The sequence below is a fragment of the Nostoc foliaceum FACHB-393 genome (genome assembly GCF_014698505.1).
GTDB classification, from domain to species: domain Bacteria; phylum Cyanobacteriota; class Cyanobacteriia; order Cyanobacteriales; family Nostocaceae; genus Nostoc; species Nostoc foliaceum_A.
On the sequence record NZ_JACJTD010000014.1, the window covers coordinates 57,672 to 167,669 of the forward strand.

Here is a 109,998-nt window from a genome sequence, read left to right on the forward strand (position 1 = left end):
AGACAAAGATGGAGAGTTATTACCAGCCCAAAAACGCCAGATAATATCGCTGATACAAGAGTTAGGCAATTTGTTAAACCTAATGAAGGTAGCTAATCAAACTGCTACCTCGATTGGGGAAGAGATAAATCCGAAGTTATTGCTAATTGACTCTGATTTACAACTGGGTTCACAGTTGCAACAACTGGCATATTCTACGGAAATGCGTTGGCAGCAAATAACAACCTTAGAAGGTGCAAAAAACTTCTTGCAAACCACATCACCAGACTTAGTAGTACTGAATGTAGATGAGATGGGGCAACGAGAGGAAAGTTTAGCACTAATGTTGGACTTAGCAACACATACCCCCCCCGTACCTGTTCTGGCGCTGGCTGTCGCCGATCAGCTAGTAGATCGTGTGACTTTGGCTCAGTCTGGGGCGCGGGGTTTTCTCCTCAAGCCTGTCACAGCAAATCAAGTTTGGGAAACTGCGTCTCAAATATTACAGTTTACGCGGGCTTTAACAGTAAATGTATTAATAGTTGATGATGACCCACTGATTTTAGCGGCACTAGGCCCAATGTTAGAACCTTGGGGAATGCGAATGACCGGATTGGACAATCCCCTACGTTTTTGGGAGGTATTGCAATCTACTGCACCAGATTTGTTGATCTTGGATGTGGAAATGCCCCAAATTAGTGGTATAGAACTTTGCCAGGCAGTTCGCACAGATCCTCAATGGCAGGAATTGCCAATTGTATTTCTGACGGCTCACCGGGAGATGGAAACGGTGCAGCAGGTGTTTGCTGCTGGGGGAGATGATTATGTGGTTAAACCCGTTGTGGGGGCAGAACTACTGGCAAGAATCACCCATCGCCTAGAACGCAGTCGCCTACTACAGTCGCTCTCTACCAAAGACCCCTTAACCGGACTAGCAAATCAGTTACAGTCTAGCCGAGACTTACAGCACCTGATTGCTCAAGCCGAGAAAAATCAGCAATCGGTTTGCTTAATGAGCTTGAATATCAGCGATTTACGTCAAATTAATATCCAGTATGGCCATGAGGCTGGTAATCAAGTGTTGCAACGATGGAGTCGTCTATTTCAATCGGTTTTTTGCAGTGGCGAAATATTGGGCTATTGGGGTAACGGAGAATTTGTGGTAGGAGTTTCTGGATTGACTGAAATAGATGTCGTCAAACATCGCCTCAATGACCTTTTAACCAAGCTCCGCCAGCAAGTCTTTACAGCTCCCAATGGCGATCGCTTCCAGGCAACTTGTAATTTTGCTGTGGTTGAATATCCTAATAATGGACTAAATATCCAATCTTTATACCAAGTTGCTCATTCCATGCTGAAGCAAAACTAAGGCAATACTTCTCGGTTTTTGAATTTTTAACTCGGAATCGGAATCGGGTTTGGGGTAAAGGGTAAAGGTTTTTTCTTTACTTTTTCCCTTTCTCCTTTTACCCTTTATCCGAGAAGTATTGAGTAAAGTGCATTATGGACACGCCGAAATAACAAATACGATCGCGGAAATAACAAATGCGTTCGCCGAAGCAACAAATGAGTTCGCTGAAGCAACAAATGAGTTCGCTGAAGTAACAAACGAGTTCGCCGAAGCAACAAATGAGTTCGCGGAAATAACAAATGAGTTCGCCGAAGTAACAAATGAGTTCGCCGAAGTAACAAATGAGTTCGCCGAAGCAACAAATGAGTTCGCCGAAGTAACAAATGAGTTCGCCGAAGTAACAAATGCATAGGCATCGCCCAATACGGTTGGAAAGGGTAAAGGATGTATTCAAAACCTTTCCCCTTTTCCCTTTCCCCTTTAACCGAACCGTATTGCTTGCGCCCCTACTCGCCTTCTAACTGTTGGGCTACCAGTCTGGCAAATAACCCTGATTGGGCAATCAATTCTGAAAAATTACCTACCTGCACGACATGACCAGCGTCAATAACATAGATGCGATCGGCATTACGAATTGTGCTGAGGCGATGGGCAATCACCACTCTGGTAGCATTTAATTTAGCTAAACTTTCAGTTACAATTGCCTGGGTGCGGTTATCGAGGGCGCTGGTTGCTTCATCCATTAAAATAATTTTGGGCTTGGAAACAAGCGATCGCGCAATCAATAATCTTTGCCGTTGTCCACCGGAAAGATTACTACCACCCTCGGCGACGATCGTATGCATCCCCATTGGCATTTGCTTGATATCATCAGCAAAGCCTGCCATTTGTGCGGCTGACCAAGCTTCTTCTAGGGAAACTAGAGCACTGGCGGTGATGTTATCAAAAACCGATCCTGTGCCGATTTTACCATTTTGCAGTACCACTCCTAACTGTCTTCGCACAGCCTGGAGTTCCATCTCTGCTAAGTCTTTGCCGTCATAATAGATGCTACCTGTCAATGGAGTTTCAAAGCCCAATAACAACCGCAATATCGTTGATTTTCCACTTCCAGAAGACCCAACGATCGCAACAAATTCTCCTGGTTCGGCATGGAGGCTGACATCGTTGAGGATTAAGGTTCCATTCTCAGAGTAGCGAAAGCTGACACGATTTAGGGCAATACGACCGTTTAATTGACCGGGATTAACCTTGGTTGAGTCATATTCAGGCTGCGATCGCCAAATCGGTTTGGCTCGTTCCCATATTGGTACAATACTCCAAATTTCCGATACAGTATTGCTTAGGTCAATTACTCCTTTGATAAAAATCGTCAAAGCATAGTTAAAAGCAACGAATGTACCCAGTGTTAGGCGTGTCTGGATTAACAGTATGGCAAACCCAAACAGCAATATAGAACTTACCAAAGGGAGTGCTTCGTTAAATATAGAAATACCATCTTTAATCTCTTGCCAACTCGCCTTCAACCGGATCTGCTGGCTATACTTTTTTGCCCAAGCTGCAAATGCACGTTCTTCTGCCATTGTCACTCGCAGTTTGGCAACACCGTTGATTAGTTGTACAGTGAGTCCCTGAATTGCACCATTGAGTTCTTGCTCTTTTTTCGATTTTTTCACCAACAGGAAACTTGCAACAGTCGTAACCACAGCAGCAAATATTGCTAAACCCACGCCCACAAACGCTAGTTGCCAGCTGTAAATAAACATCAGCACCAAGTTGAATAAGGCAAAGATTCCACTCAACAACGTTCTTTGAGTAGCACCGCTAAGTTTTTGATGAATTTCCCTCACCGCCATAACGCGGTTGACCAAATCTCCAGAAGTATACTTACGAAAAAAGCTAGGACTTAATCTGAGTAACCGATCCCAAATGGCTGGCTGCAATATGCTATCAGTGGCGCTTTCCACTCGTAGAGTAATAATGCTTTGGGCAACTTGAAAAGCTAACTGTCCAAAGGCGACTGCAAACATCACCAATCCTATCTGCCAGAGTAAAGCGCGATCGCTATCGGGAATGGCATGATTGATTAAAATTGCTGTTGCTTGTGGTGCAACCATTCCCAAGATTGTGCCTAGTAGCCCTACTACTAAAATACTGGCAATGTCTTTTTCATAACCCTTGATCCCAAACCGCAGTAGGTCGATGGCTTTGAGCGCAATTTGAGGTAATGGTCGATACAGAACGCAGGCTAATGGTGACAGTGTTTTTGCTACTGATTCATTTACAGGTGTTCGAGTCCGCGCTACGGGGTCAAAGATCACATAATCCCGATTATCTGTAGGTAACAAGGCGACTGGGCGCTTTTCTAACTGAGTATAAGCTAACATTGCCCCTTGGTCTTGACGCCACCAGCCATCTGCTAAAGTTATACGCCGAATCCGAATTTGTGATGCTTGTGCGATCGCGGCTACAGGGTCTTTAATAGAATTCAAATCCTCTGCTGGTGGACGAATCTCTATTCCTAGCGATCGCCCAACTGCCCCAAATGCTACCAATAAGGGCGGCCCTTCCTGAGAAAAAACCGCCTCCTGCTGTGGCTGTAATACTGTTGCTAAATCAGAGAGTGCCCCCTCTATTACTTGCTGATTAAATTGTTCGCGTTCCTGAAACTGCCGAAATTCTGCTTCTGCTTCTTTGTCTGCCAGCAAACTGAAGTAGTGAAAGAAACAAGTATGCAAACTGGCTAAAGCTGCCAGGAGTTCCTCGGAATTTTCTAAATCTGCCGTTGGCAACATTTCTCCAATAACCGCATCTTCTGCCTCCAGCCACATATCACTCGTGAGCGGAAACGCTGGGGAGGTAGAATTCAAGATTAATTCCTTGACTCCCATCCAGTGAGTACTGCCTTGTTGCAACTTCACCCATAGGAGTGTTTGTTGTCTTCCCTGTAGCGTTTCACCAGACGATAATGAAAAATCTCGCCCTAATGTCTGCACCAGGTTTAATGGCGTAGTCAAAACTGTCTGCTGGGCACTAAGAGATTGTCCTAAATGATTTACCCAACCTTCTAAAAATTCTATGGATTGAGAGTCAGCCGCCGCGATTCCCTTAACCAAATCAACCATTGACATCTGGCATAATTGGGTAGGTTCAATTGCGATCGCTACAAAATTCCATTGGCTTTGTGCTATTACTTCCGGTAACAAGACTTCACCAGCGTTGACATGAAACAAATAGCGGCGATGCTCCTTTAGTAAGCTGTTATTAACTCTAGTGGCAAACACCGCCAATGTTCCAGACTGCACTATCCAGAATGTTTCTGAGTCATTCAACAGTACTGGTTCGTTTGCTTGGAGGGAGTACAGTTTAAAAGAAGAATTCACCTGCGGGCTACTCATTACTCAACTATGCCTCTGCCGCGTGAAGTAAGCGAACATAAGTTCCGCCTTGCTGCCATAATTCCTCATGGGTGCCACGCTGCACGATTTTACCTTGCTCTAGCACAATAATTTCATGGCAATCACGAATTGTGCTGAGGCGGTGGGCTACTACAATACACGAACAACCACGCTGTTGCAAGTTGCGGTTAATAATCAACTCCGTTTCTGCATCTAGGGCGCTGGTTGCTTCATCCAATACTAAAACTGTGGGATTTCTCACTAAAGCGCGGGCAATTTCTAAACGCTGGCGTTGTCCACCACTAATATTCATACCGCCTTCAATCAACTCAAAGTCATATTTCCCAGGCATAGATGCGATCGCATCATGAATCGCTGCGTCTTGGCAAGCCTGCACCAAATCAACTTCTGGTACAGTTGAATCCCAAAGAGTAATGTTTTCTCGGATAGTGCCGGCAAATAAAAAGATATCTTGTTCAACCATTGCCAACCAGTTAGCCAGAACAGAACGCTTAATTTGCGATCGCTCTACACCATCAAAGCAGATTTCCCCATCCCACGGTTGATAAAGCCCACAAATTAATTTAGCAACTGTGGATTTACCAGAACCACTTCCCCCCACAAGCGCTATTCTCTGCCCTGGCTTGACAGTCAAGCTCAAATTCTCAATCAAAGGAGATTCTACACGACTGTACCCAAAGGTGACATTCCGTAACTCAACATGACCCTGTAATTGCCAGAGAGATGAGAAAGTAATTTCTCCCCCTGCTCCCCCTGCTCCCCCTGCCTCCCCTGCTCTCCACTCCCCCTCGACTTCCAAATCAACGGGATTTTGCAATACATCATCAAGCCGATTTAAATCAGCTTCTAAATCTTGGAGTGTACTGCCGAAATTAACGAGGCTATTAACTGGTTCTAAGAAGCTCAGTGTTAAACTTTGGTAGGCAACCAGCATTCCAATACTAAGATTGCCATTCATTACTTGTAAACCACCAACTAGCAGAATAGAAGCTGTGGTTAGGGCTGTCAAAATTGTGGGTAATGTGGTGAGAATTTGAGTTTGTAAGCCTAATTGTTGCTGGGCGTTCATGGCTTTAGCGTAATAACCCGCAAACCGAGCAAATAAGTCTGACTCCAGCCCAGAAGCTTTGATGGTTTCTATCGTTTGGATGCCACTAACCGTTACTCCGCCCACTTTGCCATATTCCTGAGCTAGGCGCATATTTGTATCTACACGAGTTTGCGATAAAAATAGGAGGGCGAGAATGTTGATTAAAGCAAAACCAACTGCGATCGCACTCAGCAATTGGTCATACTGAATCATAATCAGCAAGTAAAAGACCATCATCACCGCGTCAATTACTGTAGTTGCCAAAGGCCCCGAAAGTACTTCTGCCACGCGGTCATTCAGTTGCACCCGGCTACTAATTTCCCCAGCAAACCGTTGGTCATAAAACCCAATGGGCAATCGTAGGATATGCCAGAGAAATAGTCCTGATGTGCTGACTGACAACTTAACCATCAATCGCCGCAGGTAGGTAAGCCGTAATCTGGCAAGGAATGCCCGTAATAAAGTAGTTAACAGCATTCCTAACAGCAAAGGTCGTAACCAATCTTGCCGATCTTGGATTAAAATCTCATCGATAAATACCTGAGCAAAGGCTGGTACAGCTAACCGAGGCAGTGTTAGCAACAACCCAGCTAGCAAGCAAAATAAGATAGTAACTCGTGAGTTTTGCAAGCGGCTATTTAAAGCAGAAACAATGTGATTTTTTTTGCCTCCCTTCTGAAAGTCTGCTCCTGGTTCCATTGTCAGCACAACACCCGTGTATGCGCGATCAAACTCTTCCCAACTCACTGTTCTCCGACCATTGGCAGGATCGTTGAGGTAGACGCGTTTTTTGCTATATCCTTCTACCACGAGAAAATGGTTAAAATTCCAAAAGGCAATGTAGGGAAGACGGGTAGTTTTTACATTTTCTAGAGACAGTTTTAAACCTTTAGCATTGAGTCCATAGTTTTTGGCAGCTTTGAGAATATTAAAAGCTTTACTCCCATCCCGCGAAACACCACATTCTTCACGCAGTTTAGCCAGTGGTACAATCCGGCCGTAATAGCTAAGAATTATTCCTAAAGCAGCCGCACCACATTCGACCGCTTCCATTTGCAAGAGTGTAGAAGTGCGAACACGATTTGGTTTAATTTGTGAAAAAAGACGGAAAGCGGCCATTTTAAACTTTGATTTCTAATTGAGAATTTTAAATATTCTTATACCAATTCAATTAATGATTGCAACACATCCTTGGGTAAAGGTAGAGACGCGATGAATCGCGTCTCTACAAATGGTCTATTTGTCGCATTCTTTTTTCAAATTAGTATTACTTCTGCCTCCTTAATAAATTCCCGTCCAAGAGCGCAACATAGGAATAATATAAGAAATCGGTGCTTTTTCTCCAACTTTTACTTGAACAGAGGTAGTTGTGCCAGAGGATATTTTTAAAGCTGGGCCATCGGAGGATGACCATTTGTAGCCACTGACTGATGTAGAGTTTTCTTGGAGGTGGACAAAAGCTTGCACCTGGCCTTCACCTTTAGCGGCAAGGCTGGCGGCCATTTCTTTGTTACCAACGATCGCTGTAATATCTTGTGTACTTACCGGAAATGAAGAAATATCTGCGATCGTTCCGACAATACCACCTTCGCGTTCACGTTTGGCAAAACTGGGAGTCACCTGTACAGCCATCCCCGGCTTGATTTGCTTACCATCTTTATTCGCAAAGTAAACAAGACTCATAAGTTTTGAATTTGGCTGTTCAGCTTCAATTGAACCTAAGCGACTACCCAGATTCATCATTTGTCCAGGGACAGCGCTCAGTTCGAGAATGTGACCATTATATTTGCTAATTATTCTACTATCTTGAGATAGTTGTAATTCTAATTGGGCAATTCGCCGCTTTACTTCCCGAATTTGATTGGTTTTATCAATTGATTGCTTTAAGTCTTGTTCGCGTAGTTTAGTATTTTGAGTATTAATATCTTTAATTTTGGTTTTTATTTCGTCAATTCTGTTGAGATTTTCTAGATATTCTCGTTGGGTAGTAGTTTCTTGGATTTCCAGATCCTTTAGTTGCACATCAATATTCGACAGTTCACTTTGAGTATTAAAATATTCTTGTTCAGCTTGCACCAGCATATCTTGGCTGATGACATGCTGCTCAAAAAGTTGACGACGATTATCAACCCGTCCTTTGAGAGTTTTGAGTAAGTAATTAATTTGTTGTTTGCGGGAATTAATACTTTGACGTTTTTGAGCGATCGCTCTCAATGTTTGATCGCGTAACTTTGGCGCATCTTGCTCTCGGCGCAGATTATTTTCCAGATCCAGTTTTTGCTGTCCAAGAGTAATGATTTGTTGGTCAATCAGCAGCTTTTGTAACCTGTCAGTCTCTTGATTTTGGGTTTGCAATTGTTGCAACTTTACTTGCTCTTGCTGTAATTGCTGCTTTAGCGCTGATTGGTCGATTATCCCTAGTACATCACCTTGTTTAATAATATCTCCTGGCTTTACCTTCAGAGTTAGTAATGGGCCAGAACTGGGTGCTTGAAATTCCACAACATGGTGCGGTTTAATCAATATACCTTGGCCTGTCACCGTGAGAGGAATTCTGCCAAACACACTCCAAACGCCAGCTACAGCAACCACAAAACTCAAAGTACATAGAGTCAACCAAGCTTGAGGCTTGACTACATTTATCGCTTGATCCAGTTGTTCTGGTGAAGATAAGCGCTCAAGAGCTTCTTGACGGAAAATGTGGCTGTGTTTTAGTTGCATTGTTCTCCTTTTTCCTGAGAGCGCCTAGAGCTTCAAGTTTTCTAGACTTCTAAGATTAAAGTGTGATCGGGGAGAACTAGGGGAGAAATCAGGGAAGCGATCGCCATACTGATGACGCAAGTCCCGTGACACTGCTTGCAGCACCTCTGGATCATGCTGGGAATCAAACCCAAGCTTAATGCTTGCTTTCCAAGTTTTTCGGTTGGTTCCTCTAGACTCAGTTGGTCATGAAATACGTGTTCAGCCATATTTGTTCATCTCCCTGCACTTTATTGAACTCTGGAAGAAGGTTCAACACCAATATTGCACTAATCAGCTTTAGGTGATTCACCATGTTTCATTTATTAGAAAATATCCGATTTAGGTTAAGAATAAAACTATACCAATTTAAGGGCAGAGTTTACACTTACCTCTTTCGATAGATTTTTTACTTAAGTGTCTTAACTGTCTTAACTGTCCTTGTGTCACTTTTTCAGCCATGCTAAGTTTCGGGGTGAAATGAGCAACTATGCAGAAAGTTACGCTCTAATTTCAAGTCTTAAACATAGAAATTCCCAAAACTAAGGTAATAACAAATGGCAACACCTAACCAAGAACTTTATCCGGTTATCTTAATACATGGAATATCAGGATCTAGGCTCATCTCAAAACAAACAGTATTTCCAATAGAACCGCCACCAATCTCGAAAGTAGAAGAAGAATATCCAATTTGGCTGAATTTATTGATGAGTTCACGACCAGCACGACCAATACCAAATGACGATGCAGAAATTAACAGCAACCCTGAAAAAGTAACTTTAAAAACACTTGGATGGAATCTACCAGATGCTACAATTTCTTCTAGGACTGTCTCGATTACTCCGGCTCCGTGGTGGAAAACACAAATGACATTAGGGGTTGATGGTATAACCGCCTCCAATGACGAGGATAATCATCCTGTAGAGGGATTTAAAGCAATTGAGAGGATAGCTCCAGATACAGAGCCTGATTTTGACCCTGAGACTGGCAAAGACAATCGATATTTTGCCGCTTTAATTGAGAAGTTAGTAGAACAAGGATATGTGAAGAATGAAAATAATAATCAAGGTAACTTGGTAGCTTTTCCATATGATTGGCGAGTATCACCAAAAGGTCTGAACGAAAAGTATGACTACTTTAATAAGCTCAAAAATGAAATACAAAAGCAACGCGAATATAACCAAAAACGTGTAGTGATAATAGCTCATAGTATGGGAAATCGAGTTACGCAGTATTTTCTACAGTGGGTTAAAAATAAAAAGGAGTTAGGGGAACAGTGGATACATGAAAATATAGAACGATATATAGCAGTTAGTCCACCGTGGCTTGGCGGCCCTTTAGCAATTCGTTTTCTAGGATCAGATGATCCAATAGTATTAGGAAAGGCAGCAATAAAGGATCTTAAATCAGTAATACAAAGCTATTCGAGTGTTCCTTGGCTATTGCCCATAACAAAAGCGCCACAGGCATTTTTGAACACTGAACATTTTGCGTTTGTCAAAGAGAACAGCAAAGCTCCATCAACAATCAATAACTTTCAGCCAAAAACAATCCAAGATATATTAACAGATGGAGGAGCCGAACAAACTACACTGAAATATCAGCAGGAGCATTATCAAAACGATAATTTGATACGTAGTATTGTGGACGGCGACGGGGGTAAGCTGGTAGAGTGCCCACCTGTTCAGAAATTAGATGTTATCTATGCATATGGCACACCTACACATGTCGGTGCATACTACATTTCTTCTGTAGAAGAGATAGACGGAGAACAAACAAAATCACTGAGAGTAGCAGCAGACCTGAACGACACAGGCGGAAACTTTCTTGTAAAAGAAGGAATAAGATTTGAAATAGAGGGTACTACAACACAACTGATAGATGGATCAACACATTCAGGAGATGGAATAGTTCCATACGGAAGCTTGACATATCACAAGCATTGGCAGAAAAACAAGTCGCTAAAAACCGAAATAGGAGATTACGGTTTTCAACTTAGCGATGCGGCTACATATCCAGGACATGAGGAAATTTTAAAGGTTAACGAAGGTATTAATAAAATCCTGGAGTTGTTACGCAACGTGCATTTGGATTAAAGTTGGCGTAGATATAGCGGGGGGTAAATGAGCTTGGTAACATAATTAGGTAGTTTAAAAGCAGATGGTTAGTGCCATCTGCTTTTAAACTTTTATGAGAAAAACTTATTAGAAAAGTTAAAAAATCAATTATTTTTAACTTGGTCAAAAACTGTTTTTGGGTATGAACAACAAGCTCAATCCCACAACAATATTGAAGGCAAATTATTGTTAGCTAGACGCAGCAATTGATAACCAATTCCAGATATACCGGGTAAAAAGCCAGGATTAAATACAGAATTGGGTAAGTTGGGGAACAGTTGATAAGCTCCAGTTCGCTTGGCTCTAGCCACAACACTTGTTACATTCTGGTGAGCAATTTGATGCCAATCAGGACGGGAACAGATTTTTGCACCGACTAACAGCACTTCCGCTCGACCGAAGTTGCCACAGCATAAGTGATCGATCGCTTGTAAGCCAAAACTCTGAGTAGTTTGGAGAGCAATTTCTATTTCTTGTTGAATTTCCGGCGTTTCCACGATTCTCAAACTGCCTAAGCGTCCCAAACCAATGCCGGCTGCACCATGACACCACTTATTTGCAAAGTCAGGTTGTCCTGGTTGTCCCATTCTGCGGAAGTCTGGCCAGTTGGCAGTGGACGGGCAAAAGACGCTACGTTCATACTCAATTCCTGCTAAACCTGCTTCTAAGAATTTGCCCTCTGAGGTGGCGGCATAAAGTCTGAGCAAGGCATAGGAAATGCCTGCGGCTCCATGAGAGAAGCCAGTTAAGGGCTTATCCCAATAAGTATGCCAAGCTTTGGGCGCACCGTTGTGGCTAACTTGACGGTTGATTAAATGTTGTCCACAGGCGATCGCTTTTTCTAATACGGTTGCTTCTCCTGTGGCTTGATGCAGGGATAATAACCCTAAAATTGCCCCAGCTGCTCCGCTCATAATATCCAAGTGTTCGTCGGCAGCAATTAGTTCTGGTGTCATCAACTCGGCTAATACTTGAGCGTCTGGCAACAGCGTTGCATCGTTGAGGAATTGACTAATTTTCACCAAGCTATAGATCAGCGATCCTAAACCTGTTGCACCCCCAACGCCCATGAAACGAGCCATGCGTTCCCAAGTTTCTGGCTCAATGGTGTGGATTTGGCGACGCAGAGATTGCACTGTCCTTAATGCTAAATCGCGGTAACGGGAATCACCAGTTACTTGACTCAGTGCAGCTAAAAACAAAGCAACTCCAGAGCGTCCGTCAGAGAGACAATTATTCAATACTTGCAGTTGATATCGTTCGGCGCGAGGCACGAAGTCTAAGCCAATCCAGTTAACGCTGCCATCAGGATCAGAAATGGCTCTAGTTTCCAGTTGAGTGGCGATTTCTTTGGCTTCGGCAATAAATTGTTCCGAATTTAGCAACGGTAACGATTCGCCTTGCCATTGCCCACCTTGGCGGCTGGAGGTGGTTGCAATCTTGGCATCGAAGGAGCCTTGAATAATCGCTACTTGTCGAGCTAAGTCGGTTTCATCCAGAGATTGTAACTGGTTGAGCAGGTCTTGGTAACTGGATTGCTTGAAGTAGTTGGGAATGGAAGAAGAACCGTTTAAACTCAGTTCATCAACCACCGCGCTAGCCGTGAAGAAGGGAATATCCAATTGTTCCATCGCTCGGAGTTCTGCGCTCAAAACAGGAAAGGCATTCGGTTTTTCCTGAGCAACTAGAAAAGCACGACTGAGAACATCGAGTTGAATACTGTAATCTACGCCGTGTTTGAGGTAATCGGGTGCTAAAGCTTTTTGGAGGATGATGCCATAAATCCGGGTGTTGCGGAAGATAAAGCGCACCTGCTGATTTTGCATAGCAGATAGCAAACTTTGGCCTGAAAGTAAGAAATCTTTGTGCGCCATCAGAAAGCGATACATCTGCTCAAATCCAGTGGTGATTTGTAGTTGATAATCGCTTGGAGACAGAGCAACTCCATTCAAGAAGGGCACATTTTTCGTAATCGGCAAGGTTACAGGCTCAGACAACAGGTGCATATTATCTGTATTAATGTTCTGCCAGCGCGGGACTTTGCGGGGAGATAATCGGGGATCTGTGCTGCCTAGCCCGCTAATATCATAAGCGACACTGCGATCGCCACTAAAGTCCCAACGCGGTAAAAGTCCGGTGCGGAGTACGGAATCCCAAAATTGTCGTGTGGCGGTTGTTTCTACATCTTGGGTAAGTGGTGAGTCTTCAATGAGGTTCGGTTCATGGTGCAGCAGCGTTTCCATGTCAATCAGCACCAAATGTTCACCATTGGCAATTAAGTTTTCGTAATGGCAATCTGTTCCCCGCAAAGCATAAAGCACACACAACAACATCCCAGAACGCTGATAGAATCGTTTCGCAGCTGCTTCATCAACACAAGGCAACTGTTCAACATGTTCTACCCAACCGTAACCGTTGCGTTCTAGCACCTGAATGACTTTAAAATCTAAAAGATTGCTGTGTTGATTGCACCAATCCAAAAATTGGTTAAAGACAACCTCTAATCCTAAATCTTTGGGTTTATAAACAAGTTTAAGTCCAGACTCAAAGGTAAGCGAAATCACCGTTCGTCCGCGTTTGTGTGCATCGGAAATGGATGTTTGAATTTCGGCAACTTTGTTTTGATAAAATGGGATAATTCTTTCATCAAACATTTGTTGAATATCTGTCCTATCTGCAACTAAACGTTCGAGAAATTCAGCAGTGAACTCAACCCAAAAATTGACTGCTGTTGCCACTAACCGACCGAGAACTGGATACTTCTGGAAGAAGGTCAGCATTCCATCTTCTAGGAGTTGATTGACGAACTTGGTGTAATGAGTGTTATTATTTCCTGTCTCCAGTCCTAGTAAGCCGAGCAAGCTTTGACCAAAGGGACGCACCTGAGAAAATTCAAAATCTAATGTCTTTGTGCAAATTCCTGCTAATCGTTTCAGTAGACCACGTTCTAGAGAACTGTAAGCGTTGTGGGAAAGAATCGATAAGGGAAGACAATCTTGGGTAAACTGACTGTTGCAGCGAGTCAGTAATTGCTGTCTGGCTACTAAGATAGTAGGCAAAAGGATATCTTCAAAGGTGATCGGATTTTGTGAATCGATTGGTAGAAATACTTCAGTTGCAGAATTGAATCCTGTAGCGGTTTGGATGATTTGCTGCAAGGTTTGTGCCCATTCAGGCAAAGGTTGATCGGCAAGTAACTCAATGGCTCCCAATCTAGAACTAACAGTATCGAGGTCTAGCCCTTCCCACTCTAAGCGTTTGTGTAACGTATCCAATTTACCTTCTGCTGCAACTTCGCACCAGCGATGTCTACGACGGTTAATTTCTTGTTCGTTGACTTGATCGCCATTAATAGCAAATCTGCTTTCATCAAGACGTTCCCAGAGAAAGCTAGCATTGGCTGCGATCGCTCTTAAATCGTCTGATGTTTTCTGTTGGGATAAGCGAACAACTTGTTGAACCATAGCTGGATTTCTCATGATGGAGTTAAAAGGTAAGTATCAATTCTGGTCTACGTCTCAATAGTTGGCATTAAGAACAATAGCGTTCGTCTGAAACAAGTTTTAAATTAAGTACTAATTACGTAAATATCTAGGCATAAATAAATTTCAAGTTTGTAGTAAGGACTTTAGTCCTGATAATCCTTGCTCTGAGCGATAAATCGCTCACTACAAACTAGGAGCTTATTTTATATTTAATTATCTTGGCATATTCTCGCGTAGTTGGCTATTTTAGAGTAGGCTTTAAATTTGTGACAACATAATCGTATTTTCTCACGTTTGGTGATAGTAATTGTTAATTGAATTCCCTCTATACCTTGATCAAAAAAGCAAAGAGGGAATCTGTTATGCAGCATCTCTTTCTGCGTTAAGCCTCAGTACCAAGCATGGAATTTATCCAAATTAAAATATTGGGAAAGTTGGATATAAAAAGCTGTTTTAGAAAAACAACCTGACCTTGGAGGCTATAATGCCATAGACAAAGAGAAGCTACATACCTTTTTTAGCAGTGTCCGCCACCACAGCCTTCTGTATGACATAGCTTAGGCGCACTATCAGCCATCAATCCACCACTAACACTAAGTAATTCTTCTTCACTCAGTTCGTTGGAGTCTACAAAAGTCAGTTCTGCCAGCATTTGAGAGATGGCTTCAACTGTGAAGTTATAACCTTTCTCTGCACTAGCGATCGCTAGTACTTTGATGGCTTCTGCTTGGTTGGTTGCTGCTTTAATTTGCTGTTGTAGTTGTGCGTTTTGAAGCAATTCTTTAATTTGGTGTAGCATACGTTTGTTCTCCGTTTTTGTTGACTTATTAACACAGCAGAGATGTGCACTTGTTTTGGTTGGTGTTCTCTGCTTTTCTGATTTGAATTTAGAGATAAATAGGGGAGAAATAGGGGAGATAGTTACAATTGCAGAAAAGTTTTTCAGCACAGATTAATTGGAGGATTGAAAACTAGGTATTAGTTATTTCTACCCCTACCCTCTGGCGCACTATCAGCCATCATTGCACCGAGCAGTGTCCGCCACCACAGCCCGCTGTATGACATAGCTTAGGCGCACTATCAGACATCGCTCCACCACTAACACTAAGTAATTCTTCTTCACTCAGTTCGTTGGAGTCTACAAAGGTTAGTTCGGCCAGCATTTGAGAGATGGCTTCAACTGTGAAGTTATAACCTTTCTCTGCACTAGCGATCGCTAGCACTTTGATGGCTTCTGCTTGGTTAGTTGCTGCTTTGATTTGCTGTTGCAGTTGAGCGTTTTGAAGCAATTCTTTAATTTGGTGTAGCATACGTTTGTTCTCCGTTTTTATTGACTTATTGATACGGCAGAGATTGTACGCTTGTTTTGGGCGGTGTCCTCTGCTTTTCTGATTTGAATTTAGAAAGAAATAGGGGAGAAATAGGGGAGATAAGTGCAATTACGGAAAAATTTTTCAGCACAGATTAATTCGGGGATTAGTTATTTATCCCCCAGCCCCTCTCTATGATGCTGATATCTGCATTACTGCTGTAATATTTGAAGCAAATATGTAGTTTTGCTGTAGTTAAATATCCTAATGATCAACTAAAGATACAATCGCTATACCAAATTGATTGATCTATCTAGGAGATATTAAGGAGTTGGTGATGAGCGCTAAACAATTGGAGCAGGTAAAGCAATTGCAAGCTACCCTCACCAAAATGGAAGTAACATTAGGTGCGATCGCTGATGCTGTAGTCTGGGTAGGAGAAGACCGATGCATCCAATGGTGCAATCCTAGCTTTGAGGGTTTGGTGAATCAACCCCACAACACTGTCTCCGGTGCGAAGTTAACTGACTTGCTACCCCTAGCACAAGCAGGACAACCAGTTGCTTTACCAGCCTATCCTGATGTGCGGATACTCAATGGTGAGTACGAAACAGCAAATTACCAGTTCCAGCAGGGTGAGCGGACTTTAACACTACAAATTTCCGGTAACTGTAGCGGACTGACTGATGATCAATGTGCAATATTGGTGATTCGGGATATCACGCTGGCGAAACAAACTCAAGAATCCTTACAAGAGATTGAGGAGCGTTTGCAGACATTAATTAACGCTACACCCGATATTATCTGTTTAAAAGACGGCGAGGGAAAATGGTTGCTGTCAAACCAAGCTAACCTGGAATTTTTACAGCTACAAGGCGTTGATTATCAAGGCAAAACAGATTCAGAACTAGCAGAATTTAGCAATTTTTATCACGATGCTTTGCTCAACTGCGACAAAACAGATGAACAAGCTTGGCAGTTGGGATGTGTGCATCGAGTAGAAGAAGTTATACCCCGACCTGATGGGACAGTGACCAGTGTAGATATGATTAAAGCTCCCCTATTTCACCAGGATGGTAGACGCAAAGCTCTGGTGGTTTTAGGGCGGGATTTGAGCGATGTCTATCGACAAGCTACGCAACGCAAACAAACTCAAGTAGCCTTAGAAAACTCTTTGTCTCTATTAAGCGCTATCTTTGAATCGATTCAAGACGGTATATTAGTAGTTGATAGTTTAAGTAATATCACTAGTTACAACCAAAAGTTCTTAGAAATGTGGTCAATTCCACCAGAACTTTTGACAGAACCAGATCATCCTCAGCGGCTAGCGTATCTGGCAAACCAGCTAAAAGACCCGGATGTGTTTTTGCAACGAGTCCGAGAATTATACTCACAGCCAGAGCTAGTTAGTTACGACTCATTAGAATTGTGCGATGGCAGAGTATTTGAGCGCTATTCCTGTCCTCAGCGCATCGGCGAACAGATTATTGGTAGAGTGTGGAGTTTCCGCGACATTACCCAACGCCAAAGGGCAGAAGAAGCACTGCGACAAAGTGAGCTACAATATCGCAGTATTTTTGAAGCTATTAATGATGGACTATTTATTACTGAAATAGAAACTGAAAAAGTCGCTGAAGTTAATCCTGCGGCTTGTCAGATGCACGGTTACTCTTATGAAGAATTTCTCACTTTACATCCATCTGTTTACATTCACCCAGACTCACATTCTGTTTTCTTAGAGTTTCTCAAAACAACGCAATCTGGTGAGCAATTTTATGGGCCAGCAGTTGATATCTGCAAAGATGGCACTTTGATAGATGTGGAAGTTAAAGGGACAACTTGCATTTACAACGGTAAGCCGCACATCTTAGCGATAGTGCGCGACATTACTGCTCGCAAACGCACTGAGGAAGCCTTGCGACAAAGCGAAGTCCAGTATCGGGATTTGGTGCAAACAGCCAACTGCATCATTCTACGTTGGGATGGTAACGGCGACATCATATTTTTAAATGATTATGGTCAAAGGCTTTTTGGTTTCGATTTAGATGAAATTATCGGGCGTAATGTTATTGGCACAATTGTTCCAGAAACAGAAACTTCTGGGCGCGACTTACAGACATTAATGGTTGATATTTGTCAACATCCAGAAAACTATCTATTCAACGAAAATGAGAACTTATGCCAAAATGGCGATCGCGTCTGGATAGTCTGGGCAAATAAACCCATATTAGATGCACAAGGAAACTTAATCGAAATTCTTTCAGTAGGCACCGATGCTACAGAACGCAAACGCGTCCAAGCAGCCCTCCAAGAAAGTGAGTTAAAATTCCGCAGCATTGTTGAAAATGCCAATGATCTGATATTTGTCCTCTCGCCAGAGGGAATTTTTACTTATCACTCGCCGAATGTAACTGCAACTATGGGTTACAGCCTGGAGGAAATCGAAGGTCATTCGGTGGTGGAGTTTACCAAACCTGAAGATTTAGAAATTAGTGTTGCCGCCTTACAAAAAGCTCTAACTGGGGAAAAGCTGACTGATATTGAAGTGCGATTGCGACACAAAGACGGTAGCTGGCGATGGTTCAACTTTAACACTTCCACAATCAACACTCCCAGTGGTGAAATTGCGATCGCGGGTGTGGGACGCGACATCACAGAACGCAAGCAAGCAGAAGAAGCCTTGCGTCGTAGTGAAATGAAATACCGCAACATCTTTGAAAATTCCCAAGTGGGGATTTTCCGCACCTGCCAAAAAGATGGATTGATTATCGATGCTAATCAACGTGGTGCTGAGATATTAGGTTTTACCTCTGCTGCTGACTTAATTGGCAAGTATTTTACAACTGACTTATATCTCAATCCAGACGATCGCGTGCAGATGTTAGCAGAGTTAGAAGAAGACGGTGAAGTTCGCAATTTTGAAGTAGCACTGCGACGCTTGGATGGATCTGTTGTTTGGGTACTGTTGTCACTCCGTCTCAACGCAGAAGAATCCTGTTTGGATTCTGTCTTTACAGATATTAGCGATCGCAAACGGCAAGAACAGGCTTTACGCTTAATTGTTGAGGGCACAGCAGCAAAAACAGGTGATGAATTTTTCAATTCCTGCGTTCGTTACCTTGCCGAAGTATTGCAAGTTCAATATGCTCTAGTCACTGAGTTTGGTGATGAGCCAAAAACTAGAGTCCGCACTTTAGCATTTTGGTGTGGCGGGGCTATTAACGAAAACTTGGAGTATGAATTGCAAGGTACTCCTTGTGAACATACCTTGGAAGGTAACCTCTGTCACTACCCTCAAGCAGTACAAGCCGCTTTCCCCCAAGATGCAGATTTAGTGAAGATGAATGCCGAGAGTTTTTTTGGTGTTCCTCTAACTAGTTCATCCGGCGAAATCATCGGACATCTAGCAGTGATCGATGTCAAACCAATGAAGCACGATCCGGGACGGGAACTCATTCTTAAAATCTTTGCTGCCCGTGCCGGTGCTGAATTGGAACGCAAACAGGCAGAAGCCGCCCTACAGCAAAGTGAGTTAAAGTTTCGCACTATCGTTGAAAAGGTCAACGATATGCTGTTTGTCATCAATCCTGATGGAGTATTTAACTATATTTCTCCTAATATATTGAACACTACAGGATTTGCCCCCAGCGAAATGGAAGGTAATTCCTTGGCATCCTTTACTCATCCCGATGATGTGCCAATATGTTTTGAAGCCGCCCAAAGTATCCTGACAACAGGTGAGGGAATTTCGGGAACTGAGTACCGCGCCAAACATCGAACTAAAGGCTGGGTTTGGCTAACTGCTAATGCAGTCCGCACACAAGATGCCCAGGGTAATTTTCAGATTGTGGGTGTAGCTCGTGATATTAGCGATCGCAAACAAGCAGAGGAAGCTTTGCAACGTCGGACTCAAGCCGAAAGTTTACTCAGTAGCATTTCTCGCCAATTTATTGACCAAAATTTAGAAACAGCAATTAATTTTACACTTCGAGCGATCGCTGAGTTTATTGATGCTGAACACAGTTGCATCTTTGAATGCTCCCAAGATCAACGTGAATTCCACCTCATCCATGAATGGTGTGGTGAAGATGTTGCACCATTGATTGATATTGCAAAAGGTTCACCTGTGGAAGTTTTCCCCTATTTCTACGAACCGATTCTCCGTGGTAGGCATAGACAAATCTCTTGTGTGGAGAATTTACCACCCCATCTACCTGAGCGAAAAGTTTTTGAAAGTATGTCGTTTCAGTCTTTACTAGCAGTGCCGATGGTTCATGCTGGCAAAGTAGTGGGATTTGTTGGTGCAGCGATGATTCACTGCTCGAAAACCTGGAACCAAGAAGATATTAATTTACTGAAACTGGTAGGTGAAATAATTGCGATCGGTCGAGCTAGGCATCAAGCAGAAGAAGCGTTGAGAATTGCCAAAGAAGCCGCCGAAACTGCCAACCGTGCCAAAAGTGCTTTCCTCGCTAACATGAGTCACGAACTCCGCACACCTTTGAATGCGATTCTGGGTTTTTCTCAGTTAATGGAACGAGATACTAGTCTCAACTCAAACCAACGTGAATCTTTAGCTACCATTAACCGCAGTGGAGAACACTTGCTCAACCTGATTAACGATGTCCTAGAAATGTCCAAAATTGAAGCTGGACAAATCATTTTCAACCCTGAAGACTTCGACCTTTATCTGCTGTTGCAAACATTACAAGAAATGTTTCAGGTAAGGGCACAAACAAAGCAATTGTTCCTCAGATTTGAAATTGCTCCCAATCTTCCCCGTTATATCCAAACAGATGAGGGAAAACTCCGCCAAGTTCTTATTAACCTTTTGGGTAACGCCGTCAAGTTTACTCAAACAGGGGGAGTAACTTTACGAGTCAGATTAGGGAGTGGGGAGCAGGGGGAAAACTCCTCTCCTCTGCCCCCCGCACCCTGCCCCTCTGCCTCTTCCCCATCTCTTCACTTTGAAGTCGAAGACACTGGACGGGGAATAGCACCAGAAGAAATGAATAACCTGTTTCAGCCTTTTGTCCAGACCACAAGCGGTATCCAAACCAAGGAGGGAACTGGACTAGGACTGACTATCAGCCGTCAATTTGTGCGGTTACTGGGGGGCGATATTCACTTGACGAGTAGCGTTAGACAAGGATCTACTTTTAGTTTTGAAATCCAAGTGAATTTAGCCGCAGCTTTAAAAGCTACACCAAAATTGAGTAAGGGACGTGTACTCAAGCTGGCAGCAGACCAACCATCTTACCGTGTTCTGGTAGTGGATGACCGCAAAGAAAACCGCGATTTAATTGTGCAACTTCTTGGTAGCATTGGCTTTGAGATTAAAGCTGCGAATAATGGACAAGAAGCGATCGCTATTTGGCAAACCTGGCAACCTCACCTAATTTGGATGGATATGCGGATGCCTGTAATGAATGGTTACGATGCAACAAAAGAGATTAGAGCCAGGGAAAGAAATACAAATGCAAATCACCGCACTATAATTATTGCCCTAACCGCCAGTGCTTTTGAAGAACAACAGGCAAGCATCTTAGCCGCAGGTTGCAACGACTTGGTTCGTAAGCCATTCCGGGAGCAGGTAATTTTTGAAAAGATAGCTGAATATTTGCAGGTGCGTTATGTTTACGCAGAAGAAAGTCGTGAAGAAACAACAGACAACAACCTAGAAAATATTCAATTTTCCATCTTGGATCTTCGCTCTGCAATTACCGTTATGCCTGCCCAATGGGTAACAGAACTTAATCAGGCAGCTATTGAAGTCGATGCTGAAAGAATTTTCCAACTAATTGAGCAAATTCCACCAACACATTCTGCTTTGGCAGAAAAATTGGCAAATTTAGTCAGAAGCTTCTGCTTCGATGAAATTATCAGTCTAACGGAGGATAACTTATAATTCGTAATTCGTAATTAATCAAGTGAGATTTAATTAGCGATCGCACTCCTAATTTTAGAAGTTTTTTTGATCAATAAAAAGTAGGAAATTGAATAAAAGTAAGCGTTTAATTTGTATGGGCTGTAACCATTCAGATTAAACGCTTAGAGTTGACTAATTTGTGACTAATGCTGGTTCTGCCAAAAAATATTTCAGATTTTCTTGCTGAGTGGCAAATTTCAAATACTGAGATGCCATTTCTGGTGTTAACAGTTCTATCATTAATCTGTTTTCCACCCAGAACTCAATCACATCAAAGAAAGAGTCGCGGTTACAGCGCACTACACGCCAACCTTCACGGATACCGATTTGTTCAATTTCTTTCTGGGTAATGGGCACAGAAATAGCTGCATGAATATCTGTATACATAGAGGTAATTGCAGTACGGACAAATACGCATTCATCATCATTTTGACCAGGTTCAAGTTGAGAGCCTAAAGGATAAAGTTCAATGGCTGTACCGTATTCATCAAAAGGTATAACCATATAGCTTCCTGGGTTAGGAGGAAAGGGAACAGCTTGCGCTTTTAAGATTTCCGCCAGAACTTGAGCAACATGGCTAGGGTTTCTAACAGCAATTGAAATATGGTGAATCATGGGATAACCTCAGTTCGATATTTTGTAGATTAAAAAACAATCGGGGAGAACTAGGGGAGCAAGGAAGGGTGGGGAGAGAAAAAGCTTAACTCTTGAATGCTTATTAGCTTATTGAGGTCGCCCGTAATGACTTCGCCCCTTACCGTCGGCAGTCTCAAGTACTAGAACTTGCTGCCCGTACTCATCCGTCTCAATCGACCACTGATAAGTCTCAGCCTTTGCTGTATTGCGGCTGGAGTAGGTGCGCCCGCTATTGCAGATTTGCCCTTTGGATGTGCTGTCACTGGGTTGGAAAGTCAGGCGTTGAGCCTCAATCTTAACTTTGCCTTTTTCCTCTATGAAGAGGTTAGATGCACAGTTGTAAGTGTTGATTTGAAGCAGCCTATTTCGCTTGTAGTTTCCGTTAGATGCGAGTTGAAATTGATCGCTAGAACCGTTCGGGGCTGCTGACTGCCCTGTGTAACTATCTTGATATTGGATGGACGAGATTCGACCATATCGCCACTCACCCTGGAGTTCAGCAGGGACTCCAGTGTCGTTTTTACCCGCCTGACTCGCGCTTGGGTAAAAAACAAGGCTAGCGGTGAGGCCCAAACTCAGGGAACTAGTAGCGAAAAGGCGGACAGCTTTTAGCATAGAATAGGGTTGCTTGTTTGTTATTGAGTACATAAGACTTTTGTAGAAATTAATTAATTTATTTATCAACAAAGACGATTTAGAATGCGAAGTCTGCGTGTTTATATATAGCCCGTCTCAGTAGGGACGTACAGATGTGCGCCCTGCATCCAAATGAAAAGCTCACGCAAGAAACTGCAATCCATATTTGTTCAAAACAGGCTGTACTTTTTCCATGTTTAGCGATGAGCTATCTGCTACTTGACCCATTTCTTCATAAAAGTTCTTCGCGCCCTTAGGTGAAATTAAAACCAGAAATTTAGCAGTAGCAGAACAAATTTTGAAGGCATGTGGTGCATTGTGGGGAATGTTAACGAAAAAGCCTGGTGATGCCAAAATTGTTTCTGTACCAACTTGGATTTCTAGTTCTCCTTCTAGAACATAAAATGCTTCTTCCCAAGGGTGAGTATGCAGTGGCGGCCCATTTTCCTCTGTATCTGTAATTTCGTAAACTGACCAAGCTTGATTTGTCTCTTCACCGATTGCTTTTGTTGTGAACCGTGAACCAAGGATTGAGAATTGATTACCTTCTCCTGGTGCAAGAATAGTTGGTTTACGTATCGTTGAACTTTGCATACAAGTTACTCCTTGTTCTGTAATTTGGTAAGTTTGATTTACAAACTTGATTTGATGTTTTTAAGATTAAAAATTAATCGGGGAGAACTAGGGGAGATCAATGGGTGATTGGTATTTTTTTTGTAACTGATTATTAAGACATTGAACTAAGGTTAAAATCTCTAAGAATAATTAGTAGCCTATTCTGGCTAAAGTCGATATTGCCATGCCTAAAGAGCCATTCAACTTGCCCAAAGCAGACATACTAGTGATTGATGACACGCCAGAAAACCTGAACCTCCTATCTGCCATGCTGACGGAACAGGGGTATAAAGTTCGCAGCGTAACTAAAGGTTCTACGGGGTTACGGGGAGCAAATGCAGTTCCTCCCGACCTGATTTTGTTGGATGTGAATATGCCTGAGATGAATGGCTATGAAGTGTGTCAACACCTGAAGGCAAACGATCGCACCCGCGAAATTCCAGTAATTTTTATCAGCGCTTTGGGTGATGTCCTGGATAAAGTGAAAGCGTTTGCAGTTGGTGGGGTGGACTATATAACTAAGCCTTTTCAACTCGAAGAGGTTTTAGCACGAATTGAAAATCACTTGACGATTTGGAAACTGCAACAACAACTCCAAGCTCAAAATGAGCGGTTGCAGCAAGAAATTCATGATCGCGCCAAAGCAGAAGAGAAGTTCACTAAAGTTTTTCGCTCTAGTCCCAATCCAATCGCGATCGCCACCATTTCGGAAGCACGCTTTATTGATGTCAATCCCAGTTTCTTGAAGATGAGCGGCTATTGTCTAGAGGAAGTGATTGGACACACTGCTACTGAACTTAATTTAGGTAAGGATGCAGTAGCGATGTCTGACGACAAGCCGCGTAGCGTCTACGCTCAGACCATCCAACTTTTATCTGATACTGGGTCACTCTATAATCAGGAATTTGAATTTTCTACCAAGTCTGGAGAGGTCAAGACTATACTGCTATCTATCGAATTGATTGACTTGGGTGGGGTGCAATGCGCTTTATTGATCGCCAACGATATCACCGAACGTAAACGCTTGGAAAACGAGTTTATCTCTCTAGTTAGTCACGAATTACGTACACCTTTAACCTCTACAATGGGAGCGTTAGATTTATTGGGTGCAGGACAATTAGGAACTCTAACTGAACAGGGACAAAAAGTTCTGAGCATTGCTACCACTAATACTGAACGCCTGATCCGATTGATAAATGATATTCTCGATTTAGAGCGGATGAAATCAGTCAAAATCTTCATGCAGAAGGTGAAGTGCAACGCTGCTGACCTGCTGATTATGGCAACAGAGACAATGCAGGCAATGGCAGATAAATTGCAAGTTAAACTGATTGTCCATCCTCTAGCAATTGATCTTTGGGCAGACCCCGATCGCCTACTGCAAACTCTGACCAACTTAATAAGTAACGCTATTAAGTTTTCTGAACCAGGTGATACCGTGTGGGTAAGTGCCACACTCGCAGAACACAAGGGTGTTGGGTTGGTGGAAAATGACCATTCTTCAACACAAAGCACTCCATTACCAAGTTTCCTGCTAATTACTATCCGAGATGAAGGGCGAGGAATTCCTGAAGATAAATTACAACTAATCTTCGAGCGCTTTCAGCAGGTAGATGCATCCGACTCCCGCAGAAAAGGAGGAACAGGTTTAGGACTGGCTATTTGCCGAAATATTGTCCAGCAACATAACGGTAAAATCTGGGTTGAGAGCACTTTGGGCGAAGGTAGCACGTTTTATGTACTGTTACCTTTACCAGCTTTCTAATAATTAGCTTATAACTGCTTAATTATCCCCTGCTTTTCCCCGATTTAGCTTTAGAATATCTCAAGAGCGATCAAGCAAATCAGCACTTACATTGTGCAAGAGTGTCATTATGAACAGAAATATCTTGATTGTTGATGATGAAGAAGATGTGCGGGCGATCGCAAAGTTGGGATTAGAAATGGGTGCGGGCTGGAATGTTTTCACGGCTAGTTCTGGTCAAGAAGCCTTAAACGTAGCTGTTAAGCATAAACTAGATGTCATCTTACTAGATATGATGATGCCTGATATGGATGGGCGTGCAACTCTACAACAACTGAAAGCTAACCCCGCAACTAAAAAAATTCCAGTAATTTTATTAACAGCCAAATTTCAGCAATCGGATCGAGAGAGGTTTACTGATTTGGATGTTGCTGCTATTTTTGCCAAGCCTTTCCGTCCATTGAAACTGGCAGAGCAAATTAGTGAAATACTGGGCAGTTAGGCTGACTTTGATGAACGGCAAAGAAGGCGCTGCATAAATGCAGAATCATTTAATGAAAGAATATCTAATTCCAGAAGTTGGAGAACTTGATGAATTAGAGACATTTGTTGGCTCAAAAAAAACAAAATTTGGTTATGGACAGTAGTAAATCAATTACTCAAGGTATTTTAGCCTGGGTTTTGGGACGACAACCAGTGCCGAAATTTTTGAGCCATTGTGGGAAATTGCGCTCACAGTGGAAAAGCTATTTTTATGTGACAGATGGCTTATTGTTTACCCAAGTTTTATTCTAGATGGAGACCAAATTGTTAGTAAAACATATATGACACGAGTTGAAAATGAAAACACAAGGCTTAGACATTATCTGGCACGTCTTCACCGAAAAACTTTATGCTATTGCAAGCCAGAATAAATGCTGTGATTCTCAGTTAAATTGATACTTCATTGTTTGAAGTATCAAACTGTACCTACATAAATCGATTCATCCCTTCATTCAGCAACGCCATACTATTCAAAAGTGTTATGGGTAATTTCTTTAAGTGTTCAGCACATCATTGAAGTAGTGTAGCAATTCCTCACTAAAATCCTGAAGTTAACCAGATAAAAACTAAGTAGAAAAAATTTACACTAAGCGTCACATTAAAAATAAAATACAAGTTTATTTACGGACTATATAACAGGTAATAAATAATTTATTGGATGTATTATTTTTATCATTTATTAGCTGAAATGTTATTTAAATAACCAATATAAATTTTTCAAAAAATAGCGCTAATTATAGAAAGTTGAGTTAATCTTGGAAACTAGCAATTGTTAATAACATACGTTGTTACTGGGTGACAACATTGGAGATTCGCTTTGGTCTCTATGTAATCAAACCAGCAAGTAAAATGATTACCATAGAATATGCAAGAAGGAAGCTTTATTTGGAGTCATCTAGAAAAACAGCATCGCACGGTTGGGAAATGGATTGATTGGGTATGGCTAATCGTGTTGCTGCTTGCAGCAGTGTTACTGTTTAGCATCAATCTGGGAGGATTGCCGCTGCGAGATTGGGATGAAGGGACTGTGGCACAGGTAGCTCGTGAAATTTGGCACGCTCCAGCAGGTTCTATGCGGTGGCTTTACCCAACGCTAGGAGGCGAACCATATCATAACAAGCCGCCTTTGATGCATTTGCTAATTGCTTGGGCTTATTCTCTTGGAGGCGAAAATGAGTTGACAACGCGCCTGCCTGGAGCAATTTTAACAGCAACATCTGTACCTTTACTGTATTGCATTGCTCGAGAGATATTTCGCCAACGTTGGGCTGCTATTTATAGCGCCTTGATTTATCTAACAATGCTACCTGTAGTGCGTCATGGGCGGCTGGCAATGTTGGATGGGGCGATGGTAAGTTTTTTGATGGTAATGATGTTGTGCGTGTTACGATCGCGTCGGGATTTACGTTATTGCCTTGGTGTTGGTATTAGTTTTGGATTTATTTGCCTGACTCAAGGATTACTAGGCGTATTACTAGGTGCGATCGCGATCGCGTTTCTGTTTTGGGATACGCCACGACTTCTCACCTGTTACTATCTGTGGATAGCAATCTTAATTGGCATTTTGCCTGTAGCTGCTTGGTATGGTGCCCAACTAATTCACTATGGTTACACTTTCGCCCAAATTGGGATTGTAAACCCATCACTCGGCCGAATTGGCTCATTTGTAGAGGAAAATTCTGAACCACCTTGGTACTATGTTATTGAACTTTTCAAATACACATGGCCGTGGCTATTATTCTTACCACAAACTGTCCGCTTAACCTGGGAAAACCGCAACCTTAGCTGGGCAAAACTAGTAATGGCGTGGAGTGGTGTTTATCTGCTGGTAATTTCCTTCATGATTACCAAAGTACCCTGGTATTTATTCCCAATTTACCCGAGTTTAGCTTTAGCTTTTGGTATCCAGTTATCAGATACAGAAAATTCGCCTTTACTCTCATCCTATCCCCGTGCTTGGGTCGCTGGTTTAGCGATACTTGCTGTAGCCGCTTCTGCTGGTAGTATTTATTTCAGTTGGGGTACAACACCAAAAACAGATTTACAACTGATTTTTGCAGCAGTAGCTTTAACTATGACCTTAGCAGCTATTTTGGCAGAACGAGGCGACGCACAATTTCTGAAGATTTTGTTTTGGGGAAGTTATATTTCGCTGCTACTGTTAATGAAATCTAACTACTGGGTTTGGGAATTATCTGAAGCCTATCCAGTTAAACCAGTCGCCGCCATGATCGCGAGGGCAAATCCAGCTACGAGGAAGATTTACACATCCTTTCCCTACCATCGTCCCTCGTTGGATTATTATAGCGATCGCACCATCATTCCCGCTTCTGTTGGCGAACTGGAATATTATTGGCACTACAACGGGCAACCCTACTTTCTACTCCATGCATCTGCTTTTAACAATCTCCAACTAGAGTCTATGAAGCTAATTGACCAAGCTGAAGGCTGGAAGTTAGTTACAAAAGATACTAATCGTCTATAAATGTAAGGGATAAGGCACAAGAGGCAGAGGAGTTGGAGGGAGAATTAAAATTACCTCTTTCCCCTCTGCTTCCTAAATCTGTCTTATAGCAGTTCCCACTCAGATCCGGTACAACATTATATCGCCAAATGTAGGGGCACGGCAGGTAACGGTAACTGTCCCTGCGATCGTTACGTTACCGTACAACATTATATGTACCTCACGTAAACGAGAACCGCTGTAATAAGGAGAGAGATTATCCGTCAGGACTCTTTGAGGTTTTAAAGACTTTTAGATAATTAGATGATTTGTGCACACCACCGTAGCGACCCCCTTTTTAAGGAGGTCGCTATAGGAGATCTTATCCAAACTATATTGATATCTGTCTTGCGAAAGATTTATTGTTAAAACCGTAGAGGAGAGAGGGTTTTGAATTATGGGTAATTAAGCGAACTTGATATTCCCAGGTAAAATTTTGTGAGTTATTTAATAAATAAAATTTTGATTCCAAAAATAATTAACTATATTTTCATTAGCAAACATTAGTTTTAAATACCTTTATAAAATACCCAAAAGTATCTAACTGCACAAATTGGTTATGATAAATAATCTCATTAGCTATTAATCTATAAACGCGTAAGTTATGACTATTAAAGGTTCCAAGGATAATGTTCTATTAAATAGATCAATATTTTGAGATTCGCCAAATTAATTAGTGAGATGTATGTTATGGTTTTTATAGGAATCAAACAAGTTAAAAGCACAAAAAGACTTCAAGACAAGTTTGAGGCAAGCTCAATAAAGTTTTTTTGCTCTGGTAAGTCCACTTCAATTAGCTACATCTTTTTTTGACGAAAATCTAGAACTAGATTGAGTAGGATAGTAGCCTTTGTAACAACTTGAAGTCAATCGAAATTTATCTGGGTATGAGCCAATAAGAGTTGGCTAACCTAGCTAGAGCATTACCCGCCAAAGGCAATTACTCTTGGAGTCTGGGAAGAAAGACTCTTAGTACAGCCTGACAATTCAATAGGAATACAGAATAATATTTACTAACTTCGTCTTGCGGAAGTAAACGTTTTCAACCGCAAACTAAGTTGAAGCAGTTGCTGACTTTTGGAACGAAAACTTCAAGCAGAATGGTGTAGTTCCACAATTTATAGGAATTTAACCATACTGTCAAAAGTCACAAAGATATTATCTCAGCCAGAGTCTCAGATGTTGCCTGTGTAAATATTATATTACTGCACTGGTAGCTATCACTTTTAGGCTGGAATTTATTGTGCTGCATCAATCACGAAACGAGAAGCATTATGCATGTTCTTGGCGACTTGACATCAGCAAAATCAAAAAAGTTGTAGCGACCATTTAAGAGTGGATTGCAATTTGGTTGGTTGTGTGGTTCAGGGAACAAATCTGCGTTCATTTGAATTCCTGCTGCAACCACTCTTGAGGCTTGAGCAACCATTTGGGATTCTGTTACAACAACTAACAATGCTGAAGTCAAAGTTTTAAAGGCTTTGTTATTAGGAAATAGAGATTTTTCTATCCCTTAAGCCATCGCTCCGTGGGTAAATATGTTCTGATTTTAACTGTTTTTGCCAGGATGCGATGTCTAGCGAAAGTTGCTATGCATATACGCCAACAGGCTCTACTTCCCTACGACGCCAAGGGTGAAGATTTCACATCAAGCTTACGACCCATCAACTAAATCATTGTAGGAAACACAACCATGACTGAGCAAAAGATTAGACAAATAGCTTTCTATGGTAAAGGCGGTATTGGTAAATCTACCACTTCTCAAAACACCCTAGCAGCAATGGCTGAAATGGGTCAACGCATTCTGATTGTCGGTTGCGACCCTAAAGCTGACTCTACTCGTTTGATGCTACACAGTAAAGCTCAAACAAGTGTTCTGCAATTAGCTGCTGAACGTGGCGCTGTAGAAGATATTGAACTCGAAGAAGTAATGCTGACCGGTTTCCGCGATGTACGTTGTGTGGAGTCTGGTGGCCCTGAACCTGGTGTGGGCTGCGCTGGTCGTGGTATTATCACCGCTATCAACTTCTTAGAAGAAAACGGTGCTTACAAAGATGTTGATTTTGTAAGTTACGACGTTTTGGGTGACGTTGTGTGCGGTGGTTTCGCTATGCCTATCCGTGAAGGTAAGGCACAAGAAATCTACATCGTTACCTCTGGTGAAATGATGGCAATGTATGCAGCTAACAACATTGCTCGTGGTGTTCTCAAATATGCTCACACTGGCGGTGTGCGTTTGGGTGGTCTGATTTGTAACAGCCGTAACGTTGACCGGGAAATCGATTTAATCGAAACCTTGGCAAAACGTTTGAATACCCAAATGATTCACTACGTACCTCGTGACAATATTGTTCAACACGCAGAATTGCGTCGGATGACTGTTAACGAGTACGCTCCTGACAGCAATCAAAGTAACGAATATCGGACACTGGCTACCAAGATTATCGACAACAAAAACCTCACTGTCCCCACCCCAATTGAGATGGAAGAGTTAGAAGAGTTGTTGATTGAATTCGGTATCCTTGAAAGTGACGAAAATACCGCAATGCTTGTTGGTAAGTCTGCTACTGAAGCACCTGTTTAAACTATTGCTAAGTAAATAACGGTTTAGGGTGGGCAGCAGCCCACCCTTTCATTTTTGCATTTTTTTGTTTGAAAGGAATATACCGCGATCGCTCGTTTGTATGCAATACACTTTGACCTCAATACGGTTCGGTTAAGGCAAGAGACGCGATAAATCGCCGTCTCTACAATTGGCGGCGTGTCATTAAAAATCCTTATCCGAACTGTATTGATTTTGACCTCTCTCCAAACCTCTCTCCTTTTAGGAGAGAGGCTTTGAGGTTTACTCCTTTTTCTACACTAGTTTCAATCCCTAATAGGGATTTTGATGAATTGCAATTATCAGCACTCGGTTACTTTTAGTATAAGGGGAGTTTCAATCCCTAATAGGGATTTTGATGAATTGCAATTCGGCAGTGAATCAAGATGAATAAATCTTTAGAAGTAGAAACCTAGGCAGAAGGGGACTCAGCAAAGAAAATTGTTTCATCCCGTGGCTGTTCTCCACCAATACGTTCGACTTTTCGCTTACAACAGCCACAGAGAAAATAAAAGCGCACGCTATCAGTGTCAGGTTTGATTAATTTCGCTAAACGCGATCGCAGTTTAGCATACTGAGTGGGAGTGATATCGCACTCAAATACACTCAGTTGCATCCATTGTCCATAAGACTTAAGAATCGAATGGATTTTAGTCCGACGCTTATCTTCTGGAATGTCGTAGCTGACAACAATATACATGAAGGGAATAGGGAATAGGGAATGGGGAGAAATTACAAGTTATTTGAGAACTAGGGGAGGATATTTATCGATTTCGTTCATTAGGTATTTACTTAATAACCTCGCTTGAATTTCAAAGGATTCTTGGTAGGTGCATTTGTTTCCCAAAACTGGATGTTTGAAACTCGATAGTTTCTTTTGTTGATAGGCGCAAAGAAATTTATGGAGTCCTTCTTTGGTTAAAGACACAGCACCACTGAGCGGTTCGGTGGTAAAGTCAGTTAGAGTTAGCGATCGCTTGTTAATCAGCGATAAGACTACAGCATCCACTATTAAAGGACGAAATTCTTCCATCAAGTCTAAGGCTAGGGAAGGTCTACCATAACGTTCGACGTGTAAGTATCCTAGATAGGGATCGAAGCCAACAATATTTAAAGCACTTTGCACATCATGGCGTAGCAATGAATACCCAAAACTCAGTAGAGCATTAACTGGATCGGTTGGTGGGCGGCGGCGTCTGGCTTCAAATCGAAATTCTGAGGTTTTGATTAGCTGTTGAAAGCAACCGAAATAGGCTGCACTACCGGCACCTTCTAAGCCTCTGAGGGAATCAATACTGTTAGTTTTTTCGATTGGTGCGATCGCGTTTTCTAATCGAGTGATGTTATTATTCAGGTCAGTATCAGGATGTTCTCGCTGAGTGCGAAGTAAGCTATGGCGGTAATTTTTTAATTTACCCCGCACAAATCCTCTGACTAAATGTATTGCTGGTTGTGATTCTCCCACAGCTTGCCATTGGGCTTTGCGAACAAAGATATTTTTAGTAGCTTCTGGTTCTAAACGCCCTAAATATCGTCCGTTTTGTGTGAGAAATGTTAAACAAATGTGACGTTCTAGAAGTTCACTGACGACGGCGGGAGAAATAGTAGCCCGTCCTAGTACTACAATTCCTTCTATTTTAATTAAAGGGATATCCAAGATTGTTTTTTGTTCAGCTTTGACGGTGAGACGTTCGTCAACTTTACCGATAAAAGCATCGGCTTGTGTTACGTAAAGTGTTCCCATTTTTGATGATTCCTAGTAATGGTTGGAGATTGGATGAATAGACTTATTAGGTAGAATTCAATACGTCTGTTAAGGATTGTTGGTGTAGATAATTGGTATTTCAAGACGCGATAAATCGCGTCTCTACATGATGGTTTTGTTGCTCATTATGAACTGTATTTGGGTATGATTTAATTTACTTCTTGATAACTTTTGACTTTATCGGTTGCTTTGGGTAAACATTGCGAATAAAGGCTGCATCCTTGACAGCGTTTGCTGTAAACTGGTTTTGGCATTGCTCCTGTTTCTAGGAGATTTGTGACAGCTTCAATAGTAGCGATCGCACTTTGCCGTAACTCTGCATTAATCTCTACTAATTGCCGTTGATGGGAGTGGGTATAATAGATATATCCAGTGTTAACTGGTTGTCCTGTCATCTCTTCTAAACATAAGGCTTGGGCACAAACTTGTAACTCATCGTTATCCCATTCACCTTTGCGTCCCCGTTTGTATTCCACTGGATAAACTTGACCAGATTCGGCTTCAATTAAATCAGATTTACCGATGAGTTTGTATTGCTCAGACTTTAGCCAAATTGCTCGAATTTGCCAAGTTTCTCCTCGCTGTATATCGCTTGTGGTGTGGACGCGATCGTGTAAAGTTGTACCTTCAATTGTGTATTGATTATCGGTAAACTCCCCGGCACAAAACATCCGCCAACAGCGATGCGGACAGTAGGCATATTGATTCAATGCCGCAATGGAAATATATTCAGTTTGATTCATAACTTAGGTGGTTTTTAAATGATTATTGAAATTATGGAGAATACAGCCGCCGCGTCATTCCCATACCCATAGTTGTTTTTCTCCCAACACCGCTATATAAAGCAAAGTCAGCTAAAGCATTGATTTGCTTAATTTGTATTGGTTCAACTGCCCCTAAAATTTTATAAGTAACTTCGCCAAGAATGCCGATAAATTTGCTGCGAGAGTCAGCTAATATTTCTGTATGAATATTGACAAATGAGGGAAATATTGACTCGATTGCAATCTGAGATAATTCTATGCCACTGTATTTATTCCACCGCGAAAGTAGGGAATTAAACACAGATTCTCTGGTAGGAAGGGTAGTATCATACTGTCCTTGACGGAAGGCGGTAGGCGTGGAAAAGGTAAGGTTGATGGAAGAATTGCGATCGCTAGCTTCTTCGTATAATTGAGCGTAAGTACTGGCATTTGCCCAAGGTTGAATAGATTGGGGTGTGCCTTGAATGCTGGTAATATACAAGTCAGCCGGGCCAAGATGCCAAGGGCGATTGGGATTAAGATTTAGCCAAAGTTGGGTAAGTTTGCCAAATAGAGTGTCATCTAATAAAGAGATGCGCCACCAACAAGGAGTTCCGGCGGGAATGGGTTGCTGATGTGAGTACTGCAAACTACTGCTAGTAGAAATTTTAGATTTACCCCGATCCTGTCCCCTGTCCCCTATCCCCTCTCCCCTTATTTGCAGGGGAGAGAGGGTGAAAGCTTTATCTGCGGTGGAATCATGCAAGCGATCGCCTAATGTGCTATCTACAGAACTAACAAGGGTTAAAAATAGGGCGTGGAGATGTCTACCTGTAAGATACTGTGGTGGAATGGGCGATTGAGGTAGCAAATTCAACACTAAACTATGAGGCATACTTTCTCTTTTTGGTTGTAGACTGAGTGCTTCTTGACTCTACAGTGAATTCAGGGATTTCTTGGAGTTCAGCATCACTCAAACTATACTGTTCACAAACGAGACTTAGACGATTTCCTGGGGTTTTGACAGCGTTAACCGAATGGGTTAAATCACCTTGAAAATAAACTAAAGTATTGAATTGGGGCTTAATTTGCCCAAGTTGGCGTTTGTGCGATCGCAATACCAGTTCTCCCCCTTCCATATCCGCAGGTACGCGCACATAAAGCACACTAACAACCGCAGGCGGTTCAATGGTTTTGGAGTAGGAACGTAAGGAGCGATCGATATGCGGATCAACGCGGGAGCCTTCTTTGAGTTGTAAAGGATTGAGGTAAAAAGCATTACAATTCGGCTGGAGTGCTAAATCGAGGTAAGGTTTGAAGTAGGGAAACTGCTGTTCTACTTTTGCTAATCCAGAACGCTGAAATACTACAGAAAATCCTTTAGTGGCGACAAAATCCCGGTTGAGGTTGTTGATAGCAAAGTAAGGACAAGCTTGGATTTCTCCCCACAAGTTGTTTAGGTAGTCGCTGGGGAAAGCGTTGGTTTGTTGTTGATAGTGTTTCACAATGAGTGTGGGGAGCGTACAGAACTAACAGGGGCTAAAAATTGTAACGTAATTTGTGACTGGACGCTAGAACCTGCGAAAAATAAAAGCCGTAGTAAAGGTTTTAGGAAGTGATTAATTCCGAAAACGATATTCTATCCGAACTGGGATTTTTAAGTTTTGAATGCCATCAAATTGATAGTATTGACCTCGCATTTGGACATTCTGAATTAAGCTAACTGGAGGCATATTCACAACATCATAGCTAATCACTTGATTAGTGAACATCACATCTAACGGATTTAATGGATGTGTACAAGTGAATATACCTTCAGAAATTTTATGTTTCGGTAATGGTTCAACCGTCACTTCAGCCTTGCTCATCCATTTACCCAAGCGAATCCACTTTGGTAATTTGAGTTCTTTTTGAGAAATGACAAAAAACTCAAATAGACTTTCTGCTGCTATTTCTTTCGCTCTGCCAAAACTAGGGATATTTTTTTGTGTTTTCTCCATTTCAACGTGGTAGTTGTTGTTAGCATACTTCCAGGTGTTGAGGATGGAAGAATGATTGAGCGATCGCGCCGGAGTTACGTAAATTTCCTGTTGATTTAGTGGCGTTAAATGCTCCTCATATTTTGGCACTTGTTCGGGGCAAAAATAGCGATAAGAATGTTCTTCAGCAACGGTAGTAGAGTAGATTTGGCTATCAACTAAACCCAGTGCATAACAGAGAGCGTAATTGTGAATTAGGGCTTCTGTTTCATACAATCGTCCGATTTCACGAGTTGCAAAATAAAGGCTGTCATGAAGTTCTATTTGACAACGGTAAATAAACACCATATCGCTTACTCCGTTGCAGCAACAGCTTTCTTATTAACCTTGGTATCTTTCTTAGGGTCTTTCTTCCCTGATTTAAGAACCCATGTTTGAGCATAAATAGATGATTCAGCATTTGCTTGAGTCAACATTTCTTGCAATCGAGTTTCATCACTGGTGATAGACTTAACTTCACTCAAAAGTTGTGTAAAGGATGCACCAACAAAATCAGTATGAGAAATACACTCTTGAGACATTAGAGCAGTAATTGCTTGTGTAGCCGCCTCTAAAACCTCGTCTTCATTGAGCGGATCAGGAGGATTAATTTGCTTTGGAGTTGCATTGCTCATTACGTCATATATCTTTTGAGTCCAGAGAAGATTACTAACAATCTCACCATCAGCAAAAATGACTCCAACTAACTCATTACGCACTCTACCAGTGCGAGTAGTCTGCGCTCCGTAATGGCGTGTTCTGAGAATGTTATTGAAAACGTAGAGAAATCCAGCTTCAGTGGGATCTTTCAGCGTGACAATGCTGGGGAAAAAGACTTGAGGTAAGATATGGTCTTGACTATTAATACGGCTGGTTACTTCCCCTTGACGGCTCATCGTGCCATTTTCAAAAGGTGCATTGAGAGTAAAGTTAAGGTGAGAATCATCAAATGGTGTAATAGAGTACGCTGTGTCTACAACTACTTTCGACTTTTCAGAACCAGAATCACCAATAGCAAAACCATAGAGAATACAATCAGGAGTAGTTTTGCTGAAATCTACGTTGTAGTCGCATTTTTCCGAGTCACCAATTTTGTAGTTACGTAATAATTCTCTACCTGTTAAACGTTCTGGTGTAGACTGCTTGCGCTTAAACATTGCCAAGCGACTAATAGGTTCTTTGTTTTCAATTCCAGCACGTACTCTAGCTTTATTTAGTTCGCCATCTGTCTGGAATAAAGGATAAGATTCTGTAACGCGAATGGTAATAAAATGAACATATTTGCCCATTGGTTTAGCAGGAATTACATCGTGGAAAAATTTAGAATTGAGTGTTTTCAAGAATTTCATGATTTGATTGCTCCGATTTAGTTAGTTGGAAAAGAAAGAATAAATTAGACTGATGCTTCAAGTTCTAATTCAGGAATATCATCAGGTTCATCTTGTGGACGTGCTTTACGTTCTTCATCATCTGCTAGACGATAAAGGTATTCACAAGTATCTCTAATTAGATTGAGTTGAGTACCTGCTAAACGTGCGCGATCGCTTTTAAAGCTTCCCTCAAATATTTCTTTTACAAAATACTTAGAAAACTCATAGACTGCTTGACGTTCTTCTTCGGAAGTTAATGCAGGTTTCCATTTACCATCAACTAAAGTTAATGTTGGTTTTCCTTCAGCCGCTTTACGCCTCACATTATTCATCAGCTTGGCTAGACGAGCAGCTACCACATCTATTAAAGATTCAGTGTCACTAGCCATAGATTTATCAATTTTCAAAATTACATCAGCAGCCTCATCAATTGGTTTGAGGATGGCATTAGCTTTAGCATATTGACTTTTAGAACGATAAAAATGACGGTAGAGTTCTGTTAACTTACGCAGTTGATTCACAGCTTTTCCTTCTGGTTCAAAATAGTGGCAAAAATCCAAGTATAGGCGAACTTTAGCAAGAGGTACAGAATCAATTTTGTCTTGCTTCCGTAGCCATTTATTCAAGTAATGGAAGACATAGAGAGGGCTAGTTTCTAAATCCCGTGCCAAATCTGCTAATTTTCCCCAATCTGGATCGCCATCCTTTTTACGGTTAACTTCCAAGTGAATAGAGTAAGCAGCAGTGAGAGCATTGAGGGGAGAAAATTCACGCTTTTCTGAAATTCTAGGTAGAATGCTATCTAAACGATAGTTATCTTTTTGAATTAAAGAACGAATCGCTTGATGTTCTCCATCAATTAAAACTGTTTGTTCAAAATCAGCACCACTAATGAAAGGTGGTACAGGTGATTCGGATGCAACTACTTTCACATCGAGAACAAGCGGTAAAGCAAATGCTAACCAAGCTGGCATTATCCACGATTCTGTATCTGTTGGTTCTCTTCCTGCCGGTAAACCAATGAAGAAGAAAGTTAATGTTTCATCATCGGGATAGCTAATTTTAAATGTCTTATCATCTTCTGGTGAAATATCCTGCTTAATCAACAATTCATCGACTTTTTGATAGTTGTCAGGTGTAAAATTCGCAACTTGTTCTTTGGAAACAAAATGTTTACGAAGTTCAGCATCAAATCGAGTTTGAGATATGGCGTTATAAGCTTTTTGCAAAAACTTATTTGTTTCTGGAGTAAAGAAATAAGCAGGATAGAGATAGAGATAGCGATATTTACGACCTTCAAAGTCTGCACCAGTTGCGTTAGTCTTACTCATCATAATTTGTCTCAACATGATTTCAATTGACCAGATTGAGCAAATTTGTCGCTTTGCAGCTTGAGCATTAAATAAAATTTGACGATTGCTGTAAACTTGTGGTGCAAATAATGTTGCTGACTCCATTTGCTCCGTTACAGTGTAGGGAGAACTAGATATAGCACAAACATTTTCTCTACCTCTTCCTGTAACTTTTGCAGCGTTATACCTACTTATCTCTATTAAAAACTGGTCTGGCTTAGGTTCAACAACTGCACCTGTTGCTAAAGAAATAACTCGACTTACATAAGTGCGTAAATCACTCCAACCATCAGGAATTGCAAAATCTTCTAAAATAGGTTTAATGAGGTTGGAAGTATAGTTAACCATTCCTTCCATCAACTCAATATTTTGTACTAAATTTTTACCTAGATTTTTATGGTAATATTTAGCCGATAAATAATACCAATCTAAAGGAACACCTCCTGTTTTCTTGAGAGATTGAATTTGTCTTAAAGCTGGTATTTCCTCTAGCAAACCCAAGTATTCAGCTAGTTTTTCAGTCAGGTTTAAATCAGGAATATTTTTACGTTCAGCTTTAGGAAATTGTTTTTGGTATTCATTGGCGCGTTCTTGCCATTTACCCCAAATACCTCGACATATAATATCTCCAAATTCAGCTAATCTATCAATTTGAATTTCATTACCAAATACAACATTTATATTTTCTGGTAATTCTCCTTGTGTTTGAAAAGATTGTAAACTTTCACTTCGCTTACCAGATGAGGCTAATTTAGTATCAGGCAGTATACTGATAGCTGCATTAATGCTGACTTCCATTAACTCATTAGCACGGAAAAATAACCAGTAGTAATCAGCGAACTTGAAACCTTTACCATCTCGACTAAAACCTGTTTGTCGCTTTCTTAACTGCTTACTACATAATGTTTTAATTTTATCTACAACTTGATTGGGAATATCAGCAGTATGAATTGCAGGTGCATCGTTACTAGCAAGGTATACTACACCATCTGGCAAATACAATAACTGTGTGTAGTATTGCTGAGGATGTGCATCCATCAAAGCATTATTAATAATATTCGTCAGCACACCACGATTATCTGACAAAGCATGGTAACTAAACTTTAACTGACCATTACTTACATCGTTTAATAACTCAGGTAATTTCTCATTTCTGCCATCACTTTCTACATCACGAGGATGCTTTAATAATGAAGCAAATAAATCAGACATTTTTAATAATCTGTGCAGTATATTCCGCACTCGACCATCTAAATTAGGACGCAAACCACGAATTTCTAAACCTCGATCAGCATCACTGCCATCACCAGCATTACTACTCAGCCACACAATATCATCGATACAATTTTCCCAACCTTCACCCAAAAAACTATCTAAACTAAAATACTGAATTTTTTGTTTTACATACCCGCGTCTTAAATTTGGTTCATCTGATTTCTTTGCAGGGTCTTTACGCCAATCACGGGTTTTAAATACATCATCTGTATCATTTTCCTCTAACCAAATCGGATAGTCAGGGAATTTTTCAAAGTCATGTAGAATATATGCAGCTACAAATAAACGAGTTTCCTTTTCTTCACATTGACGCTTAACAGGATTAGTTTCCAGTTCCGATGACTTTAATTTTTGAATAATTCGGTAGGTAGGAAATAAACCATTAAGCAGATGAGATAATAAAGATTGGTCATGTTTACTACGTTCAACATTTTTACCTTCGGATCTACGGTCTTCTGTGAATTGACCACCCTTAGCTGTTGCTCCTACTAATTGATGAATTAGCTTAGGTAATACATTCTCAGAAAAACTAATAATTATGGAATCTTCCTTATTTTCTGGTACTTCTTTAATTGCCTTTTTAAAGAGGCTAATAGTTAAAAGTTCGCGCTCAATAGGAGTATCTTTTTCGTCTTCATCATAGTTATCTAGGTCTGGAAGTTCAGGATGATCATCAACTTTACTCATACTCATTTCTATTCCCCCTCTTCATTATATAAATCTTGAATTGTCTTAGCAGCAAATGCAATACACGCTAAAATATCTTCTCGTTCTATACCTATATACGCATCTAAAATGCTCTCAATACTTTCTCCACCAGCTAATAAATCTAAAATTAAAGAAACCCAAATACGATGTCCGCGAATGCAGGGTTTGCCAAAACAGATGTTTGGGTCAATCGAAATTCGAGAAGGCAAATCATCTTCAAGCATTAGTATTCCCAAAATTTGATGTTATATAACTTTCTAACAAATCCAGCCATCATCCTTTTTCGGCTTCCGAAACCAAAGTAAGGTTTCCAGCATTAGTGCAGATTTACCAAATGCTATAGTGTACGGTGGCAATTTCTTATCGTCGCTACTATATTTATCTGCTAAGGAGTATGCTTGAAAGTGGATAGGTAAACCTAACTTGGCTCTGAGGTAAGTGCGATCGCAATCTGAAAGAAAGCATACTAAACCCCTACCCGATACAGCATCACTTATTTTATTAATCCCGCTACCGTGGGGTTGGCGAATTTCTAAGTTTTTGAGAACCTGGACTTTACCAGATTTGGCAATTTCGCTGATATCTTCTGGATAGTAAAATTTCCAGTCTTCTCTTACTTCTCGGTAGCCAGTCAGTTTCAAACAGCATAAAGCTTCTTGAAAACGAGTGGTTGTGACTCTAGATTTATCAGCTTGCTGTATAAATTCCTTTCTATCTATCCATTCAAACTTAAAGTTGCTGAGAATACCCGGTAAGTTATAAATTTTAAAACGTTCATTTTGTGGTTCTTCTGGATTTGTTGAATCATAAATTGCACAATCTAACTGACTATTTCCCCGAAAACTCCGTGCTTCGTCAATGACTTTCTTTTTCTTTTCTTGTAAACATTGATTAATTTGTTCATATTTTTTCCAAATATTTACATCAAGTGCTTTTTCAATAGTCTCTTTAAAGTTTTTTTCTGCATCTGGATATTGATGAGTCAGCCGTCTTAATTCTTGATGAACACAAGCTGATTGAATAGCACCCCAGCGTTTAGGGTACTGCTTAAATTCATTCACAAATGGGTAACTTGAACGAATAACTTGTGTAAAGGTTACTCGGTCGTAAGTTTTGCCATCTTGCAAAGAGTCTGAATCAGGTTTGAATAATGTTTGAACAATAAATTTGGGAATCAAAGCATAAGCATGATAAGGATGAGGGTGAAAATCTTTGTGTCTGCCTATCCGGCCAAAGCGTTGAATAAAATTACCTGCATCAGCACCTTCAAATACCAAAAAATTAATTCTAAAATCTACACCTACATCAATAGTTGATGTTCCTATAAGTAAATCGGCTTTCGCAACTGATTCAGCTTTTTCTGTCTCACCAGTTAAACCTGTATTTTCTCGAACTTCTAAGTCTAAAGGTTTAAAAATATTTTTAAAATGCTTAACTAGTTTTTTAACCGCAGCAATCGAGTTGAGAATAATTGCACCTTTACTGCCTGGATAATCTTGAAAAAACTTGAAAATTGCTGATTCTGAATTTTCTATCAGCCAATCATAACTAGAAGAAAAATTAGGTTCTAGTGTTTGCGGAAAAAATAAAGTTATTGGTTGACTAATTTGCCGCCATTGAGCGCCATTTTCTGAAAAACAATATTTTCCTTTTTTGGCTGGATTAATTTCTCTATAATTAATGTGAGATTTATCACAAAAATCTAGCAATAAATCATCTGGCGTTGCCGATAAAAACAAAAATTTCTTGCCTGGAACAGTATGCTTAATTAACAGTATTGCATTGAATATACTTGCAACTTGAGCCGAGGAAAATACATGAAACTCGTCAAATATAAACAAATTGTAGTTATCATCTATTTTACTGAATAGCTTATTGGCGTTTTCTCCCTTAGTTTTACCGTCTTTTTTAAAACGCCTAAGATAGCGAAAATCGTGAATATAGTAAAAAATATCGGGATTAGTCAGCAAAATTTCTGCTTGGTTAGAAAGATTAGTTAATCCAGACTGTTTAGTTGGTAATTTATTCGTTTCTATAAAATCTTCCAGAATAGCTGCATTCAGACGATAAATCTGTGGGTTTTTCTTTGGCTGAAATTCGTCCTTATATTTTTGTACTTGCTTTTCCTGATCTCTCGCTAACTCGTTAGTTGGGTAAGTTGCCATTGTTGATACACCATCTGTCATAGCCAGAAGAAAAGCAGCCAAGCTTTTACCATCCCCAGTTATGGCAGTGTTGAACACTATATCAATATTTGGATCGCGTAACGCCTCCAAGGTTTCCACTTGATGCCAAGAAAGCGACCAATCTTTAGGTAATTTCACTCCGTCAGGTGTAGGGACGGTTTGAGAATAAACAGGTTTGAGATTTATGCTGTAATTTTCAGACATGTCCTTGTGAATGCTTGGTTTATCGGAAATTTTATGCAAAAAGAATGACAGGCTTAGTAAATCTAATCAATTTCTGTCACCAATGGCGGCATTTTTTATATATGTGCTAAGAAATACCACTTACAAATTTCTGCAACCATTGGTTGCAGTTTTTTAGATGGGTATAAAACATCTCCAGCCTATTTCTCGCACCATTGGTGCGAGTTTTTCACTTTGCTTAAAAACTGTCCGTAACTCGTTGTTATTCCCTATAATGCCATGCAAAATAGAAGTTGCCAAGATATAACCGCATAAAAATGTCCGTATAAAATATGAGTCGAAAAGGTCAATCTATTACACTGTCGATATCAGAACATGATAAAGCCGAACTAGAAGCGATCGCTCGTGAATTCGGTATGATGTGGGGAGAGGAGCCTAACATCTCTAAGTTAATTAAAGCGATCGCTCAACGTAAGTTACTCATCGGTAACAATAACGATTGGAAAGAACCACGCATCAGGGCATTACATAGATGTATCAATGCGTTGACAGACATCGGGCAAATTGAACAAGCCCAAGTCATTGCAAACTTACTTCTGGAACGCAGCGAACTATCATTACCGCTGCGAGGCGAAATTGAACGTTTCCTAGAGAATTTGCCTCCAGCTTGGCGTTTACAAATAGATAACTACATCTTGCGAAACCAACCATTTCAGCTTTCTTATCAAGATGCAACCGGACGCTTATTAAACTTCACGGTTCGCCACGCCAAAGTTACACCCCACGAAAAGCGACAATATCTTGATTGCTGGTGCGAAGAGACAGAAGGAAACTTTGATATCCCAGAACTGGTTCACAACTGGAGTTTACGATTAGACAGGATTACAGAAGCTGCTGTCATGCCAATTTCTGGTGAGTGGCGATTTAATTTGGCTGAGATTGAAGTGGAAATGCATCTATTTGCTGGTTTGGCTTTTGCCTATCAAGCTAAACCAGAAGACAATATCAATGAGTGGCTACCAGATAAAGCGCGAGTCCGGCGAGTTGTCAGGCGAGTATCGAGTACATTTTGGTTTAGCCGCGAAGTCATGCAGTATGCACCAGATTGTGTAGTGATATTACCAGAGAATGTGCGCGATCGCTTCAAACAAAAACTCCTCACCCTCTGCAATTTATACGATATCGAAACCAGGTCTTAACTCTTTCCCTCTCCGAGTCGGAGAGGGACGGTTTTACGTAGTAAAACCAGGGAGAGGTCTTTTCATCCTTGACAAAAGTACACTTCCATAAGATGCACTCATGTAGCCGTTATTTGCGATCGCCTATAGTCATCTAAAATACGTAAGTAAGACAAATGACGTAATAACAAGGTTTCCAGACATCAATTCTGAAAATTAAAGAAAAAAATAATTACTAATTGCCTAAAAAGTCCGGTTTTTTTGGCTTTGTGATGATAAATAAAAATAATAGCGTTGAATGTCATGCTTCCTTTCACGAAGGATTACTGAAATTCTTCGCTGCTTTCAGGATGACTACTGAACATTAAACAACATCTGCCGCCAATCAGTTTTGTGCTGGGGATGTTTCTGCGCCACAAACCTGGAGATGCAGCTACATCAATGGGTTTCTACCACAAAACTTGCTCTAGATGTATCTAAGTAACTATGCTGATAAAGTGTAAAGATGTCACGGTATCTGGGAGCAAATTTTAAAGCAATTGTAAAGGACTTGGTGCCATTTTGGCAGGTTTTTATCGGCAAGATGGGATATTAGTAGATTGTACAAATCTTTATTCTTATTCCCACACTAGTTACTATCTACCGATAACTGCTAAGTACAAGCAAATACCGACACAGATAAGTTTAAGTAATTTAATGAAGTAGGAAATAATACATGGTATTATCACTGTCTTCTCATAACGTTATCCAGTATCTGCAAGACGCGGGGCTGTGTAGCTCAGAAGATGACGCATCAGATAAATCTGAGTTGCCAGGAAGTAGTAAGAACAATTTCGATTTACTAGTGACTTTAGCAGATAATCGTAAACTGCTCATTAAACAAGAACGTAACGTTAAAAACAATGACGCAGCGCCTCATGAATTGTTTCAGGAGTGGCTATTTCATCAGTTGCTCCAGCAGTTTCCAGTTCTTGGCAATATTTCTGCGATCGCACCATTAGTAGTGCATTTTGACGAAGAAAATTCTATCCTCGTCCGCAACTACTTAAGTGAATATCAGGAGCTTGCGACACTATACCACAATAATGATCTTTTTCCACAAGAAATTGCCACTGCGATCGGCACGACTTTGGCAGGACTGCATCGCGCAACCTACAACCGCCGAGAATATAAGGATTTTATGGCAACTGCTCCGCAAGGAGAGTTTCGCTATGGCTTTTACAATCCGGCGCAAGGGTTAGGGTCAATTGGGCCGGAGATTTTTGGAACGGTTCCCACAGATGCGCTGAAATTCTATCTACTCTACCAGCAATCGGAGAGTTTAGAATCTGCGATCGCTGATTTGGCATATGAATGGAATCCTTGCTGCTTGACTCACAACGACCTGAAATTGAACAACATTTTGGTTCATTCCAGGTGGGAGAAACTAGACAATTGCCTAGTAAAACTAATTAATTGGGAAGCTTGTTCTTGGGGAGATCCAGCCTTTGATTTAGGAACTTTACTAGCAAGCTATTTAGGAATTTGGCTCAAGAGCCTTGTCGTAGACCCCACCATTGAATTACAAGAATCTCTAAATCTAGCATTGACACCGTTGGAGAGTTTACAACCTTCAATTCTTGCCCTAATTAGGGCTTATCTAAATGCTTTCCCCATGATTTTGGAATACCGCAGTGACTTTATTGTGCGCATTATCCAGTTTGCAGGGCTGGCACTAATTCATCAAATTCAAGATATGATTACCTGCCAAAAATATTTTAATAATGCTGACATTTGTATGCTCCAAGTGGCTAAAAGTTTACTCACTATGCCGCAGCAAGCTGTACTGACTATTTTCGGGATATCAGAATCAGAAATTCTGAATCCTGTAGCAAAAATTCATAAGCTTCCTCAACCTGTCAAAGAGCAGCAGTTACTTCGTATTTATTACGAAAAAACTCAGCTTCGCGGTTGTTAATGGCAGGGAGCAGAACAATTTAAAAGCCAGATTTTAACTGCAATTAGACATTTTGAATTGTTCTGCGTATTTTCCTATCATAATTTTCCGAGGATTTTTGCCCCAGAGGGGTTTCATAATTTTGGATTTTAAAATTTGAATTCTAAATGGATTAATGCTAAATTACTCTACCAATCAACCGCTAACTTCTCTATCCGATATTGCTAAGAATATCCAAATTGAGTCAAATTTTTGTATTTATCATCCTAATTATCAACCCTTTGCTCTGCCGACTAAAGTAGCCGACAGATTTCAGCAAAACTCGGCAGATTTACAACAGAAGTATCTCACCTTATTACTACGCAACTTTCTTTATGGGATCTATTACAATGGCTCCCTACAAAGTACTTTAGCAGTCAATAGTGATAGTAGTAATTGCCCGCCAAAGCAGAATTTAACAGATAATTCCATTTTGGAGATTGATTGGGAATTTTACGAGCAATTGCACGCCAGTAATCACGGCATAGGTTACTTTGACCCTCGATGGCAGGTGTTGCGGAAAGAACCTGATGGGACTATGGCGGTGACTAAAGGCGGTTTAACACTTTATGTTGAGCCAGACTGCCATCTAGAATCCAGTAAGAAATCTACCAAAGTGGGTGACATGGTAGCAATCTGGATGCCCAAAAATAGAATGCAAAATGGCTGTTACTTAGCAGTTAGTAATGTCGGACAGGAACGGCAAAGTAACCCCGATGCTGATTTGGGAGCAGGGCGAATTTACTTTAACTTTACGCCATCTGGTGCGATCGCTCTCATGGAAAGCTTGACACTGCAATTGAATGCAGCCTCGATTCCCTTTTGCTTTCAGGTTCTCCACAATCCCAGTGCATACGGACGCTATGATTCGGGGCTACTCTACTTTGAACTCCCTGACTATCCAGCAATCCGCACAATCCTTCAGGCTATTTATCCAGAAAATCAATCCTATTTCCAACCCGAAATTCCCTTGTTTACTAAATTTTTAGCACCAGGATTAGGTTTAGCCGAGGAACCAACCCAAAAATTTGCGGCGCAAGAAAGTTTCGGGATGAACCGTTGCCAAATTGTCGCTAATGCTTTGTTGGAAGCTTGGCAAAAAGGTAAAAATGCAATGGAGGAACGGATGAGGACGATTGACCAACACTTTGCACGACACCTAATAGATTTACAGCGTCCTTATCTTAATCCCAGTTCTAAAGATATATATAAGCCGTTAAATTGATGACGAGTGGGTAGTGGGGCAATACCGCCCCACTACCCATTCAAAATTCCACAATTACCGGCGTATGGTCGCTGGGTTGGGTTAATTTCCTGGGCGCGACATCGATAATGCAACTTGTAGCACGCTCATAGAGGATAGGTGTGAGATAGTGATGGTCAATCCGCCAACCTAAGTTGCGACGGAAGGCGGCGGCGCGATAATCCCACCAGCTATAATTTCCGCCTTCTGTATTGAATTTGCGAAAAGCATCAGCAAATCCCAATTTCAAAATATCGCGTAAGGCTTGGCGCTCTGTTTCTGTCGCCATAATGTGATTTTCTGTACTCACTTGCTCGTGAATATCTTTATCTTCCAGGGCGATATTGAAGTCTCCGCACACACAAATTGCAGATTCTGACAGTACCAACAATCGCAAATACTCGTGTAACGCTGTCAACCAGCGCAGTTTGTATTCGTATTTTTCAGTTCCTACCGCTGCACCATTGGGAACATATAAGTTAACAATCCGAACACCATCAATTACACCTGTAATCACCCGTTTCTGCTCATCCCATTCGTGGTGTAAATCTGGCAAAATCGCCCTAAAACCGCTACTTACGTTTACGAGTGGCTGGCGGCTAATCAGGGCTACGCCGTTATAAGATTTTTGTCCTGACATATAAAGGTTATAGCCTAACTGCTCAAAAGGCGATCGCGGAAACTCAGCATCCATAACCTTGGTTTCTTGCAAGCAGAGAACATCAACAGGATTATTAGTTAACCAATCAGTAACCTGTTCTAGACGAGTGCGAATTGAGTTGACGTTCCAAGTAGCGATTTTCATTAGTTATCAGAATTTTTTGAAAATTAATAATTACAAATTATGTAATTATTGTACAATTACTTAATATTTAAAATTTCTTTTCTATTTCCCAATTACGTTTAAACAAAGCTTTAATGACTTGATCCCATTCAATATTTTAGTATTTTCAGCTACAAAATATTCAAATTTGTAAGTTACGCTACAAAATATTCTACTTCATTATGATCCCCAAGACAGATACAACAAGCAATAGATTTGTTATAGGTTAGAAGTGTAGCTCAGGGTTGACTTTTACCGATAGTCCGTTAGATTTGTCGGCAGAAAATTTCCGGTCTGGTTAACCGTTATTGTGCTTTTAGTAGCCTGTTAGGTTAATTTAAATGTCAAAAGAGTAAGTACAAATGCTCTTTACTCATAAAATAATGATGCAACTCATTATATTGAGGACAATTTCATAGACTGAACCAATAAAACTTATGAAAATCGCTCAAGTTGCCCCCTTATGGGAAAGGGTTCCACCTCCTAATTATGGAGGAATAGAACTGGTAGTGAGTCGCTTGACTGATGAACTTGTTCGTCGCGGTCATGAGGTAACCTTATTTGCCTCTGGCGATTCTCAAACTTTGGCTCATTTAGAAGCAGTTTATCCACGTGCATTGCGCTTAGATCCAAATGTCAAAGAGTATGCAGTGTATGAAATGCTGGAACTGAGTCAAGTTTACCAACGTGCTACCCAATTCGATATTATCCATTCTCATGTAGGGATTTCGGCACTACCTTTAGCGAGTTTGATAACAACAACTTCTACAGTCCACACACTGCACAATAATTTTACAACGGATAACCGTCACGCATTTAGCTACCACCAAAAACAACCATACATCAGCATTAGTAACTCGCAGCGTCAAATCGATCTCAATTATATTGACACGGTTTATAACGGAATTGAGCTGGCAGATTATCCATTCGTAGCCCAACCGTTAGAACCTCCATATTTGGTATTTTTAGGTCGTTTTTCGCCAGAGAAAGGGCCACAACATGCGATCGCTATTGCTAAACAGACCGGTTGGCGCTTGAAGATGGCAGGAAAGGTTGATGTTCAAGACTCTAAGTTTTTTGAACAAGAGATTGCCCCTCTCATAGATGGTCAGCAAATTGAATATCTAGGCGAAATCAACCACGCCGAAAAGACTGAACTTCTAGGCAATGCTGCCATAACTCTCTTTCCCATTAGCTGGCAAGAACCTTTTGGGTTAGTAATGACTGAATCAATGGCAACTGGGACACCAGTGATTGCCATGAATTTCGGTTCCGTACCTGAAGTGATTGCCCACGGCAAAACAGGTTTTATCTGCAAAAGCTATGCAGAAATGGCGGCAATGATTCCACTAGCTTTGGAACTCAATCGTCAAACCTGTCGAAAACATGTAGAAAACAATTTTAGTGTTAGCCAAATGGTTAACGGATATGAAGCTGTTTACAGACAAATTATTACAGACCGCATAGAATCGAATGGCCGCATTTATGCAGCTAACATCCAGTTTTAATCAACTGCTTTTTTTACTTAGTTTAAACAATAATTTTTTAAGGAGGACATTGGTATGAGTACGAGAGCCAACACCTGCCCATGCTGCGGTGGTTCCCTCCTGCGTCATGCCCGTCATGGTGAACTGTATTGGTTTTGCCTGTCGTGCCGACTAGAAGTACCGCTATTAACTGTTACTCGCTTGCCTAATGCGGATACCCGGAACACTGGAGTGGTTCCCCAGCCAGCGGTGAATACATAGTTTTACAGCATTTTAGATTAATAAAAGCCTACTAGATAGATAGAAATCAAAACTGATTTTTTTAAACCTATCAACTAGCTTCAACTGGTAAAATCAGATGGAGCTAATTGATAGGTTTAAAGCTTTGTTAGCAGCCTTACTTTATGGTCAAGAAGATTTACGCCTAGAGAAAGTTGCTGACCCCACTCCGGTAGCTGGCGAAGTTGTGATCCAAGTGGGGGCAGCAACAACTTGTGGTACAGATTTGAAAGTCTGGCGGCGTGGTGGTCATGCCAAAATGCTGATACCGCCGACGCTGTTTGGTCACGAAGGTGCTGGACGAATTGTTGCCTTGGGTGCAGGCGTTACAAATTGGCAAGTGGGCGATCGCATCGTCGCTAATAATTCCGCACCATGCATGAAGTGCTTTTTTTGTCAACGCCAAGAGTATTCATTATGTCCAAATTTGACCTGGAATAACGGGACTTTTGCGGAATACCTGAAAATTCCTGCACCGATAGTAGAGCATAACTTGTTGCAGATTCCCGATGAGTTGCCGTGGGAATTGGCAGCGATGACAGAACCTTTAGCTTGTGTATTGCATGGTATAGCCCGTTCTAATATTAAGCCCAAAGATAAAGTCGTCGTTTTGGGAGATGGAGCAATTGGGTTGATGTTTGTGGCGGCATTGAGTGGGAAAGCTGAGGTATTGCTGTGGGGAGGTAATAAGTATAGGCTAGAAATTGGTCAGAAATTGGGTGCAGCCCAGACTTTTAATTATCATCAAATCCCAGATATTCCCAATGTGGTGAAAGAACTCACCCAAGGATGGGGCGCAGATGTAGTGATTGAAGCCACTGGTGTACCAAGTGTTTGGGAAACTGCGATCGCCTGCGCCCGTCCTGGTGCAACAGTCAACTTATTCGGTGGATGTCCACGGGATACCAGTATTACCGTCAATACAGAACAGCTACACTATAGCGAACTTACCCTCAAAGGAGTGTTTCATAATACACCAGAGTATGTGCGGAAGGCGCTGGCTCTGATCGCTAGTCGCAAAATCCCCTTTGAGTTACTTATTAGTGAACACCGACCATTAAAAGATTTAGAACAGGTGTTTTGTGAGATGAAGGCGCGTCAAGTAATAAAGGTAGCGATGATTCCTTAGTTTTGTGCGGAGTACAGCAGATACATAGCATACTAACTCTTTGACATTCCAGCCAATGCAACACTATCGCCTGGCTTTGAAGGCCATCTGACAGTAAGAATAGTGCAATCGGACTCAGCAACCCACCAATGAGGCACACCTGCACACCAAAGAACATAATCACCTTCACAAGATAATAAAATTTCTCTATCTTCAAATTGCAGGCGAAATTGTCCATGAATGAGAATTGAAAGAGTAGCGGCTTGGTTATTAACTGCCCAATCAGTTCTACTGTCACCTGCTTGGTGGATAGCCCATTTTACTTCTAGCATTTCCGTGGAACGCGGATCGTCTTCAGGGGTGATAAAGTGACCCATGAACCATCCCCAACGATTTTCACCTTCAACGACAGCGTTTCCATAAACAACTTTAGGCTGCATCACTTAATCCCAAAGAAGGAACCAAAATTTGTCCGTTGTAACCCGCTTGGTTGTATTGTTCCAGGACATGAGTTGCAATACGTTTGCTTTCTCCTGATGTAACCAAAATCTCCGCTTTCTCAAGCAAAGGCATCACCCGGCGTTCTAAAGTCCGAGTATCTAAAAATAAGATATGCTCAGTATCAGCCAAGCTAGAAGCCAATTGTTTTAATTGTACAAAGGCACGGGGCGTAACCTTCCTTCTACCTCAACACTAGGAAAATTTGGATCAAAAGTCAGATTTTCCAACTTTCCATCCTTGAGAATCACAAAAGTGTCTTCAACCTTTGCCCCTGGTAAACTGGGATTCCAAGCAACAGCAATACCTTCTGTCAAAGTATCAGTAGTAGTTGGATTTGCGACGATTTCTCGCGCTAAATATCCAGTGGTTCCTCCTTGGTGATGTTCGCGGATGGCATTAGGAAATCCATGCTGCTCATAAGCCTGAGCTAGGGCGTGATAAACTGTATCGAGAGTGGTTCCGGGTTGGCACAAATTCAAAACTACTGCTTCTATTTCGCGCACATGGGAATGCAATTCGGCCCGTTCGTTTGAAAGCTTACCAAAGCAAACAAATCTAGTCAGATTTGCATACAAACCGTAACCTCTAGCGCAAAACACCAGCATCGCTTGCCGTCCAATCTGTTCTCCTGTGGGTGTCGCATGACGGTATAGCGGTAAACGCCTCTCACCCGCTACCAGTGTCAGCGCTGGATGTAACCCTTTCGCCCATAATGCCTCTGCACCCGCACCCGCTAACTGATATTCTGTCCAAGTTGGCTTGGCGGCTTTGAGTACTTCTGTCATGGCAACGCTCGCTTTTTGCCCGATTTGGCGATATCGCTCTAATTCACTTGACACCATTACCCGTTTATGTGATTGCAGAGATACGGGTAACGGCTTTTCTAAATTGGAGATCGGACTATCGCTAAGTAGTTTCCCTCCGGCAGTTGCATCACGAACAAAAGACTCACGGGCAGCAGCATCAGCCCAAGGGTTGAAATGCACCTTAAAATTAGCTGGTAGTTCTTCATCAATAAGACGCTGCGCTTCTATTTCATCGGTTAATACCCAAGCATCTTCAGTAGTTACTAATACTTCTGCTACGCCAGTTTCAGCGGTAAGCAGCACGGTGTTAGAAGCGCCAGCTGTCGCCCAGGCAAACCAGTCTGTTCCGCGCAAACGCACGCCTTGCACTCCGGTTTCACGCAAGGTTTGCCTGATTAACTCTAGTTTTTTGGAGACTTCTTCGTTCATACAAAATTAGTAACCACAGATGAATACAGACAATTATCAGATTCATCTGTGTTTATATGCGTATGTCTATGGTTTGAAAAAAACGTGGGTACGGTATTATATTGAGTTTGGCATTCAATATTTGCTTAGAAGAGCGTATTCGGAATTACAAATTCACTTCATATTGAGTAACCCCTCTAGATGAAATGCACATCGAGCCAAGGTAGTTCTCAAGAATGATGTAGTTATTAGTAAATATTTGAAATTATGAAAGCGCAGGAGCTACAAAGACATGAAAAAAGCCCATGAAATCCCAAGAGACTCAAAACACAACAACAGAGAATAATCGCCCCGTTGCAGAGGACACGCCTAACTATATAAATCCCGAAGAACCTGGAAAATCTGAGCCTATGACTCAGGTACAAAGGGATAATGTAATCACCAATCAAGACTTACCTGATCCACGAGTTCGCTATGGTTTTACCCTGGTTATATTGGCGGCTTTCTTATTTGTTGTCGCCATTTATTATGGAATTATTAACCCCTAAGCAATTCCCCTAATTCAGCCTCACAAGAAGTCAAAACTGTTGGTATCATCCGTTACTAAGTTTCTTGAAAACTTGAGCTTAATATTTTGTTATGTATTGCCTAGAGAATGAATATTTTTATGCTACACTTTGGCAAAATTTTAAGCTCATTTTCACGAGGAATTTGGCAACCTTTGCGGCTTTGGGACTGTATGTAAGACTACAAGCTCATTTAATAAAAATATCCTCCAATAGTTAGATGGAATTGATAGTCATTAATTAGTTTATTACTTTTATAGAAATGAATTGCATCATACCGCCTAATGATGTAAGTCCAAAAATTAAGCCTGTTTTACCCTCAATACTCACCAGCTTTTGCTATTTAGATTGACCTCCAATTTAAGGCTGAAAGGGTGCTGATTCAATTGTAAAAAGTTGCTAGCTCACTAAAACTAGTAACTTGGATTAGCGTTTAAGGAGATGTAATTAAATTGCATGGCCACAAAATATCCTAAATTTAACCAGGATCTCGCGCAAGATCCTACTACACGTCGGATCTGGTACGCGATCGCTACGGGAAATGATTTTGAAAGCCATGATGGCATGACCGAGGAAAATCTTTACCAAAAGATTTTCGCTACTCACTTCGGTCACGTGGCAATCATTTTCCTGTGGGCATCTAGTCTATTGTTCCACGTAGCCTGGCAAGGTAACTTTGAACAGTGGATAAAAGATCCGCTGCATATCCGCCCAATCGCCCACGCGATTTGGGACCCTCATTTTGGTAAACCAGCAATAGAAGCCTTTACCCAAGGGGGCGCTCCCTATCCTGTTAACATTGCTTACTCTGGTGTCTACCACTGGTGGTACACCATCGGGATGCGGACGAACAATGATCTCTACCAGGGTTCAGTGTTCTTGTTGCTGTTAGCAGCATTGTTCTTGTTTGCTGGTTGGCTGCACTTGCAACCTAAGTATCGTCCCAGCTTGGCTTGGTTCAAGAGTGCTGAACCTCGTCTGAATCACCACTTGGCAGGATTGTTTGGTGTTAGCTCTCTGGCTTGGGCCGGACACCTTGTTCACGTTGCCATTCCCGAATCTCGCGGTGTTCATGTTGGTTGGAACAATTTTCTGACTACCTTACCACACCCAGCAGGTTTAGCACCCTTCTGGAGGGGTGATTGGGGTGTCTATGCCCAGAATCCTGATACGTCAGGGCATCTGTTTGGCACATCTCAAGGCGCAGGAACGGCAATTCTGACTTTTTTGGGTGGTTTTCATCCCCAAACTGAATCGCTATGGCTGACCGATATGGCTCATCACCATTTAGCGATCGCAGTTATCTTTATTGTCGCCGGTCACATGTACCGGACTAACTTCGGTATTGGTCACAGCATCAAAGAAATGCTCAACGCCAGAAATTTCTTTGGTATCAAAACTGAAGGTCAATTCAACTTACCGCACCAAGGGCTGTACGACACCTACAACAACTCTCTGCACTTCCAGTTGTCCATACATTTGGCAGCGTTAGGTACTGCATTATCATTGGTAGCGCAGCACATGTATTCGATGCCTCCTTACGCCTTCATCGGTAAGGACTACACAACACAGGCGGCGCTGTACACTCATCACCAGTACATTGCTGGCTTCCTGATGATTGGTGCGTTCGCCCATGCCGGCATCTTCTGGGTTCGGGATTACGACCCAGAACAGAACAAAGGTAACGTCCTGGAGCGTGTACTACAGCACAAAGAAGCGATTATCTCACACTTGAGTTGGGTGTCGCTATTCTTGGGTTTCCACACCCTCGGATTGTACGTTCACAACGACGTTGTAGTTGCCTTTGGCACTCCTGAAAAGCAAATTCTGATTGAGCCAGTATTTGCTCAATTCATCCAATCTGCTCACGGGAAACTGTTGTATGGGATGAATACTTTATTATCTAACCCAGATAGTATCGCCTACACAGCTTGGCCCAACTACGGTAACGTCTGGCTACCAGGCTGGACAGAAGCGATCAACTCCGGCACTAACTCACTGTTCTTGACGATTGGCCCTGGTGATTTCCTAGTTCACCATGCGATCGCTTTAGGTTTGCACACCACCACATTAATTTGTGTCAAGGGCGCATTGGATGCTCGTGGTACCAAATTGATGCCTGATAAAAAGGACTTCGGCTTTACCTTCCCCTGCGATGGCCCTGGCCGGGGCGGTACTTGCCAAACTTCCTCCTGGGAACAGTCTTTCTATCTTGCTATCTTCTGGATGCTGAATCTCCTTGGTTGGGTAACTTTCTATTGGCACTGGAAGCATCTAGGTGTTTGGCAAGGTAACGTCGCTCAGTTCAATGAGAACTCTACATACCTCATGGGTTGGTTCCGTGATTACCTCTGGGCTAACTCCGCTCAGTTAATTAACGGTTACAACCCCTACGGCACAAATAATTTGTCTGTCTGGGCTTGGATGTTTCTCTTTGGACACTTGGTTTGGGCAACCGGTTTCATGTTCTTGATTAGCTGGCGTGGGTACTGGCAAGAGTTAATTGAAACTCTTGTCTGGGCACATGAACGCACTCCGTTGGCTAACTTAGTTCACTGGAAAGATAAGCCTGTTGCTCTGTCCATTGTCCAGGGTTGGTTAGTTGGTCTAGCTCACTTTACTGTTGGCTACATCCTTACCTATGCAGCATTCCTTATAGCTTCAACCGCCGGGAAATTCGGTTGAGGTTTTTGTATAGATATCCTCTGACTTAGCCATCTCCCCCTCTATACCATTAGGTAAGAGGGGGATTTTTGTATATCGAAAGCACTTTGTTAGTAGGCTGCTACACTTATTTTATTTTTGAAAAAAATATATATAGTAGCCTGGCAAGCCTAAAATGTTGGAATAGAAAATGTTTATAGTTGCTCTTTAGGACTGAATCAACTATAAATTTAATGCACAACTTTAGCCTTGCCACACCACTATGCATATTTCAAAAATCAAATATGAGTCCTATAATTATTTCAGGTATTAGTATTTGATTTTTCACCTGGGCGTTCAGTGGCAGGAGGATACTTAACACTTTCTTCGACTCTATGGATCTCTGTGTTGGTTTGTTCTTCGGACAAGAGATCGTCGGGGTTTAATGTTTTATCAGCAGCATCATCAATTACTCCATTAGCATTGACATTGGGTTTATCAGAAGTGCCTTTATGGCTAGCATGTCCACTAGGCATAACCATTACCTCTCATTTTCATAACTAAACACTCCCAGCCTAAACTCTTTTGTTTGTAGAAATACACTATCAGAAGGCTTATAGCAGAACTATCAGAATCCAGTCTGGAGTTATATAGATTTCTCTTAAGGACGCAGGATTGCTGTGACCCTACCAACGTTTTTGTATCACTATTATTAAAGTGAAACAGTATTACAAAAAAGTTAAAAACCGCCCTTGATTAGAAAGAACGGTTAAAACAGTTTGCTGTTCAAGCAGTGGACAAACAGGAATAAATAGGTAAGTTTGTCACACCGAAATCGGTTCTTCAATATTTACAGCGCTTGCATAATGCCCTCTCTTTTTGTTAGCAGAATAAAATTCAGCTTTATTTTAAAAGGTTTTTGCTTTGGGACTGGCTGGGTTAGCTGTACGATCAGGGGCACACAGCACCATAGTTAACTACCCTTTAATTCAGTAGCTTCTCTCTGTAACTTCAATTGAGATGCAATCAGGGGAACTTTGGGCGCGAGAAAAAATCCAATTAAACTAGCAAAAAGGATTGGTGTAAAAGGACTTAAGTTAGCCAGTTTTGACAGTAATAAAGTTGTACTGATAGGTGTGCGCGTTACGGCTGCATTGACAGCCGCCATTGTACAAATCATGGCAAGGGCAGGATTAAGCCCCGGAATTAAGACTGCTACTGCTTTACCAATACAAGCACCAGTGAAAAACAGGGGGATGATGAATCCACCCCGCCACCCACCAGTTACCGTAAGGCTAATGGCAGCCATTTTACCAAGAGCAAGAGTTAAGAGAAAAACAGCACCAAAGCTAGTAGTGAGGACTGACTCTAATTCTTCATGTCCAAAATAATGGGTTAGGGGTAATAAAACTGCTAAAGTGCCAAGCCCAAATCCTGCTAATGTTGTACGTACATAAATGGGCCCGGGAATTCGAGCAAACAAGTAATCGCAGCCCCGAAAAATGCCCATAAAAATCCATCCCGCCACCGCCCCAATGATTCCGAATATGATAGCGATCGCAAAATCATCAATCTTGTCTAGGTGGTACTGGGGAAAATGCCAAGTGGGTGCAATTCCCAAATGTGTAATTGCTGCAAATACCAGATAACTAGCGCAACTTGAAACAATGGCTGGCATCAAGGCTTGGTAGTATTCCACAATATGCTCATGGTGTAAAATCTCCAGAGCGAACATTGCACCGCCAAGAGGTGCGCCAAACAAGGCAGTGAAGCCAGCCGCCATCGCCGCTAAACTGATAGTTCTGAGGTCTTCACCTTGGAGTTTTAGGCAATCGGCAACCCAAGTACCAAAAGAACCTGTTACTTGTACTAGTGGTGCTTCTGGGCCAGCACTACCGCCTGCCGATATGCTGATTAGAGAAGCAAGAATCATTGAGGGATTTTTGCGAGCATCTAAGCGTCCGCCGCGAAAATGGATATTATCAACAATCACGGCAATTTCACCGGGATTCCCCAGGAAATGAATCACCAGCCCGATAACTAAACCCGCTAGTGGCATCGCTATTAGGAGGCTAAAACCTTCAAATCGTTGCAGATGGTGAGTTAAAAGTTCTAAAACATTCCAGTACAACGCAGCAAATAGACCACCAGCAGTGCCCACAGCTACCCAGAGGATTACCCACTGCGAAATCATCAAGGGATTACGTTTTACCTGTCCAAAAAGTTGAGCAAATGTCCAGCGTTGAGTTTGATTGGTAGCGGTAGGCTTTTTTGGTAACACTATTTATTTCCTATTTGTGAAACGAAGAATATGGAATATTATGTTTTTTATCGTAAAGGCTATTGAGTTCACTGAATCATCTTTCTTCTATAAAGCAATCCAGTTCAGTTAAGCAATTTTTATTTTTTCCTTCTCTCTGCGTTCTCTGCGCCTCTGCGGTAGCCTATGGCTTGCCGCTTTGCGCCACACGGTGGAACTTACACGTTTACAGTTTCATGGTTAATACTTCATGGGATTATAAATAATTTTAGAAAAGCTTACTTTTGAGGTAATTATCTAACTAAGTTGCTTATTTCTATTGGGAGATTAAATCACAATTAAAAAAGACCAAAATAACAATATACATAGCTGAAAACTAAATTGTAAATTGTTAGTTTTATGCAAAAGATTTATGGCAATGTTCAGGGTATCAAAGCTAGTCAGGTCAAACAACTGCAACAGCTTTATGAGCAAAATCAGCCAGCAGATAGATTAATTACGCCAGAATTTGCCCAAGCCTTAGCTCCAACTAATTGACGAACCAGTGAAGGCGATGCCTACGGCGCTGCACGAAGCGCAGAACGCAGTCCGACAAAATTCATAGTAACTAGAAGGAATTATATGATACCGACTATCATTGTTCACGGTGGAGCAAAAACCATCACAGACGATAAAGTTGCAGCCAACAATGCAGGCTGTACAGCAGCAGTAGAAGCTGGTTGGGCTGTGCTAATCAGCGGAGGTACAGCCGCAGAAGCTGTGGAAGCAGCTACCCGTGTTTTGGAAGCTGACCCGACATTTAACGCTGGTCTTGGTGCAACTCTCAACAGCGACGGAGAAGTGGAGTTAGACGCGGCGATTATGGAAGGCTCATTAAGTTGGGGAGCGATCGCAGCAGTTCAGGGCATCCGTCATCCAATCTCAGTTGCACGAAAAATTATGGATGAAAAACCCAGGCTGCTAGTAGCACGGGGTGCAGAACGCTTCGCCATAGATTGTGGTGCCGAAATGTGTAAAAAAGAAGACTTAATAGCTGAGGAGCAATGGCAGCAGTGGAAGGAAGATCAAAAAGTGATTGATCGCCCCAACACCATAGGTTGTGTGGCTTTGGATGCTAGCGGTATTATCGCTGCTGGTACTTCAACTGGCGGTACTACGAAGCAGCAATCTAGCCGCGTCGGTGACAGTGCCCTTGTTGGCTGTGGCTTGTACGCTGATAATAAATTCGGCGGTTGCTCAACAACAGGTGATGGCGAGTCGATTATTCCCGTGGTTTTGGCTAAAACTGCGATCGATTTTTTGACTGGAGACAGACACCCGGACGAAGCTGCACAGATGGCAATTGACGCTTTGGCTTCTAAGGTTAAAGGTGAAGCTGGGTGCATCCTTATAGATCGTCAAGGACGGGTTGGCTGGGCATATAACTCATCACACATGGCTTGTGCTTATATGACCGCAGGACAAGACAAAGTGGCTGCCTTTACCAAGAAATGAACTCATATCAATTCGTAATTATAGCCGTTCTCATTTACGTGAGTACACCCGTAGGGGCACGGCACGGCACTGCCGTGCCCCTACACCTGGTGATGTAATCTTGTACCGCATCTGAATGGGAACCGCCATAATGAAGCCAAATTACATCTGAGTTTTCAAGTTTGAACATACAGCTTTTTTTCAAGTTGGTGTTACTTGCAAATCCAGGAGACTTGTTTTATATAAATAACCGCATCCATTTGTGGATGCGGTTTCTCGGAGGAGTAGATGTCAAAATACGACTTTCATTATTTTCAAGGGAGTACTCTTTCTGATCTGTTTGCTCAAGATATCAGAGATACATCTTATGGGTTTATTTTAAATTACCCTGCAACTGCCAATTGGGCTGCTTATCCCAATCGGAAAAAGTATTTTATTCAAGATGGCAGTAGTGAAGCCACCAAAACCTCCTTTGATAAGATTTGTCAGAAGGAACCTTGGAAAAATCTGGCTGTATTAGGCGATCGCATTTCAGGAATTGTGATTATTCCACCGCCAAAGTCGTTGGTTGACTACTGGCAAGAGCATTTCGGATTCAACCACTCCAATATGGAAATGATGGATTGCTCCACTTATTTGGATGACCTCAGCCACAGCGATGGCTGCCCTAACGCCTTTAGCGATCGCTTTGACAAACTCATCACTCTATTTCCTTTTGATCATCTAAAACCTGAAAAACACGCTGTTGCTCCCGACACTCATTACCGTTTACTCAGCAAAGTAACGCTAGACCAACTAGGGGTGCAATGTCCGAAATACAAGAGCTACAATCTGCACCAAACCAATCTCGAAGACATTCAGTTACCAGAATTCCCCTATTTAATTAAAACCTCGCACGGACTCTCAGGAGAAGGTACTTATATCATCAAAAGTTTCAGCGATTTGAACTACTGTTTTGAAGAAATCAAGAAATATCTTGATATTAAGTTGCTCGATACGATTATTGTCTCGGAGTTCGTCAAGAATGAAGTACAGAATTACTGCGTGCAGTTCTATATAAACAAGGCGGGAGAGATAACCCTCATCGGTACTACTGGCCAACTCGTAACTCCAGAAGGCAACTATTTAGGCGGACTAATTGACTACCACAAAACTGACATGAGCAAGTTCTTTGAGATGATTGCCAACCTTGGTCAGTATGCTCACAAACAAGGTTATTTCGGTGTGATTGGCTTTGATGTACTGGAAGACCAAGACGGACAATTTTATGCGATAGATGCTAATTTCCGAGTCAATGGATCGACTCCGTTGTGCTTGCAGCGTAATACCCTATTAGGACTAGGAAAAGGAGTAGCTAAATATTCCAGCGACTACCGCATGGAAGGAACGCTAGATTCAATTTTAGTGACCTTAAAACCAGAACTAGATCGCAAGGACTTGATCATCCTGTCAGCTTTAGAGAAAGCCAAATACGGAAAAATCTACACTGAAATTTATGCGATCGTTACTGGAGAAACTATCCAGGAAATGCAGCATATTGAGGAGAAATTACAGAATAAGGGATTACAATGGCTCCCTTAAACAGCACTACTGTTGATCTTTGGCGTTAAGAAGTCTTATTTATCGTAAAAACTGCTGTTCTTTGCTGAAGTTATAAAGTGATTAACTTAGTTTTATAAAAAGGAAAAAATACGTGAGGTACACCTGTAGGGGCGCAAGACCTTGCGTCCCTAAGATGGGATATTTTTTTAACTGGAAGTCACTAAGGAATTTATAGGAAATCCAGATCGCAAGCAATCTCTCAAATCTCTGCCTAAACTGGTTTTGACGTTAAGTTGATAACAATGACAGATGTTGCGTCCCTATGATGGTTTGTATTCTACTTAGTTAAATGTGATCGCTAGCTAAACTAATTAAACTGCGTAAACGCCCATTCTGAGAAAATCGCTTTGCTAGAATTTGTTGATAAACCGCCTCATAGCCATCAGTCATGTGCGCAATGCTGAAAAGATTTTCGACATGCTGGCGACAGGCATAGCGGTCTAACTCTATTACCCGATCAATGGCACTAATGCACTCTTGAATATCATTGCAGAGGAAACCTGTTTTGCCGTGGGAAATTACCTCTTCAGTAGACCCCAGTTTCATCGCAATCACGGGCGTACCCGAAGCCATTGACTCCACCATCACCAACCCAAAGGGTTCTCGCCAAGTGATGGGGAACAGAGTTGCTACTGCACCTCCCATCAGAGCATTTTTTTGAGCATGGTTGGCTTCACCTAGATACTCAATTTGCTTCCCATCAATCAGTGGTTTGATTTCTTTCTCAAAGTATTCCACATCAACGACATCGACCTTACCTGCCATTTTCAAGTGCCAACCAGCAAGTTTTGCAATTTCTATTGCTAAGTGCGCTCCTTTCTCAGGAGACATCCGACCCAAAAATGCTAGGTAGGGCGGATCTTTTGGTTGAGAGTGAAACTGATAACTGCTGACATCAATTCCGTTGTAGACCGTTGCTATACAGTTCAACCCTAGCCTTGGTTCTCGTTGTGCATCGGAAATACTGACGTAGGGTTCTTTTTTCCCAAAACTAAACATCTTTTCGTTGTCAGGGGTAAAAATACCGTGCAATGTGTGAACCGTAGGGGTTGTGACGAGATTTGCGTAGGCCAGTGCCCCATACCCTACATGGGAGTGAATAATATCAAATTCTTCTGCACGTTCATACACCGAAGCCAGATTCAGCATTTCGTAAATACTGTAATCTTTGATTGTGCGATCGAGTCTGAGGGCACGGGGATGAACTGACGTTAGTTTTGCCAGACTGATAGAATCTCCCGACGCAAATAAAGTTACTTCGTGTCCGCGTCGGACTAACTCATCGGTCAGTAACCCCACTACTAGCTCGATGCCACCATAAGCAGGCGGCGGAACTCTTTCCCATAATGGAGCTACTTGAGCTATTCGCATCACAAACCTCCTAAAAAATGAAAGTTGAATTAGAAGTTTTTTCTTTCTTTTGTTGTAGTGCTTGTAATTTTTTCACTTGGCATCAGAAAGTAACTTCAGATACTAAACTTATTAACAATTTCTTTCAAATCTTATGCTGCTTCTTTTATATTTCTTGTCTATCCTAGTACGGAAATCACCCACTCCTAAAGAGGTAAATTCATTCTGAATTATTAATTTTTGGTAATCTGGTGCAATTTTAAATATAGTTTTTTTAGAAAAAATAATTGTCTAAAATCGCTCAAAACTAAGTTAAGTAGTCATAAAAAGCTAAAAACCTCTATTATTGCCTGCAAATTATTTGATTTTATAATGTTATTTAAAGAAGAAACTGTCTAGTCAGTTTTTGGGCGGCTTTCCGTACCTAGAGGATAACCCGTAGCGGACTAAAAGACAGATTCTTGTACAGTACTTAGTTTGAAATTAGAAGTGCCAAAGCTTGATTAGGAATTCTATCCAAATTTTTACCCATATCATCCTTAGCCACCTTAAAAGGGAATAAGGAGATTACCAGAATTAAAATCTCTCTATTCACTCTAGACAATTGGGGAATACGAAAAAAGGAGAGGAGAGAGTTAAATTATTGACTTATTACATAAGATGTGATATTTTATTTTGCTAATCAACAAAACAAATATAAACGTGAATATCTCTCCATCTCTAAAAAAACCGCGTGTCTCATGGCAGGCGGTTTTCTCACTGCTGATATTTGTGTTCATGTACCTGCCCATACTGGTACTTGGCTTTTATAGCTTCAATCAGTCGCCCTACAGCGCAACTTGGCAAGGATTCACTCTCGATTGGTATCGCAAGTTGTTCAGTGACGATCGCATCTTATCAGCTTTGCAAAACAGTATGATAGTTGCTGGTTGTGCAGTGGGAATTTCAGCAGTGCTGGGAACTTTGATGGCGGTTGGGTTGGCGCGTTACGAATTTCCTGGTAAGAAATTGTATCGGGGTATTGCTTACCTACCATTGATTATTCCCGATATTGCGATCGCAGTGGCTACCCTAGTATGTCTAGCAGCGTTTGCCATACCTTTGAGTTTATGGACGATAGTTGCAGCCCATGTGGTGTTTTGTCTGGCCTACGTAGGACTTGTGGTCGCTTCACGACTGACTAATTTAGATCCTCACTTAGAAGAAGCAGCACTAGATTTAGGCGCTACACCAACGCAAGCTTTCATCAAAGTATTGCTACCTCAATTAATGCCTGGTATAGTAGCTGGTTGTCTCTTAGCCTTTGTCCTCAGCTTAGATGACTTTCTCATTGCCAGTTTTACCGCTGGTAGCGGTTCTAACACCCTACCAATGGAGATTTTTAGCCGAATTAGAACAGGAGTCAAACCTGATATTAACGCGCTGAGTGTGATGTTGATTTCAGTATCTGCGATCGCTGCTATTGTAGCTGAATTAATTCGCGCTTCTGGAGAGAATAAAAACTTAAGATAAAACTCGCAATTGGTAATCAAAATTAGAGATAAGTTGGTTCTCCATGAACTTTTTCGAGTGGTAAATAAAAGCTATATTAAAAGAGACGTTGCAATTTAACGTCTCTTCACCCGTTGTACTCGTGTATTCATATCTACTAATATTTATAAACGTCCCAATATAAACAAACATATAGCCTTTGTTTATAAGGAAGTTTAGGCACATGAATAAACTTCCGTGTTCGCTTCTCTACATAACTGTTTTCAATTAGATAATATTGGGGCTAACTTTGGAGAAGATGCTATTTTCCTCTCATTATGCAAATCTGCCAAAATCCCAATTGCTCAAATCCATTCAACTCTGATAGCAATAGATTTTGCGTGAGTTGCGGACAAAGCAACTTTGGCAAACTTCTAAGAAGCCGTTACCGTGTATTGAGACTTCTAGGTGAAGGTGGATTTAGCAGAACCTATGCTACAGAAGATGTAGACAGACTAAATGCGCCTTGCGTCATCAAGCAATTTTTCCCACAGTTTCAGGGAACAGGACAACGCACCAAAGCAGCAGAATTTTTCAAAGAAGAGGCTTTTCGGTTGTATGAACTGGGAGAAAATCATACCCAAATCCCCAGATTACTTGCTTACTTTGAACAAGGTGCTAGCTTATATCTCGTACAAGAATTTATTCAAGGAAAAACCCTGTTACAAGAAGTTCAGCAACAAATCTATGGTGAAGCACAAATTTGGGAACTTTTAGCTGATTTATTGCCAGTTCTACAATTCATTCATACTCATAATGTCATTCATCGGGATATCAAACCAGAAAATATTATCCGCCGTGCAAGTGATAAAAAACCTGTTTTAATTGACTTTGGCGGTGCTAAACAGGTAACACAAACTAGTTTAGGAAGACAAGCTACAGTAATTTATACCCTTGGTTATGCCCCAACTGAACAAATGGCTGGATTTGCTTGTCACGGTAGTGATTTGTATGCTTTGGGTGTAACTTGCGTGCGTCTTTTAACTCGATGTTTGCCTTTGCAGGATGCTTCTGGACAGGTTAATGACCCTATTTATGATGCTATGAATGCTCAGTGGTTGTGGCGTGAACGGTTACAAGAAAAAGGTATTACTATCAGCGACGACTTAGGAAAAATTTTAGATAAATTATTAAAACATCTACCTAGCGAGAGATATCAAACAGCAGTAGAAGTTATCAATGATTTGAAATTTGCAACATCGAACATTGAACCTGTTGCTCTAAAAATTGTTTCGATGTCTCAAACGATATTACCGCCGCTACCACAAAAAGTAATAGTACCATTACCCCCGTTAGAAACCTTTGAATTTGACGTAGTGACAGTAGACACAGGTGGTAGAGAAGTAAACCGCATGAGTTGCAATGCAAACTTCTTTGCCGAAGAATTGGGTAAATCTGTCACATTAGAAATGGTGTCGATTCCTGGTGGTACTTACATGATGGGTTCACCGGAGTTTGAAGGAGATGCTGACGAACGTCCTCGACATCAAGTTACCGTTGAACCATTTTTTATGGGAAAATTTCCCGTAACTCAAGCACAGTGGAGAGTAGTAGCAGCTTTACCCAAAGTCAAACAAGCTTTAAATCCTAATCCATCTAAATTCAAAGGTTTAGATAGACCAGTAGAAAATGTATCTTGGTATGAGGCTGTAGAATTCTGTCTCAGACTATCAGCAAAAACTGGACGCGACTATCGTTTACCGAGTGAGGCTGAATGGGAATATGCTTGTCGGGCTGGAACTACAACATCCTTCCACTTTGGCGAAACCATTACCTCTGAGTTAGTCAGTTGCACTATCGAACCAAAAAGCAAATTCCGTAAAGAAACAACCAACGTCGGTAGTTTTGAAGTCGCTAACGCCTTTGGATTGTACGATATGCACGGGCTAGTTTGGGAATGGTGCGCTGATTCGTGGCATAACAATTACAGTGATGCACCCTCAGATGGAACAGCTTGGGAAGTTGGCGGTGATATTAATCGCCGGGTACTACGCGGTGGTTCTTGGAGTTTCAATGCAGAACTTTGTCGCAGCGCTAGCCGTAGCTGGAATGAGTCAGACGGTGGACTGAGGGTTTGTGGCTTTAGAGTAGTATTTTCCGTAGAGGAGATTATTTAGCAATTTAATTCAAAGGCTGTATAAATTATGAAAGACAGAATTGAGAAAGGTGACATAGTACTTATAAATAAAAGTGGAAAATATCATAATCAAGTGGGTGAAGTTAGCGAAGTTGATTACAATATTTTCTTCGTCAAAATAGTGCTAGTAAAGTTAGATAATCAACAAGAAGCCTTTGAAGAAAAAGATTTACAATTACAAACTAAAAAGCCGAGCCTGAAAGAAGTCATTGCATCAGTAGATAAAATTCTAGAACAAGTTGAGCAGATTCCCCACTTGCCAGCAAAAGAGCAAGTAGAGTTACCCAACCGTCTAAAATATCTGAAATTAGATATTCCTAAACTAGATAAACATGTGATTCAAAAAAACTTCGACAGTATAGATAAAATACTCGCAGCAGCAAGAGAAGCAGACTCATCAGCAAGCTTTTGGCAGGAAATAGATCCTAATTTGCAGAAAATCAGCTGGTGGATTAGAACAAGCTTGTAAACCAAGAAGTAAGTCGGCGAGAATAAATCAAACTATAGCAATCCAATTTATCTGCTTCCCAGACTCTGGCTGCCGCCTTAAGACTTTCGGCAGCAGCCCGATGAAGTGCATTTCCAGTCAGAGGCTGGAAAGGAGATTTTAACCTAAGTTGACACTAATTAGCATTGCTGTACCCCTAGCAACGTATTTGTATCATTATTCAAGTGAAATGATATAAAAAGTACTTCAATTCTTCACCTGAACTTATTAATAATTAAAGGAAAAACTCATACTTGTCCACATAATAATGGTTAGTTGAAAGCTAAGTTATTAGAAATGGACATAATTAAACATAACTATATTTTTATCATTTTTAGCCTTAATGCCTTATGCCTCACACTTTATGCTCTGTCCTCAGCAGTTATGTTTATTTGCACCCTTTACTTAGCCTTACCTTCCTAACTGTATGACTTAAATTTTGATATTAACTTGATGATTACTTCATCTTAACTTTAAAAAAGTAGTTTTTTCTCTTTTAAGGCTGTTTATTTAACGGCTATCACTAAGTTTTTAGATTAGTAAATGGCGTGTTATTAGATAAAATAATCTAGAAAGATCATCAAAAGTATATATGTATGCGTTTTTCTCAGTTTGCAGGGATTCTTGGTTGTACAACAGCAGCTTTTATATCAATTGCGCCCATACAGGTAGAAGCTGCAACTTTTAAAGTGATATCTGGAGTCACCAGCATTGATCGTGACCACGAGGATATTCTTAGAAATATCGGGCTAAAATTGACAGGCAGTAATAATACAGTCGCACCAATTCCCAGCAATTATTTAGTTGGCTTTAACATCGACTCAGCCACCAGTTTCATGTTCAGCGATGAAGGCAGTTTTACTCCGCTCTCAGGTACAATTGAGCATACTGGTAGTGTTACCTTCAACGATCAAATTACTGTTGGTGAGTTTTCAATTGCTTTTGCTCCGGGACGTACTACCAAAGATGCCAGCGGATTTGTTTTAAGAGATACAATTTCTTTAAATACAATTTTGTTTGATTTGAGTATTCCAGAACCTGTAGCATTTGATGGCGAAAATTTAACCATCCCTGATGTTAAATTGTTAATTTCTCCAGAGTTTGCTGGTATTCTGCAAAACTCTAACTTAGCTGGTTTATTTGCTGGAACTGCCCGAATTGATGCTCAAGTTGCTGCCGTACCTGAACCTGACAGTGTACTAGCAACTTTGGCAGCAGGTGCGGCTCTCTTGGCAACTAGGTTTTTAACTCAAAAAATTAAATGCACCTGATATCTTGAAGCATAGCTAAATGCTTCTTAACAGGTGCAAGTGTATTTGCAGCAATTAGCCCACTGGCGGCGACTGCTGGTAAACCAATGCCAGGAAATGTCGAGTCTCCACAGCACATCAGTCCTGGTAGAGGTGTGCTGGGGCCAGGAAACATACTACTTCCAGCCTGAATTGCTGGGCCATAAGAACCTTGGTGACGACGGAGAAAACGCTCGTGGGTTAGAGGTGTACCAACAAGTGTGATTTCGCAACGAGAGCGAATATCTGGAATTATCCGCTGTAGCGCTTGCCACATTACTTCTGCACGCGATCGCTTTTGTTCGGCATATTCTTGGTTCTTTCTATCCATCCCCTGCCAGATAGCATATGGCTCATTACCAGGAGTATAAACATGAATCACGTGCTTACCCGGTGGTGCTAGGGATGGATCGAGAATTGAAGGGATTGATATCACCACAACATTCTGAGGTGCTGTTATGCCCAATTCCCAGTTATTAACCACAATGTAATGACACCGCAAATTTGACTGTAATCCTTGAGCATCAATGCCTAGATGTAGATGCATAAAGCTATCACATTCAGGGGTAGCCTCTCGTTTAGCGCGGTACTGTTTAGGTATTGCCTTTTCTGGTAGTAACTTCAGTGTGTCCCAAACCGAGGCATTAGAAATTACTGCTCGTTTTGCGCGAATTTCGGAGCGATCGCGCAGACGCACACCCACCGCTTGATTACCTTCTACAAGCACTTGCTCCACGTGAGCGCCCAGCATCAGCTTCCCTCCGTGACGCTCCAATCCTTGTACAAGGGTGTCAACTAAAGCACCACTACCACCAATCGGATATTCAAGTATTGCGTCTGGCCGATACCAGTCCGCAAACATAAATCCTACCTCTGCGGCACTAGTGCCATCTGCTGGCAATCCAGAAAGCAGAAAACAAAGCAAATTCAGCCAGTTTCGGGTAAAGGGGTCTTTAACAACGCCATCCATAATCCGGCTAAAGGGGCCCGTCAGCTTGATTATATTTGCAAAATGTTTTGTCAGAGATGGGACAAATGGGCCTACAGTTCTAGCTGCACCAAGATCAAAACGTAATGCCGCTGGTGGTATGGAAGTTGCGGCCCTAGCGAATGGTTCCATAACGCGCTGGAGTTCCTGCCATTCGGCTACAGCATCATGTCCCCGGAATTTCATCAGCACTTCACAAAACTGCTCCGCACCAACCGAGGTGTCAAAATCACCTTCTGGTACAGAACAACCCCAGGTATCGTAGGTTACGCATGGTAATTCTGAACCAATTGCATCTAACACTTGCCGCAGAGGGTTGGCAGAGGGGCTGTAAGATAGTCCAGAGTAAAGGGACGGGCCCGAGTCAAATTTGAACCCATTGCGCTCAAAAGCATGGGCAGCACCTCCAGCAATGGAGTGGCTTTCGCAGACTATCACATCAAAGCCATACCGTGCCAAAAGAGCAGCACAACTCAAACCGCCAATACCGCTACCAATAACAACTACATCTGTAATTTGCATATATGTTTGCAACCATGAATTAAAACAGCCGGGGAAACTTGGATAATATCATTCGCTCCGCCATTCATAAACTGCTCTAATTGGTTAATATCATCAGTAAGGATAGATATTAAACCGCCAGTGCTGCGTTCTTCAGATTAAAGACTTGATTCGGGCAGACTGATGAAAATTGATATATTGAGACACGGACACAGGGAAATATTTATTCTCCGCGCTACTCCCTACCTATGATTGGTTGATTTATAGCCTATTATGGCATTTAGTTAATTCTAGATACTCCAAATTTTGAATTTAATTTTAAACCTGTTTTCATCACCTTAATAACCCAGGCTATGTTGGCATAATTTCTATTTATATAGAGCTGAATAAAGTCATAATTGTAGCTTAATTACCATCAATTTAGTATTAACAATACTGAAGAAGTCCTTAACCTAAATTTGTACTAACTTTAACTCAACCTTTGCTTACGCTGTATCTCTTAGTAAGAAGATTGTGTAGTAACTATGGCAAAATACTGTATTTCAATCGGTATTTAGATGTATGACTACCATTAACCCAGAGCTAGAAGCTAAATCGGAGGTTGTAACAAGTTGCTGTTTACTGCATTAAGGATCAGAGATTCATGAAACTGCAACTGACCCAAATACACTTTGAGCCAAATTAACTGAAGCGTAGACCCATGAGACACAAAGGTTCTGCTTGCATAGATAGCGGAAAACCAAGTGTCTACGCCGACAGTATGACATTTGCATATTTTCTGTGGAGTTTTCTTAACTATTCTTGAGGAGTACAAATGCTTGAGGCTATCGCTGTTGCTTGGTTATTACTATTTTTTGGTGATTTTTTATCTACATTTATTTATCATGTACCCGAGCACGTTTTTGGTAGCCTTCATTTAAAAACGCACCACTCCTGGAAGAAGGACTTCCGCCACTACGCTATTTTGACTTTTAATCCCCAGGTTCTTTTAGATGGTATCTTGGGAGCTTTGCCTTATGTACTCATAGCAGTAGTCTTGTGGTCTTTTTCTCCCATCGGCGTTATCTCTGGATTACTGCTTGGTCAGCTTCATGTATGGTGGAGACACATAAGTGTACTGGGTTGGCAAACTTCAAAGCCTGTAAATATTTTATGCCAAATTCTATTTATTACTACTCCTGAGAGACACTGGTTACATCATCACAAAACTAATTTAGGTTTCGGTGATATCTTCACCTTTTTTGAACAGCCTGCACAAATGTGGTTACGCTGGCTTCGGCTACTCAGACTTCGTTTTCGCTACTCTCGAATCTAACTGAAGTTACTGCTTACCTAAATACTTTTTAAAATTACCAAAAAAAGCTGCGATCGCAGCTTTTTTTGTAGACTATTTATTTTTTGCCAAAGAGCGGATTATTCTAGTCTTAGAAATGCAGTTACCTACATACTCAAAAAAGCTGATTCCCAATTTACGAGTAGTCGCAACAAGAGACATCAATTGACCATAGCTTTAAAACTATGCCTTTATATAGTTATTTCTATAACTCATCAAAAAGTAAGCGAGTTACACAGGCGCAATAACGCCTCTGCTACCGAGTTTAAAGATATTTGCTACCGCTCAACTTTGCTGTTATATCGCCCATCTTTTTGGGAAAACTAGTCTTAATTAGTAAATTATTATATTCCACTAGATTTTTATGACTATTTCTTTCTTTTTGGGAGATGTTGGGCGTAGTTTGCTTATCCAAAGGAGTATGGATAGCTGCGGTGAAGAAGGCAGCAGGCAGGATAGCGCAGCCGTAGCGAGTCCGCGAGCGTCGGCAAGAGGCAGGAGGAGAAAATCATCCGGGGATTCGACCCCTCCTGAATTGAAGCCACTGAACTCTCGTAAAGAGCGGGAAGCTAACGCAACAGTGAGGGACTTAAATCCAAGCTCCCTCTGGTCGCGGCAGGAGGTTGAGGACAGTTTTCCTCTTGCCTTCCTCGATATAATTAATAACCTACTTGGCTTGAATGCGGTCAATTTACAACCTGCTGCTTATGAGGTGTTTCATGTCCGCAGTTAGCCTCAGAAAGATTCTCAACAAAAAAGATTTGCCATCTCTTCTTCATAACTTAGTCTACCAGTTTAACGTTGCGATTGATGTTGAACTGGTAGACGGCACGAAACTAATCAGCATTGGGGAGCAAACTACGAAAAACCGATATCCAATCGAGGTGTCAGGAGAAATCATCGGTTGGGTTGTTGGCAAAGAACAGGCAACTCTACTTGCGACTTTGCTCTCATTTCTGGCAAAGCAGGAAGCTGAGAAGAAAGAACTCGCCAAAGAATTGCTGGAGCGATACCAGGAAATTGATTTGTTTGAGGATATCTCAACTCAACTGACAACAAGTTTAGATACGCGACAGATTGCCCAGCTCGTGCTTCAGGAATTGAGTCAATTAATTGAATCATCTGCGGGGATGATTCTGCTCCTGAGTCCAGATGCAACTGCATTTGAAATTATTGCCGAATTTGGAATATTTTTTGACCACAGTCAGCCGGAACCAGGGAAGGGAATTATTGGCAAAATTGTGCAATCCAACCGGGCAGAACTAATCAATGATGTCCAAGCCGATCCTCGATTAGAGGGGCAAAAAAACGTTAGCGCCCTGATTTGTGTACCGTTGCGAGCCAAGGAGCGGGTACTGGGAGCGATCGCTATTGGAACGCCCAAAACTGACTCATACATGGCTGAACACCTGAAACTGGTGAGTATCTTTGCCTCTCAAACAGCGATCGCTATTGACAAAGCTGTGCTTTACGAGCAAAGCACTCAAGCCGCCGTCCAGGCAAAAGCCCAGACACAGAAGCTTCAGCAAGCTCTCCATGAGTTGCAATTGGCCCAAACTAAATTGATCCAAAGCGAAAAAATGTCCAGTCTAGGGCAACTCATTGCCGGAGTTGCCCACGAAATCAACAACCCGGTGAACTTTATTTATGGCAATTTAAGGTATATTGCCGAATACGCCCAAGATTTGTTGCACCTATTAAAAAAGTATCAGAAAGTCCTACCTGTTGCTCCTCCAGAACTGGAATCAGAGTTAGACAATATAGACCTGGAATTTATCATGCAGGATCTCCCCAAACTGCTAGATTCGATGAAACTAGGCACAGGTCGCATCGTAGAAATTGTCCAATCACTGAAAAACTTCTCCCGTCATGACGAAGCAGAAATGAAAGCCGTCAACATCCACGATGGCATTGATGGGACGCTGATGATTCTTCACCATCGCCTGAAAGCAGCTATTCGCCGACCGAAAATTGAAATCGTTAAAGACTATGCCAAACTTCCCTTGATTGAATGCTACCCCGGACAGTTAAATCAGGTGTTTATGAACATCCTGGCAAATGCCATTGATGCTCTAGAGGAAGGAATGGACAATGAAGAAATATCCCCCCCTACAGCCCAAATCACCATTCGGACTGAAGTTTTCGACAACCAGTGGGTTGTGATTTGCATTGCCGACAACGGCCCAGGCATGAAGGAGGAAGTAATTCGCCGCATTTACGATCCCTTCTTCACCACCAAAGATGTTGGTAAGGGAACCGGGTTAGGCATGGCAATCAGCTACCAAATTGTTGTAGACAAACATCGGGGAATACTTAAGTGTCGTTCTCAACCAGGTGAAGGCACAGAATTCTGGATTCAAATTCCAGTCAATTGTGCATTGGCAGACGCTGCTGAAGAACAAAATAGCAACTCTGCGTCGCCAACTTCCACAACCGAATCATCCCCCACCTCCGATGCCGACGGCTTCATTCCATCAACAGCTCCAATGCTCAAACCGACGGATTTGCTGATCCGCCACACTCAATTGCTCCAGCGACTTTCACACCACAGTCCATCTGTGGAAGCTGCATCACCCGATCAACTTTACCAGATGTTTCAACACCACCCAATTTCGTTAAAGCTTTACGCCACTTTGTTGTCTTGGTTCTGTTGTTCTAACCCTACCCAAATACGCCACTAAAGAAACCTCAACCATGTTTGACCAACTTGATGAATACAACAGTCAGCTATTTGAACTATGTCCTGTTGGGCTAGTACTATGCCGAACAGATGGGACGCTAATTAAGATCAACCCTGCCTATGCTGCCATTTTGGGGCGCACTGTTCCAGAAACCCTGAATCTCAACTATCACCAGATTACTCCAGAAAACTATGCAGCTACCGACCAAGCTACCCTGGAAAACCTAGAACAAACTGGTCGTTACGGCCCCTATGAGAAGGAGTTAATCCACAAAAGCGGGTATCTGGTTCCGGTCAGAATCTCTGGACTGATGATTGAGAAAGATGGAGAGCAACTAATCTGGTCTAGTGTGGAGGATATCAGCGACCTTCGACGCGTTCAGCAGGAACGCCAACATAATGAAGAAATACTAAAACAGAGTGAAGCCCGATATCGGTCTCTAGTAACTGCTAACACACAAATCGTCTGGGTAAGTACACCAGAAGGAATTTGCTTTGAACTGGCAAGCTGGATAGCTTATACAGGTCAAAGTCTAGCTGAAGCGGAAAATGGGGGCTGGATTGATGCCGTTCATCCAGACGATCGCGCCTACACCGGAGAAGTCTGGAGTGCTGCTGTGGCAAACCTGAGTATGTATCAAATTGAATACCGAATTCGTGGCAAGGATGGCAACTATCGCTACTTTTGGGTCTGGGGTGCGCCCGTTATAGAAGAAGATGGCAGCGTCCGGGAGTGGATTGGCACCTGCACCGATATTCAGGATCGCAAGCTGGCAGAAGCCGAAAATCAGCGTCTTCAAGAACGATACCGCTCCTTAGTAACTGCTACTTCACAGATCGTCTGGGGAGCTACCCCAGAAGGACTGGGAATAAGCAGTGAAATGCTGACCTGGATGGACTATACGGGGCAGAGCAAAGCTGAAGTTGAGGGTTGGGGCTGGATCGATCCCATTCACCCCGATGACCGTGCCAACTCCACAGAAGTTTGGAATGCTGCTGTGGCAAACCGAGGTATCTACCAAACTGAATATCGGCTGCGTGGCAAGGATGGCACATACCGCTACTTCTCTGTCTGTGGTGCCCCCGTCCTGGAAAAAGACGGCAGCATTCGGGAATGGATTGGCACCTGCGCTGATATTCACGATCGCAAGCTGGCAGAAGCTGAAAATCAACGTTTATTAGATATGTTGAATCATTCTAGCGATGCCATCATCGTCCGCGACATGAGCGACAAAATCTCTCACTGGAATCAGGGTGCCGAAACTCTGTATGGTTGGACACGTGAGGAAGTCAAAGGACAGTACATTCACGTATTTCTTAAAAAAATCTTTCCCAAACCAAAAGAAGAAATCATCGCAGAGTTATTACAGCAAGGTAATTGGGAAGGAGAAGTGCAACACCTCACCCATGATGGCAAACAGCTTACCGTGCAGAGCCGATGGACGTTACAACGAGATATCTCTGGTCAGCCCTGCGCGGTGCTAGAAATCAATACCGACATTACTGCCCGCAAACAAGCAGAAATCGCTCTGCGGCAACTGAATCAAGAACTAGAAGCCAGAGTTGTAGAGCGGACAGCTGCTCTGCAAAATACCCTAGCAGAAGCGCAGGGATTAAATGCCATTTTAGATAACTTAGCAGATGGTTTGTTAGTGGCAGACACCACAGGACAAATCACCCACTTTAATCCTGCCTTTTTAACTATGTATGGATTGACAGCCAGTGCCCTCAACGGCCACTACCGAGAATTGCCGATATCTGGTTTAGCAGACCTAATTGCACGAACTCAGTCCCATCCCAAAGAGGTGTTCTCTGCCGAAGTTGCACTGGTAAAGGAACGCATTGGTCAGGCAGTGGCGACTGCCATTTTCAAAAAGACGGCAGATCAGGAACCCGCTGCCTGCTTCGGTTCGGCGTTGCTGATTCGGGATGTGACAGCAGAAAAGGAAATCGACCAGATGAAAACCGACTTTATCTCAACAGTTTCCCATGAGTTGCGGACGCCACTGACTTCTGTCCTTGGTTTTGCATCGATCATTCAAGAAAAGCTGGAAACCGATGTGTTCCCAATGCTTTCTACCGAAGACCGCAAGCTTCAGAAAACGATTAAGCGGGTGGCTGACAATCTCAACATTATTGTGTCAGAAGCAGAACGGCTCACGTCTTTGATTAACGATGTCCTAGACATCGCCAAGATGGAAGCAGGTAAGGTGGAATGGCAAATGCAACCCCTTGATCCCAGCGAATTACTCGATTGGGCAACCAATTCTACCGCCGGGTTGTTTGAAACCAATGGCTTGCAGTTAGTCAGCGAGATTGAACCTGGACTGCCTCAGATAGTAGGCGATCGCAACCGTTTGCTGCAAGTTTTAATCAATCTGATTTCCAATGCCGTTAAGTTTACCGAATCTGGTTGTGTCACCTGCCGCGTTAAACAAGGAAACGACGGTGTTTGCATCAGCGTTATCGACACAGGCATTGGTATTGCACCTGAAGACCAGCCGAAAGTATTCGAGAAATTCCGCCAAGTTGGCGACACCCTCACCGACAAACCCAAAGGCACAGGGTTAGGACTGCCCATTTGTAAACAAATCGTCGATCATCATGGCGGTAGAATCTGGGTTGAGAGTGAACCAGGTAACGGCAGCGTATTCTCGTTCATCATTCCCACTTACGCCTGTGATCCAAAAACGACTCCTAATCTGAATCTGGATACGCTAGTCAAACAACTCAAAGAACACGTCATCACCAAAAACGCTGTACTGAACCAAAACCGTAAAACGATCTTGGTTGTAGATGATGATGCCAACATTCGAGAACTACTCCGTCAACAACTGGAAAACGAAGGCTACAACGTTCGGGAAGCGAAAGACGGTGTGGATGCAATTCATCAAATCAAAACAGCTCGTCCCGATCTGATCCTTTTGGACGTGATGATGCCCCAAATCAACGGCTTCGATGTGGCAGCCGTTCTCAAAAATGATCCCCTGACCTCAGACATTCCGATCATTATTTTGTCAATTATTGAAAACAAAGAACGGGGCTATCATATTGGCATTGATCGCTATCTCACTAAGCCCATTGACACAGAGAAACTCCTCAACGAAATTGACTCACTCCTTTACCAAGGCACTTCTAATAAAAAGGTATTGGTTGTAGATAAAAATGCATCAGCCTTAAAAACCCTATCAGATGTACTACAAACTCAGGGATACAGCGTGATTGAAGCCTCCGATCCGCAAGAATGCATTCATAAAGCCTTGTCAGCCAAACCTGACATGATCATCATCGATTCTATCTTCTCTCAAGAAGCCGATTTGGTGAAAACCCTACGGTTTGAGAAGGATCTGGAAAATGTATTTTTTATTATGCTGTCTGAACAATAATCACTGTGACTGGGTACTGGGTAATGGGTACTGGGAACAAATTCTTCTAATCCCTAATCCCCAATCCCTAATTCCTAATCCCCAATCCCTAATTCCTAATCCCCAATCCCTATGACCCAGAAAATTCTGATTGTTGACGATGAACCCAATATCTTGATTTTGATGGAACAAGCCCTAGAAGCATTAGAAGACGAGGGTGTTGAACTTCTAACTGCTAGAAATGGAGAAGAAGCTCTCGAAACGATTAAAACTGAAAAACCAAATCTAGTTTTTCTCGATGTGATGATGCCTAAAATGAATGGTCTGCAAGTTTGTCACATTGTTAAACACGACCTACAAATGACTGACATCTACATTGTGATATTGACAGCTAAAGGACAAGAATTTGATAAACAAAAAGGAATTGAGGTCGGTGCAGATTTATATCTAACGAAACCATTTCGTCCCAAAGAAGTACTTGAAAAATCAATGCAGGTGTTGGGCTTTTGAGGAAAGTAACGAATGCTTTTGATCTGCTGTTGCTTTCAGTTTTTCGCAGTACTTGGTAATACTAATTTATCCACAATGGATGGAGCTTGTTTCTAATACCAAGCTATTTCGAATTTCAATTATTTAGATAGAATAAATAGTTTTTAAAACTATCAAAATATCACAAAGACGCGATAAATCGCCGTCTCTACAAAGGACTGATTATTGTAAAGATGGCGATTTATCGCGTCTCTTCCCTTAACAGAACCGTAACCCAAGTCTCCATTACTTTTTAACTGGGGCGATTGAGGAAGTAGGAGGCAAGAGGAAGCGCTGTAAATAAATTCAGGGGATTTAGCAAGGACGCTGTATTTCTTGTTGCACTCTCCGCTTGAAATATATATTTTTTTGTTTTTCATAAAGGAACTGACTTGATCTAGACCCTTTTGACAGAGGGAAGAATTATTTTCTAAAACCTTCTGCCTCCAGCAATAACTGTTCTCTGCCTTTCTTCGGTAATACCTGAAAATTGCTGTAAGTGTTAGCCTCCCCGGCTCACCTGCCCTGTGCTTGTTCAACTAAAAGGTATTTCTGGGAAACCTTAATTTGTGAGAGCGAGAGGCTTTTGCCAGAAGGAACTAGAATTAGGAAACACCTAGCTGGGTTCTTCTGACTTTTGAAATTAGGAGTGCATGTGTGCCAAAATCCCCTAAATATTTGCTGATTGGATCAACCGAGACTTACAGCGGTAAATCTGCAACTGTTCTGGGTTTGTCTCATCAGCTACAGCAAAAAGGACTGGATATTACCTACGGTAAACCGCTTGGTACCTGTTTGAATTCCTCTAGTGGAACCGTAATTGAGGAAGATGTCCAATTCATCGCTCTTAGCCTCAATTTGCCGGAAAACCGTGTTGCACCTACAATGCTGGCTTTGGATGAACTCAATGTGCAAAAACGCTTACGAGGGGAAGATAAAACCGATTATCAGCAGTCCCTAATACAGCAATATTTACAAATGTCCCAAGGTGATTTGGTATTACTGGAGGGGCCTGGTGATTTGTCCGAAGGCAATTTGTTTGACTTGTCTTTGCTGCAAATGGCTAAAGTATTGGATGCTGGTGTGCTGTTAGTAACTCGCTATAAATCGTTGCTTTCGGTTGAGGCGCTATTGACTGCGAAACAGCGTGTAGGCGATCGCTTACTTGGAGTTGTGATCAATGATATTCCTGTCACCCAACTAGAAGCGGTTGACACTCTGTTGCGCCCATTTTTGGAACACCAGGGGATTCCGGTACTAGCAATGCTGCCGAACAATGCTTTGCTCCGCAGTGTCAGTGTTGGCGAACTAGTCAAACAGTTAAAGGCTGATGTTCTCTGTCGCAACGATCGCATGGATTTGTTGGTAGAAAGTCTGGCAATTGGAGCGATGAATGTCAACTCCGCTGTCAAATATTTTCGCAAACGCCGAAATATGGCAGTGGTAACAGGAGGCGATCGCGTGGAAATTCAGCAAGCTGCTTTGGAAACTTCTACCCAATGTTTAATTCTCACCGGGCAACTACCGCCGCCGCCGTTCATTCTCAGTCGCGCTGAAGAACTGGAAATCCCGATTTTATCTGTTGACTTAGACACCCTCACCACTGTAGAAATTGTTGACCGCACTTTTGGGCAAGTCCGCCTCCACGAGCCGATTAAGGTTCAGTGCATTCGCCAGTTGATGTCTGAGCATTTTGACATTGACCGCCTGTTATCTAAACTAGGTTTAACTCCAGCAGCGGCATTGTCTTAGATTCATCAACTCAAGCAATTAAGAGCATCAATGCTCAATTATCAGTTAGGCAGCTGTATTACTGCTGAGGGTACAGCTGGTTCGCCGTCACCTCCCAGGGGACGGCGTGCTATTTCCTTCCGCCCCATAGCTGGGACAACGCACAAAAATTTAGAATAGCGTTACTTTCAGAATCCGTAAGAACTGCCAGAATCAGGCAAATTTCAGTACTTGACTCTCCTAAATGAGATTAGTTACGAAACACATTGGCTAGCCTGGTGTTACCAAGCAATGGAGTTACTGAACCAAACAATCGAAAATTAGTAGCAATGTTTAACTCAAGTTTTCCTCGCATCTACACGCTGTTTGGTAAAATATCTGGGTCGTTTAATTCGGATTATGTCCATCTTTGAGCCAATCAACAGACCTTATTAACCTCGATACATTAGCCCAAGAACTAGCGACAATCCAGCAAACGGGTTCTAAAAGAATCGCCTTGCTGGGTTCTCGTCACGTGCCGATTACGCATCAGAATCTTATTGAAATGATGACTTATGCCCTAGTTTTATCGGGTAATCGAATCATTACTTCTGGTGCTACAGGTACAAATTCCGCTGCCATCAAGGGAGCAACGCGGGCTGATCCGAATTTGCTAACGGTGATTCTCCCCCAAAGTCTGGAACGCCAGCCTTTGGAATCGCGCCAGCAACTAGAACAGGTAATGCATCTAGTGGAAAATCCCAGTAATGATACTCTGTCTCTTGCTGAAGCTAGTTACCTGTGCAACAAGGAAATTGTGTCTCGTTGCCAGCAACTGATCTGCTTTGCGTTTCACGACAGCCGCACCCTGTTGCAAACTTGTCAAGATGCAGAAGAACAAAGAAAAGTGGTGACCCTCTTCTACTTTGATTAGTCATTTGTCATTTGTCTTTTGTCATTTGTCTTTTCTATTTGACTAATGACTATTGACTGATGACTAATGACTCATAACCAATGCTTAATAAATAATGACTATTTTTTTGTACTCGATCGCTGCTGCTGCCGTTCTAATTTACCTGCCATTTTTGCTGGTAGCTTATGCCCGCGTGCGTATTGGGTATGAAATGTTTTCTACTCCTCGCGCAATGTTTGATAAATTGCCACCATACGCCCAAAGAGCTACTTGGGCACATCAGAACACCTTTGAAGCGTTTATGGTGTTTTCGGCAGCGGCATTGATGGCATACGTAACTGGTGTAAATTCTTTTACAGCACAAGTGGCTGCGATCGCCTTTGTGGTAGCCCGTTTGCTATACTCAATTTTTTATATTTTGAATATACCCCTTTTGCGATCGCTCATGTTTGGCATTGGCATCCTTGGCTGTGCCACTCTCTTTTTCTTGAGCATCATCCAAGCGACTAGTTAAGTGGGTACTGGGGACTGGGGACTGGGAAAGAGTTTTCCCAATCCCTAGCCCCCAATCCAAAATCGTTCGACTGAGCGAAGTCGAAGTCCAAAATCTAAAATCCAAAATGTTTTATGGCTTCTACTTTTTCCTTTGACATTGTGAGCGACTTTGACCGACAAGAGTTGGTTAACGCTGTCGATCAAGTTATACGAGACATCAAAGGTCGTTACGACCTCAAAGACACTGAAACTACTGTCGAGTTAGTCGAAGAAAGCATTAACGTTAGTACTGACAGCGAGTTTACCTTAGATTCTGTACACAACATTCTGCGAGAAAAAGCCGCCAAGCGTAACCTCTCCCAGAAAATCTTTGATTTTGGCAAAGTTGAATCAGCCAGTGGTAATCGCGTCCGTCAAGAAATCAAACTCAAAAAAGGCATCAGTCAAGAAATCGCCAAACAAATTTCCAAATTGATTCGGGACGAATTCAAAAAGGTACAAGCTTCAATCCAAGGTGATGCTGTGCGGGTTTCTGCCAAATCTAAAGATGACTTACAAGTAGTTATGCAGCGGCTCAAACAAGAAGACTACCCAGTTGCTTTGCAATTTACAAATTATCGTTAAAAGATTTGCATGGTGGGCAGTGCCCACCCAAAATACGTTTTGTGAAGATTTTTTGTTTGGATGTAATACGTGGTAAGGGCGTACTAGGAGGTTCCGCCTTCCTTACTTGCAGCAGCAGCCCAATGAGGTGCATTTCCAGCCTATGGCTGGAAACGAGGTTTTAAAGGAGTTTTAGCTTAATTTGACGCGTATAACAGGTATTGCGCCCCTATAATTAAGACCGTCCGCCAACACTTTTTTGAAATGCTGGACGCTCAGATAACTGCTTCATATATTTCAACACTTCTGGGTAGGAACTGAGGTCTAGTTTTAGCATGATGGGAATGTAATTCAGAATAGATCCCACTGCCACATCAGCAACAGTGAACTCATCGCCAAGCAAAAAAGGTTGCTTACTGAAAATTTCATTTAACGGAGTCAACAAGCGGGGCATTTCCCGCTCCCGGCTGGCTTCTAGAAAAATTCCTGGCCCAAGGGTAGCATTGGCAAACGACACCCATTGGGAGAATAGAGCACGTTCTTGGAGTGAAAATGGATTTTTACCGTATTTATCGGCAAGATACAGCAAAATTGCCCCAGATTCCCAAAGCTGAAAATCCCCGTCAACAATTGCTGGAACTTTGCCAACTGGGTTTATTGCCAAATATTCAGGTTTGAGGTGTTCACCAGCCTGCATATCGAGCTTGACGAATTCGTAGGGAACTCCTAGTTCCTCTAAATACCAGTGAACAATTGATGCTCGACTACGAGCACCGCCGTAAAGTTTGAGCATAATTACTTAAAGAACTTTGTGAGTGTGAGAATGCTGTTTAACGTTGTCTTCTTTGGTGACAACTCTAGCGGCATTTAATACCCGCTTGCGCTCAATGGAATACTTAAATTCAGTGTAGTTTGTACCTAAGGGAATTAAAGATTTTGCAGATTCACGACGTTTGTAGGTACGAGCTGCTGCAAATGCCCGTGGTACAAATTCCTCTCCAAACTGAGCCGAATCTGGGAAACCATCTGGCAACAATGGTGAATCGCCATCCAGCACAGATCCCAAAGTTGTTGCATGAGCCAGCTTATAGGAGGTAGGGATACCCTTTAAAAGCGCTTCCAAAGCGGCAGAGGGAATCGGTTCTATAACTTCGATTTGATAAACTTCTCCATCTTCTTTGACGAAGCAGGTTGCCAAACCGATAACAATGTAATCATCGGTTGCTAAATCAGGGGCATTAGGATAGGAAATTGCAGTTGTCATCGGAAAATTTCTCAAAACTTAAAAATTAAATCTAGATACTGGGGCAAGTGGCTCATGAGGCATGGGTTATTCTCCTTGTCTCTCTTGTCCCTATGTTCTCTTTCTCATCTCTAAAGAACCGCTTGTTGGCATTCTACCAATTTGTCGCTCTCACTACTTGACTAGTCTTGGAGATTAACATCTGCTATTTCTGGAATTCACCTTGGGGATGAAGTATTCATGATTAGGTTTGAGGATTAATTGTTTGTTTAGGGCGTAAATTTATCTTGTACCACTGGGTTAAGTTCTCTCTTGAGATGGCTTCTAAGTAACCCTGAATACTTTAAAAATAGTCATAGTGGTAAAACCACCCGTAGACAAAAATTAGAATTTAATTTCAAAAAGCAGGGATTTCAGGCAGGGAAAGATGAATATTCACTCGTTTTTAGCTGATGGTGACCAGCAAAATAACCAATCTAAATATGTCTTAACTAGTACAAATAAATTACCAAAGCAGAGGATAAATGACACAAGCGCATCTACTTTAGGGGATAGCTACTTACGCTCTTGTGCTTTAAGGTTGGCTCAACAAGGAGATTATACAGAGGCGATCGCAACCTTAACCCAACTAATTTCCCGCCATCCCCACAATGCCGTTGATTACAACAACCGAGGGCTGATTTATTTTCAAGGTGGTGAAAGGCAAAAAGCGCTTTTCGACTATAACACCGCCCTCAAACTTAATCCCTATTTGGCTAGTGCTTATAATAATCGGGCAAATTACTACGCAGCTTGTGGAGAATTAGCAGCAGCACTTGCCGATTACGATCAAGCGATTGATTTCAATCCTCGCTATGTCCGGGCGTGGATTAACAGAGGCATTACCTGGCGTGATTTGGGGCAATATGAGGAGGCAATTGAGAATTTTGAGGTAGCACTGCTTTTCGGTCAGCTAGAAGGTCATATCTGGGCTGAACGCGGCAGGACTTACCATCTTTGGGGCGACTGGAATTGTGCGATCGCTGATTATCGTCGCGCCCTCACTCAACTGCCTTCTCTCGAAAGAACTAGGGACGTTACTGGTTCTCGCTTGCGTTTACAAATCGAAAATTGGCTAAACGATTTGTTATCTCCTGAGCGTCCTATTTGGTAGATTAGTCCTTCTGGGGGATTCAAAATTCAAAATAAATTATTAAATTTTGAATTGGAGTTTAGTGACGCTGTATCGTTAATGACTAATAGATGATAACTACATAGCTATTCAAAAATTAGCTATTAACCATTATTTATTAGCAATAATATAAATTAACACCCGGTTTGTACGTAGCCAGAATCACAAGAAACCTAAATAATCCCAAATTAGCTATTTGTCTTAGGGTGATGACTCTGTTTGTTCATTTTCTCGGCGATCTGGATTCATCAACACGACCCGACGCTGGCTGGGATCAAATCGATATCCCTGTTGTTGCATAATACTTTTAGTTTGCTGAGGATCGAAGTTACGGCTAAATTCCGTCTGCAAATTATTGACATGTCCTTCCATCAGCTTGACTTCAGTACTAATTTCTCGCAACTTTTCTTGCTGTGACCAGTGATAAGGTAAAAGTTGTGTTAAGGCAGATGCTGCAATGGCTGTAATCACAACATTGACCGCTATTTTGGCTGTGCTTTCCAGCGCCATCACCTGGTAAGAACGTTGACGAAGATGCCGCTTTGGTCGAGGAATGACCCGGCGTTTTTGTATAGGTTGTAACGGTGGTCTAGATGGTTGAATCGCGTTCATGATGCTAAAAGATAACCTCGCTTAATGAAGGGAAGCACTGTAAAAGCCCTCTGGCGCTAATTACTGCTTGATTTAGCTGTCATATTACTTCATTTTTTTGAAATAGCTACAAGTGTTGCACCGGTTAAAAAATAACCTGGCTTACGTAAGTGCTAGTTTCGTAGCTACTTATGGCATAAAGCCGCAAGCAACTGGAAATTGCACCCCGTACTGCCAGGATTATTAGCTTTTTAACTGTGTCACATCGTAGCGTTATTTGTAAAGTTCTGTGGCTAATCGCCAAGCTAGAACTCCTGGGATCAGTGCCACAACTAGAGCGATGTAGACTTGAGTATCCGAGATGGAAGATATCTGAGCAATGTACAGAGTATCTAAGATAGGCATGGCTGAAAACCTCCTAACCTGAATAGATTTTGAACAGTTCGTTTACTACTTTTCCTTGTTTTGCCAAGATTGTGGAATATCTTGTTACAAGATGCAACAAAAGCAGTTATTGGTCAGTAGCCATTAGTTAATTCTCCATTAGAAAAATTTATAAAAATATGAATTTGTATTTGGGTATCGACTTCGGCACTTCTGGCGCACGCGGTGTGGTGATTGACGAGGAAGCCTCTTGTATTCAGGCTGAGGTACGATATCCCTTCCAGGACTCACCAGCCGCCGTTACGCCAAAAATTTGGCAGGAGGCTTTGTTTATGCTGGTGGAACAAATACCTGACCAATTGCGGCGAAAAATTAAAGCGATCGCAATTAATGGTACTTCTTCCACCGTCTTGCTGGTCGATGCTGTGGGCAATCCAACAGATGCACCATTGCTGTATAACGATGCGCGGGGATCATTGGTGCTAGAGCATTTGAGGAGTATAGCACCCCCTAATCATACCGTATTGAGTGCCACCTCCAGCCTAGCCAAACTTTTGTGGATGAGGCAATTACCCTCTTTTAGTGAAGCTAGATATTTCTTGCATCAAGCAGATTGGCTGGCGTTTCTCTTACATGGACAGTTGGGGATTAGCGATTACCATAATGCTTTAAAGCTGGGTTATGACGTAGAAGAGTTGAAATACCCAGAATGGCTAGAAAAGCTGCAAATACCGATTCAGCTACCCAAAGTTTTATCTCCTGGGACTCCGATTGCAGAATTACACCCTGAAATTGCGGACAAATTCGGTTTCCGCCGTGATTGTCTGGTGTGTGCAGGTACAACTGATAGTATTGCGGCTTTTCTCGCCAGTGGGGCAAAACTACCTGGTGAAGCCGTGACTTCCCTTGGTTCAACGTTGGTACTAAAGTTGTTAAGTCGTACCCGTGTAGAAGATGCCAGATATGGGATTTACAGCCATCGGTTGGGGGATTTGTGGCTGACTGGTGGTGCTTCTAATACTGGAGGTGCAGTACTCAAGCAATTTTTCACAAACGCTGAGTTAGAAAGCCTTAGCCGGGAGATTGATCCATCAAAAGCTAGCGATTTAGATTATTATCCGCTGTTGAAGGCAGGCGATCGCTTTCCGATTAATGATCCTAACCTCCCCCCACGATTGGAACCACGCCCAGATCATCCAGGAGAATTTTTGCATGGGTTGTTAGAAAGCATTGCCCGCATAGAAGCACGAGGGTATGAATTATTACAACAAATGGGCGCAGACAAATTGAGCCGTGTTTATACTGCTGGTGGTGGCGCGGCGAATGACACTTGGACTGCGATTAGGGCACGTCATTTGCAAGTTCCTGTCGTAGCGTCAGTATACACAGAAGCTGCTTATGGGACGGCGCTGTTGGCGATGGGGGACGGAAGAAGGGATGAACAAGACTAATTGTGTAACTATCTTTTCATAGATATTTTATAAATCAGTATCTATCCTAGTGACAATCGACATATCTCGGCCGATACTGGGATGATTAGATACCGGACTATAGGATTCCAGGTTCATCATCTGGGCAGCTATTCGGGGATGGGTGCTTCGCCACAAGCGAATGTCATCTATCCCCTTTACTATTTATTGGTGTGATTCTGAGGGGATTAGGAGTAAAAGGTTTTTTAAGAAAGTTTGACCTGCGCGATCAAGATTATCATCTAGGGAAAAGGTGAGGCTGCGGACTCGAATTTCGTCACTTTTAATATCTAGTGCCTGTGTCAAGTCTTTGGGGTATATCAAAAAGGCTTGCTTGCATTTTGTTGTGTTGGCGTAGCTGATCATTTGATGAATATCTGTATTTCCTGCCTGTTCGGGGGCTTTATACTTTGTATCCAAAACCGCTATTGTTTTGCCAGTATCAGCATCACACAGTAATATATCTATATTGAAGTGCCGATTTTGACTAATTTCTATTGGATGTTGCTGTTTGAAAAAATAGCCTTGTGGCGTGTTTTTCTTAAGCCATTCTGCAACGAAAAGTTCATATAAATGTGCCATATCGGCGAGAAAGGGTAGGGTTTTGTAATTTCCCCTTTTATGACTGGGACTACTATTTTCTAAAAACAATCTACATAAATTATGTAATAGTTCATAGTCTGGATTGAGGCGATTATACTGTCTGGCGATACAATCTTCTGCGCTACAAGGTTGCAGCGTTACTAATCCTTGTAGAGCGTGATAAGCTTTTCGTACTGTTGGTGATACTCTTTCTGAACATAAACTGCTAAGACCAATGATATAAAGCGTCCATGCCAGGATTTGATTTTCTTTAACATCAGCCGTATGTTCTTCGTAATTGCATTTAAGTTTAACATTCCACGGCTTTTGAATTATCTGTTGCACATCTAGCCTTCCCCGCACATAATAAAGCTGCTGTATTTTAGGCAAATAAGTACGATATAATCCTTTACGGCATCGCTCTAAAATTTTATCGGCTAAGATATGAGCCAGATTTTTATAAAAGTCCTCTAGAGATTCACAATTCATCAGCCCTTCCAGAAAGCGAAACCCTTTTAAGTTGTAGGCATATTCCAGCATTCCAAAGAGGTTTTGGATAGGCACTTTCGGATTTATTTTTAGATGCAATTTAGGAGTTACAGGAATGTAACCTACCCATCCTTTAGCTTTCAGTTTCCAATATCCTTTCGTTGTATAGGTAGGAAATTCTATATCTACTTGTGTTTTGTATTTCTCATATAACTCAACCCCGGCTGAATAGGGTATTTCATCAAGTGTAAATGATTTATTTTCGTATTCTGTAATTTCAATAATTCTTAGTTTTGCTGGGTTTATATCCATAGTTGAACCTGATCCTTGATTTTATCCCAGCGAAATTGATCTACTTTTTCTAGCTGGTTAAAAAAGTACTCTTCTAAATATGGCTCAATTTCCATGCGCCATATATCTTCTATATCTTCACGTAGGTTGTCTGTTAAAAAAAATGAAATACCAATTTCGTAGTTTTTATCTGCGATCGCCTGATTTAATTGCTGTAAAATCTTAACTAATCCCTCTACTCTAAAACCTGTTTTTAGGTGATACCGTCGCAGTACATCATAGTTTGGACGAAGTTCAATAAACGCAAAGCGGCGACGAAGTGCATGATCTATATTGGCAATAGACCTGTCTGCTGTATTCATTGTGCCAATAATGCGGACATTTTTCGGGATGCGAAACCTATTACCGCCAGCTAGTGGAATTTCTTTGTCCCGATACTCAAGCAAGTACATTAATTCACCAAAAACCTGTGCAAGATTAGCACGGTTGATTTCATCGAGAATTAGAACACAAGTATCTTCACGAGACTCAGCTTTTTTACAAAATTCTAAAAATCTTCCTGGAACCAGTGGATATGCTAATATTCCATTTTGACTTTGAGGACGGATGCCTTGAATGAAATCTTCATAAGAGTATGCTGGATGAAATTGTACTAGTTCCGAAAAACCATCACTACCGCCGATTAAGTGTTTTGCAAGTTTTTCAGCTATGAAAGTTTTGCCTGTTCCAGGTGAACCATATAAAATTGCTTGACCTTTACGATTAATTGTACGTATCCAGCTTTTTATTATTGTTTCGTTAAGACCTATTTCTTCAGTAAGTTGAGACAAAGTATATTCTGGGGGCTTAATTTCTTTACTCCAATAAGTAGTATTTTTGAGGTTGTAATTGCTGAAGTCATATTTCTTCACCTCTACAAGCCAATGAGAAAACATATCAAATAAGTCATCATCTCGCAAAGCTGGCACACCTGGTTGGTGCATCACTTTAGCAAATTCTTTAATTAGTTTGTGTCCTGTACTGTTGGCTGCTGGATAATCTGTTAGCTTTGGTTTATGGTCTGTATTGGCAAAATAGTTGATTACTCGCAGCAATTTATTGTTAATCAAAAGAAATTCATCTGGTCGAAGGCTGTTAAGGACAGGGGTGAGTATTTCCGTTTGGAAATCCTTAGAATAGGGTATCTGTGAAAATTCTTTACAAGCTGCTGATAATTTCTCTGGATTATCATTGCAGCAACGAACAAAATTCCAAATTGCAAGATAAATTTGTCGCCAGTCTTCGGGTTTTACCCATATTGATCCTTCATACAATTCTTTTATATCTTTCGTTACAGATGAAGCAACATGAATCCAAGCGCCCCTTTGAGGATTTTTGGTATTGTTATCATAAGGTAGCAACAGAGGTAGTAACAATGATTCTGTCACGTTTTCTCCAGAGTCTGTTGCTGCTGCAATCGCTTCAAAATTACGACGTCTCTGCTGACGCTGCTGAGTATATGAGTTTGTATGACTTATCCCAGATGTTGTATAAGGATATGAGATTACGAATTCCTGAAACAACCTCACAAATTCAGATTTATTGTCAGCTAACATTATCATTAATAAACTTCAGGTTAGTTGGTACATAATTTATTTATAATTAAAATAAATATATTTATTCAGATGAAGAACTAATTGTTATGTTTTGCATCATAGATTCAAACATCTTGAACTCACTTTCCTTTAAGTAACGATAACTTTGCGGAGGCCGAAATTCTGGTATTTTCTCTCTTAGTTGTGTTAACTCAATAGGATCTGGTAAGGTTTTGATATTTTTCACAAAAATACCAACCATTACTGAAGCACCATCATAATAACTTTGAAATTCTTTAGAACTAATTCCCGCTATATTTTTGACCTGTTTCCAAAATTCATTTAAGTCTTTTGGTAATTTTTTAATTTCCATTTGAGTAATATACTTTACTTCAAATGAACCTACTAAAGCTTTTTTGGGAGATGAGACATAGACTAAAACTAAGTCATCCATATTTAATCGAGAGCGAACACGACGGAGTTCTACTTGTTTTTTTCCAGAAAATATTTTTTCTGCATACTTAGGTTTGATTGACAATAAAAGGATGTTACTAGGCATGAAAGTTTATCTATATCTTATTGGTATATCCTAAATTATATAACTTTTTAAAAGAATCATTACTAATTTTACAAGCTGACTGAAATGATTCTTTCCTATTGATAACATTTTGAACTTGCTTGAAATTTATAGAATATTTAAACAACTCAGTATTACTGAATCGAATTGCCATGATATTGCCATTTTTATCTTGATTTACATTCATAATATCAGCCAATTTATAAACTCCTAGTCGTTGAAAACGTTGGTAAAGATTTTTAGGTTGATCGATGATAATCTCATCTACAAAGGAGCAGGCTCGAATAGAGCTTATTCCACAGTAAGACTTATAATCATCCTGGCTCACATACCAAATAATCCGACATGGAGCTTTTAATCCTCTTGAGTTCCTAACTGATCGATAGTAAACAGCTTCACGGTTAAAAGCAAGTTCTATTTTTGATCCAAATAGAGTTTGCCTAGCTAAATCTGAATCAAATAAATCTTTTGCCCATTTGGGTTGAATGGGAATGATAAAATTTGGTATTTCAGCATCAATAATTTTTCCTGGAAAAAGGAATCGTTCAATATTTGCTGATGCTTGAATATCTGTAATTAAGTTGTTTTTATTGAGACTATCAGCTATTTGAATACAAAAGTTATATTCTTGCCCTAAATTAGAAGCTAAAGTAACGAGGCGTATTGATAACTGGGATGCAGTTTCAGCAACTGCTAAGTTTACCTTTAGCCATCCGTTATTAACTCGGATAAAATTATCTTCCTGAATAGCTGTAATAACAGTTTCGTCTAAAGTTAAATCAGTAATTCTAGTAAATTGCCGATGTTCATGAGCAGAATGTAATACTGATTGAAAAATCAAGTGCCGTACCAGTGTAGCTGATAAGTGATTATTAACAACTCGGAGAAGTGGAACTTCTAGCTCATTTTTTTTATGTTTACCATACACAAATAAAGCAAGTGGTTGATTTTCTCCTTCTATAACTATATAACAATCAAACTTGTCTACCTCAGCGAGAAACCGACGTAACTGCTGTTGAAATCCAGCTTTTGTTTCACCTTGATTTATACAAGTAAAATAATTGGTCAATAAATCTTCTTGTCCCCTTTGAACTGATACTTGCTTTAGGAGAGTACCAGCCAAACGTACAGGCTGATAATCAGGCTTATTGCGAAGCTCGTCTAATTGAATCAGCAGTTCATCAAGAGTAAGAATAGAGAGTCTAAATTTATCGTAAATTTCATCTGCAATATCTAACAGTTCTTTTTTATTACTTACGAATACATGAGATTCTGACGCTATAGCTCTCGCTAAATGACGTACATCAAGTTCAGAAATAATTATATTTTTTGGATATATAACTTTTTGGAGATTTTGACATATTTCATCTAAACTTTTACTTAGACAGGGCAAGCTGACAAAACGTTTTGCTAATTGTCTTTGTGATTCTCTTTGCTTATCATCATTAACAAGACTTATATAGTTAAATATTTCATCGGTAATGCATAATTCTAACTCTGGTTCTAACCAATCAGCCAATAGTAATCTAGATTCTTCATTACTACTATCTTCATCTCTATATAAATTAAAAAAAATATTGGCATCGATAACAACGCATAGCTTTGACTCAAGCTTAAAAATGTGATTATTAGAAAATAGATTTTGATGCCCGTGATCAAACCACCAAAAAGTTAGCAACTTCTTATCTTTACTCTTTCCTTCTTTTTCATATTGAGGAACGAAACCTAATTTTGACCACATACCTGCTAAGTCATAATCACGACGGCAGTTTAAGCCAATACCTGTATACTTTTCTTGAGTTATTTGTTTGAGGTGATTGACAAGTAATCTTGCCACTTTCTTGTTTTGATGCTCCCCATCAACGCAAAGATGAACGATTGTGATCCGATCATACGAATGTCGATATAACAAATAGCCAATGCACCCTGCTTGAGGATCAAGAGCTACAAGTATCTGGCGATTCTTTGCACGTTCTGCAAAAGCACCTTTAGGGAAAAAGCCAAGGGTTGTTCTATTGAGACCCCATAGTTCTATAACGGTTGGTAAATATGGTGATCTGTCGTCAATCTCTTCAATTTTTATCTGACCGTCTTTTGTCACTTATTTTATACCTCTTGTACTATAGTATTCACTTACTGTTATTAAAATGGGAGCGCCTTAACACCTATCATATTTAGGAACTAAAATATAGCTTGCTACCGTAGGCTTTGTCTGTGTAACTCTAAAATACTGCCAATTTTTTAACGAATCGCCAAGACGCAAAGCAAGATAAGGAAGAAATGCTTAACCCAAATTAAGTTCTAACTAGCCTACCGTCGTTAAGGTAATGGGTGTATTAAGGCGATCGCAACAAACTTTCATTGGGGATATTAAACGATCGCAATCATGGCAGAAAAACGCCAAATTGTAGATTGAAAGTAACCGGATGCTGCGGCGCTATAGTGTAGAAGCTAATGACAGCAAGCGTAACACGGAGACAAAAAAGTGCAAATCACTAGGCGCAATGTTGAATTAAGAGTAGATGGCAGCTTAATGCGTGTTTATGTTGCGGCTCCCAAAGCAGCAGGAAAATACCCTGGTATTGTCTTTTACAGTGATATTTATCAGTTAGGTGATCCAATGATTCGTCTAGCTAACTACTTAGCAGGATACGGCTATGTAGTTGCAGCCCCAGAAATTTTTCATCGAATTGAGCCAGTTGGTTTAGTAATTGAGCCAGACGATCTGGGACGGATGCGGGGTAATGACGATGCTCGTCGAACTTCCGTAGCTGATTATGATGCCGATTGCCTTGCTGTGATTGAATTTCTGAAAACAGAGAGTGCGGTTTCTCCAAATCAAATAGGCACTCTCGGCTTTTGTATTGGCGGACATTTAGCTTTCCGCGCAGCATTTCAAAACGAAATTCGGGCTGCCGTTTGCTGTTACCCTACTGGGATTCCCAGCGGTAAACTGGGTAAGGAGGTAGCCGATACAATCCAGAGAGTTAGTGAAATCAAAGGCGAGATGCTAATGGTGTTCGGTACTCTTGACCCTCATATACCAGATAGCGATCGCCAAACCATAATAAAAGCAATTGAAAATGCTAACATACCTTACCAAGTTTTCTTGTATGAAGCAGAACATACATTCATGCGCGACGATGGTTATCGTTATGATTCTAGTGCTACCACTTCTGCTTGGTCTGAAATAGTAACTTTCTTGGGGCGCATATTTGCAGACTGAAAACTCTTATTATTGCTTTCTTCGCGTCAATTTTGAGTTGTCTGTAACGCTAATAACCCAGCACCGTAAGCAGGTTCATACCTCGGAAAAATCACCTTTATATTAGGAAACTTCTTAACAAGAGACGCTGCAAATCTTTCATGAATCTTGCATCTACCGCGCCAGACACTTCCTGTTGTGACTACTTCCAAAACTGAGTCAGCACTAAAAATTGCATCAATTACTGTAGATGTAGCTTTTACTAACTCTTTTACAGCATTATCAATTATGATATTCGCTACAATATCACCTGACGCTGCTGCAAAATCTACAACTGGTGCTAAAGCAGCTATCTGTTTAACTCCCCATTCTCGGCGATATACTACTTCTATTAAATCTTCTATACTTTCTAAATCAAGATGCTGTTTGAAACCCTCTATCAAACTCGTTGATATTTCTCGTCCATCATAAGATTTTAATGCTGCGTTCATGCCTGCGATCGCAATTTTATAGGCGCTACCTTCATCTCCTAGAATATACCCCCAGCCTCCGACTCGCTTAGTATGTCCTTCATGATTTCGGCCGAAAACTATCGAACCAGTACCTGCTGCAACCACAATTCCTACAGACTGACCAATTCCACCAACTAAAGCAATTAAAGCATCGTTACAAATTACAATATTCCCTGGTTGTAATGCCCAACTAATAGGCAATTTGTTATTCTGTAACTCTTTAACTAAACCTTTCACTACTTTGATATCTGTTGCACGACCTACACCTGCTAAACCCAAACATATCGCGTCAATATTCACAGTATTTGTAATTATTGCTGCTTCAAGCGCATGATGAATTGCTGATTGAATAGATTGTAAAGTTGCTTCGATACCTATAGTCTGATAATTAGATGAACCTGCTTTACCACGACCTAGCACTTGACGTAAATCATTCATTAAGACACAAACAGTCTTGCTACCGCCGCCATCTATTCCTAAAACATAACTCATGTTCTGTAATAATATTAATTATTCTGATGTTTTGGTTCTTCTTTTAAAGGAATAAAAAATAGAGCAATCATTCCAGGAATTGTGAACAAACAGACCATGATAAAAAATAATGGATATCCAAATGCTTTTTGCAGATAACCGCTAATTAAGCCGGGTAACATCATTCCTAAAGCCATAATGCCAGTGGAGATAGCAAAATGAGAAGTTTTATATTCGCCTTGGCTGATATACATTAAATAAACACTAAAAGCTGTAAATCCAAAACCATATCCAAATTGTTCTAAGGAAACCAAGGGATATACTAATATTAGCGAAGGTTTAGTGTAAGCCATATATACATAAAATATATCAGGTAAATTCAAAGCTAAAGCCATAGGAAACAGACATTTTTTTAATCCATATCTAGAAATTAGCAAGCCTCCTAAAATTCCTCCACAGATTAGGGATATTACTCCAAATGTCCCGTAGGCTAACCCGACATCTGATGTTGATAGACCTAAGCCTCCTACTTCTGGTTTGTCCAATAAAAATAAAGAGGCTATCTTCACAAGCATTGCTTCGCCAAGTCTGTAAAGTAAGATAAATGCTAAGATATTTATAATTTTATGTTGAGCAAAATATGAGCTAATAATTGGCAAAAAGGGTATCTTTTCTGTAGACTGTAGCTGTTGTTTGTTATCTGACTCAGTTAAAGGTAAAATTAGGCGATGGTAAATAAACAGGATTGCTAAAATTAAAGCTGAGAAGCCAATAGCTATAGTCCAGCTTAAAGGAATGTTGTTGAGAGATACTTCAAGCTGACCCGCTAAGACTACTAATATTCCAGAGCCAAAAATGACAGCCATTCGATAAAACAGTGAGCGAATGCCAACAAAAAAGGCTTGTTGTTCCGGAGATAAAGCCAGTAGATAGAAGCCATCTGTAGCAATATCATAAGTTGCAGAAATAAATGCTCCTATTGTTAATGCAGTGAGGGAGATGAAAAAGAAATTTGGTAGTTGTAAGGAGAAGGCTATCAAACCCAAGCAGCAGAACATGGCAAATTGGGTACAAAGTATCCATTTGCGTTTGGTAGAGTAAATATCAACAAGTGGGGCCCAAAACATTTTGATCACCCAAGGTAGATAGAGAAAACTTGTCCACAAGGCGATTTGAGTATTATCTATTCCGAGTTTTTTGTAAAAGATTACGGAAACTGTGTTGATGATGATGTAAGGTATGCCGGAGGTGAAATATAGGGTGGGGATGAATGTCCAAGGGGAGGTTGTTTGGTGTTTCATAGGTTTGGGGAACGAACCGCAAAGGACGCAAAGGGCGCGAAGAAGATTAAGAAGAGAGTATGATGCGTTTGATGCCGTCTTTGAGGAGAGGGACGTTAAAGTTGATGAGAAGGGCTAGAGGGTAATGAGTCATTTTAAGGTAGGAAAGGACTTGGGCTTCATGAATGGGGATTAAGTTTTGGACAGCTTTCAATTCAACAATTAGAGAGTCTCCAACCAAAAAATCTAATTTGCCCTCGCCGACTGGACGACCTTTGTCGTTTACTTTTACTGGATGCTCAAATTTGTGAGGTATCTCGCGCATTAGAAATTCTTCTCTCAACGCTTTGTGATAAACCTCCTCTAAAAACCCCGCTCCTAATACCTGATGTACCTCAATCGCCGCCCCAATCACCCTATAAGCTAGATTTTCTAACTGAACACTTGGTTGCCTCATCTTACCTTTCTCCTCTTCCTTTGTGTCCTTTGCGTCCTTCGCGGTTCGTTTCCATCAATCCCTCTGCAACCCTGTGGCAAAATTTATTAGAGTCCTTCCTTAGTTTTCCCGCATGACCGCAACCATTCCCAATCTCCCCAGTCTCTACGACCCCTTTTCCACTGAAGCCAAATGGCAAAAATTCTGGGAAGACAACCAAGTTTACAAAGCTGACCCCAACAAAGGCGGCGAACCCTACTGTATAGTCATTCCTCCGCCAAATGTTACTGGCAGCTTACACATGGGTCACGCTTTTGAAAGTGCGTTGATTGATACCCTCGTGCGCTACCACCGGATGCAGGGACGCAATACCCTGTGGCTACCGGGAACTGACCACGCCAGCATTGCTGTGCATAGTATGTTGGAAAAGCAACTCAAAAAAGAGGGTAAGACTCGCTACGAGTTGGGGCGCGAGAAATTCCTAGAACGCGCTTGGCAATGGAAGGCGGAGTCTGAGGGAACGATTCTGAATCAGCTACGACGTTTAGGTGTCTCGGTGGACTGGTCACGGGAAAGGTTTACCCTCGATGAGGGTTTATCTAAAGCTGTTGTCGAGGCGTTTACTCGCCTTTACGAGGAAGGTTTAATTTATCGTGGTGAATATTTAGTTAACTGGTGTCCTGCTTCTCAATCGGCGGTGTCTGATGTCGAAGTAGAAAATCAAGAGGTGAATGGAAATCTTTGGCACTTCCGCTATCCCCTCACCGATGGTTCGGGTTATGTAGAGGTGGCGACAACTCGACCAGAAACGATGCTGGGTGATACTGCTGTAGCAGTTAATCCCAATGACGATCGCTACAAACATCTCATTGGCAAAACTTTAACTCTGCCAATTCTACAACGAGAAATTCCGATTATTGGCGATGAATTCGTTGACCCCACCTTCGGCACGGGTTGCGTGAAGGTAACTCCCGCCCATGACCTGAACGATTTTGACATGGGTAAGCGTCACAATCTGCCGTTCATCAACATTATGAATAAAGACGGCACTCTCAATGCCAACGCTGGAGAGTTTCAAGGACAAGACCGCTTTGTTGCTAGAAAAAATGTGGTTTCTCGCTTAGAGGCAGATGGCTTTTTGGTGAAGATAGAAGATTATAAACATACCATTCCCTACAGCGATCGCGGTAAAGTACCTATTGAACCTCTCCTCTCAACTCAATGGTTCGTCAAAATTCGCCCCCTAGCTGACAACACTCTCGAATTCCTCGACCAGCAAACTTCTCCAGAGTTTGTCCCCCAACGCTGGACAAAGGTCTATCGTGATTGGCTAGTAAAACTCAAAGATTGGTGTATCTCTCGCCAATTATGGTGGGGACACCAAATTCCGGCTTGGTACGCTATCAGTGAAACGGATGGGCAAATTACTGATAATACGCCCTTTGTGGTAGCAAAATCGGAAACCGAAGCTTGGGAAAAAGCCAAATCACAATTTGGTGAAAATGTTAAGTTAGAACAAGACCCAGATGTGCTAGATACTTGGTTTTCTTCTGGACTCTGGCCGTTTTCAACTTTGGGTTGGCCGGAACAAACTCAGGATTTAGCAACTTACTACCCCACTACTACTTTGGTGACAGGCTTTGACATTATCTTTTTCTGGGTAGCCAGAATGACAATGATGGCTGGGCATTTTACGCAGCAGATGCCTTTCCAAACGGTTTACATCCACGGCTTGGTGCTGGATGAAAAAGGTCAGAAGATGTCAAAAACCAAAGGTAATGGCATTGACCCATTGTTACTGATTGACAAATATGGTACTGATGCCTTGCGCTACACCCTAATTAGGGAAGTGGCTGGCGCTGGTCAAGATATCCGCTTGGAATACGATCGCAAAAAGGATGAATCACCATCTGTGGAGGCATCCCGCAACTTTGCAAATAAGTTGTGGAATGCTGCCCGATTTGTGATGATGAATTTGGATGGACAGACACCGCAACAATTGGGGAACCCAGTAGCCACAGAATTGAGCGATCGCTGGATCATCTCGCGGTATCATCAAGTTGTCAAACAAACCACCAATTACATCGATAATTACGGTTTAGGGGAAGCAGCTAAGGGATTGTACGAATTCATTTGGGGTGATTTCTGCGATCAGTATATTGAACTGGTGAAATCCAGGCTGCAAGCAGATGCTGATCCGGCATCGCGGCGGGTAGCACAGCAAACCCTCGGCTACATATTGGAAGGAATTTTGAAACTGCTTCATCCGTTCATGCCTCATATTACCGAGGAAATTTGGCAAACTCTTACGCAACAACCAGCAGATTCCCCGCAAACTTTACCATTACAAACCTATCCCCAGGTGGATACAAACTTGGTTGATCCAGCTTTGGAAGAACAGTTTGAATTGCTGATTGGCACTATCCGCACAATTCGGAATTTGCGCGCTGAAGCGGATATTAAGCCAGGGGTAAAAGTGACAGCAAATTTGCAAACTGAAAGCGAAAAAGAGCGGGAAATCCTGACTGCTGGACAGGCTTATATTAAAGATTTGGCTAAGGTTGAGACTTTAACCATTACTGACAAGCAAAAAAGCGAAACTGTTGCTGATAAAAAACCTCAGAGGGGTTTGAAGACGATTGGCTTAATTATTGTTGCCATTGTCTTTGCAAGACTAGGTTTGGCTGTGGGGAATGCTATTGATGACACTCCCATCCTCGGAACTTTCTTTGAACTAGTTGGTTTTGGTTACACAGCTTGGTTTATTAGCCAAAATTTACTAACTGCTCAAGCAAGACTTAGGTTATGGAGCCGATTTTTCCCGCAGAGAGAATTAGAACAAGTACAAGAACCAGAAAATGCGATCGCTGGTGTAATTGGTACAGTTCAAGTGCTAATTCCCCTTGCTGGCGTGGTAGATGTCGAAGCAGTTAGTGCCAAACTACAAAAACGCCTGAACAAAGTAGAAGCAGAAATTAGTGCTTTACGTGCTAGATTAAGCAATCCTAAGTTTGTTGAACAAGCGCCTGCCGATGTAGTGCAAGCAGCGCGGGACGCTTTAGCTGAGGCACAGAAACAAGCGGAAATTCTGCGCGATCGCCTCAAGGGGTTGTCGTAGCGATCGGCTACGTGGCTTAGGATAACTGTAATGGGTGATGGGAGTGTCAATAATTCCCAATTACCCATTACCAATTAACAAAATATCAATTCTCTGGCATTTATTTTTTTATTAAATTTTTTTTGAATTTTGAATTTTGAATTGGAGCGAAGCAACCCTCATGCTATATCTAGCCCAGGTGCGTAAAAACGATTTTTTAGACCAGCACCAGTTACGCTTGTTGGCGCGTCAAGAAGCTGATAACTTGTGGGCGATAATTCCCGAAGAAGCCTTCATTCTGCTAGGCAAGGGAAAGATCATGAGTGAAAACTTGCTTGTTTTAGTGGAACTTTCCCCTACAGGCGATATTGAAAGACTAGAAGATGCCACCAACTGGGTACTGCATCTGGTACAAAGCTACCTCACCATCGGCATTACCCCAGAATTTTTGCAGCACGAAGCCGAGCGAGCAGAACATTGGCGGCAATCCCTGACGTTGCAAAACCAAGACTTAGCAAGGCGTTCCTTAGAGTTGGAAGCTAGACGCGAACAAATTCAAGCCTTAGAAGAAAGCCTCAAACGCGAGAAAAATAGTTATCCCCAAGAGGAAAGTTAAAAGTCTGCAATTGTATTGCCCATAAAGGCTTCAAGTGACTGTTGTAGACCGCGATGAGGGAACTTCCTCCCTTCGGAGGCTAGAATCAGCATGAATTGGAGGCATGGCTGGAAGACTATAGCTTGGGTGAGCTTTGGCAGAAGAACCTCCTGGGCGGGAGACCTGCACGATGATTCGAGTCAATGTTTTCATATTCCAAAATAGCCAAGAAAAGTCAAAGTAATATCAGGATAATGATTACCGATAGTGGAAGCTTCATGAATTATATTATCAGTGGGAGCAATATATGCTTCCCCAGGTGCAACTCTTAATTGAACTACAGGATATGAAGGATATCGCAGCATAAACTCGTACCCTATTTCTGTACCTCTATAATGCTTATGAATATCCTCAGTCTCAGACAACCCCAAATGCCGAAACATATCCATCAGAGTTAGGTTAATAAACAAAAAAAATCTATCTTCTTGCCCTAAATTAATGCAAATTCTATTTCGGGATTTATGTCTGCGTCTTAATGGTGCTTTATCCCAACTATCAAGGTGCATACCAACGAACAGTTTTTCGTTATAATTGCCATAATAATTAACAGTTACAGTTTTGAAATTAGGCTCAGTAACTTGAATACCTAATATTTCTAAATTTTGAGGATTTAAAATGTAATTTGAAAGACGATTGAGAACTTCTTTAATTACTTTTTCACCTTCAAGATTACTGACGATAGATTGATACTCTTCTACTGTTTCTATTGAACGAAAATTAAATTTTTCCAAAGGCAACAAGGCATAGTCGGGAATGCGAACTATGGCTATATGTGAACCGATATCCCATGTCTTCGGTTTGGACATAGCTTCATTGCTAAAAAGCAGGTTATATTCTGTTGTATTCGTTTGTCTCCAAGGTTCTTTGGGTAGAAAAGCACCACTGCGATATTTAACTTTATCGTCTTCTAATTCGATTTTTTGGAATGTTCCGGAACTCAACCTAATTCTGGAATTATTTCCTCCAGAATTGATGGGATCAAAAATTTGGATGCTTTTTTTTAAATTTAAATTTTCACTTGTAATCATCACAAAGATTACCTAAAAACTTTTATGTTTCCCTAATTAAAAGTATTTTTTATAACGGACAGTCTAATGCTGAAGCTACTGGGAATTGCTTTGGCTGTTCAATATTTATTTTTCGAGAAATTGGTTCAATAATTCCCGATTGGATTAAACGTGATTCTATGTGTTTTAAAATTCCTTTCTCGATGATACAATCAATATTGCCTTCTTCATCAAATTGATTATTAATAATAGCTTCTTCAGCCATTGGATAACCGCTACAACTTCCAAAATATTGGCAGGAAGTACAGACAGACATCATGCGTTCTTCTGCTGCGGATATTACTTTTTTATGTACAGGGCTTAAAATAATATTTTCTAAAGGACTTTGAAATAAATTTCCATGACAAACTTCTGGTTTATAAGCATCTCCATAACTATAAATATCACCATTAACATTCACTACATAAATTGATTCCCATTCCGTCTTATCGTAAAAATATGGTTGAGAATCAGAGCTATAGTGACGAAGAATTATTTCTATATATTCCATAATTGGCAAAATCATTACCATATTTTGGCTTTCCATCCACATATCTACAAGAGTGCAAAAAGCTTGCAGAACTTCTTGTGGAGTAATTTCAAATCCTTGATGTTGCCCTTCAAAAGCTCCATTGAATAGTGGTAAAATCCGAAAATGAAGCTTCATCTTTTCATAAAATTTAAAAATCTCTTGAAGATAAGGTAAATTTAATTTAGTTAAAACAGTAATACATCCAAAGGAAACATTTGCATTTAGTAAGCGATCCATATTTTTTAAAACTGTTAATAAAGAATCAACTCCTGATTGCTTAACACGTAGACCTCCAAATAAGTCAACAGAAACACCGACACCATCAAATCCCTCGGATAATAATCGGATACTTTCTTTGTTAAGTGTTGTCAGGTTAGTTTGAACTACATTAGTAACAGAACTTGCCAGTTCTCCAAAAATCTGTTGCTGATGGTCAAAAGTACGCCAATAATAATCAGGTGATTGCAAGAGTGGTTCTCCACCATGCCAAACAAACTGAATGTCTGTTTTCAAGTCAATCTGACTATAATAATTAGCAATGTGATGATACATTTTATCCAGTTGTTCTAGCGCAATTTTTGTTCTATCACCTAGTTCTAAGTATTCATAACAATAGCGACAGCGTAAGTTACAAAGCTTAGAAGTTTTGACCACAAATTGAACCTGTCTAGCTTCCGATTTCATAAGTTTAAACAGTGAGTTTCGACAATATTTTAGACGCATAATTAATTTAGAATTATCAGTTTTTTCTAAATTAATTATGCTTTCTCATCCACTAAACTTTAATGTATCAAAGATTGAAAAGTTTCTAATGCTGAAGGACGATTACCTTGTTGATTAGCTTGATAGGGTTGGTTTTGTACGAAACTAGGACCATTATCAAATAAGCGAAATTTTGGTCTTCGCGCTAATAGCTGAGGTTCGTGTGGATCAACTGCTACAGTTTGTCTATTTCCTGTAATAGCTTGTATCTTTTCACTTAAACTAGAGGAAAAATTAATAGTATCTACAGGGTTCATAGCCTCCTTAACTGGAATATTTTGATTAAGCTCAGAAACCACTACAGATGGAGCCATAATTACTAAGAACAAAATCAAATGGCTTGGTAAATTAGACACTAACTTCTTCATAATGCCTCTCTTATTAAACTCCGTAAATTATCAAGTTTTCTGATTACTAAACCCAGGTGAGTATTTTTCCAGTAAGTATTTTTCCAAAATTTAGCATTTTGGACAGACAATAACATTGTTATCACAGAGATGAGATGAAAAGCATTCGCGCTCTAATTGATCTTTCTCTGCGCGTTGCTATGTTTGATTTTTAAGTATTTTTATCCCCTTTTCAAATCACAGTTTTGCAATAAAAATGCCTATTAAGTCTTAAATTAATCCTACTTATCATACAAAAATATTATCCCAACTTTTGATAGATCAATCAAAATAAAATAGTCTATCAAAAGTTAGAAATAATGGTAGCTAAAAAAGTTAATTTGTCGGTGAAAGCCATCACCGTGCCAAAACGGGAAAATTGTACCTAAGGCTGAAACCTATGCCAAATAAGCATTTCAGCGATACTTGTTTTCCTTAATCCGCAAAGGCCGCAACTTGTCAAAACTGGTCGCCTGTTTCAAATTCCAGACATAATCGCCAGTAAGATTGATAGGGTAGCCACCGAGATACCCGGCGACCACCCGATCGCTAACCTTTAAAAGAAATGGGGTAAAACAGGGGAAAATAAGCGAAATGAGGTATGAATTTCTCAGCTTTTCGCAGCTACAAGGCTCAAGCTCTAAGCTGAGCTTGCATTGCTGTTATTTTGCAATTGATATAGCTTCCTTAGTCATCTTTTGTAAAACTTTTCTTGGAGAACCGCTCAAAATCTCATCACATTTTTCGGTAGATATGTCCTTTGGAGTCTGGGCAGCAACTTTGACAGAAGTCTTCAATAACATTTCATTAACTTGTCCCGTTACCCATTTGGCACCTGCTACGCCCACAAGCAATGCTCCCGCTAGGGCTGAGAACGTTAAACTAATCTCTTCTCTTACCGTACCATTGGCAGCCTTTTTTGCTAATTCAATTCCCGCCCCCGAACCGTAAAACGACCAAGAGGCAAAAGCCGCAAAGGCACCAATGAAAACATTCGTTAAAAATCCCGGACACAATATACCACTTTCTTTTCTTGGCAGAATAAAACCGTTATCACTTAATAAAGCATTTACTACACCACCTGCTGCTCCAGCAAAAGAAATCAGCAGGGCACACATCCAAGGGTCCATAAATTATTCTCAAAGCACTTAATGATTAATTTTTGCTGTCCTTAACTACAGCAATAAATTTCAGCATTCCGGATTCGCCTACACTACTATAAAAAATGTCTAAAAATCTGTTTTAAGCTAATCCGCGTTTCAGTTGCATAATCCTTAGCCTTAGAAAGACGCGGGGATGCAATTTAAAGGATTATTAGCTTACACGCTAATCTTTTTGCTGGAGTTTCGCACCGGGAACTAGTCTACTCTACTCTGAAAAAGTCCCCTAAAAGCGACCTCAGTTCGTTAATTCCGTCTTACCTCAAGTGTACTTATTTTCATCCGTGGTGCTGAACTGAAAGTTCATGACCCACTAAACTCCAGCATAAAGCCATAGCACACTTTCGTATGTATACTTGCATATAGCCCAGCAACAGTTTATCAGTCTATTGCTGGGTGATCTGTCTTTTCTGGCTATGATTCGCTCCCGTTAGGCAATTACAGTAATATCTGCACTACTAAGCACTGCCTGATTTGAGAACTGGGCTATTTGAACTTGTGCTGTACCACCAACTCCATCCTTATCAAAGAATAGATTCCCCGTTGTTTGATCATACATAAAGCGATCGCTTGCTGTTGTCGCACTAGTCCCAAGTCGGAACAAACCCGAATCTAGTATCGTATCCTGAGATTGGCTAAGTCCGAATTCTGCCTTGGAAACAAAAATAGTATCATCTCCAACAGTAAAATCAGTGATGATATCATAGCCTCCAGTACGGGTATCAGCCAGGTTAAAGTTATCTCGCCCAACTCCACCAGTCAGCACATCTCGACCAATTCCACCAGTGAGTAGATCATCACCTGCACCGCCCAACAAGGTGTCATTACCTGAGCCACCAAAGAGGATATCATTGCCACTTTCTCCGCTCAAGATGTTAGCTCCACCATTTCCCGTAAGGATATTATCAAGGCTGTTACCAGTACCATTGATTACCTTGGTTCCAGTCAGAGTCAAGTTCTCCAAATGATCTCCCAACACCCAACTCACCGAAGAATTGACTAAATCTGTGCCTGCATTTAAGCCTTCGACAATAATATCGCTGAGGTTGTCAACAGTGTAGATGTCATTGCCTGCTCCACCAACAAGACTGTCAATCCCTGCACCTCCATCCAAGATGTCATCACCTGCACCGCCCAACAAAGTGTCATTACCTGAGCCACCAAAGAGGCTGTCGTTACCATCTCCTCCGCTCAAGTTGTTAGCGCCACCATTTCCCGTAAGAATATTATCAAGGCTGTTACCAGTACCATTGATTAACTTACTACCAGTCAGCGTTAAATGCTCCAGGTTATTTCCCAACACCCAACTAACGGCAGACTTGACTAAATCTATGCCTGCATTTAAGCCTTCGACAACAATATCGCTGAGGCTGTCTACACTATAAATGTCGTCACCATCTCCACCATCAAGACTGTCAATTCCCACACCTCCATCCAAAGTGTCATTGCCGGAACCACCCAACAAGGTGTCATTACCTGTACCACCAATCAGGCTGTCGTTACCATCTCCTCCACTCAATTTGTTAGCGCCAGTATTTCCTATGAGGATATTATTAAGACTGTTACCAGTACCGTTGATTGCTGTGCTTCCAGTCAGTGTCAAGTTCTCTAGGTTATCTACTAACACCCAACTCACCGAAGACTTGACTAAATCTATACCTGCATTTAAGCCTTCAACAATAACATCGCTGAGGTTGTCTACAGTGTAGATGTCATTGCCTGCTCCACCATCAAGACTGTCAATCCCTGCACCTCCATCCAAGGTGTCATTACCTGCACCGCCCAACAAGGTATCATTGCCTGAGCTACCAAAGAGGCTGTCGTTACCATCTCCTCCGCTCAAGATGTTAGCGCCAGTATTTCCTATAAGGATGTTATTAAGGCTGTTACCAGTACCATTGATTGCCGAGCTTCCAGTAAGGGTCAACTTCTCCAGGTTATTTCCCAACACCCAACTCACTGAAGAATTGACTAAATCTGTGCCTGCATTTAAGCCTTCAACAATAACATCGCTGAGGTTGTCAACAGTGTAAATGTCGTTGCCTGCGCCACCATCAAGAGTGTCAGATCCCAAACCTCCATTCAAGGTGTCATTGCCTGCACCGCCCAACAAGGTGTCATTACCTGAATCACCAAAAAGACTGTCGTTACCATCTCCTCCGCTCAAGGTGTTAGCGGCACTATTTCCAATCAAAATATTCTTAAGGCTGTTACCAGTACCATTGATTGCGTTGGTTCCAGTCAGGGTCAAGTTCTCCAGGTTATTTCCCAACACCCAACTCACTGAAGATTTAACTAAATCTGTGCCTGCACTGGCGGCTTCAATAATAGTGTCGCCGATGCTATCCACAATATAAGTATCATTGCCTTTACCACCAAGGAGACTGTCATCTCCTGTACCACCATCTAAGAAATCATTTCCATCGCCGCCATCAAGAGTGTCGTTATCACCTAGTCCGTTGAGGGTGTCGTTGCCCTGCAACCCTGAGATGATATCCATGATCCCTGTACCAGTCAGGTTATCTGCACCTGAAGTGCCATTAATGGGAGGCGTGACTTCATTAATGGTCAAGTTGACGGTAGCAGTGCTACTGCCTCCTTGCCCATCACTTATGGTGTAAGTGAAGTTGTCGGAGCCATAATAGTTTTCGACGGACGTATAAGTGTAAGTACCGTTGTTGTTGTTAACTAAGCCTCCGTGGCTAGGTTGAGTGAAGCTAATAATGTTCAATACATCAATGACATCTGCATCCATATCATTGCTCAACAAAGTAGTAGCGCTAATGATAATGGGTGTATTTTTGTTTGTGGTGATGCTGTCGTTAACAGCGACGGGAGCATCATTCACCGCTGTAATATTAATATTGCGGGTAACTGCGGTGCTATTAGCAGTCCCATCATTCACTAGAAAGCTGACGGTACGAGGTGTAGTAGCGGGGTTATCACTGCTGTTGATATAAGTAATAGAACGTAGTGCAGTTTGATAATTAGCAACAGTGGCACTGCCAGTTAAAGTTAAAACGCCTGTGCTACTGTCGTAGTTGCCTATAATCCCATTTTGGTTGGTGAAGGCAAGGGTGTCTTGAGTAGAGACAAAACCACTGGTAATACTGACAGTGGCACTGGAAAGGTTGGGGGAGTCTGCATCGCTGACAGTGATGCCTGAGTCGATGGCTGTAGTGGCGTTCTCAGTATATGCCAGGGCAGAGTTGGTAGCAGTAGCAACGGGCGCACTATTCACTGCCGTAATATTAATATTGCGGGTAACAGTGGTGCTATTAGCAATCCCATCATTAACTAAAAAGCTGATGGTACGAGGTGTAGTATTGGGGTTATCACTGCTGTTGTTATAAGTAATAGAACGCAGTGCGGTTTGATAATTGGCAACAGTGGCACTGCCAGTTAAGGTTAAAACCCCAGTGCTGCTGTTGTAGTTGCCTGTAATTCCATTTTGGTTGGTAAAGGCAAGGGTGTCTTGAGCAAGGACAAAACCGCTGGTAATACTAACGGCAGCACTGGACAGGTTAGCAGAGTCTAAATCGCTGAGGGTGATGCCTGAGTCAATGACTATAGTGGCGTTCTCGGTATATGCCAGGGCAGAGTTTGTGGCAGTAGCAATGGGTACATCATTCACCACCGTAATATTAATATTACGGGTAACGGTGGTACTATTAGAAGTCCCATCATTAACTATAAAGCTGATAGTACGAGGTGTAGTATTAGGGTTATCACTGGTGTTGGTATAAGTAATAGAACGCAGTGCAGTTTGATAATTAGCAACAGTGGAACTGCCAGTTAAGGTTAAAACCCCTGTGCTGCTGTTGTAGCTGCCCGTAATTCCATTTTGGTTGGTAAAGGCGAGGGTGTCTTGAGCAGAAATAAAGCTACTAGTAATGCTGACAGTAGCACTAGCCAGGTTGTCTGAGTCTACATCGCTGATGGTGATGGCTGAGTCGATGGCTAGAGTGGCGTTCTCGCTGTATGCAAGGGCGGAGACAGAACCAGAGGTGATTGTCGGGGGAACCCCAGCGTTGATGTTTAGTTGGGCATATATTCCATCTCCAGAACTGTCCTGACCACTGCTAGTCCAGGAAATGACAAAATCTCCCCCTGCATTCATCGCTAATGTCGAGTTCTGTTGATTGTTAGCGATGTAAGTATTGACCTTAAATTCGCCCCCAATAGCTACCCCGGCACTACTGTAACGTTGGGCATATATCCCATCTCCAGACCCGTCCTGACCACTGCTAGTCCAGGAAATCACAAAGTTCCCCACTTCATCCATCGCTATTGTGGGGTTAGATTGATTGCCAGGGATGGCGGTATTGACCCTAAATTGACTACCTTGAGCCACCCCGGCACTACTGTAACGTTGGGCATATATCCCATCTCCAGACCCGTCCTGACCATAACTTTGCCAGGAAATAATAAAGTCCCCATCTGCATCCATCGCTATTGTAGGGTTATATTGAAAGTTGGCGGTGTAGATATTGACCTTAAATTCACTACCTTGAGGCACCCCAGAACTGTTGTAGCGTTGGGCATATATCCCATAGCCAGATCCATCCTGATAATAGCTTTGCCAGGCAATAACAAAGTCCCCATCTGCATCCATCGCTATTGTGGAGTTATTTTGAAAGCCGATGATGGTGTCATTGACCCTAAATTCACTACCTTGAGCCACCCCGGTACTGTTGTAACGTTGGGCATATATCCCATAGCCATCCCCATCCTGACCATTGCTAGTCCAGGAAATCACAAAGTCCCCATCTGCATCCATTGCTATTGTGGGGTTAGATTGACTGTCGGTGATGGTGTCATTGACCCTAAATTCACTACCTTGAGCCACCCCGGTACTGTTGTAACGTTGGGCATATATTCCAAAGCCATCCCCATCCTGACCATTGCTAGTCCAGGAAATCACAAAGTCCCCATCTGCATCCATCGCTATTGTGGGGTTAGATTGACTGCCGATGATGGTGGTATTGACCTGAAATTCATTCCCTTGAGCCACCCCATCGCTGTTGTAGCGTTGGGCATATATTCCATCGACAGACCCGTCTTGACCATTGCTAGTCCAGGAAATCACAAAGTCCCCATCGTCATCTATCGCTACTGTGGAGTTAGATTGATTGCCAGTGATGTAAGTATTGACTTGGAATTCAGTCATGAAAAAACCTCTGAAAAAAACTAAAAATTTGATTTCAACAATTACGCTCTGATTAAACAGATTCTTTAGTCATTAGGAATCACTGCACTCGGTCGCAGCCAGTAGTTAAACTCTGGTGCAGTAAATGCTTGGCGGATTTCTTTTCGTTCCTGATTCAAAACCATCGGACGCTGTACATCAGCAAGAAACTGCACATCATAAAGTTCTTGACAGCCTGTAATGAAATTCAACATCCCCACCTGCTGCCCATTTCGTAAATCCACGACTGCCACACCACAAAGTAACTGCTCAAAGCGTTGGGTAATAGGCAACCCTCCGAAAATATGCCGTTCCCGAATCTGGCAAAGTCCCACTAGGGCGTAATACCCTACGCAGCACAACCCCCGCAGAAATCCAGGCAGTACGCAGACTACTTGTTTGTCTCCTGATTCTGGATGAATGCGCCATACTTCCCCAGCGCCAGAGTTGAGCAGCCACAAAAACCCGTCATGCCAAATTGGGGAATGGGGCATTGATAATCCATCTAAAATAATTTCATTGCTCTCCACTTCCATCACGACCCCACCGTTGGCTTTCCCCGGTCGCCATCCCCCAACGGTATCTGTCGCACCGAGGGCAGTTACATACTTGGGGTTGCCATCCACCATCGCTAACCCATTAAGATGGCAACGGTCTTCTGGTACTACTTGGGAAATAAATTTGGGATGCCAGCGCGGTACAAAGCTAAAGTCTGGACTCAATGTAGAAAGACAAGAAAAGCGGGTGTTGACAATCCACAGCCCTTCCCTGCCGAATTCCATGTCGTGAATGTTGAGGTCGCCTGTGAAGTATGCCATCCGTGGTAGGTAGAGGGCATCATAGCGTCCGGGTTGGTCTTCTAAAAACTCATAAGCTAATGCAGGGGCATTGGCTAATAAACAGACTTCGTGATGGCTAGCTACTGCCAGACGTGAACCATGAACTGCCAACCCCATTGGTTTAGAAAATTGGCGTAACAGCATGGTAATTTGTTGTCCATTCCAGCCCAAAACTGCTAGTTTTCCAGCTTGGTAGGTGGTGATAGCAATGGAGCCTCTGGCTTGACTTAGCCAAGAGATAAATCCCTGATCGGCATCACACTTAATTAAGTTATTCTCTTCTGGGGCAGTAGTGCTAAAGGTGGATAACATAAATCAGTTGAATTAAATTTCAAATTTAGTTGGGGAAATTTGGACTTAGTTGAGTAAAAAAATAGTCAGTGGCTCTAAACCTTGAAGTTGACCGATAAATCTGTCACTACAAACCTTTCAGAATTAATGACACAGACTACTAGGCAGGCAATCATTGCCAATAAACAAACCTGTATCAGAAACAGAACCCAAAGGAATTGCCCCAGATAACAGGTCACATCGTCATAAAGCTGCACTGTGTAAACTTTGCAGACATTTTGAGCTTAGTTTTTTTATAACGTCCTAGTGGTAAATCTTATTTTGTAAACTGTTGTTATAATAAAGACTATTTAGATAAAAAAAATCTGTATATATACTGGATATAAAATTTGGTTAAAACTTTAATAATTTGTAACCTGGGTCAGCAGGTTTTCTTTGTATAGCCATGAGAGTAGTCGTTAGGTTTAAGAAAATGCGTAGGCGTAGCCCATCGTCAATATGGCCAGTCTCTGGATTAAATATTTAAACTAAATACGTGTAAATGCGATTACTTTGCTCGAAACCAGTATAGATGAAAGTAGCAAGGCTGACACAAACCGTCAAGCAACGCCTAAAATTACTGCTAAAAAAGGATTATAAAAATAAAATTGCTATTTGACCCGAAAGTACCCAAAAAAGCTTTTTTGGGTGTGCCATTTGAAGTGTACGACGGAGGTAAGATAAGACAACCAGAGTCTGGTGTAACAGTATGGTTAACTGGTCTGAGTGGTGCAGGTAAAACTACTATCTGTCAATTCGTAGAAAATAAATTACGGATGCAGGGATACAGAGTTGAAGTTCTCGATGGTGATGCAGTACGTCAAAACCTATGCAAAGGGTTGGGTTTCAGTAAAGAGGATGAGAAGAGAATATTCGGCGTATTGGCTTTGTGGCTCACCTTCTTGCCAGAAATAATGTAATTGTAATAGTTTCTGCCATTTCACCGTACCGTGAAATTCGGGAAGAAGTGCGCCAAACTATTCCGCATTTCATTGAAGTTTATGTCAATGCATCATTAGAAGTTTGTGAACAGCGAGACGTAATACCAATTTAATGTGAAGCTGCATAGAAAAGAGCTTCGAGAATAAAGTTATAAGAAGAGATAGATATTACCTGCTCCAGTGTAAGTTGCTCGAATATTTCTTGGATGCGATGCCTACGGCGGGCTA

84 protein-coding genes and 2 pseudogenes (1 of these 86 cut by a window edge) are annotated in these 109,998 nt (G+C 41.5%); 40 read left to right on the forward strand and 46 right to left on the reverse strand.

The features are described from left to right. Positions 1–1,348, forward strand: the 3' portion of a protein-coding gene (locus H6G92_RS13850; protein WP_190894258.1) for a response regulator. 983 nt of this gene lie to the left of the window's left edge; only the last 1,348 of its 2,331 coding nucleotides appear in the window; the start codon falls outside the window, past its left edge; the stop codon is at positions 1,346–1,348. 118 nt (positions 1,349–1,466) lie between these two features. Further along, positions 1,467–1,742, forward strand: coding sequence for a hypothetical protein (locus tag H6G92_RS13855; RefSeq protein ID WP_190894259.1), 276 nt, complete (start codon positions 1,467–1,469; stop codon positions 1,740–1,742). A 94-nt stretch (positions 1,743–1,836) separates the two neighbouring features. On the opposite strand, the gene H6G92_RS13860 is transcribed toward H6G92_RS13855, so the two are convergent. The 4 genes from H6G92_RS13860 to H6G92_RS13875 form a co-directional block, all read right to left on the reverse strand. Further along, positions 1,837–4,728: an NHLP bacteriocin export ABC transporter permease/ATPase subunit gene (locus H6G92_RS13860; RefSeq protein ID WP_190894260.1), complete on the reverse strand. Its 2,892-nt coding sequence runs from the start codon at positions 4,726–4,728 to the stop codon at positions 1,837–1,839. 7 nt (positions 4,729–4,735) lie between these two features. Further along, the gene (locus H6G92_RS13865) at positions 4,736–6,958 is read right to left on the reverse strand and encodes an NHLP family bacteriocin export ABC transporter peptidase/permease/ATPase subunit (RefSeq protein ID WP_190894261.1); all 2,223 of its coding nucleotides are present in this window, start codon (positions 6,956–6,958) and stop codon (positions 4,736–4,738) included. Positions 6,959–7,120: 162 nt separating this feature from the next. Further along, a complete protein-coding gene (locus H6G92_RS13870) occupies positions 7,121–8,560 on the reverse strand; it encodes an NHLP bacteriocin system secretion protein (RefSeq protein ID WP_190894262.1) in 1,440 nt (479 codons plus the stop codon). Positions 8,561–8,601: 41 nt separating this feature from the next. Then, positions 8,602–8,808 carry a hypothetical protein gene (locus H6G92_RS13875; RefSeq protein WP_190894263.1) on the reverse strand — a complete coding sequence of 69 codons (207 nt, stop codon included), beginning with the start codon at positions 8,806–8,808 and terminating at the stop codon, positions 8,602–8,604. Between the two features lie 327 nt (positions 8,809–9,135). On the opposite strand from H6G92_RS13875, the gene H6G92_RS13880 reads away from it, so the two are divergent. Next, positions 9,136–10,674: a lipase/acyltransferase domain-containing protein gene (locus H6G92_RS13880; RefSeq protein WP_190894264.1), complete on the forward strand. Its 1,539-nt coding sequence runs from the start codon at positions 9,136–9,138 to the stop codon at positions 10,672–10,674. A 176-nt stretch (positions 10,675–10,850) separates the two neighbouring features. Here the strand turns inward: H6G92_RS13880 and H6G92_RS13885 are convergent, their stop codons facing one another. The 3 genes from H6G92_RS13885 to H6G92_RS13895 form a co-directional block, all read right to left on the reverse strand. After that, positions 10,851–14,159, reverse strand: coding sequence for a type 2 lanthipeptide synthetase LanM family protein (locus H6G92_RS13885; protein WP_242059123.1), 3,309 nt, complete (start codon positions 14,157–14,159; stop codon positions 10,851–10,853). 538 nt (positions 14,160–14,697) lie between these two features. Further along, positions 14,698–14,979 (reverse strand): Nif11-like leader peptide family RiPP precursor, encoded by a 282-nt coding sequence (locus H6G92_RS13890; protein WP_190894266.1) that lies wholly within the window; start codon positions 14,977–14,979, stop codon positions 14,698–14,700. Between the two features lie 220 nt (positions 14,980–15,199). Next, the gene (locus H6G92_RS13895) at positions 15,200–15,490 is read right to left on the reverse strand and encodes a Nif11-like leader peptide family RiPP precursor (protein ID WP_190894267.1); all 291 of its coding nucleotides are present in this window, start codon (positions 15,488–15,490) and stop codon (positions 15,200–15,202) included. Positions 15,491–15,827: 337 nt separating this feature from the next. Between H6G92_RS13895 and H6G92_RS13900 the strand changes: the two genes are divergently transcribed. Then, positions 15,828–21,398, forward strand: coding sequence for a PAS domain S-box protein (locus H6G92_RS13900; RefSeq protein WP_190894268.1), 5,571 nt, complete (start codon positions 15,828–15,830; stop codon positions 21,396–21,398). Positions 21,399–21,551: 153 nt separating this feature from the next. Here the strand turns inward: H6G92_RS13900 and H6G92_RS13905 are convergent, their stop codons facing one another. From H6G92_RS13905 to H6G92_RS13915, 3 genes are all read right to left on the reverse strand, one after another. Then, positions 21,552–22,034 carry a hypothetical protein gene (locus H6G92_RS13905; RefSeq protein ID WP_190894269.1) on the reverse strand — a complete coding sequence of 161 codons (483 nt, stop codon included), beginning with the start codon at positions 22,032–22,034 and terminating at the stop codon, positions 21,552–21,554. A 108-nt stretch (positions 22,035–22,142) separates the two neighbouring features. Next, positions 22,143–22,670 carry a hypothetical protein gene (locus tag H6G92_RS13910; protein ID WP_242059124.1) on the reverse strand — a complete coding sequence of 176 codons (528 nt, stop codon included), beginning with the start codon at positions 22,668–22,670 and terminating at the stop codon, positions 22,143–22,145. A gap of 162 nt (positions 22,671–22,832) precedes the next feature. Beyond that, positions 22,833–23,285: a cupin domain-containing protein gene (locus H6G92_RS13915; RefSeq protein ID WP_190894271.1), complete on the reverse strand. Its 453-nt coding sequence runs from the start codon at positions 23,283–23,285 to the stop codon at positions 22,833–22,835. 205 nt (positions 23,286–23,490) lie between these two features. On the opposite strand from H6G92_RS13915, the gene H6G92_RS13920 reads away from it, so the two are divergent. The 5 genes and pseudogenes from H6G92_RS13920 (at position 23,491) to nifH (ending at position 30,680) form a co-directional block, all read left to right on the forward strand. Continuing rightward, complete coding sequence (locus tag H6G92_RS13920; RefSeq protein ID WP_190894272.1) at positions 23,491–25,071, forward strand: hybrid sensor histidine kinase/response regulator; 1,581 nt, start codon at positions 23,491–23,493, stop codon at positions 25,069–25,071. Between the two features lie 109 nt (positions 25,072–25,180). Continuing rightward, positions 25,181–25,552 (forward strand): response regulator, encoded by a 372-nt coding sequence (locus H6G92_RS13925; protein ID WP_190894273.1) that lies wholly within the window; start codon positions 25,181–25,183, stop codon positions 25,550–25,552. Positions 25,553–25,610: 58 nt separating this feature from the next. Next, positions 25,611–25,961, forward strand: a pseudogene (locus tag H6G92_RS13930) (IS1 family transposase); the annotation flags it as partial. Between the two features lie 497 nt (positions 25,962–26,458). After that, positions 26,459–28,078 (forward strand): ArnT family glycosyltransferase, encoded by a 1,620-nt coding sequence (locus H6G92_RS13935; RefSeq protein WP_190894274.1) that lies wholly within the window; start codon positions 26,459–26,461, stop codon positions 28,076–28,078. Between the two features lie 1,711 nt (positions 28,079–29,789). Next, entirely contained in the window at positions 29,790–30,680 is an 891-nt protein-coding gene (gene nifH / locus H6G92_RS13940) for a nitrogenase iron protein (RefSeq protein WP_069074423.1), read from the forward strand. Between the two features lie 430 nt (positions 30,681–31,110). Here the strand turns inward: nifH and cas2 are convergent, their stop codons facing one another. The 10 genes from cas2 to cas3 form a co-directional block, all read right to left on the reverse strand. Continuing rightward, positions 31,111–31,398, reverse strand: coding sequence for a CRISPR-associated endonuclease Cas2 (gene cas2 / locus H6G92_RS13945; protein ID WP_190894275.1), 288 nt, complete (start codon positions 31,396–31,398; stop codon positions 31,111–31,113). A 39-nt stretch (positions 31,399–31,437) separates the two neighbouring features. Next, complete coding sequence (cas1d, locus tag H6G92_RS13950; RefSeq protein WP_190894276.1) at positions 31,438–32,442, reverse strand: type I-D CRISPR-associated endonuclease Cas1d; 1,005 nt, start codon at positions 32,440–32,442, stop codon at positions 31,438–31,440. 170 nt (positions 32,443–32,612) lie between these two features. After that, the gene (gene cas4, locus H6G92_RS13955; protein ID WP_190894277.1) at positions 32,613–33,206 is read right to left on the reverse strand and encodes a CRISPR-associated protein Cas4; all 594 of its coding nucleotides are present in this window, start codon (positions 33,204–33,206) and stop codon (positions 32,613–32,615) included. 31 nt (positions 33,207–33,237) lie between these two features. Further along, positions 33,238–34,101, reverse strand: coding sequence for a CRISPR-associated endoribonuclease Cas6 (gene cas6 / locus H6G92_RS13960; RefSeq protein ID WP_190894278.1), 864 nt, complete (start codon positions 34,099–34,101; stop codon positions 33,238–33,240). Then, the gene (locus H6G92_RS13965) at positions 34,091–34,711 is read right to left on the reverse strand and encodes a 2OG-Fe(II) oxygenase (RefSeq protein WP_190894279.1); all 621 of its coding nucleotides are present in this window, start codon (positions 34,709–34,711) and stop codon (positions 34,091–34,093) included. Before H6G92_RS13965 ends, cas6 begins: the two co-directional genes overlap by 11 nt. Before the next feature lie 114 nt (positions 34,712–34,825). Beyond that, positions 34,826–35,533: a type I-D CRISPR-associated protein Cas5/Csc1 gene (gene cas5d, locus H6G92_RS13970; protein WP_190894280.1), complete on the reverse strand. Its 708-nt coding sequence runs from the start codon at positions 35,531–35,533 to the stop codon at positions 34,826–34,828. Between the two features lie 5 nt (positions 35,534–35,538). Continuing rightward, positions 35,539–36,573 (reverse strand): type I-D CRISPR-associated protein Cas7/Csc2, encoded by a 1,035-nt coding sequence (cas7d, locus tag H6G92_RS13975; RefSeq protein ID WP_190894281.1) that lies wholly within the window; start codon positions 36,571–36,573, stop codon positions 35,539–35,541. 44 nt (positions 36,574–36,617) lie between these two features. Further along, positions 36,618–39,908: a type I-D CRISPR-associated protein Cas10d/Csc3 gene (cas10d, locus tag H6G92_RS13980; RefSeq protein WP_190894335.1), complete on the reverse strand. Its 3,291-nt coding sequence runs from the start codon at positions 39,906–39,908 to the stop codon at positions 36,618–36,620. Positions 39,909–39,916: 8 nt separating this feature from the next. Further along, positions 39,917–40,153: a DUF433 domain-containing protein gene (locus H6G92_RS13985; RefSeq protein ID WP_190894282.1), complete on the reverse strand. Its 237-nt coding sequence runs from the start codon at positions 40,151–40,153 to the stop codon at positions 39,917–39,919. Between the two features lie 33 nt (positions 40,154–40,186). After that, positions 40,187–42,319: a type I-D CRISPR-associated helicase Cas3' gene (cas3, locus tag H6G92_RS13990; RefSeq protein ID WP_190894283.1), complete on the reverse strand. Its 2,133-nt coding sequence runs from the start codon at positions 42,317–42,319 to the stop codon at positions 40,187–40,189. Positions 42,320–42,630: 311 nt separating this feature from the next. Here cas3 and H6G92_RS13995 point away from each other — a divergent pair, with 311 nt between their 5' ends. The 3 genes from H6G92_RS13995 (at position 42,631) to H6G92_RS14005 (ending at position 46,676) form a co-directional block, all read left to right on the forward strand. Next, positions 42,631–43,497 carry a WYL domain-containing protein gene (locus tag H6G92_RS13995; RefSeq protein WP_190894284.1) on the forward strand — a complete coding sequence of 289 codons (867 nt, stop codon included), beginning with the start codon at positions 42,631–42,633 and terminating at the stop codon, positions 43,495–43,497. Positions 43,498–44,191: 694 nt separating this feature from the next. Further along, the gene (locus tag H6G92_RS14000) at positions 44,192–45,433 is read left to right on the forward strand and encodes a phosphotransferase family protein (RefSeq protein WP_190894285.1); all 1,242 of its coding nucleotides are present in this window, start codon (positions 44,192–44,194) and stop codon (positions 45,431–45,433) included. Between the two features lie 154 nt (positions 45,434–45,587). Next, positions 45,588–46,676, forward strand: a complete 1,089-nt coding sequence (locus tag H6G92_RS14005; RefSeq protein WP_190894286.1) for a T3SS effector HopA1 family protein — start codon at positions 45,588–45,590, stop codon at positions 46,674–46,676. Between the two features lie 40 nt (positions 46,677–46,716). On the opposite strand, the gene xth is transcribed toward H6G92_RS14005, so the two are convergent. Further along, on the reverse strand, positions 46,717–47,499 hold the full coding sequence (xth, locus tag H6G92_RS14010; protein WP_190894287.1) for an exodeoxyribonuclease III: 783 nt from the start codon (positions 47,497–47,499) through the stop codon (positions 46,717–46,719). Between the two features lie 455 nt (positions 47,500–47,954). Here xth and H6G92_RS14015 point away from each other — a divergent pair, with 455 nt between their 5' ends. The 3 genes from H6G92_RS14015 (at position 47,955) to H6G92_RS14025 (ending at position 50,412) form a co-directional block, all read left to right on the forward strand. Further along, on the forward strand, positions 47,955–49,025 hold the full coding sequence (locus tag H6G92_RS14015) for a glycosyltransferase family 4 protein (RefSeq protein WP_190894288.1): 1,071 nt from the start codon (positions 47,955–47,957) through the stop codon (positions 49,023–49,025). Positions 49,026–49,079: 54 nt separating this feature from the next. Beyond that, positions 49,080–49,265: a hypothetical protein gene (locus H6G92_RS14020; protein ID WP_190894289.1), complete on the forward strand. Its 186-nt coding sequence runs from the start codon at positions 49,080–49,082 to the stop codon at positions 49,263–49,265. A gap of 124 nt (positions 49,266–49,389) precedes the next feature. Then, positions 49,390–50,412 carry a zinc-dependent alcohol dehydrogenase gene (locus H6G92_RS14025; protein WP_190894336.1) on the forward strand — a complete coding sequence of 341 codons (1,023 nt, stop codon included), beginning with the start codon at positions 49,390–49,392 and terminating at the stop codon, positions 50,410–50,412. Positions 50,413–50,444: 32 nt separating this feature from the next. On the opposite strand, the gene H6G92_RS14030 is transcribed toward H6G92_RS14025, so the two are convergent. Genes H6G92_RS14030 through H6G92_RS14040 form a run of 3 tightly spaced genes read right to left on the reverse strand, consistent with a single transcriptional unit; the run spans position 50,445 to position 52,127 of the window. Further along, a complete protein-coding gene (locus H6G92_RS14030) occupies positions 50,445–50,831 on the reverse strand; it encodes a signal peptidase I (RefSeq protein ID WP_190894290.1) in 387 nt (128 codons plus the stop codon). Next, positions 50,821–51,033 (reverse strand): hypothetical protein, encoded by a 213-nt coding sequence (locus tag H6G92_RS14035; protein ID WP_242059125.1) that lies wholly within the window; start codon positions 51,031–51,033, stop codon positions 50,821–50,823. The genes H6G92_RS14030 and H6G92_RS14035 overlap by 11 nt, the downstream gene beginning before the upstream one ends. Before the next feature lie 5 nt (positions 51,034–51,038). Beyond that, positions 51,039–52,127: a M24 family metallopeptidase gene (locus tag H6G92_RS14040; protein WP_190894291.1), complete on the reverse strand. Its 1,089-nt coding sequence runs from the start codon at positions 52,125–52,127 to the stop codon at positions 51,039–51,041. A 284-nt stretch (positions 52,128–52,411) separates the two neighbouring features. Here H6G92_RS14040 and H6G92_RS14045 point away from each other — a divergent pair, with 284 nt between their 5' ends. Both H6G92_RS14045 and psaB read left to right on the forward strand, forming a co-directional pair. Then, a complete protein-coding gene (locus H6G92_RS14045) occupies positions 52,412–52,654 on the forward strand; it encodes a hypothetical protein (protein ID WP_190894292.1) in 243 nt (80 codons plus the stop codon). 474 nt (positions 52,655–53,128) lie between these two features. After that, positions 53,129–55,357, forward strand: a complete 2,229-nt coding sequence (gene psaB / locus H6G92_RS14050; protein WP_190894293.1) for a photosystem I core protein PsaB — start codon at positions 53,129–53,131, stop codon at positions 55,355–55,357. Between the two features lie 281 nt (positions 55,358–55,638). Here psaB and H6G92_RS14055 read toward each other — a convergent pair whose 3' ends face one another. Both H6G92_RS14055 and H6G92_RS14060 read right to left on the reverse strand, forming a co-directional pair. Next, positions 55,639–55,851 carry a hypothetical protein gene (locus tag H6G92_RS14055; protein ID WP_190894294.1) on the reverse strand — a complete coding sequence of 71 codons (213 nt, stop codon included), beginning with the start codon at positions 55,849–55,851 and terminating at the stop codon, positions 55,639–55,641. Positions 55,852–56,288: 437 nt separating this feature from the next. Next, positions 56,289–57,596, reverse strand: coding sequence for a chloride channel protein (locus H6G92_RS14060; protein WP_190894295.1), 1,308 nt, complete (start codon positions 57,594–57,596; stop codon positions 56,289–56,291). A 378-nt stretch (positions 57,597–57,974) separates the two neighbouring features. Between H6G92_RS14060 and H6G92_RS14065 the strand changes: the two genes are divergently transcribed. From H6G92_RS14065 to H6G92_RS14075, 3 genes are all read left to right on the forward strand, one after another. Continuing rightward, on the forward strand, positions 57,975–58,112 hold the full coding sequence (locus tag H6G92_RS14065) for a hypothetical protein (protein ID WP_190894338.1): 138 nt from the start codon (positions 57,975–57,977) through the stop codon (positions 58,110–58,112). An 84-nt stretch (positions 58,113–58,196) separates the two neighbouring features. After that, complete coding sequence (locus tag H6G92_RS14070; protein WP_190894296.1) at positions 58,197–59,069, forward strand: isoaspartyl peptidase/L-asparaginase family protein; 873 nt, start codon at positions 58,197–58,199, stop codon at positions 59,067–59,069. Positions 59,070–59,336: 267 nt separating this feature from the next. After that, positions 59,337–60,629 carry an ATP-grasp domain-containing protein gene (locus H6G92_RS14075; RefSeq protein WP_190894297.1) on the forward strand — a complete coding sequence of 431 codons (1,293 nt, stop codon included), beginning with the start codon at positions 59,337–59,339 and terminating at the stop codon, positions 60,627–60,629. Between the two features lie 306 nt (positions 60,630–60,935). Here the strand turns inward: H6G92_RS14075 and H6G92_RS14080 are convergent, their stop codons facing one another. Then, the gene (locus tag H6G92_RS14080; protein WP_190894298.1) at positions 60,936–62,021 is read right to left on the reverse strand and encodes a glycosyltransferase family 4 protein; all 1,086 of its coding nucleotides are present in this window, start codon (positions 62,019–62,021) and stop codon (positions 60,936–60,938) included. A gap of 681 nt (positions 62,022–62,702) precedes the next feature. Between H6G92_RS14080 and H6G92_RS14085 the strand changes: the two genes are divergently transcribed. The 4 genes from H6G92_RS14085 (at position 62,703) to H6G92_RS14100 (ending at position 67,425) form a co-directional block, all read left to right on the forward strand. Beyond that, on the forward strand, positions 62,703–63,512 hold the full coding sequence (locus H6G92_RS14085; RefSeq protein WP_190894299.1) for an ABC transporter permease: 810 nt from the start codon (positions 62,703–62,705) through the stop codon (positions 63,510–63,512). Positions 63,513–63,808: 296 nt separating this feature from the next. After that, on the forward strand, positions 63,809–65,647 hold the full coding sequence (locus tag H6G92_RS14090) for a bifunctional serine/threonine-protein kinase/formylglycine-generating enzyme family protein (RefSeq protein ID WP_190894300.1): 1,839 nt from the start codon (positions 63,809–63,811) through the stop codon (positions 65,645–65,647). 27 nt (positions 65,648–65,674) lie between these two features. Then, positions 65,675–66,136, forward strand: a complete 462-nt coding sequence (locus H6G92_RS14095; RefSeq protein WP_190894301.1) for a hypothetical protein — start codon at positions 65,675–65,677, stop codon at positions 66,134–66,136. A gap of 614 nt (positions 66,137–66,750) precedes the next feature. Further along, positions 66,751–67,425: a hypothetical protein gene (locus H6G92_RS14100; RefSeq protein ID WP_190894302.1), complete on the forward strand. Its 675-nt coding sequence runs from the start codon at positions 66,751–66,753 to the stop codon at positions 67,423–67,425. Here the strand turns inward: H6G92_RS14100 and H6G92_RS14105 are convergent. Next, positions 67,412–68,953, reverse strand: coding sequence for a phytoene desaturase family protein (locus H6G92_RS14105; RefSeq protein WP_190894303.1), 1,542 nt, complete (start codon positions 68,951–68,953; stop codon positions 67,412–67,414). The two genes, H6G92_RS14100 and H6G92_RS14105, sit on opposite strands and share 14 nt — an antisense overlap. Positions 68,954–69,746: 793 nt before the next feature. On the opposite strand from H6G92_RS14105, the gene H6G92_RS14110 reads away from it, so the two are divergent. The 10 genes from H6G92_RS14110 (at position 69,747) to H6G92_RS14155 (ending at position 80,580) form a co-directional block, all read left to right on the forward strand. Further along, on the forward strand, positions 69,747–70,247 hold the full coding sequence (locus H6G92_RS14110) for a fatty acid hydroxylase (RefSeq protein ID WP_190894304.1): 501 nt from the start codon (positions 69,747–69,749) through the stop codon (positions 70,245–70,247). A 737-nt stretch (positions 70,248–70,984) separates the two neighbouring features. Beyond that, positions 70,985–72,946, forward strand: a complete 1,962-nt coding sequence (locus H6G92_RS14115) for a sensor histidine kinase (RefSeq protein ID WP_190894305.1) — start codon at positions 70,985–70,987, stop codon at positions 72,944–72,946. 13 nt (positions 72,947–72,959) lie between these two features. Beyond that, a complete protein-coding gene (locus H6G92_RS14120; protein ID WP_190894306.1) occupies positions 72,960–76,331 on the forward strand; it encodes a PAS domain S-box protein in 3,372 nt (1,123 codons plus the stop codon). Between the two features lie 111 nt (positions 76,332–76,442). Next, positions 76,443–76,820 carry a response regulator transcription factor gene (locus H6G92_RS14125; RefSeq protein ID WP_190894307.1) on the forward strand — a complete coding sequence of 126 codons (378 nt, stop codon included), beginning with the start codon at positions 76,443–76,445 and terminating at the stop codon, positions 76,818–76,820. Positions 76,821–77,495: 675 nt separating this feature from the next. Then, complete coding sequence (locus tag H6G92_RS14135) at positions 77,496–78,590, forward strand: phosphotransacetylase family protein (protein ID WP_190894309.1); 1,095 nt, start codon at positions 77,496–77,498, stop codon at positions 78,588–78,590. A 30-nt stretch (positions 78,591–78,620) separates the two neighbouring features. Then, positions 78,621–78,749, forward strand: coding sequence for a hypothetical protein (locus tag H6G92_RS40285; protein WP_277926744.1), 129 nt, complete (start codon positions 78,621–78,623; stop codon positions 78,747–78,749). Positions 78,750–78,773: 24 nt separating this feature from the next. Further along, positions 78,774–78,893 carry a hypothetical protein gene (locus H6G92_RS38825; protein WP_199344819.1) on the forward strand — a complete coding sequence of 40 codons (120 nt, stop codon included), beginning with the start codon at positions 78,774–78,776 and terminating at the stop codon, positions 78,891–78,893. Between the two features lie 85 nt (positions 78,894–78,978). Next, the gene (locus H6G92_RS14145; RefSeq protein WP_190894310.1) at positions 78,979–79,482 is read left to right on the forward strand and encodes a DNA recombination-mediator protein A; all 504 of its coding nucleotides are present in this window, start codon (positions 78,979–78,981) and stop codon (positions 79,480–79,482) included. A gap of 94 nt (positions 79,483–79,576) precedes the next feature. After that, positions 79,577–79,975, forward strand: coding sequence for an MAPEG family protein (locus tag H6G92_RS14150; RefSeq protein WP_190894311.1), 399 nt, complete (start codon positions 79,577–79,579; stop codon positions 79,973–79,975). A gap of 113 nt (positions 79,976–80,088) precedes the next feature. Beyond that, positions 80,089–80,580 carry a YajQ family cyclic di-GMP-binding protein gene (locus H6G92_RS14155; protein WP_190728108.1) on the forward strand — a complete coding sequence of 164 codons (492 nt, stop codon included), beginning with the start codon at positions 80,089–80,091 and terminating at the stop codon, positions 80,578–80,580. A gap of 214 nt (positions 80,581–80,794) precedes the next feature. Here the strand turns inward: H6G92_RS14155 and H6G92_RS14160 are convergent, their stop codons facing one another. Next, entirely contained in the window at positions 80,795–81,352 is a 558-nt protein-coding gene (locus tag H6G92_RS14160; RefSeq protein ID WP_190894312.1) for a glutathione S-transferase family protein, read from the reverse strand. A 6-nt stretch (positions 81,353–81,358) separates the two neighbouring features. Next, positions 81,359–81,823 carry a hypothetical protein gene (locus H6G92_RS14165; protein WP_190894313.1) on the reverse strand — a complete coding sequence of 155 codons (465 nt, stop codon included), beginning with the start codon at positions 81,821–81,823 and terminating at the stop codon, positions 81,359–81,361. 406 nt (positions 81,824–82,229) lie between these two features. Here H6G92_RS14165 and H6G92_RS14170 point away from each other — a divergent pair, with 406 nt between their 5' ends. Beyond that, positions 82,230–82,955 (forward strand): tetratricopeptide repeat protein, encoded by a 726-nt coding sequence (locus H6G92_RS14170; protein WP_190894314.1) that lies wholly within the window; start codon positions 82,230–82,232, stop codon positions 82,953–82,955. Between the two features lie 219 nt (positions 82,956–83,174). On the opposite strand, the gene H6G92_RS14175 is transcribed toward H6G92_RS14170, so the two are convergent. Continuing rightward, on the reverse strand, positions 83,175–83,585 hold the full coding sequence (locus tag H6G92_RS14175) for a slr1601 family putative cell division protein (protein WP_190894315.1): 411 nt from the start codon (positions 83,583–83,585) through the stop codon (positions 83,175–83,177). 252 nt (positions 83,586–83,837) lie between these two features. Next, on the reverse strand, positions 83,838–83,927 hold the full coding sequence (gene psaM / locus H6G92_RS14180) for a photosystem I reaction center subunit XII (protein ID WP_040630342.1): 90 nt from the start codon (positions 83,925–83,927) through the stop codon (positions 83,838–83,840). Between the two features lie 200 nt (positions 83,928–84,127). Here psaM and H6G92_RS14185 point away from each other — a divergent pair, with 200 nt between their 5' ends. Then, positions 84,128–85,399, forward strand: coding sequence for an FGGY-family carbohydrate kinase (locus H6G92_RS14185; RefSeq protein ID WP_190894316.1), 1,272 nt, complete (start codon positions 84,128–84,130; stop codon positions 85,397–85,399). Between the two features lie 183 nt (positions 85,400–85,582). On the opposite strand, the gene H6G92_RS14190 is transcribed toward H6G92_RS14185, so the two are convergent. The 4 genes from H6G92_RS14190 to H6G92_RS14205 form a co-directional block, all read right to left on the reverse strand. Next, positions 85,583–86,800 (reverse strand): McrC family protein, encoded by a 1,218-nt coding sequence (locus H6G92_RS14190; protein ID WP_190894317.1) that lies wholly within the window; start codon positions 86,798–86,800, stop codon positions 85,583–85,585. Continuing rightward, on the reverse strand, positions 86,791–88,374 hold the full coding sequence (locus tag H6G92_RS14195; protein ID WP_190894318.1) for an McrB family protein: 1,584 nt from the start codon (positions 88,372–88,374) through the stop codon (positions 86,791–86,793). The genes H6G92_RS14190 and H6G92_RS14195 overlap by 10 nt, the downstream gene beginning before the upstream one ends. A 61-nt stretch (positions 88,375–88,435) precedes the next feature. Further along, on the reverse strand, positions 88,436–88,912 hold the full coding sequence (locus tag H6G92_RS14200) for an ASCH domain-containing protein (protein WP_190894319.1): 477 nt from the start codon (positions 88,910–88,912) through the stop codon (positions 88,436–88,438). A gap of 10 nt (positions 88,913–88,922) precedes the next feature. After that, positions 88,923–91,031, reverse strand: a complete 2,109-nt coding sequence (locus H6G92_RS14205) for a GNAT family N-acetyltransferase (protein ID WP_190894320.1) — start codon at positions 91,029–91,031, stop codon at positions 88,923–88,925. Between the two features lie 384 nt (positions 91,032–91,415). On the opposite strand from H6G92_RS14205, the gene H6G92_RS14210 reads away from it, so the two are divergent. Further along, a complete protein-coding gene (locus H6G92_RS14210) occupies positions 91,416–92,156 on the forward strand; it encodes a dienelactone hydrolase family protein (RefSeq protein WP_190894321.1) in 741 nt (246 codons plus the stop codon). Between the two features lie 26 nt (positions 92,157–92,182). Here the strand turns inward: H6G92_RS14210 and H6G92_RS14215 are convergent, their stop codons facing one another. The 3 genes from H6G92_RS14215 to H6G92_RS14225 are packed head-to-tail and all read right to left on the reverse strand — an operon-like array spanning position 92,183 to position 94,855. Beyond that, entirely contained in the window at positions 92,183–93,139 is a 957-nt protein-coding gene (locus tag H6G92_RS14215; protein WP_190894322.1) for an N-acetylglucosamine kinase, read from the reverse strand. A gap of 14 nt (positions 93,140–93,153) precedes the next feature. Next, positions 93,154–94,419, reverse strand: a complete 1,266-nt coding sequence (locus tag H6G92_RS14220; RefSeq protein WP_190894323.1) for an MFS transporter — start codon at positions 94,417–94,419, stop codon at positions 93,154–93,156. A gap of 46 nt (positions 94,420–94,465) precedes the next feature. Next, positions 94,466–94,855 (reverse strand): GxxExxY protein, encoded by a 390-nt coding sequence (locus tag H6G92_RS14225; protein ID WP_190894324.1) that lies wholly within the window; start codon positions 94,853–94,855, stop codon positions 94,466–94,468. A gap of 112 nt (positions 94,856–94,967) precedes the next feature. On the opposite strand from H6G92_RS14225, the gene H6G92_RS14230 reads away from it, so the two are divergent. Continuing rightward, positions 94,968–97,952 carry a valine--tRNA ligase gene (locus H6G92_RS14230; protein ID WP_190894325.1) on the forward strand — a complete coding sequence of 995 codons (2,985 nt, stop codon included), beginning with the start codon at positions 94,968–94,970 and terminating at the stop codon, positions 97,950–97,952. A 160-nt stretch (positions 97,953–98,112) separates the two neighbouring features. Further along, the gene (locus H6G92_RS14235; RefSeq protein ID WP_190894337.1) at positions 98,113–98,547 is read left to right on the forward strand and encodes a hypothetical protein; all 435 of its coding nucleotides are present in this window, start codon (positions 98,113–98,115) and stop codon (positions 98,545–98,547) included. A gap of 30 nt (positions 98,548–98,577) precedes the next feature. Here H6G92_RS14235 and H6G92_RS14240 read toward each other — a convergent pair whose 3' ends face one another. The 7 genes from H6G92_RS14240 to H6G92_RS14270 all read right to left on the reverse strand — a co-directional run bounded on the left by H6G92_RS14240 (position 98,578) and on the right by H6G92_RS14270 (position 108,811). Then, positions 98,578–98,739 carry a hypothetical protein gene (locus H6G92_RS14240; protein WP_190894326.1) on the reverse strand — a complete coding sequence of 54 codons (162 nt, stop codon included), beginning with the start codon at positions 98,737–98,739 and terminating at the stop codon, positions 98,578–98,580. Next, positions 98,736–99,617, reverse strand: a complete 882-nt coding sequence (locus H6G92_RS14245; RefSeq protein ID WP_190894327.1) for a hypothetical protein — start codon at positions 99,615–99,617, stop codon at positions 98,736–98,738. Before H6G92_RS14245 ends, H6G92_RS14240 begins: the two co-directional genes overlap by 4 nt. Positions 99,618–99,663: 46 nt before the next feature. Continuing rightward, positions 99,664–100,848 carry a radical SAM protein gene (locus H6G92_RS14250; protein WP_190894328.1) on the reverse strand — a complete coding sequence of 395 codons (1,185 nt, stop codon included), beginning with the start codon at positions 100,846–100,848 and terminating at the stop codon, positions 99,664–99,666. 98 nt (positions 100,849–100,946) lie between these two features. Further along, positions 100,947–101,294: a hypothetical protein gene (locus H6G92_RS14255; RefSeq protein WP_190894329.1), complete on the reverse strand. Its 348-nt coding sequence runs from the start codon at positions 101,292–101,294 to the stop codon at positions 100,947–100,949. Positions 101,295–101,974: 680 nt separating this feature from the next. Continuing rightward, positions 101,975–102,442, reverse strand: a complete 468-nt coding sequence (locus H6G92_RS14260; protein WP_190894330.1) for a hypothetical protein — start codon at positions 102,440–102,442, stop codon at positions 101,975–101,977. Positions 102,443–102,902: 460 nt separating this feature from the next. Continuing rightward, a complete protein-coding gene (locus tag H6G92_RS14265) occupies positions 102,903–107,642 on the reverse strand; it encodes a beta strand repeat-containing protein (RefSeq protein ID WP_190894331.1) in 4,740 nt (1,579 codons plus the stop codon). A 65-nt stretch (positions 107,643–107,707) separates the two neighbouring features. After that, the gene (locus H6G92_RS14270; RefSeq protein ID WP_190894332.1) at positions 107,708–108,811 is read right to left on the reverse strand and encodes a TIGR03032 family protein; all 1,104 of its coding nucleotides are present in this window, start codon (positions 108,809–108,811) and stop codon (positions 107,708–107,710) included. A gap of 680 nt (positions 108,812–109,491) precedes the next feature. Between H6G92_RS14270 and cysC the strand changes: the two are divergent. Then, positions 109,492–109,871: pseudogene (cysC, locus tag H6G92_RS14275) on the forward strand (adenylyl-sulfate kinase); the annotation flags it as partial. Between the last annotated feature and the right edge of the window lie 127 nt (positions 109,872–109,998).

Excerpts from the sequence above, each read along its gene's own strand:
- H6G92_RS14150 (WP_190894311.1), top strand. The coding sequence starts at position 79,577 with ATGACTATTTTTTTGTACTCGATCGCTGCTGCTGCCGTTCTAATTTAC.
- H6G92_RS14255 (WP_190894329.1), bottom strand. The coding sequence starts at position 101,294 with ATGAAGAAGTTAGTGTCTAATTTACCAAGCCATTTGATTTTGTTCTTA.
- H6G92_RS14160 (WP_190894312.1), bottom strand. The coding sequence starts at position 81,352 with ATGCTCAAACTTTACGGCGGTGCTCGTAGTCGAGCATCAATTGTTCAC.
- H6G92_RS14030 (WP_190894290.1), bottom strand. The coding sequence starts at position 50,831 with ATGCAGCCTAAAGTTGTTTATGGAAACGCTGTCGTTGAAGGTGAAAAT.
- H6G92_RS13925 (WP_190894273.1), top strand. The coding sequence starts at position 25,181 with ATGAACAGAAATATCTTGATTGTTGATGATGAAGAAGATGTGCGGGCG.
- H6G92_RS13935 (WP_190894274.1), top strand. The coding sequence starts at position 26,459 with ATGCAAGAAGGAAGCTTTATTTGGAGTCATCTAGAAAAACAGCATCGC.
- H6G92_RS14220 (WP_190894323.1), bottom strand. The coding sequence starts at position 94,419 with ATGAAACACCAAACAACCTCCCCTTGGACATTCATCCCCACCCTATAT.
- H6G92_RS13870 (WP_190894262.1), bottom strand. The coding sequence starts at position 8,560 with ATGCAACTAAAACACAGCCACATTTTCCGTCAAGAAGCTCTTGAGCGC.
- H6G92_RS13920 (WP_190894272.1), top strand. The coding sequence starts at position 23,491 with ATGCCTAAAGAGCCATTCAACTTGCCCAAAGCAGACATACTAGTGATT.
- H6G92_RS14065 (WP_190894338.1), top strand. The coding sequence starts at position 57,975 with ATGCAAAAGATTTATGGCAATGTTCAGGGTATCAAAGCTAGTCAGGTC.
- H6G92_RS14235 (WP_190894337.1), top strand. The coding sequence starts at position 98,113 with ATGCTATATCTAGCCCAGGTGCGTAAAAACGATTTTTTAGACCAGCAC.
- H6G92_RS14165 (WP_190894313.1), bottom strand. The coding sequence starts at position 81,823 with ATGACAACTGCAATTTCCTATCCTAATGCCCCTGATTTAGCAACCGAT.
- cas6 (WP_190894278.1), bottom strand. The coding sequence starts at position 34,101 with ATGCCTCATAGTTTAGTGTTGAATTTGCTACCTCAATCGCCCATTCCA.
- cas4 (WP_190894277.1), bottom strand. The coding sequence starts at position 33,206 with ATGAATCAAACTGAATATATTTCCATTGCGGCATTGAATCAATATGCC.
- H6G92_RS14100 (WP_190894302.1), top strand. The coding sequence starts at position 66,751 with ATGCGTTTTTCTCAGTTTGCAGGGATTCTTGGTTGTACAACAGCAGCT.
- H6G92_RS14005 (WP_190894286.1), top strand. The coding sequence starts at position 45,588 with ATGCTAAATTACTCTACCAATCAACCGCTAACTTCTCTATCCGATATT.
- H6G92_RS14055 (WP_190894294.1), bottom strand. The coding sequence starts at position 55,851 with ATGCCTAGTGGACATGCTAGCCATAAAGGCACTTCTGATAAACCCAAT.
- H6G92_RS14225 (WP_190894324.1), bottom strand. The coding sequence starts at position 94,855 with ATGAGGCAACCAAGTGTTCAGTTAGAAAATCTAGCTTATAGGGTGATT.
- nifH (WP_069074423.1), top strand. The coding sequence starts at position 29,790 with ATGACTGAGCAAAAGATTAGACAAATAGCTTTCTATGGTAAAGGCGGT.
- H6G92_RS14090 (WP_190894300.1), top strand. The coding sequence starts at position 63,809 with ATGCAAATCTGCCAAAATCCCAATTGCTCAAATCCATTCAACTCTGAT.
- H6G92_RS13865 (WP_190894261.1), bottom strand. The coding sequence starts at position 6,958 with ATGGCCGCTTTCCGTCTTTTTTCACAAATTAAACCAAATCGTGTTCGC.
- cas3 (WP_190894283.1), bottom strand. The coding sequence starts at position 42,319 with ATGTCTGAAAATTACAGCATAAATCTCAAACCTGTTTATTCTCAAACC.
- cas1d (WP_190894276.1), bottom strand. The coding sequence starts at position 32,442 with ATGGGAACACTTTACGTAACACAAGCCGATGCTTTTATCGGTAAAGTT.
- H6G92_RS14000 (WP_190894285.1), top strand. The coding sequence starts at position 44,192 with ATGGTATTATCACTGTCTTCTCATAACGTTATCCAGTATCTGCAAGAC.
- H6G92_RS13995 (WP_190894284.1), top strand. The coding sequence starts at position 42,631 with ATGAGTCGAAAAGGTCAATCTATTACACTGTCGATATCAGAACATGAT.
- H6G92_RS13885 (WP_242059123.1), bottom strand. The coding sequence starts at position 14,159 with ATGGTTCAACAAGTTGTTCGCTTATCCCAACAGAAAACATCAGACGAT.
- H6G92_RS14190 (WP_190894317.1), bottom strand. The coding sequence starts at position 86,800 with ATGGATATAAACCCAGCAAAACTAAGAATTATTGAAATTACAGAATAC.
- H6G92_RS14095 (WP_190894301.1), top strand. The coding sequence starts at position 65,675 with ATGAAAGACAGAATTGAGAAAGGTGACATAGTACTTATAAATAAAAGT.
- H6G92_RS14125 (WP_190894307.1), top strand. The coding sequence starts at position 76,443 with ATGACCCAGAAAATTCTGATTGTTGACGATGAACCCAATATCTTGATT.
- H6G92_RS40285 (WP_277926744.1), top strand. The coding sequence starts at position 78,621 with ATGCTCAATTATCAGTTAGGCAGCTGTATTACTGCTGAGGGTACAGCT.
- H6G92_RS14105 (WP_190894303.1), bottom strand. The coding sequence starts at position 68,953 with ATGCAAATTACAGATGTAGTTGTTATTGGTAGCGGTATTGGCGGTTTG.
- cas10d (WP_190894335.1), bottom strand. The coding sequence starts at position 39,908 with ATGAGTAAAGTTGATGATCATCCTGAACTTCCAGACCTAGATAACTAT.
- H6G92_RS13860 (WP_190894260.1), bottom strand. The coding sequence starts at position 4,728 with ATGAGTAGCCCGCAGGTGAATTCTTCTTTTAAACTGTACTCCCTCCAA.
- H6G92_RS14170 (WP_190894314.1), top strand. The coding sequence starts at position 82,230 with ATGAATATTCACTCGTTTTTAGCTGATGGTGACCAGCAAAATAACCAA.
- H6G92_RS14070 (WP_190894296.1), top strand. The coding sequence starts at position 58,197 with ATGATACCGACTATCATTGTTCACGGTGGAGCAAAAACCATCACAGAC.
- psaB (WP_190894293.1), top strand. The coding sequence starts at position 53,129 with ATGGCCACAAAATATCCTAAATTTAACCAGGATCTCGCGCAAGATCCT.
- H6G92_RS14265 (WP_190894331.1), bottom strand. The coding sequence starts at position 107,642 with ATGACTGAATTCCAAGTCAATACTTACATCACTGGCAATCAATCTAAC.
- H6G92_RS14230 (WP_190894325.1), top strand. The coding sequence starts at position 94,968 with ATGACCGCAACCATTCCCAATCTCCCCAGTCTCTACGACCCCTTTTCC.
- H6G92_RS14200 (WP_190894319.1), bottom strand. The coding sequence starts at position 88,912 with ATGCCTAGTAACATCCTTTTATTGTCAATCAAACCTAAGTATGCAGAA.
- H6G92_RS14260 (WP_190894330.1), bottom strand. The coding sequence starts at position 102,442 with ATGGACCCTTGGATGTGTGCCCTGCTGATTTCTTTTGCTGGAGCAGCA.
- cas5d (WP_190894280.1), bottom strand. The coding sequence starts at position 35,533 with ATGGTGTTTATTTACCGTTGTCAAATAGAACTTCATGACAGCCTTTAT.
- H6G92_RS14040 (WP_190894291.1), bottom strand. The coding sequence starts at position 52,127 with ATGAACGAAGAAGTCTCCAAAAAACTAGAGTTAATCAGGCAAACCTTG.
- H6G92_RS13985 (WP_190894282.1), bottom strand. The coding sequence starts at position 40,153 with ATGCTTGAAGATGATTTGCCTTCTCGAATTTCGATTGACCCAAACATC.
- H6G92_RS14080 (WP_190894298.1), bottom strand. The coding sequence starts at position 62,021 with ATGCGAATAGCTCAAGTAGCTCCATTATGGGAAAGAGTTCCGCCGCCT.
- H6G92_RS14020 (WP_190894289.1), top strand. The coding sequence starts at position 49,080 with ATGAGTACGAGAGCCAACACCTGCCCATGCTGCGGTGGTTCCCTCCTG.
- H6G92_RS14155 (WP_190728108.1), top strand. The coding sequence starts at position 80,089 with ATGGCTTCTACTTTTTCCTTTGACATTGTGAGCGACTTTGACCGACAA.
- H6G92_RS14075 (WP_190894297.1), top strand. The coding sequence starts at position 59,337 with ATGTCAAAATACGACTTTCATTATTTTCAAGGGAGTACTCTTTCTGAT.
- H6G92_RS14120 (WP_190894306.1), top strand. The coding sequence starts at position 72,960 with ATGTTTGACCAACTTGATGAATACAACAGTCAGCTATTTGAACTATGT.
- xth (WP_190894287.1), bottom strand. The coding sequence starts at position 47,499 with ATGAAAATCGCTACTTGGAACGTCAACTCAATTCGCACTCGTCTAGAA.
- H6G92_RS14240 (WP_190894326.1), bottom strand. The coding sequence starts at position 98,739 with ATGAAAACATTGACTCGAATCATCGTGCAGGTCTCCCGCCCAGGAGGT.
- H6G92_RS14045 (WP_190894292.1), top strand. The coding sequence starts at position 52,412 with ATGAAATCCCAAGAGACTCAAAACACAACAACAGAGAATAATCGCCCC.
- H6G92_RS13905 (WP_190894269.1), bottom strand. The coding sequence starts at position 22,034 with ATGATTCACCATATTTCAATTGCTGTTAGAAACCCTAGCCATGTTGCT.
- H6G92_RS13880 (WP_190894264.1), top strand. The coding sequence starts at position 9,136 with ATGGCAACACCTAACCAAGAACTTTATCCGGTTATCTTAATACATGGA.
- H6G92_RS13875 (WP_190894263.1), bottom strand. The coding sequence starts at position 8,808 with ATGGCTGAACACGTATTTCATGACCAACTGAGTCTAGAGGAACCAACC.
- H6G92_RS14110 (WP_190894304.1), top strand. The coding sequence starts at position 69,747 with ATGCTTGAGGCTATCGCTGTTGCTTGGTTATTACTATTTTTTGGTGAT.
- H6G92_RS14175 (WP_190894315.1), bottom strand. The coding sequence starts at position 83,585 with ATGAACGCGATTCAACCATCTAGACCACCGTTACAACCTATACAAAAA.
- H6G92_RS13895 (WP_190894267.1), bottom strand. The coding sequence starts at position 15,490 with ATGCTACACCAAATTAAAGAATTGCTTCAAAACGCTCAACTGCAACAG.
- H6G92_RS14195 (WP_190894318.1), bottom strand. The coding sequence starts at position 88,374 with ATGTTAGCTGACAATAAATCTGAATTTGTGAGGTTGTTTCAGGAATTC.
- H6G92_RS14215 (WP_190894322.1), bottom strand. The coding sequence starts at position 93,139 with ATGAGTTATGTTTTAGGAATAGATGGCGGCGGTAGCAAGACTGTTTGT.
- H6G92_RS13910 (WP_242059124.1), bottom strand. The coding sequence starts at position 22,670 with ATGCTAAAAGCTGTCCGCCTTTTCGCTACTAGTTCCCTGAGTTTGGGC.
- cas7d (WP_190894281.1), bottom strand. The coding sequence starts at position 36,573 with ATGAAATTCTTGAAAACACTCAATTCTAAATTTTTCCACGATGTAATT.
- H6G92_RS14250 (WP_190894328.1), bottom strand. The coding sequence starts at position 100,848 with ATGAAATCGGAAGCTAGACAGGTTCAATTTGTGGTCAAAACTTCTAAG.
- H6G92_RS13890 (WP_190894266.1), bottom strand. The coding sequence starts at position 14,979 with ATGCTACACCAAATTAAAGAATTGCTTCAAAACGCACAACTACAACAG.
- H6G92_RS14185 (WP_190894316.1), top strand. The coding sequence starts at position 84,128 with ATGAATTTGTATTTGGGTATCGACTTCGGCACTTCTGGCGCACGCGGT.
- H6G92_RS14115 (WP_190894305.1), top strand. The coding sequence starts at position 70,985 with ATGTCCGCAGTTAGCCTCAGAAAGATTCTCAACAAAAAAGATTTGCCA.
- cas2 (WP_190894275.1), bottom strand. The coding sequence starts at position 31,398 with ATGTATATTGTTGTCAGCTACGACATTCCAGAAGATAAGCGTCGGACT.
- H6G92_RS14270 (WP_190894332.1), bottom strand. The coding sequence starts at position 108,811 with ATGTTATCCACCTTTAGCACTACTGCCCCAGAAGAGAATAACTTAATT.
- H6G92_RS14015 (WP_190894288.1), top strand. The coding sequence starts at position 47,955 with ATGAAAATCGCTCAAGTTGCCCCCTTATGGGAAAGGGTTCCACCTCCT.
- H6G92_RS13915 (WP_190894271.1), bottom strand. The coding sequence starts at position 23,285 with ATGCAAAGTTCAACGATACGTAAACCAACTATTCTTGCACCAGGAGAA.
- H6G92_RS13900 (WP_190894268.1), top strand. The coding sequence starts at position 15,828 with ATGAGCGCTAAACAATTGGAGCAGGTAAAGCAATTGCAAGCTACCCTC.